Annotated in this window: 99 protein-coding genes, 1 tRNA gene and 1 pseudogene; 58 read left to right on the top strand and 43 right to left on the bottom strand. The window is 62.4% G+C overall.

Annotation, left to right across the window (positions count from 1 at the left end):
• Positions 1 to 89 precede the first annotated feature (89 nt).
• Positions 90 to 166: transfer RNA gene (locus PVW48_RS18285), tRNA-Met, on the top strand.
• Here PVW48_RS18285 and PVW48_RS18280 read toward each other — a convergent pair.
• Positions 123 to 1,772: a recombinase family protein gene (locus tag PVW48_RS18280; protein ID WP_274582387.1), complete on the bottom strand. Its 1,650-nt coding sequence runs from the start codon at positions 1,770 to 1,772 to the stop codon at positions 123 to 125. The two genes, PVW48_RS18285 and PVW48_RS18280, sit on opposite strands and share 44 nt — an antisense overlap.
• Positions 1,773 to 2,392: 620 nt before the next feature.
• On the opposite strand from PVW48_RS18280, the gene PVW48_RS18275 reads away from it, so the two are divergent.
• The 13 genes from PVW48_RS18275 to PVW48_RS18220 all read left to right on the top strand — a co-directional run bounded on the left by PVW48_RS18275 (position 2,393) and on the right by PVW48_RS18220 (position 15,464).
• Entirely contained in the window at positions 2,393 to 3,586 is a 1,194-nt protein-coding gene (locus PVW48_RS18275) for a DUF932 domain-containing protein (RefSeq protein WP_274582385.1), read from the top strand.
• 218 nt (positions 3,587 to 3,804) lie between these two features.
• Positions 3,805 to 5,433, top strand: coding sequence for a hypothetical protein (locus tag PVW48_RS18270; RefSeq protein ID WP_274582384.1), 1,629 nt, complete (start codon positions 3,805 to 3,807; stop codon positions 5,431 to 5,433).
• A 104-nt stretch (positions 5,434 to 5,537) separates the two neighbouring features.
• Entirely contained in the window at positions 5,538 to 7,667 is a 2,130-nt protein-coding gene (locus tag PVW48_RS18265) for a ParB/RepB/Spo0J family partition protein (RefSeq protein WP_274582383.1), read from the top strand.
• 97 nt (positions 7,668 to 7,764) lie between these two features.
• Positions 7,765 to 8,802, top strand: coding sequence for a DUF7146 domain-containing protein (locus PVW48_RS18260; RefSeq protein ID WP_274582382.1), 1,038 nt, complete (start codon positions 7,765 to 7,767; stop codon positions 8,800 to 8,802).
• A 331-nt stretch (positions 8,803 to 9,133) separates the two neighbouring features.
• The gene (locus PVW48_RS18255; protein ID WP_274582381.1) at positions 9,134 to 10,069 is read left to right on the top strand and encodes a DUF2493 domain-containing protein; all 936 of its coding nucleotides are present in this window, start codon (positions 9,134 to 9,136) and stop codon (positions 10,067 to 10,069) included.
• A 258-nt stretch (positions 10,070 to 10,327) separates the two neighbouring features.
• On the top strand, positions 10,328 to 11,566 hold the full coding sequence (locus tag PVW48_RS18250) for a D-Ala-D-Ala carboxypeptidase family metallohydrolase (RefSeq protein WP_274582380.1): 1,239 nt from the start codon (positions 10,328 to 10,330) through the stop codon (positions 11,564 to 11,566).
• A gap of 307 nt (positions 11,567 to 11,873) precedes the next feature.
• On the top strand, positions 11,874 to 12,290 hold the full coding sequence (locus PVW48_RS18245) for a hypothetical protein (RefSeq protein WP_274582379.1): 417 nt from the start codon (positions 11,874 to 11,876) through the stop codon (positions 12,288 to 12,290).
• Positions 12,291 to 12,844: 554 nt separating this feature from the next.
• The gene (locus tag PVW48_RS18240) at positions 12,845 to 13,246 is read left to right on the top strand and encodes a single-stranded DNA-binding protein (RefSeq protein ID WP_274582378.1); all 402 of its coding nucleotides are present in this window, start codon (positions 12,845 to 12,847) and stop codon (positions 13,244 to 13,246) included.
• Between the two features lie 237 nt (positions 13,247 to 13,483).
• Positions 13,484 to 13,756 carry a helix-turn-helix domain-containing protein gene (locus PVW48_RS18235; RefSeq protein ID WP_443112688.1) on the top strand — a complete coding sequence of 91 codons (273 nt, stop codon included), beginning with the start codon at positions 13,484 to 13,486 and terminating at the stop codon, positions 13,754 to 13,756.
• A gap of 88 nt (positions 13,757 to 13,844) precedes the next feature.
• Positions 13,845 to 14,126 carry a DNA -binding domain-containing protein gene (locus PVW48_RS18230; RefSeq protein WP_071675746.1) on the top strand — a complete coding sequence of 94 codons (282 nt, stop codon included), beginning with the start codon at positions 13,845 to 13,847 and terminating at the stop codon, positions 14,124 to 14,126.
• 103 nt (positions 14,127 to 14,229) lie between these two features.
• Positions 14,230 to 14,556 carry a transcriptional regulator domain-containing protein gene (locus tag PVW48_RS20150; protein ID WP_443112687.1) on the top strand — a complete coding sequence of 109 codons (327 nt, stop codon included), beginning with the start codon at positions 14,230 to 14,232 and terminating at the stop codon, positions 14,554 to 14,556.
• Entirely contained in the window at positions 14,498 to 14,998 is a 501-nt protein-coding gene (locus PVW48_RS18225) for a DUF2285 domain-containing protein (RefSeq protein ID WP_274582377.1), read from the top strand. The genes PVW48_RS20150 and PVW48_RS18225 overlap by 59 nt, the downstream gene beginning before the upstream one ends.
• A gap of 199 nt (positions 14,999 to 15,197) precedes the next feature.
• A complete protein-coding gene (locus PVW48_RS18220) occupies positions 15,198 to 15,464 on the top strand; it encodes a hypothetical protein (protein WP_107893600.1) in 267 nt (88 codons plus the stop codon).
• Between the two features lie 172 nt (positions 15,465 to 15,636).
• Here PVW48_RS18220 and PVW48_RS18215 read toward each other — a convergent pair whose 3' ends face one another.
• The gene (locus PVW48_RS18215) at positions 15,637 to 18,270 is read right to left on the bottom strand and encodes an AAA family ATPase (RefSeq protein WP_274582376.1); all 2,634 of its coding nucleotides are present in this window, start codon (positions 18,268 to 18,270) and stop codon (positions 15,637 to 15,639) included.
• Between the two features lie 460 nt (positions 18,271 to 18,730).
• Between PVW48_RS18215 and PVW48_RS18210 the strand changes: the two genes are divergently transcribed.
• The 11 genes from PVW48_RS18210 to PVW48_RS18160 all read left to right on the top strand — a co-directional run bounded on the left by PVW48_RS18210 (position 18,731) and on the right by PVW48_RS18160 (position 28,941).
• The gene (locus PVW48_RS18210) at positions 18,731 to 19,015 is read left to right on the top strand and encodes a helix-turn-helix transcriptional regulator (protein WP_274582375.1); all 285 of its coding nucleotides are present in this window, start codon (positions 18,731 to 18,733) and stop codon (positions 19,013 to 19,015) included.
• A gap of 19 nt (positions 19,016 to 19,034) precedes the next feature.
• On the top strand, positions 19,035 to 20,123 hold the full coding sequence (locus PVW48_RS18205; protein WP_274582374.1) for a replication initiator protein A: 1,089 nt from the start codon (positions 19,035 to 19,037) through the stop codon (positions 20,121 to 20,123).
• Positions 20,120 to 20,638 (top strand): DUF2840 domain-containing protein, encoded by a 519-nt coding sequence (locus tag PVW48_RS18200; protein ID WP_274582373.1) that lies wholly within the window; start codon positions 20,120 to 20,122, stop codon positions 20,636 to 20,638. Before PVW48_RS18205 ends, PVW48_RS18200 begins: the two co-directional genes overlap by 4 nt.
• Positions 20,635 to 21,225 (top strand): S26 family signal peptidase, encoded by a 591-nt coding sequence (locus PVW48_RS18195; protein ID WP_274582372.1) that lies wholly within the window; start codon positions 20,635 to 20,637, stop codon positions 21,223 to 21,225. The genes PVW48_RS18200 and PVW48_RS18195 overlap by 4 nt, the downstream gene beginning before the upstream one ends.
• Positions 21,209 to 21,544, top strand: a complete 336-nt coding sequence (locus tag PVW48_RS18190; RefSeq protein ID WP_274582371.1) for a DUF736 domain-containing protein — start codon at positions 21,209 to 21,211, stop codon at positions 21,542 to 21,544. Before PVW48_RS18195 ends, PVW48_RS18190 begins: the two co-directional genes overlap by 17 nt.
• Before the next feature lie 99 nt (positions 21,545 to 21,643).
• Positions 21,644 to 22,291, top strand: coding sequence for a lytic transglycosylase domain-containing protein (locus PVW48_RS18185; RefSeq protein WP_443112686.1), 648 nt, complete (start codon positions 21,644 to 21,646; stop codon positions 22,289 to 22,291).
• Positions 22,292 to 22,538: 247 nt separating this feature from the next.
• The gene (locus PVW48_RS18180) at positions 22,539 to 24,305 is read left to right on the top strand and encodes a relaxase/mobilization nuclease domain-containing protein (protein WP_274582369.1); all 1,767 of its coding nucleotides are present in this window, start codon (positions 22,539 to 22,541) and stop codon (positions 24,303 to 24,305) included.
• 16 nt (positions 24,306 to 24,321) lie between these two features.
• Complete coding sequence (locus PVW48_RS18175; RefSeq protein ID WP_274582368.1) at positions 24,322 to 26,310, top strand: conjugal transfer protein TraG; 1,989 nt, start codon at positions 24,322 to 24,324, stop codon at positions 26,308 to 26,310.
• Positions 26,311 to 26,320: 10 nt separating this feature from the next.
• Complete coding sequence (locus tag PVW48_RS18170) at positions 26,321 to 26,728, top strand: ribbon-helix-helix protein, CopG family (protein WP_274582367.1); 408 nt, start codon at positions 26,321 to 26,323, stop codon at positions 26,726 to 26,728.
• Between the two features lie 209 nt (positions 26,729 to 26,937).
• Positions 26,938 to 28,065, top strand: coding sequence for a DNA-methyltransferase (locus PVW48_RS18165; protein WP_274582366.1), 1,128 nt, complete (start codon positions 26,938 to 26,940; stop codon positions 28,063 to 28,065).
• Between the two features lie 106 nt (positions 28,066 to 28,171).
• Positions 28,172 to 28,941 (top strand): IS5 family transposase gene (locus PVW48_RS18160; protein ID WP_274582365.1). Its coding sequence is split into 2 segments (ribosomal slippage): positions 28,172 to 28,508 and positions 28,508 to 28,941, totalling 771 coding nucleotides; the frame shifts between segments, so codons are not numbered across the junction.
• Positions 28,942 to 29,001: 60 nt separating this feature from the next.
• Here the strand turns inward: PVW48_RS18160 and PVW48_RS18155 are convergent.
• From PVW48_RS18155 to PVW48_RS18125, 7 genes are all read right to left on the bottom strand, one after another.
• A complete protein-coding gene (locus tag PVW48_RS18155) occupies positions 29,002 to 31,539 on the bottom strand; it encodes a sigma factor-like helix-turn-helix DNA-binding protein (protein WP_274582364.1) in 2,538 nt (845 codons plus the stop codon).
• Positions 31,540 to 31,562: 23 nt separating this feature from the next.
• The gene (locus PVW48_RS18150) at positions 31,563 to 31,943 is read right to left on the bottom strand and encodes a hypothetical protein (protein WP_274582363.1); all 381 of its coding nucleotides are present in this window, start codon (positions 31,941 to 31,943) and stop codon (positions 31,563 to 31,565) included.
• Positions 31,940 to 33,925 carry an AAA family ATPase gene (locus tag PVW48_RS18145; RefSeq protein ID WP_274582362.1) on the bottom strand — a complete coding sequence of 662 codons (1,986 nt, stop codon included), beginning with the start codon at positions 33,923 to 33,925 and terminating at the stop codon, positions 31,940 to 31,942. The genes PVW48_RS18150 and PVW48_RS18145 overlap by 4 nt, the downstream gene beginning before the upstream one ends.
• The gene (locus PVW48_RS18140; RefSeq protein WP_274582361.1) at positions 33,922 to 34,140 is read right to left on the bottom strand and encodes a DNA modification system-associated small protein; all 219 of its coding nucleotides are present in this window, start codon (positions 34,138 to 34,140) and stop codon (positions 33,922 to 33,924) included. Before PVW48_RS18140 ends, PVW48_RS18145 begins: the two co-directional genes overlap by 4 nt.
• Complete coding sequence (locus tag PVW48_RS18135) at positions 34,133 to 36,226, bottom strand: DEAD/DEAH box helicase family protein (protein ID WP_274582360.1); 2,094 nt, start codon at positions 36,224 to 36,226, stop codon at positions 34,133 to 34,135. Before PVW48_RS18135 ends, PVW48_RS18140 begins: the two co-directional genes overlap by 8 nt.
• A gap of 380 nt (positions 36,227 to 36,606) precedes the next feature.
• Positions 36,607 to 37,296 (bottom strand): RES family NAD+ phosphorylase, encoded by a 690-nt coding sequence (locus PVW48_RS18130; RefSeq protein ID WP_443112685.1) that lies wholly within the window; start codon positions 37,294 to 37,296, stop codon positions 36,607 to 36,609.
• Positions 37,293 to 37,706, bottom strand: coding sequence for an MbcA/ParS/Xre antitoxin family protein (locus tag PVW48_RS18125; protein WP_274582359.1), 414 nt, complete (start codon positions 37,704 to 37,706; stop codon positions 37,293 to 37,295). Before PVW48_RS18125 ends, PVW48_RS18130 begins: the two co-directional genes overlap by 4 nt.
• A gap of 262 nt (positions 37,707 to 37,968) precedes the next feature.
• On the opposite strand from PVW48_RS18125, the gene trbB reads away from it, so the two are divergent.
• Genes trbB through PVW48_RS18070 form a run of 11 tightly spaced genes read left to right on the top strand, consistent with a single transcriptional unit; the run spans position 37,969 to position 47,469 of the window.
• Positions 37,969 to 38,919: a P-type conjugative transfer ATPase TrbB gene (gene trbB, locus PVW48_RS18120; protein ID WP_443112689.1), complete on the top strand. Its 951-nt coding sequence runs from the start codon at positions 37,969 to 37,971 to the stop codon at positions 38,917 to 38,919.
• Positions 38,916 to 39,248, top strand: coding sequence for a TrbC/VirB2 family protein (locus PVW48_RS18115; RefSeq protein ID WP_274582357.1), 333 nt, complete (start codon positions 38,916 to 38,918; stop codon positions 39,246 to 39,248). The genes trbB and PVW48_RS18115 overlap by 4 nt, the downstream gene beginning before the upstream one ends.
• Positions 39,248 to 39,529 (top strand): VirB3 family type IV secretion system protein, encoded by a 282-nt coding sequence (locus tag PVW48_RS18110; protein WP_274582356.1) that lies wholly within the window; start codon positions 39,248 to 39,250, stop codon positions 39,527 to 39,529. Before PVW48_RS18115 ends, PVW48_RS18110 begins: the two co-directional genes overlap by 1 nt.
• Positions 39,530 to 39,539: 10 nt before the next feature.
• Positions 39,540 to 42,035, top strand: coding sequence for a conjugal transfer protein TrbE (trbE, locus tag PVW48_RS18105; RefSeq protein ID WP_274582355.1), 2,496 nt, complete (start codon positions 39,540 to 39,542; stop codon positions 42,033 to 42,035).
• Positions 42,032 to 42,820 (top strand): P-type conjugative transfer protein TrbJ, encoded by a 789-nt coding sequence (gene trbJ, locus PVW48_RS18100; RefSeq protein ID WP_274582354.1) that lies wholly within the window; start codon positions 42,032 to 42,034, stop codon positions 42,818 to 42,820. Before trbE ends, trbJ begins: the two co-directional genes overlap by 4 nt.
• A gap of 13 nt (positions 42,821 to 42,833) precedes the next feature.
• Complete coding sequence (gene trbK-alt, locus PVW48_RS18095) at positions 42,834 to 43,106, top strand: putative entry exclusion protein TrbK-alt (RefSeq protein ID WP_274582353.1); 273 nt, start codon at positions 42,834 to 42,836, stop codon at positions 43,104 to 43,106.
• Between the two features lie 3 nt (positions 43,107 to 43,109).
• Entirely contained in the window at positions 43,110 to 44,459 is a 1,350-nt protein-coding gene (gene trbL, locus PVW48_RS18090; protein ID WP_274582352.1) for a P-type conjugative transfer protein TrbL, read from the top strand.
• Positions 44,456 to 45,145 carry a conjugal transfer protein TrbF gene (gene trbF / locus PVW48_RS18085; protein ID WP_274582351.1) on the top strand — a complete coding sequence of 230 codons (690 nt, stop codon included), beginning with the start codon at positions 44,456 to 44,458 and terminating at the stop codon, positions 45,143 to 45,145. Before trbL ends, trbF begins: the two co-directional genes overlap by 4 nt.
• On the top strand, positions 45,142 to 46,116 hold the full coding sequence (gene trbG, locus PVW48_RS18080) for a P-type conjugative transfer protein TrbG (RefSeq protein ID WP_274582350.1): 975 nt from the start codon (positions 45,142 to 45,144) through the stop codon (positions 46,114 to 46,116). Before trbF ends, trbG begins: the two co-directional genes overlap by 4 nt.
• On the top strand, positions 46,113 to 47,249 hold the full coding sequence (locus PVW48_RS18075) for a TrbI/VirB10 family protein (protein ID WP_274582349.1): 1,137 nt from the start codon (positions 46,113 to 46,115) through the stop codon (positions 47,247 to 47,249). Before trbG ends, PVW48_RS18075 begins: the two co-directional genes overlap by 4 nt.
• A 1-nt stretch (position 47,250) precedes the next feature.
• Positions 47,251 to 47,469: a DUF2274 domain-containing protein gene (locus PVW48_RS18070; protein ID WP_274582348.1), complete on the top strand. Its 219-nt coding sequence runs from the start codon at positions 47,251 to 47,253 to the stop codon at positions 47,467 to 47,469.
• Here the strand turns inward: PVW48_RS18070 and PVW48_RS18065 are convergent.
• Together PVW48_RS18065 and PVW48_RS18060 are read right to left on the bottom strand one after the other, a co-directional pair.
• Positions 47,466 to 48,131: a HEPN domain-containing protein gene (locus PVW48_RS18065; RefSeq protein ID WP_274582347.1), complete on the bottom strand. Its 666-nt coding sequence runs from the start codon at positions 48,129 to 48,131 to the stop codon at positions 47,466 to 47,468. The genes PVW48_RS18070 and PVW48_RS18065 overlap by 4 nt on opposite strands.
• 26 nt (positions 48,132 to 48,157) lie before the next feature.
• Entirely contained in the window at positions 48,158 to 49,132 is a 975-nt protein-coding gene (locus PVW48_RS18060) for a helix-turn-helix transcriptional regulator (RefSeq protein ID WP_274582346.1), read from the bottom strand.
• A 137-nt stretch (positions 49,133 to 49,269) separates the two neighbouring features.
• On the opposite strand from PVW48_RS18060, the gene PVW48_RS18055 reads away from it, so the two are divergent.
• The 4 genes from PVW48_RS18055 to PVW48_RS18040 all read left to right on the top strand — a co-directional run bounded on the left by PVW48_RS18055 (position 49,270) and on the right by PVW48_RS18040 (position 58,705).
• Positions 49,270 to 49,548: a hypothetical protein gene (locus tag PVW48_RS18055; protein ID WP_274582345.1), complete on the top strand. Its 279-nt coding sequence runs from the start codon at positions 49,270 to 49,272 to the stop codon at positions 49,546 to 49,548.
• A 144-nt stretch (positions 49,549 to 49,692) separates the two neighbouring features.
• The gene (locus PVW48_RS18050; protein ID WP_274582344.1) at positions 49,693 to 53,004 is read left to right on the top strand and encodes a TM0106 family RecB-like putative nuclease; all 3,312 of its coding nucleotides are present in this window, start codon (positions 49,693 to 49,695) and stop codon (positions 53,002 to 53,004) included.
• Entirely contained in the window at positions 53,001 to 53,285 is a 285-nt protein-coding gene (locus tag PVW48_RS18045; protein WP_274582343.1) for a DUF4357 domain-containing protein, read from the top strand. The genes PVW48_RS18050 and PVW48_RS18045 overlap by 4 nt, the downstream gene beginning before the upstream one ends.
• Before the next feature lie 89 nt (positions 53,286 to 53,374).
• Positions 53,375 to 58,705, top strand: coding sequence for a sacsin N-terminal ATP-binding-like domain-containing protein (locus tag PVW48_RS18040; protein ID WP_274582342.1), 5,331 nt, complete (start codon positions 53,375 to 53,377; stop codon positions 58,703 to 58,705).
• A 195-nt stretch (positions 58,706 to 58,900) separates the two neighbouring features.
• Here PVW48_RS18040 and PVW48_RS18035 read toward each other — a convergent pair whose 3' ends face one another.
• From PVW48_RS18035 to PVW48_RS18025, 3 genes are read right to left on the bottom strand one after another with little or no spacing between them, the layout of a single operon-like run.
• Positions 58,901 to 59,551: a transmembrane anchor protein gene (locus tag PVW48_RS18035; protein ID WP_274582341.1), complete on the bottom strand. Its 651-nt coding sequence runs from the start codon at positions 59,549 to 59,551 to the stop codon at positions 58,901 to 58,903.
• 12 nt (positions 59,552 to 59,563) lie between these two features.
• Positions 59,564 to 60,292: a HupE/UreJ family protein gene (locus PVW48_RS18030; protein WP_274582340.1), complete on the bottom strand. Its 729-nt coding sequence runs from the start codon at positions 60,290 to 60,292 to the stop codon at positions 59,564 to 59,566.
• A 60-nt stretch (positions 60,293 to 60,352) separates the two neighbouring features.
• On the bottom strand, positions 60,353 to 60,706 hold the full coding sequence (locus PVW48_RS18025) for a hypothetical protein (RefSeq protein WP_274582339.1): 354 nt from the start codon (positions 60,704 to 60,706) through the stop codon (positions 60,353 to 60,355).
• Between the two features lie 86 nt (positions 60,707 to 60,792).
• Here PVW48_RS18025 and PVW48_RS18020 point away from each other — a divergent pair, with 86 nt between their 5' ends.
• Both PVW48_RS18020 and PVW48_RS18015 read left to right on the top strand, forming a co-directional pair.
• Positions 60,793 to 61,053 carry a metal-sensing transcriptional repressor gene (locus PVW48_RS18020; RefSeq protein ID WP_274582338.1) on the top strand — a complete coding sequence of 87 codons (261 nt, stop codon included), beginning with the start codon at positions 60,793 to 60,795 and terminating at the stop codon, positions 61,051 to 61,053.
• Between the two features lie 7 nt (positions 61,054 to 61,060).
• Positions 61,061 to 62,380, top strand: coding sequence for an MFS transporter (locus tag PVW48_RS18015; protein WP_274582337.1), 1,320 nt, complete (start codon positions 61,061 to 61,063; stop codon positions 62,378 to 62,380).
• Between the two features lie 817 nt (positions 62,381 to 63,197).
• Here the strand turns inward: PVW48_RS18015 and PVW48_RS18010 are convergent.
• From PVW48_RS18010 to PVW48_RS17980, 7 genes are all read right to left on the bottom strand, one after another.
• The gene (locus PVW48_RS18010; protein ID WP_274582336.1) at positions 63,198 to 64,223 is read right to left on the bottom strand and encodes a serine hydrolase domain-containing protein; all 1,026 of its coding nucleotides are present in this window, start codon (positions 64,221 to 64,223) and stop codon (positions 63,198 to 63,200) included.
• 25 nt (positions 64,224 to 64,248) lie between these two features.
• Positions 64,249 to 65,259 (bottom strand): alpha/beta fold hydrolase, encoded by a 1,011-nt coding sequence (locus PVW48_RS18005; RefSeq protein WP_274582335.1) that lies wholly within the window; start codon positions 65,257 to 65,259, stop codon positions 64,249 to 64,251.
• A complete protein-coding gene (locus PVW48_RS18000; RefSeq protein ID WP_274582334.1) occupies positions 65,256 to 66,305 on the bottom strand; it encodes a serine hydrolase domain-containing protein in 1,050 nt (349 codons plus the stop codon). The genes PVW48_RS18005 and PVW48_RS18000 overlap by 4 nt, the downstream gene beginning before the upstream one ends.
• 1 nt (position 66,306) lies before the next feature.
• Entirely contained in the window at positions 66,307 to 66,975 is a 669-nt protein-coding gene (locus PVW48_RS17995) for a hypothetical protein (protein ID WP_274582333.1), read from the bottom strand.
• Positions 66,972 to 67,850, bottom strand: a complete 879-nt coding sequence (locus PVW48_RS17990) for an SDR family oxidoreductase (protein ID WP_274582332.1) — start codon at positions 67,848 to 67,850, stop codon at positions 66,972 to 66,974. The genes PVW48_RS17995 and PVW48_RS17990 overlap by 4 nt, the downstream gene beginning before the upstream one ends.
• A 257-nt stretch (positions 67,851 to 68,107) precedes the next feature.
• The gene (locus PVW48_RS17985) at positions 68,108 to 68,473 is read right to left on the bottom strand and encodes a glycine zipper family protein (RefSeq protein ID WP_274582331.1); all 366 of its coding nucleotides are present in this window, start codon (positions 68,471 to 68,473) and stop codon (positions 68,108 to 68,110) included.
• 87 nt (positions 68,474 to 68,560) lie between these two features.
• Complete coding sequence (locus PVW48_RS17980) at positions 68,561 to 69,583, bottom strand: GlxA family transcriptional regulator (RefSeq protein ID WP_274582330.1); 1,023 nt, start codon at positions 69,581 to 69,583, stop codon at positions 68,561 to 68,563.
• 130 nt (positions 69,584 to 69,713) lie between these two features.
• On the opposite strand from PVW48_RS17980, the gene PVW48_RS17975 reads away from it, so the two are divergent.
• The 5 genes from PVW48_RS17975 (at position 69,714) to PVW48_RS17955 (ending at position 73,694) form a co-directional block, all read left to right on the top strand.
• The gene (locus PVW48_RS17975) at positions 69,714 to 70,718 is read left to right on the top strand and encodes an AraC family transcriptional regulator (RefSeq protein ID WP_274582329.1); all 1,005 of its coding nucleotides are present in this window, start codon (positions 69,714 to 69,716) and stop codon (positions 70,716 to 70,718) included.
• A 107-nt stretch (positions 70,719 to 70,825) separates the two neighbouring features.
• Complete coding sequence (locus PVW48_RS17970; protein ID WP_274582328.1) at positions 70,826 to 71,113, top strand: DUF1330 domain-containing protein; 288 nt, start codon at positions 70,826 to 70,828, stop codon at positions 71,111 to 71,113.
• A gap of 180 nt (positions 71,114 to 71,293) precedes the next feature.
• On the top strand, positions 71,294 to 72,349 hold the full coding sequence (locus PVW48_RS17965; protein ID WP_274582327.1) for an MBL fold metallo-hydrolase: 1,056 nt from the start codon (positions 71,294 to 71,296) through the stop codon (positions 72,347 to 72,349).
• Positions 72,350 to 72,426: 77 nt separating this feature from the next.
• Complete coding sequence (locus tag PVW48_RS17960) at positions 72,427 to 72,936, top strand: anthrone oxygenase family protein (protein WP_274582326.1); 510 nt, start codon at positions 72,427 to 72,429, stop codon at positions 72,934 to 72,936.
• Positions 72,937 to 72,989: 53 nt separating this feature from the next.
• Entirely contained in the window at positions 72,990 to 73,694 is a 705-nt protein-coding gene (locus PVW48_RS17955; RefSeq protein ID WP_274582325.1) for a hypothetical protein, read from the top strand.
• Between the two features lie 104 nt (positions 73,695 to 73,798).
• Here the strand turns inward: PVW48_RS17955 and PVW48_RS17950 are convergent, their stop codons facing one another.
• Entirely contained in the window at positions 73,799 to 74,695 is an 897-nt protein-coding gene (locus tag PVW48_RS17950; protein ID WP_274582324.1) for a LysR family transcriptional regulator, read from the bottom strand.
• A gap of 100 nt (positions 74,696 to 74,795) precedes the next feature.
• Between PVW48_RS17950 and PVW48_RS17945 the strand changes: the two genes are divergently transcribed.
• A complete protein-coding gene (locus PVW48_RS17945; protein ID WP_274582323.1) occupies positions 74,796 to 75,839 on the top strand; it encodes an NAD(P)-dependent alcohol dehydrogenase in 1,044 nt (347 codons plus the stop codon).
• A gap of 141 nt (positions 75,840 to 75,980) precedes the next feature.
• Here the strand turns inward: PVW48_RS17945 and PVW48_RS17940 are convergent, their stop codons facing one another.
• Entirely contained in the window at positions 75,981 to 76,511 is a 531-nt protein-coding gene (locus PVW48_RS17940; protein ID WP_274582322.1) for a hypothetical protein, read from the bottom strand.
• 90 nt (positions 76,512 to 76,601) lie between these two features.
• On the opposite strand from PVW48_RS17940, the gene PVW48_RS17935 reads away from it, so the two are divergent.
• Entirely contained in the window at positions 76,602 to 77,183 is a 582-nt protein-coding gene (locus PVW48_RS17935) for a Crp/Fnr family transcriptional regulator (protein WP_274582321.1), read from the top strand.
• 167 nt (positions 77,184 to 77,350) lie between these two features.
• On the opposite strand, the gene PVW48_RS17930 is transcribed toward PVW48_RS17935, so the two are convergent.
• Positions 77,351 to 78,232: a nuclear transport factor 2 family protein gene (locus PVW48_RS17930; protein ID WP_274582320.1), complete on the bottom strand. Its 882-nt coding sequence runs from the start codon at positions 78,230 to 78,232 to the stop codon at positions 77,351 to 77,353.
• Positions 78,233 to 78,286: 54 nt separating this feature from the next.
• Positions 78,287 to 79,165 carry an SDR family oxidoreductase gene (locus PVW48_RS17925; protein WP_274582319.1) on the bottom strand — a complete coding sequence of 293 codons (879 nt, stop codon included), beginning with the start codon at positions 79,163 to 79,165 and terminating at the stop codon, positions 78,287 to 78,289.
• 135 nt (positions 79,166 to 79,300) lie between these two features.
• Between PVW48_RS17925 and PVW48_RS17920 the strand changes: the two genes are divergently transcribed.
• The gene (locus PVW48_RS17920) at positions 79,301 to 79,861 is read left to right on the top strand and encodes a TetR/AcrR family transcriptional regulator (RefSeq protein ID WP_274582318.1); all 561 of its coding nucleotides are present in this window, start codon (positions 79,301 to 79,303) and stop codon (positions 79,859 to 79,861) included.
• Positions 79,858 to 80,985, top strand: a complete 1,128-nt coding sequence (locus PVW48_RS17915; protein ID WP_274582317.1) for a DUF418 domain-containing protein — start codon at positions 79,858 to 79,860, stop codon at positions 80,983 to 80,985. The genes PVW48_RS17920 and PVW48_RS17915 overlap by 4 nt, the downstream gene beginning before the upstream one ends.
• A gap of 39 nt (positions 80,986 to 81,024) precedes the next feature.
• Here PVW48_RS17915 and PVW48_RS17910 read toward each other — a convergent pair whose 3' ends face one another.
• The 7 genes from PVW48_RS17910 to PVW48_RS17880 all read right to left on the bottom strand — a co-directional run bounded on the left by PVW48_RS17910 (position 81,025) and on the right by PVW48_RS17880 (position 86,243).
• On the bottom strand, positions 81,025 to 82,182 hold the full coding sequence (locus PVW48_RS17910) for an aminomethyltransferase family protein (protein WP_274582316.1): 1,158 nt from the start codon (positions 82,180 to 82,182) through the stop codon (positions 81,025 to 81,027).
• Between the two features lie 420 nt (positions 82,183 to 82,602).
• Positions 82,603 to 83,076, bottom strand: coding sequence for a GNAT family N-acetyltransferase (locus PVW48_RS17905; RefSeq protein ID WP_274582315.1), 474 nt, complete (start codon positions 83,074 to 83,076; stop codon positions 82,603 to 82,605).
• A 105-nt stretch (positions 83,077 to 83,181) separates the two neighbouring features.
• Positions 83,182 to 83,703 (bottom strand): AAA family ATPase, encoded by a 522-nt coding sequence (locus PVW48_RS17900; RefSeq protein ID WP_274582314.1) that lies wholly within the window; start codon positions 83,701 to 83,703, stop codon positions 83,182 to 83,184.
• Between the two features lie 83 nt (positions 83,704 to 83,786).
• Positions 83,787 to 84,362: a hypothetical protein gene (locus PVW48_RS17895; RefSeq protein WP_274582313.1), complete on the bottom strand. Its 576-nt coding sequence runs from the start codon at positions 84,360 to 84,362 to the stop codon at positions 83,787 to 83,789.
• A 107-nt stretch (positions 84,363 to 84,469) separates the two neighbouring features.
• Positions 84,470 to 84,874 carry a DUF6326 family protein gene (locus tag PVW48_RS17890; RefSeq protein WP_274582312.1) on the bottom strand — a complete coding sequence of 135 codons (405 nt, stop codon included), beginning with the start codon at positions 84,872 to 84,874 and terminating at the stop codon, positions 84,470 to 84,472.
• Positions 84,875 to 84,919: 45 nt separating this feature from the next.
• The gene (locus tag PVW48_RS17885; protein ID WP_274582311.1) at positions 84,920 to 85,588 is read right to left on the bottom strand and encodes a DUF2306 domain-containing protein; all 669 of its coding nucleotides are present in this window, start codon (positions 85,586 to 85,588) and stop codon (positions 84,920 to 84,922) included.
• Between the two features lie 34 nt (positions 85,589 to 85,622).
• Positions 85,623 to 86,243, bottom strand: a complete 621-nt coding sequence (locus PVW48_RS17880; RefSeq protein ID WP_274582310.1) for a class I SAM-dependent methyltransferase — start codon at positions 86,241 to 86,243, stop codon at positions 85,623 to 85,625.
• 149 nt (positions 86,244 to 86,392) lie between these two features.
• On the opposite strand from PVW48_RS17880, the gene PVW48_RS17875 reads away from it, so the two are divergent.
• The 4 genes from PVW48_RS17875 (at position 86,393) to PVW48_RS17860 (ending at position 89,753) form a co-directional block, all read left to right on the top strand.
• A complete protein-coding gene (locus PVW48_RS17875) occupies positions 86,393 to 87,307 on the top strand; it encodes a LysR family transcriptional regulator (protein ID WP_274582309.1) in 915 nt (304 codons plus the stop codon).
• A 183-nt stretch (positions 87,308 to 87,490) separates the two neighbouring features.
• Complete coding sequence (locus tag PVW48_RS17870; protein ID WP_274582308.1) at positions 87,491 to 88,879, top strand: MATE family efflux transporter; 1,389 nt, start codon at positions 87,491 to 87,493, stop codon at positions 88,877 to 88,879.
• The gene (locus PVW48_RS17865) at positions 88,876 to 89,328 is read left to right on the top strand and encodes a glyoxalase superfamily protein (protein WP_274582307.1); all 453 of its coding nucleotides are present in this window, start codon (positions 88,876 to 88,878) and stop codon (positions 89,326 to 89,328) included. Before PVW48_RS17870 ends, PVW48_RS17865 begins: the two co-directional genes overlap by 4 nt.
• Positions 89,325 to 89,753 (top strand): ABA4-like family protein, encoded by a 429-nt coding sequence (locus PVW48_RS17860; protein ID WP_274582306.1) that lies wholly within the window; start codon positions 89,325 to 89,327, stop codon positions 89,751 to 89,753. Before PVW48_RS17865 ends, PVW48_RS17860 begins: the two co-directional genes overlap by 4 nt.
• 70 nt (positions 89,754 to 89,823) lie before the next feature.
• Here PVW48_RS17860 and PVW48_RS17855 read toward each other — a convergent pair whose 3' ends face one another.
• A complete protein-coding gene (locus PVW48_RS17855) occupies positions 89,824 to 90,264 on the bottom strand; it encodes a hypothetical protein (protein ID WP_274582305.1) in 441 nt (146 codons plus the stop codon).
• Positions 90,265 to 90,391: 127 nt separating this feature from the next.
• On the opposite strand from PVW48_RS17855, the gene PVW48_RS17850 reads away from it, so the two are divergent.
• Complete coding sequence (locus PVW48_RS17850) at positions 90,392 to 91,171, top strand: helix-turn-helix domain-containing protein (protein ID WP_274582304.1); 780 nt, start codon at positions 90,392 to 90,394, stop codon at positions 91,169 to 91,171.
• Positions 91,172 to 91,217: 46 nt separating this feature from the next.
• On the top strand, positions 91,218 to 91,700 hold the full coding sequence (locus PVW48_RS17845; protein WP_274582303.1) for a GNAT family N-acetyltransferase: 483 nt from the start codon (positions 91,218 to 91,220) through the stop codon (positions 91,698 to 91,700).
• 249 nt (positions 91,701 to 91,949) lie between these two features.
• Here PVW48_RS17845 and PVW48_RS17840 read toward each other — a convergent pair whose 3' ends face one another.
• From PVW48_RS17840 to PVW48_RS17825, 4 genes are all read right to left on the bottom strand, one after another.
• Positions 91,950 to 93,710, bottom strand: coding sequence for a recombinase family protein (locus PVW48_RS17840; protein WP_274582302.1), 1,761 nt, complete (start codon positions 93,708 to 93,710; stop codon positions 91,950 to 91,952).
• A 137-nt stretch (positions 93,711 to 93,847) separates the two neighbouring features.
• On the bottom strand, positions 93,848 to 94,924 hold the full coding sequence (locus tag PVW48_RS17835) for a tyrosine-type recombinase/integrase (RefSeq protein ID WP_274582301.1): 1,077 nt from the start codon (positions 94,922 to 94,924) through the stop codon (positions 93,848 to 93,850).
• Positions 94,917 to 96,584, bottom strand: a complete 1,668-nt coding sequence (locus tag PVW48_RS17830; protein WP_274582300.1) for a site-specific integrase — start codon at positions 96,582 to 96,584, stop codon at positions 94,917 to 94,919. The genes PVW48_RS17835 and PVW48_RS17830 overlap by 8 nt, the downstream gene beginning before the upstream one ends.
• Positions 96,585 to 96,754: 170 nt before the next feature.
• Entirely contained in the window at positions 96,755 to 96,967 is a 213-nt protein-coding gene (locus PVW48_RS17825) for a helix-turn-helix domain-containing protein (protein ID WP_274582299.1), read from the bottom strand.
• Between the two features lie 488 nt (positions 96,968 to 97,455).
• Between PVW48_RS17825 and PVW48_RS17820 the strand changes: the two are divergent.
• Positions 97,456 to 97,908: pseudogene (locus PVW48_RS17820) on the top strand (DDE-type integrase/transposase/recombinase); the annotation flags it as partial.
• A 64-nt stretch (positions 97,909 to 97,972) separates the two neighbouring features.
• On the opposite strand, the gene PVW48_RS17815 reads toward PVW48_RS17820, so the two are convergent.
• From PVW48_RS17815 to PVW48_RS17790, 6 genes are all read right to left on the bottom strand, one after another.
• A complete protein-coding gene (locus tag PVW48_RS17815; protein WP_274582298.1) occupies positions 97,973 to 98,581 on the bottom strand; it encodes a MarC family protein in 609 nt (202 codons plus the stop codon).
• The gene (locus PVW48_RS17810) at positions 98,578 to 99,060 is read right to left on the bottom strand and encodes a hypothetical protein (RefSeq protein ID WP_274582297.1); all 483 of its coding nucleotides are present in this window, start codon (positions 99,058 to 99,060) and stop codon (positions 98,578 to 98,580) included. Before PVW48_RS17810 ends, PVW48_RS17815 begins: the two co-directional genes overlap by 4 nt.
• 12 nt (positions 99,061 to 99,072) lie before the next feature.
• Positions 99,073 to 99,780 carry a hypothetical protein gene (locus tag PVW48_RS17805; protein ID WP_274582296.1) on the bottom strand — a complete coding sequence of 236 codons (708 nt, stop codon included), beginning with the start codon at positions 99,778 to 99,780 and terminating at the stop codon, positions 99,073 to 99,075.
• Positions 99,781 to 99,794: 14 nt separating this feature from the next.
• Positions 99,795 to 100,589, bottom strand: coding sequence for an SDR family oxidoreductase (locus PVW48_RS17800; RefSeq protein ID WP_274582295.1), 795 nt, complete (start codon positions 100,587 to 100,589; stop codon positions 99,795 to 99,797).
• 74 nt (positions 100,590 to 100,663) lie between these two features.
• Positions 100,664 to 101,431 (bottom strand): 7-alpha-hydroxysteroid dehydrogenase, encoded by a 768-nt coding sequence (gene hdhA, locus PVW48_RS17795; RefSeq protein WP_274582294.1) that lies wholly within the window; start codon positions 101,429 to 101,431, stop codon positions 100,664 to 100,666.
• A gap of 98 nt (positions 101,432 to 101,529) precedes the next feature.
• The gene (locus PVW48_RS17790) at positions 101,530 to 102,099 is read right to left on the bottom strand and encodes a helix-turn-helix domain-containing protein (RefSeq protein WP_274582293.1); all 570 of its coding nucleotides are present in this window, start codon (positions 102,097 to 102,099) and stop codon (positions 101,530 to 101,532) included.
• Between the last annotated feature and the right edge of the window lie 809 nt (positions 102,100 to 102,908).

Raw genomic sequence — 102,908 nt, 5'->3', positions numbered from 1 at the left:
AGAGTAGGTCACCGCCAAACCTAGAAAAAAACCAATAACTCTCATGCGATAAGAACACCCACGAGTTGGCACTGGCCTTCTCGTTTTGGCGCGGGATGGAGCAGCCCGGTAGCTCGTCAGGCTCATAACCTGAAGGTCGTAGGTTCAAATCCTACTCCCGCAACCAACGATTTCTGCGAAAGCAGGTTGTCCAAAGCCTCGGCCTCCGAAAGGAAGTCGGGGTTTTGCTTTCCGGCTGCAAAGCGCAGGATCGCCCCCAGGTCGCCGCGAAGGACGATGGAGAGTTCGCCGTTCTCGGGCACGAGGGTGATTTCATCGACCAGTGACCGAAGCACGTCGACGGCGGCGCCTCGATCTTCCTCGGATTGCAGGTTCTCGCAGAGCTTCGCGATCCGATCCTGATACATTCGTGCCATGTTCGGGTGCAGCAATGGCGGCGGCTCGTCGGCATTGTCCAGAAGCTCGGTCAACTCCGCCTTCCTCGCCTCCAGTTTCTCGGCCTTGTCTTTGAGTTTCGCCGGCGGGAAGCCCTGAAGAATGGCGTCGACCATCTTGTCGAGCTCTCGGTCAACCCTCTCGAGTTCGCTCCTCCAGCCGGCCAGGTCGGCTCCGCGCTCGATCCGGAGCCGATTAACCTCGCGCGTGAACTCGGCACAGAACTCATTGAAGAGTTCCGGCGACATGAGATGCTTCCGAAGACCATTCAAGATCGACGCCTCCAAGGCATCCCGACGGATGTTCAGACGGTTATCGCATGTGCCCTTGTTCCGTGACGCTGCGCAGCCGAGAAGGTCTTTCGAGATCAGGGAGTAGCCACCACCACAGCACCCGCACTTGATGAAACCGGCGAAGAGATGCTTCGGCCGGCGTCTATCGTTCATCGGATTGCTGCCTGTCGCCGTCGTATCAAACGAAAGGCTCTTTTGCCTTTTCTTCACCGCGTCCCAGAGATCTTGGTCCACAATCCGAAGGTCTGGGACCTCCTGGACAACCCATTCACTTTCCGGGTTCGGGCGGGAGACGCGCTTGCCGGTGTCAGGATCCTTCATGTATCGCAGTCGGTTCCAGACGAGCCTACCGATGTAGAGTTCGTTGTTGAGAATGCCCGTCCCTCGTTTCGGGTTGCCGTGGATCGTCGAAGGCCCCCATTCCTTGCCCTGCGGTCCTGAAATGCCCTCCCGGTTCAAGGTCATTGCAATCGTCCGCGAGGATTGTCCGGACAAGTAATCCCTGAAGATGCGCCGAACGACGTTTGCTTCGGCTGGATTGATGTCCCGCTCGCCCCGATCGTCCGGATCGGCCGTGCGAATGACGTCATACCCATAACAAAGTCCACCACCGGAGCGACCCTTCTCGACGCGCCCGCGGAGACCGCGCCGGGTTTTGTCGGCTAGATCCTTGAGGAAGAGTGCACCCATCGTTCCCTTGAGACCGATGTGCAATTCGCTGACCTCGCCTTCGGACAGTGTCACGATACTCACCCCTGCAAAGCGCATCCGCTTGTAGAGCCCGGCGATGTCCTCCTGGTCCCGAGAGAGACGATCCAGCGACTCCGCGAGGATCACTTCGAAACGGCCCTTCAGCGCATCCGAGATCAGTTCCTGAACGCCGGGCCGAAGCAAGGACGCCCCGGAAATCGCGCGATCCGTGTAGCTGTCGATGATCGTCCAGCCTTCCCGCTCCGCGCGTGCACGGCAGATGCGAAGCTGGTCCTCGATCGACGCATCACGTTGGTTGTCAGATGAATACCGAGCGTAAAGCGCTGCCTTCATGCGATAGCCCCCCTAATCGCGGAGGCGAGCCCGTGCATGCCGCCTGTTCTCTGTCTCAATGAACTCTCTCGCCGCCTGCCGCGCCAACAAGCGAACAAGGTTGACCAGTCGCGGATCATCGCCAGAAGACGTGAGGCGCGCGATTTTGTTCTCAGATGCTCCGCTTTCCTGAGATGAGTCCTGGGCGTCCATTGAGGCGTCAGCCCCCGGCCTGCTTTTCTGGTCCCTTTCCATAAGCGCCAGCCTGCCAGAGGCTGGCACACGTACGAAGGAAAAAGCCTATGCATCATAGCGGGTTGGAGGTGGGGCGCGCGCATACTCGCGTAGTCTGGCGTATTGATGGCTGCTACAGCGTCGCGCAAATCGGCGGCCCGGAATCCGGAGATACTGCGCTGTTCTATGCGAATTTTCACCATTTAGGGGCCCTAAGCTGTGGCAGGGCCCGAAGACCGTTGCCTGAACGAAGTCTGCCATAGGCCGCCCGAATCGCGCAACGCAGGTGTCACTAAGGCGCGGGAAGCCGCCACTGGCCAAGCGAGAGAGCAAGAGACTGGGAGGGGTGCCGTGACGGGTTGAGGGCTGGAGGAGAGGCCTCCGGCGCCCGTCGCGGAGGTTTTCAAATGAACACCGAAATTATCGATGCCGGGGATGATATCAGCGGCGGCTACAAGGTGGATGTGTCGCGCGGCGAGAACGTGGACCGCGTGTCGTCCGAGTGGTTCGCGCGGCCGGATGACGAGCGGTATCTGTCGCTCGACGACCTTTTCGCCTCAGTCAAGGGCCGGGCGGAGCGGAGCCGGACGCGCACGGTGGAGAGTGCGGCGATCCGGGTCGAGGCGCATCGCGACAACCCGGAGAAGCTGGGCCTTGTCCTGCCTGGCGCGGATGAACCCATCGCGCCGACGCATTGGTCCTTCGGCCAGCTGTCGAGCCTTGTCGGTGCACCAGCGGCCTATCTGCGCCAACTGCCCGCGCCGCTGGCGGGGATCAACCTGCAGTACGGCCTGACCAACCACCGGGCGGAGCAGATCAAGACGATGGAGGTCGTGGATGGCCGCACGGAACTGCGCGCCGTGACCGGACCGGACTATGGCCGCATCTACGACCATGAACTGGTCTCCGCCGTTCAGCGCATCGCGGGCAACGGCACGGGTGACACGCGCTGGAAGGTGCCGGGCGTGCTCGACTGGTCGACGGGCATCTACAACCCGCGCGTGGACGTGACGAAGGAGACGACGACGCTCTACGCCTCCGACCGCGACGTGTTCCTGTTCCTCGTCGATGACCTCAACCCCATCGAGGTGGGGCTGCTGCCCGATGGCTCGCCCGACCTTTATTTCCGGGGATTCTATTGCTGGAATTCCGAGGTGGGCGCCAAGACCCTCGGCATCGCGAGCTTTTACCTGCGCGCGGTTTGCCAGAACCGCAACCTCTGGGGCGTCGAGGATTTCCAGGAAATCAAGATCCGGCACTCGAAATACGCCGCCTCCCGCTTCGCGCACGAGGCCGCGCCGGCGCTCAGCCGCTTCGCCGAGTCCTCGCCCGCACCCTTCATCGACGGCATCCGCGCGGCGCGAGCGAAGATCGTCGCGCGGTCGGACGAGGACCGTCAAGACTTCCTGCGCAAGCGCGGGTTCTCGAAGGCGGAGACGGGGCGGATCGTCGAGACGGTTCTGGCCGAGGAAGGCCGCCCGCCCGAGAGCGTGTTCGACTTCGTACAGGGCATCACGGCGGTGGCCCGGTCGAAGCCGCAGCAGGATGCGCGGCTGATGATGGAGGGGAAGGCGAAGGTGTTGTTGGAGAAGGCAATCTAGCCCTAGGCGGGGCAAGCGGTACGATACTGTGCCGCATGCCCTGATCTTTCGAAACGAAGACGCGAGGTGTAGCCCCGCTAAAGTTGCATGTTGGCGAAAATCTTCAGATAGTCCAGATTGATGCGATCGCCTTGGGTGCCGAGCCCAAGAGCTACCGAGCGTGAAGTCTCTGACGGTGTCACAAAATAGGAATTTGAGTTTTGAATAATGATCAGCGGATGGCATTTGCCAATAAAATCAGGCTTTACTCAAGCATTATCACGATAATCGCGCTCGCAATCGTTCTGTTGCTATCACTGCGAATTCTTGCGAATGCAGTTGGCTACGCCTTCACTACGATGACAAGTATGAACGGCGTTGACTTGACTGATTTCGCTAGTTTGCTGGGTGCTAGGATTTCCGCCCTTGCCGACGGCGATCAAGCTCAATTATCAGCATTTGCGGTCGGTCTGATATCGATATTTTCCCACCTCATGCTCGTTTACTGCCTTGTGAAGTATTGGCTCAAACAGTTTGGCTTCGCAGTATCTGCTTTCTACGAGAGCGCCAAACTCGCGATGATCCCGGACGAGCGAGAAGAAATCCGGTTCAGTCCTGAGCCAGCTGTGATCTCTGTTGGCCGTCAGTTGAATAGTAGAGATCCCTATGATTACTCCTTTGACCTTCCTCGAACCACGAGAATTTTGATTGGAAGCAAGTCTCCGCAAGTGCTCCCAATTTTTAGGCACTTCTTCGAGCAGAGGCAGGGCCGCGTGATCGCACCATTGCGAGCGCTAAGGCATCTTCTGGTCGCGCTGTTCGCTTTCGGCGTTGTTTCGTTGCTGCTTTATTGGGCGGATGGAACTCCGCAAGTTGTTTCAAGTTACTGGAGCAGTGCGGCAGTCATCGCTCTGGCCTCACTGACCGGCATGGCCATTGTTAGTGCTCTGAGTAGCTTCTTTGACAACACATTGCTCCGAGGTCTCTTGGCGAACAAGCTGCTTGGTGCCTCCGTCGTTGCGGAAAAATCCGCAGAACCTATTCCGCTGCGTGTTTCATCGCTTAGCCTTTCCAAGCACTTGGTCGACAAGTTGGACGATGAGCCAGGTTTCGGGAAAGCTCGAATTTTGGTCGACAATGATGAGGGTCGCTCGAAGTCCGTGCAGGATACGGGCGATTTTTCTGTAAATATCATTGCCGAAGGGGAATACACGGAGCAGTCCAATCCGATCGAAGGATTGGGAAAGAACCGCCTCTTGGTTGGTTCCGCCCTTAGTGTTTTAGCGTCAATTCTACTCGCTCTGTTTTCGGTACCTCAGGCTTTGTCAGGGCTTTGGAATGGTGAAGAGGTCTCAATCGGTCGCGTTATCGTTGCACCTGTCGTGATTGCAGCCGCCTATGCTGTTGCAGCAGCTTTCGCAAGAACGGGAGAAAACTTGCAAGTTGATGGCTTGAGGATTTTAGCAACAGACTGGATCTCTTCAGAAATCACCTTCACTGAGTTTTATGGACAGGTCGCGGCAAGTACTGGGCGCAGACTTGACCAAGCAGGAATGATTGCGGAGGAAGAAAAAGGACAGGTTTGCCAAACGAACTATAGGGCAGTTAGCGCAACGGTCTCGTTCGTTTCGGATGCGCCCGGCGGTCAACGTGTCGCCTATTCGTTTGAAGCGGGAGATCACAGCCAATTCCGTTTGCAAGCAATTTCTTCCGCGATCAAAAAGATTGCAAGCTATGGCCAACCATCCGTGGCCAAGATCGAAAAACCAAACGGTAATCCCGAGCTATTGCTTGAGGTGGACAATGACTCCCCCGATGACGACGACCTGGACCCGCTAGACGAAGAAGACAAGCGCGATTTGAACTGACCTTCGTCGCTGTCTCTTGAGAGTGAGAGGGGTGCCGGGTTTTCCGTGACGGGTTTGGAGGTCGGGAGAGAGGCTCCCGGCTGGCCCGTCGCGGAGATATCCCGATGACCAAGCAACAGAAGATCACCCTCAGCGCCTCGCGCGACATCCCCTTCAACAAGCTGATGCTCAGCCAGTCGAACGTGCGCCACGTCAAGGCGGGCGTGTCGATCGAGGAACTGGCCGAGGACATCGCGCGGCGGACGCTGCTCAGCTCCATCACCGTGCGGCCCGTGCTGGACGAGAGCGGTGCTGAGACCGGCATGTACACGATCCCCGCCGGTGGGCGGCGGTTCCGGGCACTCGAGCTGCTCGTCAAGCAGAAGCGCATGAACAAGACCGCGCTGGTGCCCTGCATCGTGCGCACCGATGGGCTGGCCGAAGAGGACAGTCTCGCCGAAAACGTCCAGCGCGCGCCGCTACACCCGCTCGACCAGTTCCGGGCCTTCCAGGCGATGCGCGAGAAGGGCCGCACCGAGGAGGAGATCGCCGCAGCTTTCTTCGTCTCGGCCAGCGTGGTCAAACAGCGGCTGAAGCTCGCTGCGGTCGCGCCGTCGCTGCTCGACGCCTATGCCGAGGAGGAGATGACGCTCGACCAGCTCATGGCCTTCACGGTCAATCCCGATCACGCGCGGCAAAGCCAAGTCTGGGAGGCTCTGCAGCGGCATTATTCGCGCCAGCCCTACGAAATCCGCCGCATGCTGACCGAAGGCGCGGTGCGCGCCTCGGACAAGCGGGCGCAGTTCGTCGGGCTCGACGATTACGTCGAGGCCGGGGGAGAGATCCTGCGCGACCTGTTCCAGCAGGACGACGGCGGCTGGCTGCAGGATACCGCCCTGCTCGACGTCATGGTGCGCGAGAAACTGGCCGAAGAGGCCGAAGCGATCCGCGCCGAGGGCTGGAAATGGGTCGAGGTCGATACCGAGTTCCCCTATGGCCACACCTTCGGGATGCGCCGGGTCCATGGCGAGGCGGTGCCGATGAGCGACGAGGAAGCCGCCAGCTACCAGGCGCTGAAGGCCGAATACGACGCGCTTGAGGCCGAGCATGCGGAAGCCGACGAGTTGCCCGACGACGTCGATGCCCGGCTGGGCGAGATCGAGGAGGCTATGGAGGCATTCGAGGCGCGCCCGATCCGGTACGAGGTCGACGACCTCGCACTGGCAGGGGCCTTCGTGAGCATCGACAGCTCCGGGCGGCTGCGGGTCGAGCGCGGCTACGTGCGGCCTGAGGATGAGCCGATCGAGGAGACGGAGGACACCAACGAGGTCGCACCGGACGCGGCGCCAGTCGAGGACTCCGACAACACCGTTGCGTCGGCCTCGGACGAGGAGGAAGAGGATGACGGCCTGAAACCGCTTTCCGACCGCCTCGTCATGGAACTGACGGCCCATCGGACCCTGGCGCTGCGCAATGCGCTGGCCCAGGATCCGCAGGTCGCCTTCCTCGCGGCCCTGCACGCGATGGTCCTGCGGCTCTTCTATCGCTACGCGGTCGACAGCTGTGTCGAGATCGAACCGCGCAATGCCGCCTTCGGATCGCAGGTGCCGGGCCTCGGCGACACGGCCTATGCGCAAGCCATCGACCAGCGCCACGAGACCTGGGCACGGAACCTGCCGAAGGCATCCGAGGACCTCTGGGAGGCGCTGACCGAGTTCGACAGCTGCAGCCGCGAGGCGCTCTTCGCCCATTGTGTGGCGATGAGCGTCAATGCCGTCCACGACCCCTACCAACGCCGGCCGCGCGCCATCGCGCATGCGGATGTGCTGGCCGGGACCGTCGGGCTCGACATGGCCAAGGCGGGCTGGACGGCCACGGGTGACAGCTACCTCGGCCGCGTGACCAAGGCGCGCATCCTGGAAGCCGTGCGCGAGGCGAAAGGCGAAGACGCCGCTGACCGGATCGCCGGGCTGAAGAAGTCGGAGATGGTGACGGCTGCCGAGGACCTGCTCTTGGGCACCGGCTGGCTGCCCGAACCTCTGCGCACGCCGCCGCTGCCGGAAGAGGATGCCCCGGAGATCGAGCTGATCGACGAGACGGACCGCTCAGACGATGACCCTTCGGAAGACGATCCCGACAGGAGCGAAGCGCAATCGGCGGAAGACGGCGGCGAACCGGCTATCGGAGACTCCGACCCCTCGGGGGAAGATGATCCCGTCGCCGGTGACGCCTTCGACAAGACAGCCGCCGAGTGACCTACGAGCAGCACGGGACCTTCCCCCAAGGTCCAAAGTCAGGGGCCCGTCAGTCATGGCGGGCCCCTGATTGCGTCCAACCCTGATGGAGATCGCCATGACGAGCCTCGCCACCGAGCTTTCGCGCCAGCTTTCCCAGAACGCCGAAACGGTGTGCCGGCACTATCTGTCGAACGGCCGGAAACAGGGTCATTACTGGCTGGTGGGAGACGTTCACAACACACCGGGCCGATCCATGTTCGTTCGGCTGTCCGGGCCACTGTCCGGCAACCGTGCCGCTGGAAAATGGACCGACGCAGCCACGGGACAGCATGGCGACCTGCTCGATGTCATCCGCGAAAGCTGCGGCTTGGTCGACTTCAAGGACGTTGCCGATGAGGCCCGACGCTTCTTGAGCCTGCCCTTACCTGATCCAACCCGACAGCATTCTCCACATTCACAGCCACCAGCTGCCACCGGATCCCAGGAAGCAGCCCGACGCCTGTTTGCAATGGGCGTACCGATCCGCGGCACTCCGGTAGAAACCTATCTGCGCAGGCGCGGCATCGGAGCGTTTGACCAAATGCCAAGCCTGCGGTTCCATCCCGCCTGCTACTATCGGCCCGAAGGCAGCGGGCCGATCGCGCGGCTTCCGGCCATGCTCGCCGCCATCACCGATCTCGAGGGCCGTCATACCGGCACCCATCGCACCTGGCTGCGGCCGGACGGGAGCGCCAAGGCCGATGTCGACACACCGCGGCGCGCGATGGGCGCTTTGCTCGGGAACGGGGTGCGGTTCGGCACGCCCGCAGATGTGCTCATCGCGGGCGAGGGGATCGAGACGGTTCTTTCCGTGCGCTCGGCCCTGCCTGAGTTGCCCGCCGTCGCGGCGCTGTCATCGGGACACCTTGCCGCCATCCGGTTTCCCGCTGGTCTGCGGCGGCTCTACGTATTGCGCGACCGTGATCCGGCGGGCGCGGCGGCAAGGAATCGGCTGGAGGCGCGCGCAGCCGAGGCCGGGATCGAGGCGCAGACCCTCACGCCGCGACTGGGCGACTTCAACGACGATCTCCGGCGCTATGGGCTGGCGGCCTTGCAAGCGCGGTTTCGGCTTCATCTCCACGTCGAGGATGCCGCTCGTTCCGTGCCGGTGTGACAGGGCGGCAATCGGGCTGGCGCTGTACGGCTCACAGCATCGTTTTCGCAGGGGCATCCCGCGCGCGGTTCCCATCCACGGGAAAGGCCGGCGCGCACGGCCTTCTCAGAGGGCAGGAGGCCCACAATCGGGACGGCCCGGCAATGGCCGCGCTCCGGCTATTTTCCGCCGCGCCCCGTTGGGGCGCTTTGCATCGCGAGGCAAAATAGCCGGGCTTGGCCATCAAGGCCCTCGCGAAAGGCTCGGGCTGCCCTGCCGTCCCGCCCGTGGGCGCGTTCCTGCCACGAAGGCCGCGTGTGGCGCGCGGCTCCCCCGAGGAAGGAACCCGCAGATGACCCTCGATCCCGAAACCGATGCCCACGAGCCGCATCACAGCACGTCCTCGACCGCCCATGTCCTGACCGAACTCCAGCTCTACGGCTGGCGCCCCTACGAGGATGAACCCGATCCGCGCCCCTTGCCCGAGGGTGACCAGATCGCCGGTGCCGTCGCCGATATCCTCGACGCCCTCGTCGCGACGCTGGGTGAAACGCGCCTAGAGCCCGATCTCGACGAACTGCTCTGGGGCGCGGTCAACCTCTTCCATCGCGCGCTGGCGCGGGCAGAACGTGAACTCGACGACAACGAACAGGCGCAGCGCCGCCTGCAGCGGGAACAGGATGGCTCCGAGGTAAAATCCCTCGAACTCGAACGCCTCGTGGCCGAGGGGCAGAGCATGGTCGAGCGGCGGACCGCGCTCGAGCTCTTCCGCGACCTCGCCGCCGAGGGCTTCGAGCATCACCGCGGCAAGCCCTGGCATCCCCGGACAGGCTCGCGCGTCAGCCATCGCAACCTGACCGCCGCGATGATCGACAGCCGGGATTTCCTCGCAGCCCGCCGCCGGGCCGAGGCGCATCTGCTTCTACCCGAGGGCCCAAAGGTGGCCGTGACCGGCGGGGCGGATTTCAACGATCACCGCCTGATCTGGGCGCGGCTCGACCGGGTCCATGCAAAGCACCCGGACATGGTGCTGCTGCATGGCGGCTCACCCAAGGGCGCGGAACTCATCGCCTCCCGATGGGCCGATCACCGCAAAGTGCCCCAGGTCGCCTTCCGGCCCGACTGGACCAAGCACGGTCGCTCGGCCCCGTTCAAACGCAACGATGCGATGCTGGACGTTCTGCCGATCGGGGTGTTGGTCTTCCCCGGCACCGGGATCCAGGAGAACCTTTCTGACAAGGCGCGGAAACTGGGCATCCCGATCCTGAAGCATGAGGGCGGCGCGTGAGCGTCGCTTTCAAGAAAACTTACACTCCGAGCGGTGACCGCAGCAGAAAGGAACCCGGGTTCGCCTCAGTCACCACCTTTGGGAACTCGCTTTGCCGAATGCTGCGGCATCCAAGAGTACACGACTGGCGAAAGCCGGATGAAGCGAATTGGTTGATCATATCCCAGTGCTTCCCTCGTCCCATGCAAATCGGTTAGGGTGCATAGGGGGGCTCCGCCGCAGCACCCATGACATTTGCGCTGCCATCAAGGGATTTGAATGATGATTGACGAGCTTGATGCGAAGATTGATCGATACCTTCCCGACGCTGGATTTCTAGAAATTTCAGCTCGACTTTCAGCGACGGCGCCAGACCCAAAATTCAGCGACGAAAAGTATGCGGAAAGCGCTGAGTTTCGAAATCGAAGCACACCCGAACTACACAGCCAGTTTTCTATGGCAAAAGGTGGAACGATAACCGTAACGATCGATGTGCCAAGCCGGGTGTGCAATACAGGTCAAACCGCCGAGAATCAAAGTGTAATTGACTATATTCGTGATAGAATTTCACGCCTCCAGCAGATCCGAGCGGCGGCTCTTGGCGTTAACGGCAATAGCAAAAGCGCACCAGCCTTGGAGGCAGCAATTGTTAGCTACAATTCTTCCCTCCCGGGGCATCAAATCGAGTATTGGCTTTGCCGCCCGAGCGGAGTGACAATTCAAGAAGGAGAGGTGGCGTTTTTTACTGCGTATCGAAATTCAGTAGACGCGGCGCGCGCGGCTCACGCTACCCTCTTTGACAGTGCCGAAAATCAGTTGGGAAAACTGAAATCCGCAATTGAGAAAATCGACGCTGCAAGGCGGGAGTTCGAAACCCAAACAAGGCCAAACCCAGGCATTCGACCAATTGAGAATGCGATCCAAGAAGCCAATGACGAACTAAATACCCTTTTGACATTTGATTTTGGGGTTTGGCGCATCCCTCAGCATGACCTTCGCGCTCAGGCGTTCTGGGCGAAAGCAAAAGCTGTACGCGACTCGCTTACGGCGAAATCGCAGATCTCAGAACTTGACCGCCTTAGAAATGAATATGCCGAGAATTCTCTCTATACTCCGGTACCCGGCGCTTTTGTGCAGACTGTGCCTGGAATGAATTTGTTTGACGCTGCTTCAATGAACACGGGGGATTATTCTTGGTTTATTGTAAGCAGCAGAATGCTGTCAGCCTTAAATTCGATATTCAGCGCCTTTATTCAAGAAAATGAGCCTTGGGGTTTCAGTATCGAGAGCGGATATCGCAACCCTGCCCGAAATATTCTTGTTGGCGGTGTGGCAAATAGTAGGCACGTATTCGGTGATGCCGCAGATCTAAACGCAATGGACTACAACAAGAATGGTCAGGTGGATTCACAGGATCTAGCGAGGCTCAAAGGGCATGTCGACGCACAGGGCTTCGATTTCATTCAGCCAAAGACCTACACTATTCATGTGCAGTTCAATGGCGGGCTTGGTTCTTAAGTTCGAAGGCCGCAGTACTGTCCATTGACAGTGGCTGGTTGGGCGATGATGTCCGGACCTGCCAAATGTGGAACCAAGAAAGGAAGTCGTCAAAGGACCGCAAGTGAGGCGCTTGCATTGTCGCCTCTGCGGAATATCGCTGACTAATGCGCAGAGGTCCGCCGCCTAGCACTGCCCGGCTTGGGAAACCCATGATCTTGAGGCATAGTCCAGCCAGCAGAACCGGCGAAACAGCATAGTCGCAGGCGGTGCGCACATTCGGGCAGCCTGTCGTGATCTCCCCAGTCACCGACCCATGGAGGCGTCCATGTCGCTTGTTCTTCTTGCCATCTCTCTGTCCATCGCCCTCGGCGTACTGGCCTTTCGCTTTGCAGTCTTCGCACTGCCGGTCATGGCCGGGATCGCCGCGTTCCTGCAGGTTCATGGTGGCGGTGCCGGTTTTGGCCTGTCCTTCCTTGCCGGCTTGGCGGGGGCGGCGCTCTCCGTCGCGTTCGTCATTGCCATTCTCGGCTTTGCTAGGAACCCGTTCCTCCGCCTTTTGGCGCTCGGCCTCTTTGCGGTGCCCGCCGCCCTGGCGGGTTACGCGTTGGCCCATGGCCTCGCGAAACATGCGCTCGACCCGGGTATCCTGCTGACGCTTCTCAGCGGCGGCTGCGGCACGGTTGTTGCCGTTGCGGCGATGATCAACCTCAATGCCTTGGGCGAGGGGTTTCTCTACCGGTAGCCCTCGGTTGCGGACGTCCCCAGCCGATTTATCGCAGGCGGGGTGGAAATCTGCGCAGCGACGATCTTTGGCTGATCGCAGGCCAAGACCCCCAATCACCCCTCTCTCGCCCTATGACCATGGACCAACCGGGCCTATGCATGTGAGTGCGGTGAACGATGCCTGACGTGCTCGGTTATGCCTGCGGTTTCTGGCCATCGGACACGGCGCAGCTGTGACACGCGGCGGAGGGTGCGTGAGGCCGACTGTCATTGGCGCGTGATCTGGGAGCCCAAGTTGCCCTTCGCGAGAGAGACTGTTCGGCACTGCGTCCCCGTTGGCGCTCCCCCGAGAAGACCTGTCCCTCCTCCTGATTGATCCCCTAAGCCCGTCCGTCCGAGGCCAGCAACCCCGCGCGGCGGGACCCGTGTTGGCGTGTGCCACGCCTGCCCGCGCCACGTCCCGCCTTGGGGGTCGAGCGGACACCGGGGGCGTCCGTGCAGGCCACGTCCAGCGGTCTTTGACGGGCCTCATCGGAGGGACGGTCCCTCCGCATGAAGCAACGGAGACATACCATGCAGAACATCGTCATCCTCGCCGGCAACATCGGCCAGACCCCCGAGACCCGCACCACCCAGGGCGGCACCTCGATCACCACCTTCACCCTTGCCACCTCCCGCCCGCGCTATTCCGAAGGCCGGGTCGTCCGCGACGAGAACGGCTACCGCGTCCAGGACACCGAATGGCACCGCATCACCTGCTTCAACGGCCTCGGCAAGACGGTCCAGCAGTATTGCGAGAAGGGGATGAAGCTCCTGGTCCGCGGCCGCATCCACTACACCAAGTGGACTGACGCCGCGGGCGTCGATCGCTACGGCTGCGAGATCATCGCCGAGACGGTCGACTTCCTGACCAAGGCCAAGCAGGCCGAGGACGAGGAGCCCTCCTTCATCGACGATGAGGATGACCAGTCCTGACACGACAACGAAGCCCGGCGGCGCAAGCCGCCGGGCTTTTCTGTTGGCACTGCCGGACGCCGATCACAATTCGTATCATTCGGCGATATCCCGCCGCGCGCAGCGGCCGAACTAGCGGTGAGTCGCGCCTTGGTCGGCTCCTGTGCGATCGAAGGCCCGAAACGGCCACTGACAACGATGATCACTGGCAAGCCCCCGGAAATGCGACTAAAATAGTCGTAGTTCTGGCATGTGTGAATGGCCGGGTGGGAGGTGATCATCATGATCACCGCCCGACAATCACGGGCCGCGCGCGCATTGCTGGGATGGACGCAGCAGGAGCTAGCCGATAAGGCCCTGGTATCACTGACCGCACTGAAAAGGCTCGAATCCGAGAAGGATCTTCGTGTCTACGAGTCGACCGAAGATCAGGTGCGCCGGGTGTTCGAGGATGCAGGGATCACCTTTCTGCGTTTGGACAAGGGTGAAGGCGTCTTGATCGATGTGACCAAGGCGAAAAAGGCCAAGTGATCGTAACCGGTTGATGCGGGTTTCGGTGGCGCGCCTGTACGAAAGGGCAACTTCGGGAGGGGGGTCGTTTCTGCGATCCTGTAGGCAAATGGCACAGGGCGAGACGACATTTCTGGATGCTCCGCCGGACAGCGAAACGCTGACCGACTATGACCATGCTCACATGGTTCTCTACCTCCGCATTTTCGACGCTGCCGAGGAAGGAGCCGATTGGCAGGAAGTGGTCGAAGTCCTGTTTGGACTCGATCCGAAGCATGATCCCGATCGCTGCAGGAACGTCTATGATAGTCACCTCGCGCGAGCTCGCTGGATGACCGAGCACGGCTATCGCGACCTGCTTCGGCAGGGGGGCGACGGCCCGAATGGCTGAGTCACGCCGAAACCCGCCCATGCAGGGTGGGCCGGACTCCCGAAGATCAATCAAAACGTGTAAAATCAGGTCGTTTCAGAGAAGTTGACGAACGGGATTTTTCATGCCGTCGGAACGCTCCGGCTGGCGTTCCTCGGCAGAGTACGACTACGTCGAAGACCTGAGCGCGTCCGATCTTGCCTGGGAATGGCTGCGCCGCAACAAGCGCTACGCACAGGACTACGCGACCCTCACCAAGGCCGCACCGGACGACGCGTCTCTGAAAGCAGCGCTCCTCGACAAATGGGGGTTGCGATTTCGCGGCAGATCCCAACCTCCCGGCTCCAAAGGCCCACGCACTCTGGGACCCCCGGATCGATCCCTCGGTGGTCGTGCTGCAGAAGGTTCCGGAGGTCCTGAGCGGCGCGGAGGAACCGACGATCCTGCCTGAAGGAACCATCCGTTACGCCCACGACGGCCTCCACCATCTTCTTGGCGTTGGCGGGCAACTTCGCCTGCAGGTTCTGCAATCGGATCCCGACGATGATGCGCTTGTGGCGATCATCCCTCTCGATCAGGAAGGCTTTACGCGTCTCGACGCTGTCTTTCGCTTGCTTGCGCAACTTCACGGCAGAGTGGTTCCTGACGACAAACGTCTCACCCGCCAGAAGCGACTACGTGCCAAACGCATGTTGCAGGCGTATGATGGGCACATGGCCAGAGCGTCGCAGCGCGAGATAGCCGAAGTGGTCTTTCGTCTGTCTCGGGTCAGCCGGGACGAGTGGCAAAGCGCATCGGAGCGCTTCGCGGTCATGGCCTTGCTGCGCGACGCGAGAAAGATGGTTGACGGTGGGTATCGTATGTTGCTGCGTACGAGGAGCGTGCGTCGATAGTATCCCGACCAGGACTCTTTGGTTCGGTGGTCTCTCTCAGCGCCAAGCCGAAACATCATGCAGCCGCTCTTCTGAAACCAGCGCTGATGCCACTTTACTGTTTTACGCTAGCAGGCAACGGGGCGCTAGGCGCATCGGCGGCGTTGGCAACGATCCCCCAGGCGTCTAGGATGCAACAAAAACAAGGCGAGGTCTGCCAATGGAACCCGAACCCAATCTGGTCATCTCGAGTGCTTCACAACGGGTCGTTGTCGACAACGTTCCGTTCAAGGTGGACATCTACAAGCTGGAAGGTGGCGAAGGCTGGTCGCTAGAAGTGGTAACCGAGGACGGCACGTCCATTGTTTGGGACGATCTGTTCGACGACGACAGGGCTGCATTCGAGGAAGCACTGGCGACCATCCAGAAGGAGGGCCCGGTTGCCTTTGTCAGGGGTGACGAAAACGTCATTCCATTCCGCCGGTAGGTTTAGCGTGAGTGGCCGAGAGCTGACCTTGGCTACTTGTCGTCACGCCCCATCGAGGCTTCACTCCACCAGCAATTCGTCGATCCCGCAGCATTCTTTCTGTATCATTTCCGGCTATGAGGCACCCATACCCAGTGGTCTCCTTCCCGACGCTTCTTGCAGTGGTTTGGTTTCAAGACACCCCGTTCATCTTGCTCCGTAATTTTTCAGACCAATCCTTCAACGACTTAATGTCGGCCATGACTTCGGATGGCTCCGGTGGCTCGGGATCATGGCCACGGGAAGGATCATGCGCGTCGACGAAGTCACAGCACTTTTTGAACCCGTTTTGGAAAATCTGCACATCGGCCTCTTCTAGAGCTGTGACACGTTTCAGATTTTTGGTGTCAATGTAATCGCGGTGGCGCATTACAACATTGGCAAATACGATGTCCTCTAGCGCCCGTTCCCAAGTAGCCCGCAATCGGCTGTAGAGCGAAGATACTGCCGTTTTGTAGGCCTCGTCGTCATTCTTCTCGAACAGGCGCTCTGCCGCGCGAGCTTCTTTTTCAAGTTTGTCAATCCGGTCTCGAATACTAGAGGCCGTCCAAGGCAAGTCCTTGTTTACGATGCCGACGACATCCTGTCCGCGCGTAAGATGCGCCAGCATAGTCGGCGTATTTCGCTGCGAGGCCAACTGTGCCAGATCGTTGACGAAGATCATGTCATGCGTGAACACGATAACTTGCCGCACGCCGGCTTCCTTTGCCAGGCGCTTGGCGACTTTCGAACGCCAGCGATGATCGAGCGAGGAAACCGGATCATCGAACACAAGCGCCGATGTGTGCGATGCGTTGGCTAGTTCGGTAAGGTATGAAGCTAACGCAACGCACGTCTGCTCACCCTCGCTGAGCACATCATGAACCTTGGCCTTGGGGTTGGCATAGAGCTTCACCTCGTATTGCGGTGAACCGAATTTGCCCCCCGAGCGCACGACCTCGACCCGTACCCGATTACCAGCCAGCGCAACGATCTCTTGTTGAAACCGGTCGCGCATACGCGGCGTGATAAGATTGTCGGCGATTTCGTTCCCGAGCCGCGTGATCGCAGTGGTGGCAGTGTCGCGCAAGCAGTCTTCAATGCGCTTTAGCTCTGCGAGCCTCGCGATCTCTGTTCTCGCAATATCCAGCAGCTCGTGACTTTGTTTCCGATCCTGCAAATCGGCCTGCTCATCGAGCAAGGCTTCCCGTGCTTCGCAGCCGGATGCATCATCGAGAGAAGCCGCATAGGCGCGTGTCTGCGCAGCTTCGGTGATTACCGCCTCCGCGACGGATTCAGGTAAAGCCAACGGATTCGGAACATCTTGGCCGGAGAGCTGTGCAAGAGTCTGCCCCTGTACACGCCGCGCAAGCGCGATGAATCTCAGCACTTGCCTTGCGAGCGCGAAGTTGCCGACCTTCAAACTCCGATAGGCCGCGGAGACCTTATTTACGTGAACGACCAACGCCCGGAATTTTTGCTTTGCTTCCATGAAGACATGCTCGGCCTCAGCCGCTTTGGTTTCGGTGTCCTTCTTGATGAAGTCCTCGAAGCCAAGCATCCGCGCGGCGGTGAGCTCGTCGATCTCCTGATGGCACAGAACGCAGATATCTCCAGCCGATGGTGGAAACGCCGTACCAGCTTCCTTCGCCACTTGCGAATATGATCTGGCGGATTCCCAGAGAGTCCGCCAGACGGTTTCACCAACGCCCTCAAGCGCCAATCCGGAAAATGCATCATGCGCTGCCGTGTTGGCGGCCATGCGCATGTCGTCAGCACTCTTTTTCGTCGCATGTAGCGCCTGAAGGGCCTCGTCATTCAGCGTCTGCTCGATCCGCTTCAAATAGGTTTCCAATTGATCGAGCTGGGCCGCGTAGTCGCGTTGGGCTTGTGCCGCCACGGCGGGGTCTTGAGCGAGATCGGATTGAAGCTTGATCAGGCGCGCTTCGTCCGCATTCGAAAAGGCTGTCTTGGGCGTTAAGGCGGCGACATCGGTATCATGACGAAGCGAAGACAGGGCTTTGCCGAGCGCAGAGCGGCTTGACCAGATCGGATTGTCGAAAACAGAGTTACGCTTTTGCTCCAGTGTTTCTTTCTCGGCTGTCAGGCGCGCCTTAATTTCCTGACAGACACCGGCGAGGTCATCCGGAATGTCAAGGCCGAAGGGGCGAAACCAAACCTCGTTCTTCTTCTGAACATGTACCGAAGCCGCATCACGGTCGAAGACCGTGATGGCTGAAAGCATCTCTGCGGGCTCGCCATCATCTTCCCATGCGACCGTTTCCGCTGCGCCGCTGGTACGGGTAATTTTCAGATCGGCCTTTGCCGTGCGCGTCGGTGAAGCGCTGTAGACATCAGGCATGATCTCGCCGGCATGTCGTGAGCGACAAGCCTTCTTAAGAATCCGCGTATAGCCAGATTTTCCGGTGCCGTTCTGCCCGTATACTATTGTCAGGCCCGACTCCTCGAAGTTCAGGGTCTGGCCGGTTGCGAGCTGGTTGACACCAGCAACATTTGCGATGCTGGACAGGGAAATTGACTCGCCAGCACCAGGATCAACCGGCAGATGGTCCTTCGAGAGTGGCTTGGCTGCCAGCGTCACCGTCTGATCGCCATGCTCTTTCTTGCAGAGCGCCAATAATTCCTCGAACGCCTCTTCGTCCGGATAGCCGCTCAAGACGATGCGGCGCAGCGCATCGCGCTGCCATAGCGGGCGGTTCCCTGACCAAGCCAAGATACGTTTAGGAACAGTATCGTTATTTTTGTCTATTTTTGCGCTGTCCGACATCACCGCATCTATCTTTCATGCAGAGCAAAGTTTTCAAAATCAGGAGGTTATATTTGCCTTATCGATAACGGAAGCAATTCCTCTGCTAAAGGTTGAAATTGCTTGACGCGCATAACGCCTTGTGTGTGGATGCATGCGCGACGCCAAATCCCACTTGCCCTAGTGGCTGATCTCCGGCTTGCGAGTTCGGCAAGAAGCACGACTCCGCCCGATTTGCAGAATTTGCTCGTAAGCGAAGCGGCACAATACGCATCGAAGTAAGACGGGACGTGGCCCGCCACCGTTCAAGTCTCATGTATCGTTGCCCTCCTGCAAATCGGCCATCGCGTCAAGCATAGCTCTTGGTGTGCGATTTCCGCACCCCCATCTTCGCACTCCATCCCACCTGCCGCACTTCGCCATCGTGGCCTCAATCAGCCGCCTTTGTCCGGCGGCCTCACGGACCCCACGGAGGCTTTCCATGCGACCCGATCACGCTCCCCTGCCGCCACGCTATCTACGGACCAAGGAAGCCGCCCAGTTCCTCAGCCTGTCCGCGCGGACCCTAGAAAAGCACCGCACCTACGGCACCGGCCCGGCCTATCACAAGTTGGGTGGGCGGGTCGTCTATTCGATCGAGGATCTCGAGGCCTGGGTCAAGCGCGGCGCCGTCACCTCGACGTCTGACCCGCGGGGTGGCCGCGTGCTGCCCGCCAAGCGACATGTTCTGACCGCGACCCCGCCCGCGGGTCGAGCCTTGCGCTGATCTGGTCGAGGCAGCTCCAATGTCCCGCAAAACATCAGAACGCGGCCAGCTCGATCTGTTCCACGCCCTCCCGGGCGAGTTCGCCGTGCGGGACGCGCAGGACCTCATGTCCTATCCCTTCTTTTCCCTGTCCAAGAGCCATCGCACGCGGCCCATCGAGTTTTCGGCCGGCAACATAGAAATCCGTGTCGAAGCCGTGGCCGACCATGGCATGGCCACGATCTGGGACGCCGATATCCTGATCTGGGCCGCAAGCCAGATCGTCGAGGCGCGCGACGCCGGGCTTCGCACATCGCGGCTCATGGCGGCGACGCCGTACCAGATCCTCACCTTCATCAGGCGGGGAACCTCGGCGCGAGATTATCATCGGTTGAAGGCCGCGCTGGACAGGTTGCAATCGACGACGGTCTGCACCTCGATCCGCCAGCCGGCCGAAGGACGTCGGCACCGGTTTTCCTGGATCAACGAGTGGACGGAGCGGACCGATAGCGGCGGCCGCCCGGACGGGATCGAGCTGATCGTGCCGGACTGGTTCTACCGGGCGGTCCTTGACGATGCGCTGATCCTGACCATCGACCGCGCGTATTTCGATCTGACGGGTGGCCTCGATCGCTGGCTCTATCGGCTGGTTCGCAAGCATGGTGGCCGACAAAAGGCTGGGTGGCGGTTCGAGTTTCAGCATCTCCACGTCAAATCCGGTAGTCTCTCGCCCTACAAGAGGTTTGCCTTCGAGCTGCGGGACATCATCCGCCGCCAGCCCCTGCCGGGTTATCGCCTGGCGCTCGAGATCGAGGCGCGGGGGCGACGACTGCTCGCCTTCGAGCCCTGTGGACAAGCTGTGGACGGGTTCGTGCCATCAGGAACCCCGATTGTCGTGCCATCGGGAACCGGTCCCTCGTGCTATCGGGAACCCGTTTCGGGTTCATCCATTTCAAAAGACAACAGAATTCGAGGCCGTAACTTAGACTCTAACAAGGAATCTAACTCTTGTTGTGCCGCCCCCGCTGGGGACAAGCCCGCACGCGGACGCTCTATATCCCTCGAAACAGACCCTCGGATTGACAGGCCCGAGCGACCTCTCGGCACGTCGAGGAGGGCGACGACATGAGTCCGATCCGCTCCGAACCGCACGCGGTTGATACACAGACCATTGGCAGAGAAGGCGACCTAACCTTCGTCGAACTGACCTGGAAAGAGGGGCACATCGAACAATGGGTCCGGTTCGGCCATTCGGTCTGCGAGCAGCGCATTGATCATCACCGGCGCCGCTTCGGCTTCGCGCCAGGCGCCGTCTTCGGGGTCAATCGCTGGGCTGCCAACGCCTATGGCACGGTCCTCTCGCGCTTCGACATCCTGCAGGTTGCGAAGCCCGGAACTCCCCTTCAAACGCTGCCCTATCTGCTGCCCGGAGGGACTTTGCTGCTCTCTACCCACGGCTGGCCCAAGGTCGAACGCGTGTTGCAGGCGATCGACGCGATCGAGGCGCTCGGGATCGACCCGGCGGATGCCTCGCCGGACTACTGGCGACACCTGCACAATCGCCTGACCACCGCACAACCGGCCCACACCTATACCCCTCTCCAGCACCGGGCTTGGCTCAAGCGGCGGAGCCTCGGGCAGTGACCGCGCGGAGCTCCATCGCCTGGACCACGGTCCTGTCGGTCACCCTGATCGCGCTACCTGCAGTTGCCACATGGTCGCCGCGCGTGCTGTGGAATGCCAGCGCGAGCGTTCCTGTCGGGCTCTATCGGTTGCACTCGGTTGGCCACCTGACCATCGGGGATCTGGTCGCCGTACAGTCACCACCGGCGCTTTCGGACTACCTCGATGCGCGCGGATACCTGCCGAGCGGCGTGCCGCTGCTCAAGCATGTCGTCGCGCTCGAAGGAGCATTGGTCTGCCGCTCGAGCGACAGGATCACCGTCGATCATCGCCGTCTTGGCCAAGCCCATGCGCAGGACCGCTACGGCCGCGATCTGCCCGTATGGCAGGGCTGTCATCGACTCGGCGCTGGTGAAGTCTTCCTCATGAACCCGGAAGCGCCCGACAGCCTGGATGGCCGGTATTTCGGGCCGTTGCCACGCAGCGCGATCACCGCCCGGCTGACGCCGCTTTGGACGGTTTCCGACGGGCGCACCGCAGAGGCGGCGCATCCGGAGTCCACACCGCACCGCAACAGAAAGGAGGCACGCCATGCCCCAGATCGGTGAATTCACTCGCACGAAATCCGGCTTTGCCGGATATGTTCGAACGCTGACACTCGACCTTGAGGTTTCCCTCGACAAGGCCGAGGCGACCGAGGCCGAGAACGCACCCGACTACCGTCTATTCCACGGGGATGGCGACCTCGCCCGTGAGATCGGGGCGGCCTGGGCGCGCACCGGGGAGAAGGCCGGTGAGTATTTCTCGGTGCTCATCGATGACCCGATGCTGGCGCGGCCCATCCGCGCCAACCTCTTCCGCAACGGTGAAAGTTCGGTCTGGTCGCTGCAATGGAACCGTCCGCCCAAGCGCAACGGGGCGGCGTGAGCGATGGCGCTGATTAGATCGAAACGCAGCAACCGGATCACAGTCGAGCGACCTTGCATCGCGCAAATATTGGCTGCCTTCCTTCTTTCCGGCCTTGCCGTGACAACACCGACCAGTGGTCCGGCTCTCGCTGAAACTCCGGTCGTCATCCGCGATCCAGCCCGCGATCCCCATGCAACCGCAATTGCCGAAGCCTCTGCGCGCTTCGTGATCCCGGAACACTGGATCCGTGCCGTGATGCAGGCCGAAAGCGCGGGCGATCCCCGTGCAGTCAGCCATGCCGGGGCCATGGGACTGATGCAGGTCATGCCCGGAACATGGACCGTCTTGCGGCAGGACCATGGACTCGGCGCTGATCCTTTCGATCCGCGCGATAACATCATCGCGGGCACGGCCTATCTGCGCGCCATGCTCGATCGCTATGGCACCGTCGGTGGCATGCTCGCAGCTTACAACGCGGGGCCGGGCCGGTATGACGCGTTCCTCTCGGAGGGCCGTCCGTTACCCGCCGAAACCCGCGCCTATGTCGCGATGCTGGCTCCGCGCTTGGATGGCACGGCACCGCTCCCGAGCCGCGCAACCGTCGCCGATTGGCGCGAGGCGGCCCTCTTCACCGACAGATCGGCGGCGCATCCGCTGCAAAATAGCGGCAGCCCGGATGCAGGTCGACCGGCCCGAGAAACGGGTCCAGCCGCCCCCAATCCAAGCATTTTCGTTGCTCGGTCCGGCGCGGAGACACGGCCATGAACTCGATCGTAGCTTTGCGTGCGTGGGCGAGCCGTTTCGAATGGGCGGCGGAAGGGCGCGCTCGGACAACGGGCGGGAAGAGAAAAGGGCGAGATAAAAGCGCCTGCCACGAATGCCGCAAGTCCCTGACGGGACTGGCGTTTTCGCGTGCATGGCGGTCGGTCGTGTGCAGGTTCCCGGAATTTGCCCTGCGATTTCAAGGCTCCGACATGCACAGGGGCGTTCCGTGCAACCGGAGGGTCTTCGCATGAACGAACCCGAGCACGACTTCCGGATCAAGCCGGGCAAGCCCCGGAGCACCCGAACGCCGCGTTCCAAAGGCTTCGTGGACCAGGTGCTGCGTGCGGCACAGAAAGCCGGGCATACCGGGCCGTCGCACAGTCTAGGTCGGCCAGGGCACTCGACTTTCGGGCGCGGCCATGGCCGGTTCGGGCGTAGCCGACTGTTCTCGCCCGCGCGTCGCGTTGTCGTCAAAGCCCGCATCGCTCGCCACAAGGGCCGTGCCTATCGCGCGGCACCGCTGTCGACCCATCTGGCCTATCTGCGCCGTGACGGCGTCAGCCGAGACGGGGAGCGGGGGCTGCTCTTCGATGCCGAGACCGACGGTTTGGACGGTTCCGATTTCGTGGCACGATGCGAGGACGACCGGCACCATTTCCGCTTCATCATCTCGCCCGAGGATGCCGCAGAGATTGAGGACCTGCGGGGCTTCACCCGCGATCTCGTGCGCCGGATGGAGGCCGATCTCGGCACGCGGCTGGACTGGGTCGCCGTGGATCACTGGAACACCGACAATCCGCATGTGCATCTGATCGTCCGCGGCGTGGATGATCGTGGCGGCGATCTCGTGATCGCACGCGACTACATCAGCAGCGGGCTGCGATCGCGCGCCGAGGATCTGGTCGTGCTGGAGCTCGGTCCGAAACTGGAGCACGAAATCCGGCATGCGCTCGAACGGGAGGTCACGGCGGAACGCTGGACGCGCCTCGATCGGGAGCTGCGCTATCAGGCCGACGAACTCGGTCTCATCGATCTGCGGCCGTCCGCGCCCGGACCCGAGGATCCGCAAATCCGCCGGTTGATGATCGGCCGCTTGCAGCACCTTCGGAAACTCGGCCTGGCCTCGGAAGGCCGCTCCGGCGAATGGATGCTCGGGCTCGAGGCGGAACGCACGCTCCGCGATCTGGGCGAGCGCGGCGACATCATCAAGACGATGCACCGCGCCTTCGCCGAGCGGGGGCAAGACCGCGGCTTCTCCGACTTCGCCATCGACGCGAGCAGGCCAGGGGACCCGATCATCGGGAGGCTCGTCGAGACCGGCCTGCATGACGAACAGACCGGCACCGCCTATGCCGTGATCGATGGGACGGATGGGCGCGCGCATCATGTCCGCTTCCGCGGCCTGGAGGCCTTCGACCAGGCCCCCGGGCCCGGTGGCATCGTCGAGGTGCGCCGCTTCGGCGGTCCGGACGATCCGCGTCCGACGCTTGTCCTGGCCAACCGGTCCGATCTCGACCTGCAAGGCCAGATCACTGCGCCCGGCGCGACCTGGCTCGATCACCGTCTGGTCGAAAGTTCCCGCATGCCGCTTGCGATGGGCGGGTTCGGGGCGGAGGTCCGGGACGCGCTCGATGCCCGCGCCGAACATCTCGCGGACGAGGGGCTGGCCCAAAGGCAGGGACAGCGGATCATCTTCCAGCGCAACCTCCTCGCGACCCTGCGGCAGCGCGAGCTCGACGCCATTGGCCAGACCCTCGAGACCGAGACAGGCTTGCCACATCGTCCGGCAAAGTCCGGCGAGCATGTGTCCGGCACCTACACCCGGCAGCTCCGTCTATCCTCCGGCCGCTATGCGATGATCGAGGGTATCGGCCCGGACGGCGGTCGCAGTTTCCAGCTCGTCCCCTGGTCCCGCGAAATCGAGCCCCGCCTTGGCCAGCACATCACCGGCATGGCGCGCAGCGGCGGCGGGATCGACTGGAGCCTCGGCCGCAAGCGCGGGCTCGGCATCTGACGAAAGGACCCTGACCATGACCGCCACGAAAATCCTCTGGGGCCAGATCCTCGCCGTCTTCCTGATCGTGCTCACGACGACCTGGGGCGCAACGCAATGGGTGGCCTGGCGGCTGGGGTTCCAGGCGCAGCTGGGCAGCCCTTGGTTCGAGGCCTTCGGCATGCCGATCTACCCGCCGCCCGCCTTCTTCTGGTGGTGGTACTTCTACGACGCCTATGCGCGCACGGTGTTCTGGGAGGGCGGCGCAATCGCTGCCTCGGGCGGCTTCATCTCCATCGCCGTGGCCATCACCATGTCCGTGATCCGAGCGCGCGAGGCCGCCGACGTCGATACCTATGGCTCAGCCCGCTGGGCGAACCGGTCCGAGGTCGAGGCCGCCGGGCTGCTGGGTTCCGATGGTGTCGTGCTCGGCAAGCTGGATCAGGACTACCTGCGCCATGACGGGCCAGAGCATGTCCTCTGCTTTGCACCCACCCGGTCGGGCAAGGGTGTGGGCCTCGTGGTCCCGTCGCTTCTGACCTGGCCGGGCTCCGCCATCGTCCACGACATCAAGGGCGAGAACTGGGACCTGACGGCCGGGTTCCGCGCGCGCCATGGCCGGGTGCTGCGTTTCGATCCGACCAGCATGACCTCGGCCGCCTACAACCCGTTGCTCGAGGTCCGCCGCGGTGAGTGGGAGGTGCGTGACGTCCAGAACGTTGCCGACGTCCTTGTCGATCCCGAAGGCTCGCTGGAAAAACGCAACCATTGGGAAAAGACCTCGCACTCGCTTCTGGTCGGTGCGATCCTGCATGTGCTCTATTCCGAACGCGACAAGACCCTCGCGGGCGTCGCGGCCTTCCTGTCCGACCCGCGCCGTCCGATCGAGCAGAGCCTTGAAGCGATGATGGCGGCGCGTCATCTGGGAGAGGCCGGACCGCATCCGGTCATTGCCTCGACCGCGCGCGAGCTACTGAACAAGTCCGACAACGAACGCTCGGGCGTTCTGTCGACGGCGATGTCCTTCCTTGGGCTTTACCGCGACCCGGTCGTCGCCCATGTCACCCGGTGCTGCGACTGGCGGATCGACGATCTCATCGGCGCGGACCAGCCGACGACCCTCTATCTTGTCGTGCCGCCCTCGGACATCTCGCGAACCAAGCCGCTGATCCGGCTCGTGCTGAACCAGATCGGCCGCCGATTGACGGAGGACCTGAAGGACACGCGCCGCCGTCATCGCGTGCTCATGATGCTGGACGAATTCCCCGCACTCGGGCGGCTCGACTTTTTCGAAAGCGCGCTGGCCTTCATGGCGGGCTACGGGATCAAGAGCTTTCTGATCGCCCAGTCGCTCAACCAGATCGAGAAGGCCTATGGCCAGAACAACGCTATCCTCGACAACTGCCATGTCCGGGTGAGCTTCGCGACCAATGATGAACGGACTGCCAAGCGTGTCTCGGATGCCCTTGGAACCGCGACCGAAATGAAGGCGATGAGGAATTACGCCGGCCACCGGTTGGCGCCCTGGCTGGGTCACCTCATGGTCTCGCGCTCCGAGACGGCGCGCCAGCTGCTGACGCCGGGCGAGATCATGCAGCTTCCGCCCGACGATGAAATCGTCATGGTGGCAGGCTCCTCGCCGGTTCGGGCGAAGAAGGCGCGGTATTTTGAGGACAGGCGGTTCGTCGATCGCGTGGTGCCGCCGCCAGAACCGCAGCAAGACACGCCGATGATGCAGGATGATCCATGGTCATCACTTCCGATCATCGGAGCCGATACAACGACGGGCGCGTCGGCGCCGTCGGCCAATGCCGATGAGGTGAACGCAGGCCTGCGTCGGGAACCGGACTTGCCCGAGCATCAGGCTGCAGCCTCGGAAAAGACAGCAGAACCGGCGCGCGAATTCGAAATGATGCTCGATGATGAGCCGGAGGAGGCCGCGCAGCAACGGCAGGCCCTGCGCAAACAGATGGGGCAGGTGGCCCGACAGGCTTCGATGGACCGCAATGACGGTATCGATCTCTGAGGACTGACCCATGCGCGACCGTCTCAACCTGTCCCTACCAGCCGAACTCATCGGGCGGATCAACGATATCGCCGACCGGAAACGCGTGACTCGCTCCGCCATCGTGGAGGCCGCGGTCGAATCCTTCCTATCGCCAGATCATGCCGACATGCAGGAGGCCGCCCTGACGCGCCGCCTCGACCGCCTCTCGCGCCAGGTCGCCCGTCTCGAACGCGACCAACGGATCACGACCGAGACTCTGGCGCTCTTCGTCCGGTTCTGGCTCACCATCACCCCGCCGATCGCGCCGGAGCAGCAGGCGGCGGCGCAGGCCAAGGGACGTGAGCGGTTCGATGGGTTTGTCGAGACCTTGGGCAGACGGGTGCAGAAGGGGCGGTGGTTTGCGGATGAGGTTGTTGGTGACCCACCTAACGACTAGAGAGCGATAGTCTGGACTTGACAGAAACCCCTGATGCCGACTGCCACGACCAGAAGACCCGGCAACTACTTGTAGATCGAAATCGAGATCATAACAGTGAACATACAGGCCCCAGACAACTCGCACCGAAAAAGATGCCGCTATCTTTCTGGTGGTTCGTTGGGCCATTTCACAATATGATGGAATATCTAGACGAAAGGTCCCTAGGCATGTCGGATTGGTTTGAAACGCACCGAGCAAGCATTCAGACTGAGGCTCCATCAGACTATGATACATCCAATCCGGTGTACGAAACCAGTCACGGAGCGATGTATTTTGGTCAGTCTGAGGTTGTTCTTCAAGCCGACCCATTAAGCAATTACTCTGGCAAGTTTCAGCTTGTGATGACCTCGCCGCCATTCCCTCTAAATACAAAGAAAGCGTATGGGAACCATACTCAAGATGAGTATGTGGAATGGTTTTCAAATTTTGCACCAATTCTCCGAGAAATGGTCACCGAAGATGGATCTATCGTAATTGAGATCGGGAACGCTTGGATGCCAGGGCGACCCGTGATGTCAGTGCATGTTCTCAAGGCCTTTCTTGGATTTCTAGAGAAGGGCGGTTTACATCTTTGCCAAGAATTCATCTGGTACAATCCTGCGCGGCTTCCTTCACCGGTTGAGTGGGTCAATAAGGAGAGGTCCAGAGTAAAGGATGCGTTTACTCGCATATGGTGGATGTCCCCAAACGAGCGACCTAAGGCGGACAATAGAAAAGTATTGAGGGAATATAGCCCTAGTATGAAACGGCTGATCAAATCGGGGAAGTACAACGCAGGACCACGGCCATCGGCGCACAATATCGGAAAAGACAGTTTCAGGACCGACAATAGAGGCGCAATACCCCCAAATGTTGGTGACTCTGAGGGACTTCCTTCGGTAGACGGGACCATCTCTCAAGATCAATTCGAGGCCACCATGCGACTTGTCTCAGAGTTCGAGGGTGCAACGAATTTAATCAAGGCTGCCAACACTGTTTCAAGCGACGGGTATCGAAGATTTTGCCTCGAACACGGTGCTGATGTGCATCCTGCCAGAATGCCCAAGAGTTTGGTTGATTTCTTCGTTCGCTTTCTCACGGATGAGGGGGATCTAGTTCTTGACCCCTTTGGCGGTAGTAACACAACCGGAGCCGTTGCAGAAGAACTGGGGCGCCAGTGGTTGTCTATCGAGGCAAATTGGGCCTATGCGGCGCATTCCATTGGTCGATTCGACCCAGGCAAAGTTGTCAGTACCTGTGAAGGTATTTCAATCCAAGAAAGAAAAGTCGGAGACAAAGTGCTCTCCTCAGAATGAGGTCGGCCAAGCACAACTCGCTTCAGGTCATAGGGTCAGGACCCATTGATCTGCTTGAGGCCGTTCGGCCTGCGTGATTCAAGCTCCCGAACTGACGGGGGTGGGGATGAGCAACCTTTTCTGGCTGACGGACGCGCAGATGGAGCGGCTGAAGCCGTTCTTCCCCAAAAGCCACGGGAAGCCGAGGGTCGATGACCGGCGAGTGCTGAGCGGGATAATCTTCATCAACCGCAACGGGTTGCGATGGTGCGATGCGCCGCGGGAGTATGGCCCGCCCAAGACCCTCTACAACCGCTGGAAGCGGTGGGGCGACATGGGGGTCTTCGCCCGGATGATGGAGGGGCTGGCCTCCGAAGGCGGCCAGGAGAAGGTCGTCATGATCGACGCGACATACCTGAAGGCGCATCGCACGGCTTCGAGCCTGCGGGCAAAAAAGGGGGGCCTGAAGACAAGCGCGGCCGCCTCATCGGGCGAACGAAGGGCGGGCTGAACACCAAGCTGCATGCGGTGACGGATGCCGATGGCCGCCCGTTGCGGTTCTTCATGACGGCGGGCCAGGTCAGCGACTACACCGGCGCGGCTGCCCTGCTGGGCAGTCTGCCGGCTGCCGATTGGTTGATCGCGGACCGGGGTTATGATGCCGACTGGTTCAGGGAAGCTCTGAAAGACAGGGGGATACGCCCCTGCATCCCGGGCCGGAAATCGCGCGGCACGGTCGTCCGCTACGACAAGCGCCGATACAAGCGGCGAAACCGGATCGAGATCATGTTCGGCAGGCTGAAGGACTGGCGCCGCATCGCCACCCGCTACGACAGGTGCCCGAAGGTCTTCCTCTCCGCCGTGGCTCTCGCCGCAACCGTCATCTTCTGGCTTTGACGATCAATGAGTCTGGAGCCTAGGAATAGGCGAAGTCGTTGTGGAAGCGCCGTCTCTAGTTTAACCTTCGGCTTCGTTATCTCGCTCGCTGATCTCCCATATACCGTCTCCTAAGTAATTCATGCCGGCTGAAGAGAGGGCATGTGAAACAATATTCTTTTCAATCTTCCTCTCCGTGATGAATTCTAGCCAATCTTTAATGTCGGAGATATCCATCGGTCCTGGAACTTGATTTGCTAGGCGATCTAGCGCTGCTTTCAGCGTCACCCGTCTGCTGTCGCCCCACTCTTTCAAATAGGCAAAACGGCCGACGCCAATTGAAATGCGGTCGTCCAGAGAAGCTATACTAAAGATGGCCTCAGGCTCCAGGTCTGTTTCACTTCCAATAAAGTCCTTAATCTCATCGAGATGTATGCCCGTGCCTTTCCGCCGAATTGCGCTGACGACGTTCTCCATTAATTTCGGCTGTTGATCCCGTTTGACCGCCACATCACGGTCGTTGAGCCCCCAAAGACCGCGGCCTACTCTGATAACTGGGTCACGGTTCCATATTTGGAACGTGCTGTTTACGCCACGAAACTCAGTAAGTTTCTCGTTTATCTGGCTGGTCGTCAGTGGTCCACCTGCATTTTCAAGAATTCCAATAACAGCATCCCTTAAGTCAACACGCATTTCATGGTTGGCATCGGGGCATGCCCATACAAGTCGACCCAAGTACTTCAGACCCGATTTCATCTCCAATGCTACACTGAGGTTGTATTTATCGAGTCTATCACCGCAGATGTCGCCGTAGCGTTCACGCAGTTCAGCAACCAATTCCGATGTATGCCACTGGCGATCGTCTTCATGTTCGGAGATAACTTCCGTAGCGAGCTGAGCTATTTTCTCGATCTCGTCATCGCTTAGCGGGATGTGCTTTCGGAGGCCATAGGTTCCACGCCCAAGAAGGATTCCAACACTGGCAACGGCATTGCGAATTTGAGACTCGCCGATCTCTTTGCCAGCAACGTCGCTTACCATTTGCGCAACTTCGCTTGTGTGAAGCGCCAGCGGGCTGTCTTCCAAGACTACTTGTACCATCTGTTCGAGGCCGCGACCATAAGCAGTTAGGACGCGGTTGCCTGAGGGGCCTGAGAAGTGACAAAGGCGGGAAGCCTCCTCCCACAGTAGAGGTCTCAGTTCCGTTCCGCCGTCTTGTAGAAAAGTCGATACCGTATTTCGGCACTCATCTTCTGACCAGTTGAGGTCAGCCGCACTCTCTAAGAGGTACCGAGCCTCTCTGAGCTTTGTATTCCAAGATTCTTGGTCAATGCGCGAAACAAACCTTACAGCGCCAACTTTTAAGACATGGAAGCGCCCTTCGCAAAGGTTCTCGATCAGATATGAAAGGGTGTCTTGTTTGTCAGATGTCCCTTTGAACCAATCATCCACGACTTCAAGGCCAAAGAGAGGTAAAGGTACTTCTCGATTTTCGAGAAGTGCGCTTAGACGATGCCGCATTACATCATCCCAGAGTTCATTCGCGATAATACGTTCGAGAGACCGCTTTTCAACCTGCCTAATTCTTTCTCGGGTTACTCCATGTTCGCTTCCGATACTCTCGAGAGTTCTCGGCGGCTCGTTGAAACCCATTCTGCCCACCAGGATGTCGCGATCTCGTTCCTCCAACTCATTCAAAGTTTTGAGGAGGTTGGCGATCAGCCCAATAGAAAGAGCGATAGAAGACTGGCTAGAACCACCTTTCGGAGCTTCGCCAATCGGTGGGTGGGACTGGTCCAAAGACGGCGGTCCAGCCGAAAAGTCTATGTCAATTGCACCGCGCCGTAGCCCCTCTCGGAGGGCTTCTCCAAGGTCTGAATACGAACGCCTTCCAAAGTTCTTGGTTGCGAACAACTTCTCTCTATTGAAATTGTCGAGATCAGATACACGCTTTATCCCATACATGTTGAAGACGTTACGCAGTCTAACAGTGATGGGAAGTTTTTCGAGCTCCTGGGTGCGAAGCCATGGCGGCGAAAATCGCACAATATCCAAAGCATCAGACGAATCTTGCACGAGGTTATCGAAGCGAAACTGGCCAAGAGCCGTTCTGACTACTCCAGGCAATTCGTGCTCCTTATCCAAGTAGCTCGCCTCATCGTGGATGTAGACGTGTTCCAATGCGTCCTTAAACTCCGGGGCTACGTCTAGGAACTGTGCGACCCAACCGGTCGCAGTTGTGGGACTGCCGTTGTCGTGTTGAGAAGGACGACCTAGTGCATGCTCAGAGGGAAGTCCGGCGGTCCGTGTAGGATCGTCGATCATGTAGCCCCAGCCGTCCAGAACAACATAGATCGGTAGACCGTCTACCACTTCAATTGCAGTTTCTGAGAACTTGGAAGGGGATGGCACTACGAACCTTGCACCTGCAGTGGCAAGAAGGGTTCCGTCTTTGCCTTCAGTAACCTCGTTGAAGAGACGCGCAGCTGGTCGACCAAACCCAACGTGCAAAACACCAGAAACGCCGCCGAGTACGGATTGCTTCGACCATTCCGTATGAACCTCTTCAAGGGATTGTGAAACGAATATCTTCCAGTCGTACCCACGTTTGCGGGTCATCAAAAACAGTCTTAGCGGCGCGCTCATTGTGACGATGCGTCTTCTACACTTTCTAGGATTTTTACGAAGTCTAGTTGTCCGTTGGATGCCAGTGCATGTAGTTCGCGGACACCCCAATCGGCCAAACGCTCGGCGACACGATACACTGACGCTGAGGCGATTTCGTCGGGGTACACGGCTTCAATGGAGGTTCGGATCAACTGTCCAGGGTCAAGAGACCCTACATTGAAGAGCGTTTTCCTCTTTCCGATTTCCGATGGCAACACACCGGACGCGACTGCAAAGCTTATCGCAAACCGATACCCATCAAGCTTTTCGGCAAAAATTTCCAGTTCCTTCAACTGATCAAGGAGATCGTCTGCCTCTTCAGAAAGGCCGACGGTTGTGACTTCTGAGTCCATCATAGCTTGGACCTTTCGATCTTGGTCTGAGTCTCGGAAATCTCGACAAGGTCATAGACGGCTCCCACTCGTTCTTTGATCGCGTCGAGATCCGTCTCACGTCGAATTTCACCACCGTGAACAAATAAGACAAACTGCGTAGTCACTGTCGGCAAATAGTCCAGAATATTGGCCCGGTGCTTCGGGTCGAGTCGGCCGAAAGGAGTGTCCATCACTACCGGGCCAGCTGATCTTCCGGTCCGGTTCAGGCCGTCGATTAAGGATAGCGCTACTATTTGCTCAGCACCAGCGCTTCGCATCGAAACACTCCTCCCATGACTGTCGAGTATGCTCAAGCCATAGTTCTCGTTGATCGTCAGGCCTTGGTAGGCGTGTTGCGTCGTCATCTTACGAAATGCTTCACTAGCCAGCTGCTCAACTCGTCCACGCAACTTGTCCCGAAGAGTTTCAATGCTCGCGGCGAAGGTCTTCTCCAAAGAAGCAGTCAGCGTGACTTTCTGAGTCGATTTCTCGGCTCGGGCCGATGCAACGCCTTCAATAGCCTTTCTTGCGATCGCAAGCTCTTCTTTCACCTTCTTGAGATTGTTCCGAACTCCATCTAGGTCGTTATCAAGTTTGCCCTCTTCCTTGAGAAGGTCTGCTCTGCGGGACCTTTTTCTTGCTAATTCGGTGGCATCTTGCTCGTTGACCTTCTCCTCTATCTCTTCGATTTCGTTCTCCGCGCGCTGAAGTTTGATCTGTGCATGCTGAATATCCTTCTCAATCTGGGCAAGTCGCTGGCGCGCTCCACTGCCCCGAACCTTTTCAAGAATGCCAAGTTGCGCCGAAATCTCATTCAGCCTAACGCTGACATCTTTGTGCGCCATGACACTGGCCTGCATCTTGCCAAGCTCTTCTTTCAGTCTGCTCCGTATGGGACCATCCACAGGCTGATCGCACGTTGGGCAAGAGTCGGTCTCAATCAGCTGCTTCAGACGATCAATGTCCGACTCTACCCGAGACGTGGTCTTCATCGCCCTCGTGATTTGAAGTTGCTCTTCTCTCAATCCAGCTTTCTTTTGGCTCAGCCGGGCATCAAGCATGTCCTTCCACGCCACGGCCAATACCTCATGACGCTCGTTGAATTTCCGATCGATAGTTGATTGGCTTTCGTCGCGCTCTGCCCGAGCACCATCAAGCCTGGCCTTAAGTGCGAGAACTGTTGCCGCGGCTTCGAGCTCATCTTCGAGGTTCTCTCGTTCTTCCCGAACGCTGGAGATTTGAGCCTCCAAGTATTTCTCATCGGCTTCGAATGCTTCTAGTTTCTCGTTTAGGGCATCTGTTCGAAGAGCCTGGGCCTTTAAGCCTTGTATGTGTGCCAACGCCTTTGTTTGAGCCCGCGATGCGTTCTTTAGGATTGTACCCAGTTCATCGCGGCCTCTCACCAGCGTTGGCACACCAAGTACTTGTTCAATTGCTTCTTTGATCTGCCGCCCCTGTTCGCTGCCTTCAAACAAGAGCTCCTCGTACTCCTGAAGTAATTCGCCGTCGAAGAGAAAGAAGCGAGATGTTTGCTCTGGGGCTACTTGATCAAGCTCGTAGGAGACTTGATCACCAGAGACGACCACGCCGTTCTTCTTCAAAAGAACAGAGGTTTGGAGATCGTCCGATCGTGATGGTCGGACCACAGTAGAACGACGATCCGCCGTACGGCGAAGTTCAAAGTGATCGCCGTTCGACTCGAACTCAATATAAACATCTATCCGCCAATTATCTTCCAGAACGGCGTCTTTGTTCACTATGTCGATCAACCCAATCTCGCGAGAGTGCCGTCCTAGGGCGCGTTCATAAAACCCCCAACGAATTGCGTTTAGTAGAGAGGTCTTTCCTCGCATGTTGTCGCCAAAAACCAGCATGACGTTACGTGAGTCGTCTATCGGAAACTCCAACACGGTTTGATCTTTGTATGGCATGAAGTTTTTCATCGTCAGCCGGATCAGTTTCATCGCCGACCCTCCACACCCGCAGCCATTTTTTCTACTTCGGCGTCGATGAGTTTCTCCATCTCGGCCATTGCAATTGATCGATCATTATTGAATTGATTGTTCTTTTGAACGAAGTAACATGCCCTAACGAGGTCCAGTGATAATTCCGGCGCGATCTCCGAGCGCAGTTCGGTAAGAATATCAAGGGCAATGTCAGCTTCAGGGTTATCAACCATCTTCTTCTACTCCGTCTCTCGCCTCAAGATCATCAAGGTCGATGCCCATCTCCATTGCAATACTTCGTAGTTCCGCGCCCGCTGATTTGTTCATGGCGCCGCCGGCAAACTCAATTGCTCGTATCAGTTCTCCTCGAAGTAAACCCAATTGCTCTGGTTCTTCATCAGAGTTGATAGGCGTGACTACTGCGTCGTGTATCTCTGCCATATTTTTCCCAGGGTAGGTCCGCAGTACCCGTCCGCGCCTCTGAATGAATTGCCGGGGGTTCTGTGATGACGCCAGAATGAGCGCGTGTGAGACTTTTGGAATATCCACACCCTCATCAAGACACTTTATCGAAACGAGTATTCCACCAAATCTATGAAACCACTCCATTGTGCTGTCACGATCGCCCAGCATATTGGAATGATACTCGATGCTTTCCATCCCGTGCATCCGAAGGCCGGATACAACATCTGCCAACTGTTCGCTATCTTCGCAGTAGACCAACCAACTTTGGCCTTCGTGGAACTCGTCGTTTAGAATTCTTACCGCTAGGTCTACTTTTGCTCTTGCCTTTTTTGCGATCCGGGAGCGTTGGATAAGGAGCATTCTTGCTCGCTCACTAAGTTGCTTCTTTCCCTCTGCATCTGCCTTGCTTCGTGCTACTTCTTTCCTAATCCTATTGCTGAAGTCTAGCCATTGGTCGGCCTCATCAGCGGTCAAGCTGATTGCATGGGGGAAATACCGGTACGGAACGAGGCGACCAGCGCGCATCGCGTCTTCGAGGGTGATGGGGGGCGGCACGACGCCAGAGAAATAGTCCATGAGCTTCTTCGTACCTTCGGGATCGCCGTAACGGCGCGGCGTGGCACTCAAACCCAGCCTTGATCCCGCTTGGATCTGCAACGCTCGTGAGTTCACTGGGCTGCCTAGTTGATGGACTTCATCAGCAACCAGTAATAGGTCGTCGCCACCCCCGAGTTCTGATAGAAAAAGGTTCGTCGCAGCTGTGGGCATCATTGCAAGTGTGATCCGCGGCCCAAGCTCTAGGTTGCCCACCGTCATACTCTTCAGCCGCCCATTTACTTTCCAGCGGTTGTGACCATCACCGGCTAGCATCACGGCTGCTTCCGGGATCTCTTCACTGATTTCGTCAGCCCATTGGCCCAGAAGCAGCCTGCTTGGGACAAGGATAAGTGCGGGTCTACCTTCGCGCACATGATCACGAATCGCAACAATAGCAGTGAATGTCTTGCCTGTACCTGTAGCATGCTCAAAAATTCCGCGAGAGCCATTGCTTCGCCAAGCTTCGATCGCTTGTATCTGGTGTGGTAAAGGCTTTCTGCGCGAAGTAGCGGTGACAGGGGGGCTTTCCATTATGTCCTCAATGCTTTGCGCTGCAAATTTCTCGAGGTGCTTTGCCGTCATCTCAGGGAACGGTGTGACCTTTATTCCTGGGTCTTCGCCTGACCAAAGAGTTTCGAAGTGCTGTCTGTGTTTTTCAACGCGATTTTCTTCTGATGCTCCAGTCCAGCTACAAAAAACTTCAATTGCCTCAAAGTTGCCTTCGGTGTGCCAGCCGCTCCACGTTTCGTTTGTGGAGCCTCGAAAGCTTACGTGATTGCCTAGTCCATCTGAAAAGATGCCTAACTTTTCATGATAAATACCTTTGCCATTCTTTAGTTCAGCGATCTTAATTTCAAGCGCGCCAAGAGCCACGAGTGTTGCCAATGCTCTAGCAGCAAATTCCGTTTCAGGCTCGGCCAGCAGTTTGTCAAATTCGTCTACTAGTGAGGCCGCAATAACTTCTTCTCTTCGAGCGTATCCCGCAGAGATGCTGCGTATATCGTCACTGCTTAGGCTTGGAGAGCAAATGAGTTGGATCCGACCTCCCTTGCGAACAAAATCGACAAGCGCCTTACCAATGATGATCAGGACGGACGATCGAAAGTAGCCAACTGCTCGTTGATATGAAGCAGAGTCTCGGAGGCATTTCTTATAGAAGTTTTTTACGGGATCGTTCTTGGTTGAACGATACTCAGTTTCCAGATGGAGCCTTGAGAGGTTGCCCATAAAGATAGATTCCGCAACCTTTTCATTCATCTCATCAGGGAACTCATGTTCTTTCTTTGAGTCACAGGCTGAGCCTAGGCTCACATACTACATCCTCCAATTGTTGCCTCTTGGCGTCAATCCCGCTTCGAACGATAGTGCCCACGTTGTGGTGTAGGAACGCCGTCCCTCGGAGAGGTCCCCGTTGATCAGGACGCCATGTCGGATCGTGGCTCTGTGCAAAGTGCTGAGCGCAGTTTCTTCATATCCTTTCGCTATCCCTTCGCGCCAGAGGCATACGGTCTTCACTGGCTGTTGATCGATAGGCGAGGCCACTGATTCTGCGCTCAGACCTTGGCCCCGGCGATCCAGGGCTTCCGGAGCGCTTGTCTTCTTCCGAACACCAGCCGACAGGAGTGCGGCTCACAGTTTCAAGATACCCGCCACACCTCCCCATCATCCAAACGCTTGACGTAGTCGACGCGCTCCCCATCCCAGTGATACGCGAAATGCGCCCCTTGGGTGGGGATCGGGATCACGTCGGGCCAGAAGACGGCGATGCATTGGCCCTCGGGAAAGCGCACGCTGGGCCAGGTGATGCCGTTCGAGCCGGCCGCACGGCGCTCGGCCCCGAAGACTTGCGAGGGACGGTAGTCGTCGGGATCCAGCAGGTCGGCGCGGCCCGTGGCGTCGTCGAGATCGGTGTCGATCGATCCGATCAGCTCGCGGAACTGCGAGGTCCAGCCCGGCGCTTCGTCCGTCGCGCGCATGAAGCGGGCGTGGTGATGGACGGTCTCGGCGATCGCCACCTCGGTGCGGTCGCCCGCATAGTAGAGGCCGAAGCTGCCATCCGAGAACCGTCCGGGCCTGAGCGGCGAGCAATGCACGAAAGGCGCCATGACCCAGCTCGCACCCGGGCCTGTCACGCGGCGGTCGACGGGCACCTTGGAGAGATCGCCGATGCTCTCGCGGATGCGCGGGTTGAACTTGGCCTCGGCCGAGGCAAGCGCCTCCCAATCAGCCGGATCGGCGATATCCTCGAAGAGGTCGATGGGCGGGTGGATCGAGCGGATGATGCGGACCGTGCGCGGCCATGTCACGCGGTGGACAGGCACATTCACCAGGCACCCCGTTCGGCATCGAGATAGGCGCGCAGGTCGATCAGGTCGGTGATCTCGCCCCGGAGCATGACGTCCAGCGCGCTCCGGCCCGCGAAGGCGGCGTTCGGCTTGCGGATCCAGGCATAGCCCCGGGCGGGGTCGGTGAAGAGAGTGCGCAGCGCTTTGTGTATCCCCATCAGGATCGCCATGCGCGCGCGCAGGTCGCGGTCGATCCGGCCGATATCGCCGGCCTTCCAGCGCGCCCAGGTGCGCTGCGCCATGTCGCCCAGCAACGTGCGGGCTTCCGCATCCGTCAGCTCCCAGGCCCGGAACAGGTTGACGGTGGTGCGCGCCAGCGCGGCGGCCTCCTCGTCGGTGATGACGGGAAGATCGGTGCGGGCGAGGATGGGCTGGACCGTGGCGAACTGCATGGTTTTCTCCTTTGGCATCAATATAGATAATATGTGCCAAAAGGCAAGATGGATCGTGCTGTGCCGCTTTGATCGTCTCTAACCCTATTACCTGTCTTTGCACGCTATGGCGCTACGCCCCTTGAAGACCTGTTGAGCGCATCCGGGTTCCGGTTTTCTTGATGGACCCGATCCAGGGCCGCCCGTCGGTGGCCACTCACGGAACAGGGACAGCATGGCAGAGGCAGCTCGGAAACCGGACGCGATGGCCCGTGGCGCGCGGATGCTGCGCACGGCGCTCGGGCCCGCCATCGCCGGGTTTCTGGAAGACCCGATGACCGTCGAGGTCATGCTCAATCCCGACGGGCGGCTCTGGATCGACCGGCTGTCCGAGGGGCTTTCCGATACCGGCGCCACGCTGTCGCCCGCCGACGGTGAGCGGATCGTGCGGCTTGTCGCCCATCACGTCGGGGCCGAGGTGCACGCCGCGCGGCCGCGCGTTGCGGCCGAACTGCCCGAGACCGGCGAACGCTTCGAGGGGCTCTTGCCCCCCGTGGTCACCGCGCCCTGTTTCGCGATCCGCAAGCCCGCCGTCGCGGTCTTCACCCTCACTGATTACGTCGCCTCCGGGATCATGACCGAGACCCACGCGGAACTCTTGCGCGACGGTGTCGCCGCGCGGGCCAATATCCTCGTGGCGGGAGGCACCTCGACCGGCAAGACGACGCTGACCAATGCGCTGCTGGCCGAGGTGGCCGGATCGTCCGACCGCGTCGTGATCATCGAGGACACGCGGGAGCTGCAATGCACAGCACCCAACCTCGTCGCGCTGCGCACCAAGGACGGCGTCGCCTCGCTCTCCGATCTCGTCCGCTCCGCGCTGCGCCTGCGCCCCGACCGCATTCCCATCGGCGAGGTGCGCGGGGCCGAGGCGCTGGACCTCCTGAAGGCCTGGGGCACCGGGCATCCCGGCGGGATCGGCACCATCCATGCGGGTTCGGCCCTCGGCGCCCTGCGCCGGATGGAGCAGCTTATCCAGGAGGCCGTGGTGACGGTGCCGCGCGCCCTCATCGCCGAAACCATCGATCTCATCGCCGTTCTCTCCGGGCGCGGGGCCAGCCGCCACCTCGCCGAACTCGCCCGCGTCGACGGGCTGGGACCGGACGGCGATTACCGCATCACCCCGGCGGCGCGGCCGACCGGGACCGAAACCACGACAGGAGACCCCTCATGACCCGACACCTTCACCTGCTGCGCGCGCAAGCTGCGCATGCAGTCACCTACGCCACCGTGACCCTGATGCTGGCCGGACCCGCCCGGGCGGCGGGGTCCTCCATGCCTTGGGAGGCGCCGCTGCAATCGATCCTCGAGTCGATCGAGGGGCCGGTCGCCAAGATCATCGCGGTGATCATCATCATCGTCACCGGCCTGACGCTGGCCTTTGGTGACACCTCCGGGGGGTTCCGCCGCCTGATCCAGATCGTCTTCGGCATCTCCATCGCCTTCGCGGCGAGTTCCTTCTTCCTGAGCTTCTTCAGCTTCGGCGGCGGGGCATTGATCTGATGGACAGCACATTCGAGCAGCTGGCCGACGTGCCGGGCTTCACCGTCCCGGTGCATCGCGCGTTGACCGAGCCGATCCTGCTGGCCGGTGCGCCGCGGTCCTTCGCGATCCTGAACGGCACGCTGGCCGGGGCCATCGGGCTCGGGCTGCAGCTCTGGGTCGCCGGGATCGTCATCGGCCTTCTGGGCCACGTGGTGGCGGTCTGGGCCGCCCGGCGCGATCCGCTCTTCGTCGAGGTCGGTCGCCGGCATCTGCGGCTTCCCGGTCATCTCGAGGTCTGAGGGCGCCCCCATGATGAACCTCGCGGAATATCGCCGGAAAGGGACGCGACTGGCGGATTACCTGCCCTGGGCGGCGCTGGTGGCCCCCGGCGTGGTGCTGAACAAGGATGGCAGCCTGCAGCGCTCGGCCCGCTTCCGCGGCCCCGATCTCGACAGCGCGGTCGCGGCGGAACTCGTGGCCGTGGCGGGCCGCATCAACAACGCCTTCCGTCGCCTCGGCTCGGGCTGGGCGATCTTCGTCGAGGCGCAGCGCGTGGCGGCGGCCGACTATCCTGACAGCCGCTTTCCCGATCCGGCCTCGGCGCTTGTCGATGCCGAGCGACGTGCGGGCTTCGCCGAGCAGGGGGCGCATTTCCAGTCCGAGTACTTTCTGACCTTCCTCTACCTGCCGCCCGCCGAGGAGGCTGCGCGGGCCGAGACCTGGCTCTACGAAGGCCGCGACAAGACCGGCATCGATGCAGGCGAGGTGCTCGGTGGCTTCATCGACCGCACCGACCGGGTGCTGGCGCTCTTCGACGGGATCATGCCCGAATGCCGCTGGATGGATGACAGCGAAACGCTGACCTACCTGCATTCCACCATCTCGACGCAGCCGCACCGTATCCGCGTGCCGGAAACCCCGGCCTATCTCGATGCGATCCTGGCCGACCAACCGCTGACGGGCGGACTCGAGCCGCGGCTCGGGAGCGCCCATCTTCGCGTTCTCACCCTCTCGGGCTTCCCGACCGCCACCACGCCCGGGATCCTCGACGATCTCAACCGGCTGGCCTTTCCCTATCGCTGGGCGACCCGCGCGATCCTGATGGACAAGATGGAGGCCGCGCGGATGGTCGCCCGCATCCGCCGCCAATGGTTCGCCAAGCGCAAATCCATTGCCGCGATCCTGAAGGAGGTGATGACCAACGAGCCATCGGCGCTGGTCGATACCGATGCCGCCAACAAGGCCGCCGATGCCGACATGGCCCTGCAGGAACTCGGTGCCGATATCGCGGGAGAGGCCTATGTGACGGCAACCCTCATCGTCTGGGACGAGGACGCGCGCCGCGCCGACGAGAAACTGCGCCTGGTCGAGAAGGTCGTGCAGGGCAGGGACTTCACCGCCATGGTCGAGACGGTCAATGCCGTCGACGCCTGGCTCGGCTCACTGCCCGGGCAGGCCTACGCCAATGTCCGCCAGCCGCCGCTCTCCACCCTCAACCTCGCCCATATGATCCCGCTCTCCGCCATCTGGGCCGGGGAGGAGCGGGATGCGCATTTCGACGGCCCGCCGCTGCTCTACGGCAAGACCGAGGGCGCGACGCCCTTCCGCCTCTCGCTCCACGTGGGCGATGTGGGCCATACGCTGGTCGTTGGTCCCACCGGGGCGGGCAAATCGGTGCTCCTCGCGCTCATGGCGCTGCAGTTCCGCCGCTACCCGGGCGCACAGGTCTTCGCCTTCGATTTCGGGGGCTCGATCCGGGCCGCGACCCTCGCCATGGGCGGCGACTGGCATGATCTGGGAGGCGAACTGACCGAGAATGCGGAAGCGACGGTCTCCCTCCAACCGCTCGCCCGGATCGACGATCCCGCCGAACGCAGCTGGGCCGCGGGCTGGATCGGTGCCATCCTCGCCCGCGAAGGCATCGCGATAACGCCGGAGGTGAAGGAGCATCTCTGGTCCGCGCTGACCTCGCTGGCCTCGGCCCCGGTCGGCGAACGCACCATCACCGGTCTCGCGGTCCTGCTGCAATCCTCCGACCTGAAACAGGCCTTGCGCCCCTATTGCCTGGGCGGCGCCCATGGGCGGCTCCTCGATGCCGAGACGGAAGAGCTCGGCGCGGCCTCGGTCCAGGCCGTCGAGATCGAGGGGCTGGTCGGCACCGCCGCGGCGCCCGCCGTCCTCTCCTATCTCTTCCACCGCATCGGCGACCGGCTCGACGGCCGGCCGACGCTCCTGATCATCGACGAGGGCTGGCTGGCACTGGACGACGAGGGCTTCGCAGGACAGCTCCGCGAATGGTTGAAGACGCTGCGCAAGAAGAACGCCTCGGTCATCTTCGCGACCCAGTCGCTCAGCGACATCGACGCCTCCGCCATCGCGCCCGCCATCATCGAAAGCTGTCCGACGCGGCTACTCCTGCCCAACGAACGGGCCATCGAGCCCCAGATCACCGCGATCTACCGGCGCTTCGGCCTCAATGACCGGCAGATCGAGATTCTCGCCCGCGCCACGCCCAAGCGCGACTACTACTGCCAGTCGCGGCGTGGCAACCGGCTCTTCGAGTTAGGCCTCTCCGAGGTGGGCCTCGCCCTCTGCGCCGCCTCCGCCAAGTCCGACCATGCGCTGATCTCGAAGATCCTCGCCGAGCACGGTCGCGACGGCTTTCTCGCGGCCTGGCTCGACGCCCGCGGTGTCGGCTGGGCCGCCGAGCTGATCCCGGACCTCACCAATCTCGCGCCGGAGCCTGAAGTTCCGGATGCACCGATCCCCCAAGCCCCCGAACCCGCAAAGGAGACCACCCCATGACCCACACCGCCGATTGTCTGTCCCGTCTCGCCAGCGCCTCCGCCTTGGCCTTGGCGCTCGCAGCCCCCATCGGCCTGTCGCCGATCTTCGCGACGTCCGCCCAGGCCTTCCTCTTCGGCGGGGGCGGGCGCATCGTCTACGACCCGCGCAATCATGCCGAGAACATCCTCTCCGCCGCACGGGCGCTCGAGCAGATCAACAACCAGATCACCCAGCTGCAGAACGAGGCGCAGATTCTGATGAACCAGGCGCGCAACCTCGCGAGCCTGCCCTATTCCTCGCTGCAGGCGCTGCAGCAGAATGTCGACCGCACCCGGCAGCTCCTGTCCCAGGCGCAGAACATCGCCTTCGATGTCGCCCAGATCGACCAGGTCTTCCAGCAGGACTACGCCAATATCCCCATGGCCGCGCCCGAGGCGCAGCTTCTGGCCGATGCACGGTCCCGCTGGGAAAACACCGTCGACGGGCTGCAGGACGCGCTGCGCGTCCAAGCCGGCGTCGTCGGCAATCTCGACGGCCAGCGCGCCGAGCTCTCCGCCCTGGTCGGCGAAAGCCAGTCCGCCGTCGGTGCCCTGCAGGCGACCCAGGCCGGCAACCAGCTCCTGGCGCTGCAATCCCAGCAGATCGCCGACCTGATCGCGGTCGTGGCCGCCAACGGCCGCGCGAACGCGCTGGTCGAGGCTGAGCGGTCTGCGGCCGCCGAACAGGGCCGGGTCCAGCGCGAGCGCTTCCTCACCCCGGGCACGGGCTACCAGCCCGGCAATGCCCGGATGTTCAACAACTGAAGGGGGCAGGCCCATGGAGGGATCGGTCCTCGCGCGCATCGCCGCCATCGTCTTCGTCGCCATCGCGATCACCGCGGCGGTGGTGGAGATGGGCCGGGACGAGGAAAGGCAGGCGGCGCGTCCGGCAGCTCTGCCTCTTCCGGAGGCCGATCCCTTGCGCGCCGAACAGCGGCGCTGCCAGGAACTGGGCGAAGCCGCGGCCTCCGATCCCGACTGCCTCGCCGTCTGGGCCGAAACCCGCGACCGCTTTCTCGGGCGGGAACGCGACCAGACCGGAAGCGAGTGAGCCATGGGCGGCACCGGCGTCATCGACACCTTCCTCGGGGTTTTTACCTCCTACATCGACAGCGGTTTCGGGTTGCTCGGTGGCGAGGTCGCCTTCATCGCCAGCACGCTCATCGTGATCGACGTGACGCTGGCGGCACTCTTCTGGGCCTGGGGCGCCGATGACGACATCATCGCCCGCCTCGTGAAAAAGACCCTCTTCGTCGGCGTCTTCGCCTGGCTCATCTCCAACTGGAACAGCCTCGCCGCCATCGTCTTCGACAGTTTCGCGGGGCTGGGGCTCTTGGCCTCCGGGACCGGCTTCTCGCCTGCCGATCTCCTGCGTCCCGGTCGGGTGGCGCAGACCGGGCTCGATGCCGGGCGGCCGCTTCTGGAATCGACCGCCGATCTCATGGGCTTCGTCGCCTTCTTCGAGAACTTCATCCAGATCGCCTGCCTGCTCTTCGCATGGGCGTTGGTGCTCCTGGCCTTCTTCCTGCTCGCGGTGCAGCTCTTCGTGACGCTGATCGAGTTCAAGCTGACGACGCTCGCGGGCTTCGTCCTGATCCCCTTCGGCCTCTTCGGCAAGACCGCCTTCATGGCCGAACGGGTGCTGGGCAATGTCGTCTCCTCCGGCATCAAGGTGCTGGTGCTGGCGGTGATCATCGGCATCGGCTCGACGCTCTTCGGCCAGTTCACCGCCGGGTTCGGCGGCGTGACGCCCACCATCGACGAGGCCATGGCGATCGTGCTGGCCGCCCTCTCGCTCCTCGGTCTCGGCATCTTCGGCCCCGGCATCGCCACCGGCCTCGTCTCCGGCGGGCCGCAACTGGGCGCGGGGGCCGCCGTCGGCACCGGGCTCGCCGTAGGCGGGGCGGCGGTCGCGGCCGGTGGCGGGGCCCTGCTCGGCGCCCGCGGTGCCGGGGCGCTCGCCTCGGGCGGGGCCGCCGCGACGCGCGGAGCCGCTGCCGCCACCGGGGCCGCGTCCACAGCCTACAGACTCGGATCGATGGGCCAGATCGGGGCCGCCGGTGTGGCCTCTGGTCTCGGCGGCGTAGCAAAAGCCGCGGGATCCGCGGCAGCATCACCTCTTCGCCGCGCCGCCGCCTCGGCCTCCGACACCGTCGAGGCAAGTCATGCCGCAGGTTCCCGCGCGGGCTTCGCCGCCACCGGCGGCACCTCATCCATGGGCAGCGTGGCAGGTGGATCGCCCGCCATGTCCGCCCCCGCAGGCAGTCCACCGGCCTGGGCGCGGTCCATGCGTCGCAGCCAGACCATGAGTCATGGCGTTTCCGCCGCCACGCACGCGCTGCGCGCCGGGGACAGTCCCGGCTCCGGCACCTCCGTTTCCCTTTCCGAAAGTGACCGCCCATGAGCCTCTTCAAACGCGCCGCCGCGCATTACGGCAAGACCCCGGAACCCGAGACCCCCTATCAGAAGGCCGCCCAGGTCTGGGACGAGCGCATCGGCTCCGCCCGGGTGCAAGCGAAGAACTGGCGCCTCATGGCCTTCGGTTGCCTGATCCTCGCGGGCGGCTTCGCGACGGCGCTGGTCTGGCAATCGGCGCGCGGCACCGTCGTGCCTTACGTCGTCGAGATCGACCGGCATGGCGAGGCGCGCGCCGTGGAGGCGGCAAGTGCCGGGTATCGCCCGAGCGATCCACAGATCGCCTGGCATCTCGCCCGCTTCATCGAGGAGGTCCGGGGCCTGCCCGCCGATCCCATCGTCGTCCGCCAGAACTGGCTCCGCGCCTATGAGTTCACCACGGATCGCGGTGCATTGGCGCTGAACGACCATGCCCGGGCCAACGATCCCTTCACGCGGGTCGGCGAGGACCAGGTATCGGTCGACGTCTCCAGCGTGATCCGCGCCTCGCCCGACAGTTTCCGGGTGGCCTGGTCCGAGCGGCATTACGAGAATGGCCAGTTGGCCCGCACCGAACGCTGGACCGCGATCCTGACCATCGTGATCGACCCGCCGCGCACGGCGGACCGCCTGCGCGCCAACCCCCTCGGAATCTACGTAAACGCGATCAACTGGTCGCGGGAGATGAGCCAATGACCCGACCGATCCTGCCCACCATTCTCCTCGCCACCACGCTTCTGGCCGGTTGCGCCAGCGACCGCCCGCCCGCATTCGCCTATGTCGACGCGGTCCCGCCCTTGCCGACACCGCCAGCCACGGCACCCGATGACCGGCCGCGCCCGCTCCATGTCCCGCCCGCCTGGACCCCGAGCCGGGGCGGCGAGGCGGCCGCGACACCCGTTGCCCAGGTCGGCAATGCCAATGCCGCCGCCCGCGTCGAACCGCGGCAGGCTGGGTATTTCAACGCGATCCAGATCTATCCCTGGTCCGAGGGCGCACTCTATCAGGTCTACGCCGCCCCGGGCCAGATCACGACCATCGCGCTCGAACCCGGCGAACGCCTGGCCGGCACCGGCCCGATCGCGGCGGGCGACACTGCACGCTGGATCATCGGCGACACCGAAAGCGGCGCGGGGCGCGACACCCGCGTCCTTGTTCTCGTCAAACCCACACGGCCCGATATCAGCACGAACCTCGTGATCTCGACCGACCGGCGCACCTACCTGATCGAACTCAACGCCAGCGAAGAGACCTGGATGCCCGCCATCTCCTGGGCCTATCCGCGTGCGCCCGACGCCCCACGCGTCGTGCCGGCCATGCCGCGCATCCCGCCCGCGCATGCCCGCAATCACCGGTATGGGCTGCAGGGCGACAGCCCGCCCTGGCGGCCGGTTTCTGTCTTCGATGACGGGCGCCGTACTTACGTCGTCTTCCCGCGCGGCATCGCCCAGGGCGACATGCCGCCGCTTTTCGTCCTCGGCACCGATGGCGAGCTGGAAATTGTGAACTCCCGGATCCACGGTAATGTGCTGATCGTCGATAGGCTTTTCGGTGCGGCCGAGCTGCGCCTTGGCCGCGGTCCCCGGCAGGAGGTGGTCCGCATCCTGCGGATCGAACCCCGGACCGAGGCGACGGTGGTGCGGCACGATGCGGAGCAGGGGACATGACCGAGACATCGACCGACACCGCTGCCGCCATGCGCCTGCGCGCCGATCCGCCGCGCGTCACGCGGATTTCCCGCAAGGTGATCATCGGGCTCGGCGTTGTCGCGGGCCTCGGGATCGGTGCGGCACTGATCTACGGCCTGCAACGTCCGGACAGGACGGCCGCCCCGGAGGAGTTGATCACGACGGACCGTCGCCAGCCCGCCGATGGTCTCCGCGATCTGCCCGGCAGCTATGACGCGATCCCGCGGCTCGGACCGCCCCTGCCGGGCGACCTCGGTGGTGGCATCCTTGACGCGCAGCAACGGGGCCAGCCCATCGCGGCTCCAAGTCTCGCGCCCCCGACAATGGACCCGGCGGAGCAGCAACGCCTCGCGGAACTGGAAGCGGCGCGCGTGAGTGACCTCTTCTTCCAGACGCGGCCCGGAGCGCCCGTATCCACCGGGTTCCAGATGCCCGCAGCGGCTCCGGGGAGCGGTTTGGCCGCCACTCCGGAGACCGATCCACGCCAAGCCTTCCTGACCGCTCCGACCGACCGCCGAACGGTCGCCCCCGACCGCGTGCAACCACCGGTCTCGCCCTGGCTTCTGCAGGCCGGCTCCGTCATCCCGGCCGCGCTGATCACCGGCATTCGCTCCGACCTTCCCGGTCAGATCACCGCGCAGGTCACCCAGAACGTCTATGACAGCCCCACGGGAAGCCTGCTTCTTATCCCGCAGGGCACCCGGTTGATCGGCGCCTATGACGACAGCGTCACCGTCGGCCAGCGCCGCGTGCTCTTGGTCTGGACCCGGCTGATTTTCCCAGATGGACGATCCCTCGTCCTCGAACGCCAGCCCGGCGCGGATGCCGCGGGGTATGCCGGTCTCGAGGACCGCGTCGACAATCACTGGGCCAGCATCTTGCGCGCGGCGGGGCTTTCGACCCTGCTCGCGGTCGGCGCGGAGCTTTCCCTCGATGAGGACGACCGCCTCGCCCGCGCGCTCCGCGACGGGGCCCTGGACACGATCAACGAGGCCGGACAACGGATCGTTCAACGCCAGCTGGAGATCCCGCCGACCCTCACCATCCGCCCGGGTTTCCCGGTCCGCGTGATCGTCACGCGCGACCTCATTGTCGCGCCGTCCAGAGGCTGACATGACCAAGCTGAAACTCGGACCGATCCCGGACGACAAGCCGGTGAAGCTGACTGTTGAGCTGCCTGCGCAATTGCACCGTGATTTGATCGCCTATGGTGAAGTCCTCGGCCGGGAGGCGGGTCAGGGACCAATCGAACCGAAGAAGCTGGTGGTACCCATGCTGGAGCGGTTCATCGCGACGGATCGCGGCTTTGCGAAGGCGCGTCGAAACCCCTAGTCGACCACTGGGTAGAACGGCCGTCCCCAGTCTTCTTGTGAATTGTCCATCATCAGGTCCACGAAAACCGGGACCAAAAAGGCGAGTATCTCTGCGCCATCGCGGACTTGTGCACGGTTCACTCCGCTGTTCCAGGTCGATCCGCCGTGCACCAACTGATTCCGCAGAACGTAGAGCCGATCGAAGACAAAGCTCAGAACACGCGCGCTGTCGCCGGCTTGAAACGACTGTGCGAAGCTGCGAGAGGATGATCGGAACCTCTCCTCCCAATCCTCGAACCCGTCGATGCCGTTCTGATGCTGCCAGAACGGGTTGAAGACGAAACGGTTCTCCATGAGGGTCCGAACAGGACCGGAGAACCGCTGCCATAGCGCCTTGTAGATGCGCCGCTTTTCGTCCCGCGCCACCAGCTTGCCGAAGTAATCGACGAATGCAGCTCTCTCTCCGGTTACCACCGACTGGAATTCGCGTTCGTCCGCGTAAGCTGCGTTGAAGGCGATCCAAAGGAAGATGAAGCGTGCATCGTGATCATCACCGCACGCCTCGGCTCGTCCGATCCAGCTGATGGAGCGGTGCACGCGCAAGCCCATCGTCTCGGGAAAGCCTTCACGGATCGCGCGTTGCTTCTCTTTCAAGGCGCTGAACGACAGGCTGTCTTGCATCGAATTCCTCCGTCTCAAATTCTCGTTCACGGCATCGCGCCGAAATCGGATCGACGGTATCCGTCGACCATCGCCCGGAGCGCCTTCGGGGCAATCACCTCGACCTTGTCCCCCCACTGGTAGAGGTGCCACGTCATCTCCACCCAGCCTGCCGCCTCGAAACGCACGACAAGGCTGCCGTCGTCTTGCGCCTCGAGCACTTGGCGGGGATGAAAGCGGAAGCCCGCAGCGCGTTCGGCCGCCTCTGGCGCGAAACGCCAGATCACCTCCCCATACTGATCGGGATCCTGCCAGACGCCGAAGGACCGCGCGGCGTAATCCGTGATGTTGAAACCGTCCTGCAGCGCAAAGCTCTCGTCCAGGACTTCCGCATCGCGGATCAGATCGATGCGGAAATTGCGTACCTCTTCTGCCTTTGCAGGGTCGCGGGCCGCCAGATAAGTCCGGTGGCCCAGCAAGACCCCGTGCGGTTCGAGGATTCGGCTTGCGTCGTCCCGGTTGTACCGCACGCGGAGCCGAAACGGGCCGCGCAGTGCCTCGATGATGGCGTCCAGTACGTCCGTCTTGACGCTGACCCTCGGGCCGGGGCGCGTGACCTGTCCCATGGCCGCGAGGACCGCCTCGGCATCGGTCTCGATGCGGGACCGGGAAGGTGCCTGCGCAAGCAGCCTCTCGCGCAACTCGACCAGAACCCGGGCATGACGCAGACGACCCTCGGCCTCTGCCCCGCGAGCGGCGATCTCCAAGGCTTCCACACCTGTTTCGTGGCGAAGTTGCAGGCGGTCGAGGCCGGGATCGAGTAGGCGCCAACGTCGTTTGCGGTCCTCGCCATCCTCTACCAGGACGTTTCCGAAGGTCTCCTCCAGCGCGTCGGTCATCCGCTGCGCGGTCCGGTGGGACACTCCGAACTCCAGCGCGATCTCCTCGAGGCTGATCCCACTGCGTCTTGCCGCAGCCAACTGCGCAAGCCGGATCAGGTCCTGAGCCTTGGAAAAGGACATGCGCGCCTCGCAGCCTGCCAATTTTTGACACCCTTGGAAGCTAAGAAGGTATCGGTTGCCTGTCGACCTGATTCTCTCACCGCTGCCGAGGAACGGGCGAAAGGCAGACAGAAGCTTCGGAAGGGAGATTGATGGCCATGAGTGGGCATGTGATCAGGATCGAACGAGTTTCTCCACGTGAAGGCGTTGTGGAAGAACCAGACTTCACGTCGAAAGGTTACCGACTTGGCGACCCTGCACATGGCAATGCCAAGCATCACGCCGAACACACCGTCTATGTGAAGACCCTCGATGAAGCTGCAGAGCTGATCGAGAAAGGCTTCTCTCTGTGGATGACGGCGAAGGGGAAGCGAGCTTCGCTGATTTCACCGCAGAGCCTGCGAATCGTCCGTGGCGGAAATACCAAGAAGGCTTGAAGCGTGGCTGTTCGTACCCCTTCCAAGCACCGGACCTTCGCAAGGGCCGACAGTTATTGACACCCACAGGGGTGATTTATGAAGCTGCAATCAGGAGACGTTTTCCGCGGTTCGGGTTGCGCTCATTGACGATTGAAGGAGCCCATGCGGGAAATCGGCGGCAACATCCTCTTCTCGGCGAGCGACCTGATGCGGTTCATGGGCTGCGCCCATGCCACGACGCTCGATCTAATGCGCCTGCGCGGCGAAGGGCCGGAGCCGGGCGCGGACAGCGAGGATGCTGCGCTTCTGCAGAAGCAGGGCGACGCGCATGAGGCCGCGCATCTGGAGCGTTTGAAGGTTTCCGGCAGGTCCGTGGTCGAGATCCCGCGTGGCGATCTGGCGCGCGATGCGGAGGCCACGCGCGTGGCGCTGACCGAAGGTTCGGAAGTGGTCTTTCAAGGGGCGTTCCTGTCGGGCAACTGGGGCGGCTGGTCTGACTTTCTGGAGCGCGTGGAGCGCCCCTCTGCGCTCGGGTCCTTCAGTTACGAGGTCGCCGACACAAAGCTGAAGCGCCGGCCTCATCCGAAACACGTCCTTCAGCTCGTGCTCTATTCCGACCTTCTCGCCGAGGTTCAGGGCGCGGCGCCCGAGCTCGCTCATGTCGAACTAGGCTCCGGCGAACGTGCGACGCTGCGGCTCGCCGACTATGCCCATTATGCACGCGGCGCGCGGGCGCGGTTCGAGGCCTTCGTGGCTGACCCTTCGCCCACGCGCCCCGTCCCCTGCGCTGACTGCGCGCTGTGCCGCTGGGCCGACCACTGCGCCAGCGTCTGGGTTGCCGAGGACAGCCTCTTCAACGTGGCGGGCATCAGCCGCGGACAGGTGAAGAAGCTCGAGGCCGCGGGAATCACGACGATGGAGGCGCTGGCCCGCCTCGATCATCCGATCCGCGGCATGGCGGAGACCACGCGCGCGAAGCTCGTCGCCCAAGCCCGGCTTCAGCATGCCCGCAAGACGGGAGAGCCGGCTTACGAACTGCGCGCACCCGAGCCGGGCAAGGGTTTCGACCTGCTGCCCGAGCCGACGCCTGGCGACATCTTCTACGACATCGAGGGCGATCCGCATTACGAGGGCGGCCTCGAATACCTGCACGGCGTGTGGTGCGACGGAGACTTCCACGCGTTCTGGGCACATGATCACGAGGCCGAGGCGCAGGCCCTGTCGGAGCTACTTGCGTTCTTTCGAGCGCGGCTCGATGCGCATCCGGGTGCGCGGATCTACCATTACGCACCCTACGAGATCACCGCGCTGCGTCGGCTGACCACGAAATACGGGATCGGCGAGGCGTTTCTTGACCGCCTCCTGCGCGAGCGTCGCTTCGTCGATCTCTACGCCGTCGTGCGCGGCGGACTGATCTGCTCGGAGGCGAACTATTCCATCAAGTCGATGGAAGCCTTCTATGATCGAAAGCGCGAAGGCGAGGTGACGACGGCGGGCGGCTCGGTTGTCGCCTACGAACGCTGGCGCGAGAAGGGCGAACAGCAGATTCTTGACGAGATCGAGGACTACAACCGCATCGACTGCATCTCCACCGAGGAACTTCGAGATTGGCTGGTCCAGGTCCGGCCCGAATGCCCCTGGCCGCGTCTAGGCGAGGACGCGGGCGACAAGGAAGAGGCGGAAGAGGCCGACGCCGAACAGCTGCATGCGATTCTCGCCGAATCCGGTCTGCCCGAGGAACGACAGCAGATGCTCTTCAATCTCGGCCTCTTTCACAAGCGCGAGGCGAAACCGGCGCAATGGGCCGTCTTCGACAGCGCCGGGAAGGACGAGGACGAGTTGATCGACGACCTCGACGCGCTCGCCGGGCTCGAGGCCGTTGGCCCGGCGGAACCGGTGAAGCGATCCATGGCGCGCACGTATCGTTTCCCGCCCCAGGAAACGAAGCTGAGGGGCGGCAAGAAGGCGACCGTTCCAGTCGCTGACGGACCGCCAACCACCATGGAGATCACCGCGCTCGACCGGAGCGCTCGGGAAATCACCCTCAAGGCGGGGCCGAAGAAAGCCGATCTGCTGACCGATCGGCTGACGCTCCACCCGGATTGGCCGATTAACACCGGCGTCATCGCCGCGGCTCTGCGCGATGTCATCACGGATCAATGTGGACTGCGTCGGTTTACCGCCATCGACGACCTGCTGTCCCGCTCAACTCCGCGCCTCACGACCGGCCGGAAGCCCGACCTGCTGGATGGCGCCGATCCGGTCGCCGGGACGATTGCGGCCGTTGGCGCGATGGACGGCACCGTGCTGCCGATCCAGGGGCCGCCGGGTACGGGCAAGACCTACGTCACAGCGCGGGCGATCCTGTCGCTGGTTCGGGAAGGGCACCGCGTCGGCGTGGCCTCGAACAGCCACGAGGCCATTCGCAACGTGCTGATGGGCTGTCTTCTTGCGCTGGAGGACGACGATCCGGGCATCACGCTGGAGAACGCCGAGCTCGCTCACAAGGTGAGCGGTGAAGACGACGGCTATCCCGAGGGATTCACCGGCATCACCCGTGCCACGTCTAACGACGATCCCGCGCTGACAGGGGCCCATGTCGTCGGCGGCACAGCCTTCTTCTTCTCGCGTCCGGAGTTCGAGCAGTCGCTGGACTGGCTGTTTATCGACGAGGCGGGACAGGTCGGTCTCGCCAACATGGTCGCCATGGGGCGTGCCGCGCGCAACATCGTGCTCGTCGGCGACCCGCGTCAGCTACTGCAGGTGATCCAGGGCGCGCATCCCGAGCCTGCCAACCTTTCCTGCCTCGACTGGATGTTGGGCGATCACGCGACGATCCCACCGGATCGGGGCATCTTCCTTCCCATCTCTCGGCGCATGCACCCCGAGGTCTGCCGCTTCATTTCGGAACAGGTCTACGAGGGGCGGCTGACCAGCCACGCGGACACCGCGCGACAGGGGGTTAGTGGCACTCGGTTTCCCGAGGCGGGGGCTTTCTGGGTCCCGGTCGCGCATGAGGGCAATGCTCAGATCTCGACCGAGGAGGTCTCCGCGATCCAAGCCGCGGCGGCCGATCTCCTGCAAGGCGAGTGGACGGAGAAGGACGGAACGCGCCGCCCGATGCGCGAGACCGACATCATCGTTGTCGCGCCGTACAACGCGCAGGTGAATGCACTTCGCGACGCGCTGCCGCTCGGCATCCGCGTGGGCACGGTCGACAAGTTCCAGGGACAGGAGGCGCCGGTCTGCCTGGTCTCGATGACTGCCTCATCGGCCGAGGAAACGCCGCGTGGTATGGACTTCCTGTTCTCCCTCAACCGGATCAACGTGGCTGTATCGCGCGCCAAGGGGCTGGCGCTGGTCTTCGGCGCGCCGCGCCTGCGCGAGGCCAAATGCGAGACGGTCGAGCAGATGCGGCTGGTGAACACGCTCTGTGCTCTGCCTGTATTCCAGAACGAAAGAGGAAATGCATGAGTGAGAACGATTGGTTTGAAATGCGTCCGCAGAAGGCTCAAGCCTATGGCTGCCCCGAAACCGGTGGCCTCCTTGTCCGCAAGGGCTCGACGGCGATGCGGGAGGGGTCTCCTCGTGTGAAACGGGATCGTGAGGAGCGGGACCGTCTGGTTCGGCAGGGTGTCCTAGTCCCGCACACCGACCCGGACCTGTATCGTTTCTCGCGCGATCATCTCTTCGGCAGCTCCAGTGTGGCCGGGCGCATCGCCAAGGATGGAAATTCCAGCGGCCCACAAAGCTAGCGCAAGCCCAGTGACGTAAAGACCATCAAGCAGGTATCCTGATAGTCTCCATTCAAATCGTTCGCCGTGAGAAAAAGGAGGTCAAATAATTGAACTTTGCTTCCGAGTTGGCTTCTCTTACCCCCGCCGAGGCACTACGAACGCAGGCGCGAAATGCTCTTTCGAACGCCCTCGATGCGCATCGAAAGGGCCAGCAGGTTTATGAAAGCCTCAAGAATCTCGGAGAAGTCATCGGAACCGAATACGGCGATCGGGTCCTGTTCGAACTCATACAGAATGCACACGATGCTCACTCGGCCGGTGAAGATGGTGGAATTGCGATCAAGCTCGCTGTGACCTCCGAGACCGAGGGTCGCCTTTATGTGGCTAACCGCGGGCATGGTTTCCGTGATCGCGATGTAAGTGCGATCATCAACCTTGCGACCAGCGGAAAGGAGATCGGTGAGGGGATCGGAAACAAGGGGCTTGGGTTTCGAAGCATCGAGGCGATCACCGAAGATGTGCAAATCTACTCCAGATCACCGAACCAGTCCTCCAAATCATTCGACGGGTTTTGCTTCCGCTTCGCGAGGCGGAATGAGATCCGAGACATCATTCTCTCGGAGTTGCGCGATGAAGCGGTCAGAGAGGATGAAGCGGACCGGATATCCAATGCAATTCCGAGATATCTGGTTCCTCGGCCGCTCGATGATATCCCGTCAGAGATCGCGCGCTATGCCAATTTGGGCTACGCAACCGTAATCGTCGCGCCTCTCCGGTCCTCTTCAGCGGTCAACCTTGTGCGCAAACAAGTCGAAGAGATTGCAAATCTGGAGCATCCGCTTCTCCTTTTCCTTGATCGCATCGCGGAGGTCCGGATCGATGTCGAAATTGAAGGAAAGAGAACTGGTGGCCGGCGCCTGACCAGACGCCAGAAAGTCCTGCGAGAGAGTGGTGGACCGGACAGTCCGGAAATTTCAGAGGTCGAAGTTGGAGAGCACCGCCGGTTCCTCTTGGTGCGACAGGAAGTGGAAAAGGAACGTGTCATTGCAGCCGTAAGGGACAGCATCGATCGTGCCCCCGCTCTGAAGCGGTGGATAGAGTGGAGAGGCCAGCCCTGCGTCTCCGTCGCGGTTGGGCTGTCGACGGCGGCAGTGCTGGATGGGCAGCTTTACAACTTTCTGCCGATGGGGAGCGAAGCCGGCTCGCCACTCCTTGGGCACATCGACGCGCCGTTTTTTGCGGACATCGACCGCCGAAATACCGATTTAGAACTGCCGCTGAACAGCCACTTGATGGACGCCGTCGCTGAGGCATGCGTATCCGGAGCTCTGGCCGTCGTGCGAGAGCAACTGGATATCCCCGGGCGCAGCGTATTCGACTTGATTGCCTGGACCGGAGGCGATGCGCGAAAGCTCGATGCTGCGGTGAAGGCCGCGGGTTTGAAATTGAGCGAGCTTAATGTGATTCCGATCATTCCCACCGAGAGTGGTGAGAAATGGTCGAACCTCGAAAACATTTCGATCTGGCCTGATGCCAAGTTTGCACTGCTGAAACCGCGCGAGATCGTGAAGCACGTCGGCGTACATCTGGCGTCCGGCGATCTGAACAATTCGCGTCTCGAGCGGCTTCGCGAGATGGCCGGACGCTGCTTTGGTCGGTATGGCTGGCGGTATTCCCGTCTCCCTTCGCCCGACGAGATCCCCGAGTGGTCGGCGATCTATGCGAGGACGCTCGTCGACCGGGACGCAAAGCCAGCAACATGGTCGAAGTTCTATAATGATCTGGCCACCCTCTGCGAGGCTTCGGAGGTTGACTTGGACTGTCTGGACGGCGTCGAAGTCCTGATCGACCGGTCAGGGAAGCTGCGCTCGGCGGGTGGACATGATGCGGACGGTCGCCACGGTCTCTACGTTCGCAGCGAAAGCGAGATCGGCAAGCGCAGGAAAGGTGGCATTCCATTGCCGCCGTCGTCCTTAACCAGAGGGTATCGCTTTTTCGATGAGAAGATCGGTCTGTCCGACGAAGTGCTGAAAGCGTTTGCCGACGCAGGGCTCATTCGGAAGTTTGATCCAATCGAAGCGCTGTCCGGTCTCGGCTCCGCGCTTGGTAAGGCACCTAGTGACAAGAGACGCGTGGAAGCGCTCGATTGGGCGTTTCGCGTCTGGGATGCGGCAGGAAAGAGCGCGGAAGCTGCGATAAAGAGTGCCGACCTACACGTGCCCACGCTGGGAGGCTGGATACGAGCCGACAACGCCGTGTTTTCCGGAACGTGGACCGAAGCCGGAAGACGTCTGGAAGCCTATCTCAGCGACGCCTCCGCATATTCGGAGGACTGCGAGCGGGCGAGGAAACATCTTCTAAAGCCGTTGGACGAATGGGAGACGCGGATCGACGCCGGCGCTCGAAAATGGGTGACGTTTCTGGAGGTGATTGAGGTAGCCGATGGCCTGAAACCCATTGCGGCTAAAGTTCGACGGAGAGGGTCGCCTTCGGGATACTGGGACAACCTGCTGCGTCGCGGAGACCTCAAGAACGGCCTAGGCGAGCCTTGGACAAGACACGCGGGTACGACCACCTTTCGTCATCCTAATACGGACGATTATGCGCTGAAGGGCGAGTTCTGGCGGATGCCGGGGCAGAACGAATATGACGAGTTGCCTGAGCATTTGCGCGAAGCGTTCTATGAATTGCTTGTCCAACACCTCTCGTTTTATGGCCGAAAGTTCCTTTCGGCGCGAATTGGACGTTACGATCGTGCACAGCGTGAGTGGGACGAACGTCGCGTTGTCACACCGTTGGGCGCGTTCCTGCGATCCGAGGCGTGGCTGCAGGGCGACCTGCGCGGTGAACGCATATTCCTTTCACCAAACCAGTGCTGGGCATCAAGGACCAAAAGACCAGGAGTTCCGGCATTTATTCCACGTCTTTCCGACGACGCTAGAGTGCTTGTCGAGAGAGAGGAGATCGCCAAGATCTCATTTGGCGATGCGCTTGGACTTCTGGATTGGGCCAAACCTGAGACGGCACCGCTGCGCCTCGCTGCTCTAGCGAACTCTGCCAGAAACCTTCAGTCGGGTGATGTGGCGACCTTTCGACGCCAATACGGCCGGGCTTGGGGGGAACTGGCCGAGAGCGGTGCAACGTTGCCATCTGACCTTCCGCTGGCGGTTTATCGTTCCGGAAACCTAGCGTCCATCGAGGGCGACAAGGCTGAGCCGATCGAGGTGATCCTTGTCGACAACGCACAAAGCTTTGAGGCGCGGGCGCTTTCCGCTGCCGGCATTGCCATACTGGAAGTGGGGGACGCCGACCTCGATATCATCGTTGAGAGCCTCAAACACATCAACGGCTATTCGCCCAGCAAGCTGGACCGAGCCTCCGTCCGGTTGCTTGTGGATGGTTCGGTGTTTGTTCCCAGGAACAATGACGACCATCTGGTATCACAGGGCCTAGACTGGCTTCCAGAACTCGCGGTGATCGCCAACGAGGTTGCGGGCGAGAACCTTGAGCGAGGGATTCAGCATGCCACTCTCGACAAGGGGATCCGAGCGATAAGGCTTCGGAGGTGCAGTTCAATTTCACTGCAGGTGGCTGACCAGGAGGTGACCGGCGGAGGCCGCATGGACTGGTACGCCTTCCGAGACGATGCCAGTCCGACGCTTATCCTGACGCACGGCGTACCTCTCGATTGGCCACGCTTGGCGATGGGTCTTGCTTCCGAGATATCCAAGCTTACCGACACGCGACTTCGCTCCCTAGAGTTGGTGCTTCTCCGCTTGGCGATCGGACGCCCCGAAGGCACTCTCGAACGCCCCTCGGATGCCGAACTCGCCACTGCACTTGGCTGTGATATCGGAATTGTCGAAGATATGCGCGCGGGAATGCGGACCGATCTGGCGCACATCCTTTATCTTATGGTCCCGGTTGTCGCATACTTCGAAGGTGCCGAACTGGCGCGGGCCCTTGGCGCAGCCGCGGAGGACATGGGGGCGGAATTCAGCCTGCGGGGTTGGCTAGAGACGCATCTTTCGGAAAACTCCCCGCCCGCCGGCGACCTGCTCGCCGCCTGTGAGGAAAGCCCCGACCGTCGTTCGGTTTTGACGACGCTGGGGCTTGACTACGGAAAGTTCAACCGGGTTCTTCAGTCTCTCGGTGAAGAAGCTCTATCTAGCGAAGCAGAATTGCGGGCCACCTTCGAAGCGTACCTGCGCGAATTGGTGCCAGGGCTCCGAGACCGGCTGAGATGCCTGCATCTTGAGGATTACCGGCAAGGACGCGATCTTTCCACCTACCTTTCAAGGCGCGAGCTTCAATTCATCCAGTTCGATCCGAGTTGGGTCCTAGATTGCGAAACGCTAGACCGTCAGACGGTTGTTACGCATGTGGAGCGGTCCTTCGCTGATGCGCTGGGAGAAATCCCGGAAGCGGATCTTCCGGCCTTCGAGAAGATGATTAGCGAGAACCGAAAAGTGGTCCACGCCTTTGCGAGCGAGGCCAAGCCCATATTAGGGGCGTGGACCCGAAAGAACCATCTCGATCTACCAGAGATCTGGGAACAAGGTGAGGCACAAGAGGTCGTGCGCCTGGTGGAGAATGCAGGCTTCCTTGACTTCGAGGTGATCAAACAGGACCAAGTGGCGAGTCTCTGCGAGCGGGCGGGCATATGGCCCGCGGAAATGCCTGCACGGATTGACCCGGAAGGTCTCGGGCTTGACGAAGGCGCTGTGCGCGAAGAGCAGGAGCGGAAGGCCAGAGAGCAGCAAGAACGTGATCGTCGGAAGCGCATTATCCAATTCGCTGGACAGGATCTTGATCCAGGGGACCCGTCGTTCGCTGTAGCCATGCAAAACATTGCCGAGGCCGCAATCGAGTCTGACGATAGCTGGTTCGAAAGGAGTCGTCAGCGAACTAGGCTGGTGCCGTTCGATGAGACGTCGAGATCGGACCCCGGTGGTGGCAACGGCGGTGGAGGCAAGCGGGTGCAGCGGGCCGCACGCCTGACCGAAACGCAGAAGGTCGCAATGGGCGTCGCGAGTGAATGGTTGGCCTATCAGTACCTCAAGCGACGCTTTCCCGAAGCTGTCGGCGAGAGTTCGTGGATATCGGAGAATAGAACGAAGTTCTTTGGTGGTAGCGAAGGTGACGATTCAGCTGGCTACGACTTTCTTGTGCAGACACCAACGGTCGACTGGATGTTTGAAGTCAAGTCTACCCTTGAGGATGGATGCGAATTCGAACTGACCTCGAACGAACTTCGCGTCGCCAGCTCTGCCTCGCGCACCGGTCGCAGACGGTATCGCATTCTCTATGTTCCGCATGTCTTTTCGCCTGAGAAGTGGTGTGTTTTTGAACTTCCCAACCCAATGGACAAAGAAACACAGGCGCAGTTTTCCGTCGTTGGACGCGGCTCGCTCAGGCTGCGCTTTGAGCGCCGGTAGACCCGATAGACCTGGAGAACGTTCGACCTCAGTCCCGTCCCCTCAAGCAGTTGCCCGTCAGAAAATGAAAATGGAGGGATGTCGGCTTGCTCTGGAGGAACACGCCCTGTCAGGCGTATGCACTTCACGAGCGTCTCTATACTGTGACAAAGATCGGTATTGGATGCGCCTGCGGTCTCCCGCAGGCGCCATTGCTCACTCACTGCGAACGATCTCGCTGTAGGCGCCGCGCAGCTGCAGCGTGACGGTCACGTGGGAATCGTCGCGGTTGCGCCAGAACCAGCCGTGTTCGCCGGGGAACGGCGCCTCGATGCTGCCCTGGCCCTCGGTCGCGCCGCGGCCGCGGTCGTAGTCCACCGACTGGCCGTCGCCGTGGGCGTGCAGGTCGAAGTTGATCCGGCCGCCTTCCGCAACCCACGCGTACTCCGCGACATCGCCCGCTTCCATGACGAGTTTGATCTCGGTTGCCGCGTCCGGCGCCAGCGTGAAGGTCTCCGTGTCGGTCCAGGCTTCCTGCGCGTGTGCCGCGCCGACGAAGAGGCCGAAGATGTCGTCCACGAGGCGCGAGGACTGCTCGCCGCCGCCGTGGATCAGTTCGTCCTCGGCGGCCTCGCGGGCGAGCTGCTGCTTGATCTCGCCCATTTCCGTGAGGCCGAGGACATTGCCCGCCCCGGTCGGGTCGATCCCGTATTCGGCCGGCAGGTAGACGCCGACCCCGATGAAGGCCGCGCCGATCACGGCGGCGATGGTCGAGCGCCGCAGTTGCCTCGGTGTCGGCAGGATCGCCGGATCGGGCTTCTCCGCGGTCAATTGCATCGTGTCACGCATTCTATCGATGAGTTGCATATCCGTTTCTCCTTATGCGGCCGTGAGGAAGCCGTTGATCTGGTAGACGGTGAGCCAGATGCCGAGGCCCACCATGATGACGTTGGCGACGACGGCCTGGCTCATGAACCGCTCGGACCGGCGCCAGTAGCCCATCACGACGAGGATCGCGAAGAGCGCGAGGATCTGGCCGACCTCGACCCCGACGTTGAAGGCCAGCAGGTTCCACAAGAGGCCGTCCTCGGAGATGTCGTATTCGATGATCTTCGAGGCGAGGCCGGTGCCGTGGAAGAGGCCGAAGATCAGCGTCGCGGCCTTGGTGTTGGGCTGGAACCCGAACCATTTCTGGTAGGCGCCGAGGTTGTCGAGCGCCTTGTAGACGACCGAAAGGCCGATGATGGCGTCGATGATGTAGGAATTGATGCCCCATCCCCACCAGACGCCGGCCAGCATCGTCACCGAGTGGCCCACGGCGAAGATGCTGACATAGATGGCGACATCCTTCATCCGGTAGAGGAAGAAGACGACGCCCAGAAGGAACAGGATGTGGTCGTACCCCGTCACCATGTGCTTGGCGCCGAGATAGATGAAGGAGATGATGTGCACCCCCCAGATTTCCTGAATGTAGCCCGCATCACCGGGGGTGACGTCATGGGCGAGCACCTGCGCCACGCTGGAGGCGTAGAGCGCAAGGGCTGTCAGAAGGATGGCCGTGACGCGTCGCGACGCGAGCGCGTGCAGGCCCGTTGAGTTGGAACTCATGAATAGGTCTCCGTACGTGCGATTGATGATCGGTGAAGCCGCGCGCGGGCGCGGCGCCGATCAGGCACGCGGAGGTCGTTCGATCCTGAATGTGTGGTGCCCGCCGCCGGGCGAGGCCTTCAGCCGCCACGCATCCCGGTAGGCGGAGGTCGGATGGCTTCGGTCCCCAAGGTCCAAGAACGCCTGGTTGTGGTCGTGGTCGGCCACGTCATGGCTGTGACCGTGCATCGCCCAGTAGAGGTCTTCCTCGAACCCGTGGGAATGCCCATGATCCGCGATCATCTCCAGATGATCCTGGATCGTCTCGAACACGGCCGGGGCATGGGTCGCTGCGGGCATGACGGACCAGACGATCAGCGACAGGCAGAGAAGCGCTGCAAACGCCTGTCTTCCGAATGTCGCCAAAGGTCTCATCGGTTTTGCCTGTCTGCCCGCTCGTTTGCGTGACCCCTTTAAGAGGCCATCTTGTTCTATCCCCCCAGGGGGGATAGCGTCTTTCTATGACAAAGCCCCATGTCCACGCAACCCATCCCGCCCTGATCGCCCGGCTGAAACGTGCCGACGGTCATCTGCGGGCCGTGATCGGCATGATCGAGGACGGCAAGCCCTGCCTCGATGTCGCCCAGCAGCTGCAGGCGGTCGAGAAGGCCGTCGCAAACGCCAAGCGGGCCCTGATCCACGATCACATGGACCATTGCCTGGACGAAGACCATTCCCCCGCGGACCGCGATGAGCTGAAGGCCATCGCCCGCTACCTCTGAACGCCTAATGCTGGAAATCCTCGCCGACCGCACATACCGCCACCTGTTCCTCGCGCAGGTTGTGGCCCTGCTGGGCACCGGGCTCGCGACGGTCGCGCTCGGGCTGCTGGCCTACGATCTCGCGGGCGACGGGGCGGCGATGGTGCTAGGCACGGTCTTCACGATCAAGATGGTGGCCTATGTCGGCATCGCTCCCATCGCGGGGGCCTTCGCGGACCGAGTGAACCGCCGCGCGCTCCTGGTCGGGCTCGATTTGGTGCGGGCGGGCGCCGCGCTCTGCCTGCCGTTCGTCACCGAGGTCTGGCAGGTCTATGTCCTGATCTTCCTGCTGCAATCGGCCTCGGCGGCCTTCACGCCGACCTTCCAGGCGACGATACCGGACGTGCTGCCGGAGGAGGCGCGCTACACCCGTGCGCTGTCTCTCTCGCGGCTGGCCTATGACCTCGAGAACATCGTCAGCCCGACGCTGGCCGCGTTGCTGCTGGCGGTGATGAGCTACAACTCCCTCTTCCTCGGCACGGTGGCGGGGTTCGCGGCCTCGGCGCTTTTGATCATCTCGGTCCTGCTGCCGAGCCCGAAGCCATCCGAACCGCGCGGCATCTACGACCGCTCGACCCGGGGTGTCCGCATCTACCTCGCGACGCCGCGCTTGCGGGGGCTGCTGGCGCTGAACCTCGCCGCGGCGGCCGCGGGCGCCATGGTGCTGGTCAACTCGGTGGTGCTGGTGCGCGGCACCCTCGGCCTGTCGGAAAGCGCACTGGCCTGGACGATGTTCGCCTTCGGCGCCGGCTCGATGCTGGCAGCGCTTGTCTTGCCGCGCCTGCTCGACCGCGTGCCCGACAGGCCGGTGATGGTCGCGGGGGCCGCGCTGATGGTCCTGTCCCTGTTGGTCTTGGCGGCAGAAGTCGCCGCGCTCGGTCTCGACTGGCCCTTCCTGCTCGGCGCCTGGCTGCTGGTCGGACTTGGCTACTCGGCTGTCCTCACCCCCTCCGGCCGTCTCCTGCGTCGCTCATCCCATTCGGAAGACCGCCCCGCACTCTTCGCCGCCCAGTTCGCACTGAGCCACGCCTGCTGGCTCGTGACCTATCCGCTGTCGGGTTGGCTGATGACGCAGTTCGGGCCGGTCGCTGCACTCGGGTGCCTCGCCGCGCTTGCGGGTGCCGGTGTGCTCTCCGCGCTGCGCCTCTGGCCGAAAGAGGATCCCGAGATCGTCGAGCACACCCACGACAACCTGCCGCTCGACCATCCCCACCTCAAGGGCGAGCGCCGCCACGCGCATCCATTCGTCGTGGACGATCAGCACCCCCGCTGGGCGTCGCAGCTCTGATTTCGGTGTCTTCGACCGGTAGCGTTGTTGGCTCGTGTCATGCCCTCAAAAAACTCTGGAGCATTGCCTGGGTTCAGCTTTCCCGTTCTAGCCTAAAGCTCTTTTGCTCTTACCGTATGGAGAAACCGGTTCAGTTCCATTGCGCCTAGAACCTCTAAGGCGTCTCTTGCACCGGGACTTCACCAGTTGCGCTGTTTTCCGACGCTATTCCCGAAGCTACGCCACAAGCCGCGGCACCACGCCCTCCACCAATCGCAGGAATCGTGAGTTGCGAGCCCCCGCAACCAAACCCTTCGAAAAACCAAAAGAACTTCAGAGGCTTAGCGAGTGACGGGAATATTCCCGTCAATCGGTTCAAGCAATATCAATGGCTTAGCCCCGTAGGTGCAAATCACCCCGCAACCAACTGTGTCGGCGTATAGTAGCGTCCGATCGGCGTCGTTGTCGTGATGGATGGAGGCGATGCAGTCCCAGTTTCAGTGTCTTGCGGTGCGTCGTGTACAGCACATGTTCATGGTTCGATCACGTGCTTTCGTGTCCCGCCGCGGTTCTTCGCAAGCCTCCATCGTGACCTATTGCCGACACGTTCATTGTCCTGCGCACGAACAAATCGGCGCTCCTTGGCGCTGACATGTCGCTTATCGGGGCAGTCGGTGGTTTCCGACAAGCCGAGGTAGTTCAGGATTGCAGCTAATACAATAAAGGTCGACGTGGGAAAAAAACCGAAAAGCAGGGAGGAGAGAACCGGACCCCAGGGTCAGCTGATCGAAAGGGCTTTTCCGGCACACCGGCCGTTTCCGCGCGGGCGATAATTGTTTCAGCCCGTTCCGAAATACGCGTGGGCCTGCCTGACTTGACCTGACCAACTCAACCTGATGCTTCCCCAAAGGCTGGCGGCAATCCCGTTGTTCGAGAGGATCGCGCAGGCTTCATGCCGCTCCGGACAGATGTAGAGCGCACAGGTCGAGCCCGCTGTTCCGCCGCTCGCGTGGAGAATACCGGGCGATGTCGGGCTCGGTCTCGACGACATCCAGCCAGAGCATTGCGCCGCCGGCACCATCGCGCCTCGCTTACCAAGACCAAAAATGGGAACGGTTGATCGGCCAACGGCTCGGTCCAGTGCGGTCTCGGGTGCGGCTAGCGCTTGCATCACGCGGTCAGAAAATCGCGCGAGATCGCGCCCAGAAGAGCGAAGGCATCCGGCGGCTGCCAGGGCGTCGAAGGTCCAGGGCGAAACAAGCCGACCGCTTGTGTCCTTTGGCCGTGCGAAGCGGCGCTGCTGGTCTTCGTCTAGGCGATCCGTGGTATCGGCCAGTCCGAGCGGGGCGATGACCTTTTCAGTGAGAAGGGCTATGAACGGCCTCCCAGCTTGCATGGCCATGGCCTCGCCAAGAAGCCCGACACCGAGGTTGGAGTAGGCGTGGCGCGGCGCAGGGTCCGGCTTGGCCTTCCAGGTCCGAAGCCACCGCAACAGGTCGGCGCGTGCGAAACCGGCATAAGGCCCTTGAGGCATCGGCGTGATTGCCGCCCGCCAGATGGGCATGTGAATGTTCGGCAACCCGCTCGTGTGCGAGATCAGGCCCTCGGGCGTCAGCTCTGTCGGCACATCCGCCAGGTCTTCGGACATCTCGGCCAGTGGCGCGCATGGATCGACCGTGCCCTCTTCGATCAAGAGACACAGCAGGACCCCGGTAAAGACCTTGGTGATCGAGCCGATTTCGAAGATCACATCTTCGGGCGGGGCGTCTTCGAAATGAATGCCAGAGTGAAGAAACCCTGCGGCTCCACCGCGCAGATCAAAGGCCACGACGCTGTGGAAGGCGCCCTCATAGGTTCGCATCATCGAACGGAGGCGGCCCGGCTTCTTGTCAGGGTCGGTTTGCAAGCGTCGCACCGTTATCGAGAAAGGCGCGGATCACCGGAAGGGCTGCGCCGGGATTGTCCCAGATCACGTCGTGGCCGGCCTCGGGGACGATCTCGAGCCTCGCATTCGCGAAGAGCGCCGCGTGACGCGATTGGAGCGGCGCGCCTGTCCAGTCGTTGCAGCCACCGGCCAGGAACAGGACAGGGCCCTCGTACCCGGTTCCGCGCGCGATGCGATCGAGGTCGCTGTGCGAGGCGTGACGCCATTCCGCGCTTGCAATGGCCCCGAACCGCCAGCTCGGCGCAGTGTAGCCCTCGCCACAGTGATACGGGTTGTCGGGATGGTTCGCGAAGACCCCGACCATCTGCCCGATCATGAAGTCGTCGTTGGCCTGGGCGTCCGTCCCGGTGACATGGGCGGCGCGAAAACCGTTCAGGATCGCCTGCCAAAGATACCGCGCACCCGACATATACGCCGCCGCGCGGGTCTCCCATCCCGCTTTGCCCTCCGCATCCAGATAACCCGGTTCGATCAGGACTGCGCTTTCAACCCGGTTCGGATGTTCCCCGAGATAGGCCACCGCCAGCATCGCGCCCCAGGAATGGCCGATCAGCACAACAGGCCTGTCTGGGGACGTCAGGGCGATGACCTGGTCCAGTTCCGCCAGATACCAGTACAGCGTAAGCTGTTCCGCCGGCACACGCTCGGACAGACCCGCTCCGCGTTGGTCGTAGAAGACAACGCGGTGGGTGTCGGACAGGTCCGAGAGACCCTGGAGCGAGCGGAAGTCGCCGCCCGCGCCGCCGTGCAGGACCACGATGGTCTGCGCATCGGGCGGGCCGTCCTGGATGCGCAGGTGCAGCCTGACCCCGCCGATCTCCCGTGATGGCAGGGTGCCGTCCCCGGTCACCAGGGCGGCCACGGGATAGTCGCTGCGCGCCGCGACGTAGAGGGTGACGACGAGGGCAACCGCAACGGCGATCCCGCCCAGAAGCCATTTCAGAACCGACATCATGCGCGGCCTCCATGTGCTTCGATGGCTTTCAGAACCTCCAGCATGAAACCGAAGGGGCGTTTCGGCGCATCGGTCTGGTTGAAGGTGCCGACGAGGAAGATGTCCGGCCCCGGCGCGTGATAGGCAAAGGATCCGCTGGCCCCGGAATGGCCGATCAATTCCGGCGAGGGCCGCCAGAGCGTCATCCAGCCGGGCAGCTTGAACCGCATCAATCCGCCGCCGTACTGCAACGGGAAATAGAGACGCCGCCAGTCGCACAGGGCAGGCAGGTTCTCGCGACGGAATAGCTGCCCAGCCATTAAGGCGCGCAGAAAGGTCATCAGATCGTCCGTATCCGCGACGATGCCGCCGTCCGGCCCCATGCTGGACAGGATCAGCGGGACATCGAGCCTCAGCGCCTTGTGATAGACCGGCAACGTCCGGCCGTTGTCGTCACGGGTGGGATCGAAGAGAGCGGTTCGGCTAAGGCCGAGGGGTCCGCAGATCCGTTCTTGCAAGGCGTCGCCAAAGGACAGGCCGGTCGCGGCCTCGATGACCGCGCCGAGCAGCTGGAAATTGGTATCGGAATAATGCGCCTTGCCGATGTCCGGGGCAGCCTGAGGTTTCCCGGACCGCGCCCAGTCGAGAACCTGCGCAAGGCCGTAGGCGTAATCCTTGCTGCGGATCAGGTCGTCCGCCACGCCGCCCTCGTAGTAATCGGCCAGCCCGGAGGTCTGGAACAGGAGCTGGCGGATCGTCAGGTCGGCGCGATGATCGACACCCTTCACGACATGGACGCTTGACAGGTCGACCTCTGGCAGCGCGCCTTGTACCTTTTGGTCGAGGGTCAGACGGCCCTCGTCGACCAGCTGGAGGATCATCGCGGCGGTATAAGTCTTGGAGATGCTGGCGATGGGAAACCGGATGTCCGGGGTCGCGCTCCCGGCGCTGCCGCGGAAGTCGATCCTGCCATCGCTCGACTGGACGCGGAGGAGGGCGCCACGGGCCTGACTCTTTACTAATGTCTTGACGAGAAGGTTTTGCAAGGCCGTGTCGACCGTCGTCATATCATCCCCCTTTCTTCTGCGGCGCCGCCATAAGTGTAGTGCCGATTGCAAGGAACCAGGCGATGGCCCCGAGGCCGAAGATTGCTCCGGCGGCGTCCCCGAGCGAAGGGATGACAGTCGTAAGTCCGCCCAGACCTGTCAAAAGCCCCAGGTACACGGCGGGCCGCGCCAGGCTTTTCCCGATCAATCCGGCGAGGCTGACGCAGCCGATCCAGACACCGCCCGCGATCTCGTTGCCACCGCCCAGACCAAGCTCGACCGCATGGAGAGTGGTCCAGAGTTCCACCGCAGCCGCGGGGTCCGAAGCGGAGAGATGCGCGGCCCGTTCCAGCGCGACATTCGCGATCATGCCGGCGCCCAGGACCAGAGTGGCCCAGACAAGACCGAGCCCTCTCGTGACGGCGGCCCAGCCGGGCGTCGTGAAGGTTTGTAGCTCGGACAGGGCAACAACAAGCACGACGAGCGCGAGGGCATTCACGACGTAGATGACCGTGTTCCACGCGGTCAGGATGCCGGGGCGTGCCGCATCGAAGGCCAGCACGGCAGCGGGGTCGATGTCGTTCGAGCCGTAGCCCAGCGGCGCGAGCAGCGTCACCAGAAGCGCAAACCCGATCAGGTAGGTGGCGGCGCAGATCAGCGCGGCAATACCGCCGGTTCGCGTAAGGGTCATGGTGTGACCTCCTTGGAAAGGGTGGCGTTCGTGCTACCGGCAAGGTGCCGGAAATGGTCGGACAAGCGGCGCGTTCCTTGCGCCTTTCCCACCATGTCTCGGGAAAGGGCGGTCAGGAAGAACTGAGCAGGGCCGTGGATGCGGCGCGGAGCCACCCTAGGCAACACGGCCAGCGCGGCCTTGCGCAGGACGTCCGGCAGCCGTGTGATCCGCACGGGACTGTCCAGCGCGGCGAATGCCAGCCTGGCGATCTCGGCCTGGGTGAAGGTATCCGGCCCGCCCACGTCGAGCCAGCCAAGCCCGGCCTCGGTCGCATCAGCGATCGCCGCCGCGAGATCGGCGCCGTGGATCGGATTGATGCGCTTGGCCCCGGAGCCGAACAGCCAGGCACGCCCCGCCCGCGCCATGGAGAGAAACTCTTCCATGTCCGAGAAATACCCGGAGGGCGCGACGACGGTCGATGCGATCCTGGACGTCCGCAATTGATCGACGAAGTCTGCCTTTGCCGAGACAAGCGGCACGTGGCGCATCGCGTCGGAATTCAGGACGTGGACATAGCCAAAGCGCTTGACACCGGCCCGTTCCGCCTCACGCAGGAGGTTCAGGTTGGCCCCGAAATCCACCTCCTTGTAGCTCAGCCCATCGGCCTGCCGCGTGATCCCGAGCGCCGAGACGACCAAGTCGATGCCGTCCATGACGCCGGACAGAGTTTCGGGACGTGTCGCTTCCGCCTCGATCAACACGTCGGCGTCGAGGTCTTCCGCACGCTCCCGATCCCGCACCAATGCAGTGACGAGATAGCCGCGCGACCGATACGCGGCACAGAGAAAGCGGCCAAGGTAGCCGGTCGCACCGGCGATGAAAACGGACTGCATGAGTGTGCTTCTCGTGTTGTGGAGGGTCAGAGGGAGCGATGCAGACTTGCGGGAGTGGCGGGCCCGTCTTCGATCTCGGGCAGGCCGATGTCGCGCCTGAGACGCGCCGACGTCGGCAGCCGTGGCCTTGCAGAATCCGGCGACCAAGCCCGAAGGGCGAGGTCGAAGAGGGATGCAACGCCCGTCAGGCGACGATGGCGGCGATAGGGGTGCGTAGGCATTCTGGTCTCCAGTTCATTCGAAGGTGGGAGGGCAGGTCATCCGACCACTCTGTGCCCGCGCCCGCGCAGGCATTCCACGACGATGGCTTCCCGCCGTTCGCTTGCATTGACGGCGCTGGCGACACCGCCCACGAGCGCGCCGGCGATGGCGCCGCCCGCCGCGTCCGCATCGTCATCGGCGGCGCCCAGCAGCGCACCGGCACCGGCACCGAGGACAGCCGCTCCGGCGGTTTCCTGATCGAACTGGCGCTGATCGCGGGCTAGAGCCTGGCAGGCGGACAGATCGGATTGGAACGCGGCCGTGCGCGGACCGTCGAGGATCGGCGTGTAGTCTGCGCCGCTCCCGGCGCAGGCACTGACAAGGACAGGTAGAAGGCAAAGCGAAAGAGTTACGTGTTTCATTGGGTTTTCACTGAGACAATAGGTAAGGGGCGTGCAGACTACGTCTGCACGGTGGTGGTGTTCGGTGATCTCGTTTGGTGCGTTGGCCTAGTTGGGGCCGTCTCGGATCAGGGCTTGCGCCTCATGCGATCCGCGAAACCGCTCCCGGTATTCCGTGGCAGAGACGCCGAGATGCCGCTGGAAGGCCCGGCGCATCCGTTCGGCGTTCTGGAACCCTGAGCCCACCGCGACCTGTTCGATACCTTTCGCGGTAGTCTCCAGCGCGACCCGCGCGGCCTGCACCCGTGCTGTCTCGACATAGGCCGCCGGCGTCATGCCGGTCTCGTCCTTGAAGCGGCGTGCGAAGGTTCGCTCGGACAGCCCTGCGCGGGCAGCCAGCGCCGTCACGGTCAGAGGATCGCCCGGGTTGGAGAGGATGAAGTCGAGCGTGGCGTTGATCGCCGGGTCCTCGGCGCGCTGCGCCACGAGGTGCGCGCTGAACTGCGACTGCCCGCCCGGCCGCATCATGTACATGACGCTGAAGCGCGCGACCTGCAGGGCGGTCTCGTGGCCGAGGTCGTCCTCGACGAGCGCGAGCGCAAGGTCCATGCCCGAGGTCACACCGGCCGAGGTCCAGACATTGCCGTCGCGCACATAGATCGCGTCCCGGTCCACCTCGACCGCCGGGTAATCGTTTTCCATCTTCGGGCACCAGAACCAGTGCGTGCTGGCGCGTCTTCCGTCGAGTAGGCCCGCCTCTGCGAGAACGAGCGCCCCGGTGCAGATCGAAGCGATCCGGCGGGCGCGTGGCGCGGCGGCGCGGAGGAAATCCACGAGGGCGGGGTCCTTCATGGCCGCGGAACTGCCGTGCCCGCCCGCGATCATCAGCGTGTCGATGTCACGATCGTCGGTCAGAACATCCTCGAAGGACAGTGCGGCGGTGATCGTAAGGCCTGAGCTTGCCACGATGGGGCCCGCGTTTTCGGCAATGATGGCGATGTCGTAGGGACGTCCGCCATCTCCCGCGAAATAGGCCGTCGTCGCCAGGATCTCGAGCGGGCCGACCACGTCGAGGTTGTGTGCGCTGGGATAGGCGATCATCAGAATGCGCCGCGGCTCTGAGGGTGACATAGGGGATTCAATTCGTGCCATGGTCCGACACTAGCCCGAATGGCGCGTTGTCCGTTAGGACAAAGACCCCACGCTTTCTGCCAAACCAAGTTGTTTTGCCTCTCCGCCCATCCGCCGTAGGATAGTCGCCATGGGCTATGTCACTTCTCTGTTCGCGCGAAAGATGGTCGCCGCGGCCGGCGAAGCCATCGATGGCGCGGCGCTCCTGAGTGGCGCGGGTATCGACCCTGACGGCCCATGGGACCCCAAGGCGATGATCCCGGCTGCCGCCTACTACGACATGCTCGAACAGATCGCGACCGAGGTGGATGTCACCGAACTGCCCCTGCGGACCGGGGCCTCGATGCGGCTGGATGAGTACGGCGCCCTCGGGCTCGCGTTCAAGGCGGCAACGACGCTCGGCGGGTCCTATGTGCGCGTGGAACGCTATGCCCGGCTCTGGACCAGTGTCGTCGAGTACGAACTTCGCCCGGATCCGCGTGGCACGCTCTTCATCCTGCACCGGGCTGGCGAACGAAGGCTGGGCCTGCGGTTGTCGAACGAAGCGACGCTGGCAAGCTCCATATCCCTCGCCCGTCAGGTCAGCCCGGTTCCGGTGACGCCGCAAGAGGTCTTCGTGCGCCACGGCGCGCCGGGATCGGTCGCGGCCCACGAGGACTGGTTTGGCTGCCCGGTCCATTTCGATGCCGGGATCGACGCGATCCTGTTTTCGCCAGAGACACTGGCACAACCGAACATCCTCGGCGACGAGGGGATTTCCCGGTATCTCGTATCTCATCTCGATGCGGAACTTGCCGAGATCGCCCCAGCGGTCACGCTCGTCGCCCGCGCGAAGGACGTCATTGCGCAGGCTCTGAACGAGGGGTCGCCGCGCATGGTGGATATCGCGCGCGCCCTCGGCCTGAGCGCGCGCTCCTTTCATCGCCGCCTTTCGGAGCATGGGGTGAGTTTCCAGACCCTGACCGAGGACACCCGCCGCGACCTCGCGATCGGGCTTCTGCGCGACGACCGCCACTCCGTGGCCGAGATCGCCTTCCTGACCGGCTTCGCCGAACAGAGCTCGTTCACCCGGGCGTTCAAGCGGTGGGTCGGCCAGACGCCCGCGAGTTACCGGAAAGGAAGGGCCGGGCTGTGAGTTCCGCTTTGGCGGCGGGGAGCAAAAGCATGGCAGATGCGGTCAAGCGCGGACCCCGCGGGACGTGCGAGACCTGAGGACGTAACACGTCACTCATGGAGGCCTCAATGACCGCATATCTCGTCGCAAACGTCACCGTTCGGAATGCCGAAAAGATGGAAGCCTATGCCGCCGCGGCCGGCCCCACGCTCGAAGCGCATGGCGGAGAGCTGATCCTCGACGGCCAGCTGTCCGAAACGCTTTCGGGCGCCTGGCACGCGCCGGGCGTGGCGCTTGTCCGTTTTCCCAGCGTGGAGGCCGCGCAGACCTGGTACAACTCGCCGGAGTACCAGGCGCTGGCCCCGCTCAGGGCTTCGGCAGCCGAAATGGACATCGCGCTTTTCGCGCCCGCCTGAGCCAATTCCATCGATCCGATAGAGAGGCGGCGCCGGGATTCTCCGGCGCCGCTTTGGTTCGCGCCGCCCGCATGTTTTGAGCAATGGCAATGTCGGTCAAAACGCTGGCCGCTTCGGTCAATATCGTGCGCCGGGCGTCGTCTATTGCTTCCCCATCGTTACAAACAAGGGAAGTCGACAATGAAACTCAGCACCGCCGTATCCACCATCGCCTGCCTCGCGGTCATCGGCACCGTTACCACCGTCTCCGCAGGACCTGGCCACGAACACAATCCTGCCAACACGATCTCGACCGAGATCGACCACCCGGACAGCTTCCGCCACTTCGCCTCGGAACTGCCCGCCATGCGGGCGCGTGCGGCAGAGATCAACACGGAGTTCGGCCTTCACGTGAGCGAGATTGAGCCGGGCCTGTTCTTCGTCACCGACCTCATCTACCAGTCCGCCTTTCTCGTCACCGAGGACGGCGTCGTGGTCTTCGACGCGCCGCCCAGCTTCGGAGAGCGGCTCCGCATGGCCATCGAGATGTCCGCGCCGGGCGTGCCGATCACCCATTTCATCCTGAGCCACAAGCATGCCGATCACAACGGCGGCGGGGCGTTCTTCTCGGACGTCGAGGGGCTGACCGTGATCGGTGCGCAGGCCAATGCCGAGAGCCTTGAAGCGAACCCGCTGCGGGGCGTGCCGCGGCCCACCGAGACCTTCGAGGAGCAGCTATCGCTGACCATCGGAGGCGTACCGATCGAGCTTGCCACGGCCAACTTCCACTCCCCCGATACCGACGTGATGATCTACCTGCCGGAACAGAGGTTCCTCATGGCGGTCGACACCATCACGCCCGGCGAGGCGCCCTTCATGAATTTCGGCGCCACCAGCAACCTGCAAGGCTACTTGGATAGCTTCGAAATCTTCCTGTCATATGATTTCGAGCATTTCCTCTCCGGGCATGTCTCCGTCCTGGGCACCCGGCAGGACGTGGAAACCGCGCGCGACTATGCCTTCGACGTGCGCGACACGGTCGGGGATCTCTGGCCCGGTTTCATGGACCGCTTCATGGCGAACATGGAGCTGACCGAGTTCCAGCACGGCAATCTCGCCTATCGCATGACCATGGAACAGATCCGCGACGATTGCGCAGGCCAGATCGTCGACCGCTGGGAGGGCACGCTGTCCGTGGTCGATCTCTGGGCCGAAAGCCACTGCGAGACCGTCGTTCTGCACTCGATCATGCACTGAACGACACCGTCATCAAGGCGGGTCGGATTGGCGGCCCGCCATTCCCAGCAATACGCCAGTTTCGGAAAGGACGCGCGATGTCCACCATCTTCTTTGTCCTCCTGCAGCTCTCGATCCTCGCCTACGCGCTGGTCGCGGGCGTGTTCCTCGCCTTCTCGGACTTCATAATGCGCTCGCTCGCGCTCACCGGCGGCGTGGGCGGCGTCGAGGCCATGCAGGCCATCAACCGCGAGGTCTTTCGCTGGGTCTTCATGGCCCTGTTCCTCGGCATGGCCGCGGTGTCGGTCCTGATCGCAGGCTATGCCTGGGTCGCGCTATCCGGCCCGGCGGGAACGCTGATCGGCCTTGCGGCGCTGGTTTATCTCGTCGGCTGCTTTGGCGTCACGGTCGCCTTCAACGTGCCGATGAACGAGGCGCTGGCCGGGATGGACCTGTCGCAGGGCGCGACGCGGGACTACTGGCTTCAGACTTACGTGCCACGCTGGACCTTCTGGAACTCGGTCCGCACGGGCGCAGCGGCACTTTCGGCCGCGCTCCTGCTGTTCGGGCTGCTGTGGATGACCCAAAGCCAGCTGCAGCCCGCCTGACCGCCGCCACCGATCCCCTTGTTCCCGACACGTCCGCCGCAGGAGGCCACCCGATGAACACGCTCGAAAAGGTCAATATCGCCATCCTGCTGATGACGATCACCTACATCATTGCCATCAACAGCCTCCTGAGCGGGACGGACCAGATCGGCCCCGGACTGCGCTGGTTCATCACGTTTCTGACGAGCGTCGGCCTCTTTCGATTGCTCATCATCCTGGTCTACTGGCTCATCCGTGCCTCGGACACGCTGCTGGCCGTCTACCACCAGGGGCGCTTCCTCAAGGGGCTCTGGACCTACCGCTACGAGGTCGAAGGGATCCCGCACATGGGGATCTGGCGCATCTCGCAAGACCTCGCGTCGATCTCGATCACCGGCTACGGCATCGACGCGAAGGGCCGGATCGACAGCCATTTCCGCAGCGTCAGTCCGCTGTTCGAGCATCAGGGCGTCGACGAGATCATGTTCGCCCGCACCGACACGACGACCGGCGACGAGCATTTCGCCAAGACGACGCTCTACGTCGATCGCCTCGGCCGCCCGAACTGGCGCTCCGGCCCGACGTTCATGCGGGCCCAATCGGTGCTCTACGGCCACGACGAGGATGGCGTCCGTCACGCAGACATCATCCTGCGGCGGGCGAACCGAGGCCAGAGCGAAGCCCTGATCGTCGAGGAGATGTGCGGCGCGGCGCGGGCCGGGCTTCCCGCACCCGACGCGAGCCGCCCGCCCGCAGGCCGACCGGCGCTTGTGTCCTGAACCGAACGGCAGGCCGCGACCGCCGCCTCTCGCTTGTTTGCGGCTATGTCGACTCAGACCCAGCCACACGTCCCCGCACCGCTCGGTCCGGTTCGGCTTCTGCCTTAAGACAGTGGTGCGGCAGACCTTGGCGGACGGCTGAGCGCCTCGGCCAGCATGTCGAACACCACCCGCACGCGGCGGGAGGTGCGCACCTCGCGGTGGGCGACCAGCCACATCGGCACCGGCACGCTGAAGCCGGGCACCGCACGCGTAATGTCCGGATCGGCCAGCGCGATCTCGTCCATCATCAGCCCCACGCCCATGCCGCGCCGGATATAGGCCCATTGCACCAGATGGGCTTCGCACAGGATGCGAAACTGGCGTGCCTCGACCGGGTAGCCCCGCTCGGTCAGGGCGCGGGCCATGTTGGCGCTGCCCTCGAAGCCGATGAAATCGGCGCGCGAGAGGTCACCGCCGAGCCGCTCGAGATAGTCGCGCCGCGCGAACAAACCGGCCGGGCGGTCGGGCGTGCGGCGCGCGATCAGGTCATCCTGGGTGGGCTGGGCGTTGCGAATGGCGATATCGGCCTCGCGCAATTGCAGATCGCTCTGCTGGCCGGTGGCGACGATGGTGATCTCGATCTCCGGATGGGCGGCGCGCAGGCTCTCCAGCACGGGGGGCAGGATGTAGGCGCTGACCGCCTCTCCGGCGGTGATGCGGATCGGGCCATCGAGGCTCTGGCTCTGCCCCGAGGCCGTCAGCGCCATCCGCTGTGCCGCCTCGCCCATGGCGCGCACATGTTCCAGCAGGTCCAGCCCGGCGGGGGTCACGACAAGGCGCTTGCCGATCCGCTCGAAGAGCGTCACGTCCAGTTCGCGCTCCAGCGCTTCGACCTGCCGGCCCACCGTCGGCTGCGCCAGTTTCAGCACGCGCGCCGCAGCCGACAGACTGCCGGTCTCGGCGGTGGCGAGAAACGCCCGCGCACGGGCCCAGTCGAAACGAAGCATGTCCCAGTTCATGCATTAATGCATAAACGAAATGCCCTTTCGGTCAATTCGTCATGCGCATGTGAAGGTGTATCCCGACTTCAGTCACAACATCATCCCCATGGAGGTCGCCATGCCCGTCCAGTCCCAGTTCCAGTCCCGTCCCGCCACCATGACCGTCGCCACCGCCCGCCGCTACGGCGGGCCGGAGGTGCTCGCGCTGGAAACCATGCCGGTCCCAAGCCCTGCGCCGGGCGAGGTGTTGGTGCGCATCCACGCCTCCACCGTCACCACGGGCGACTGGCGCCTGCGCGGAGCGGCCTATCCGAAGGGGCTGCGTCTTGTCGGGCGGCTCGTATCGGGCCTCTTCCGCCCCCGCCATGTCGTGCCGGGCGTGACCTTCTCGGGCACCGTCGTCGCCACCGGCGAGGGCGCGGCGCGGTTCGCGGTCGGCGAGCCGGTCTTCGGCGGGGCAAACAGCGGCGGGCACGCGGAATACATCGTCGTGCCCGAGACCGGCGCCATCGCCGCCAAGCCCATGAGCCTGACCCATGCGCAGGCCGCCGCGCTCCCCTTCGGTGCCGCCACCGCCGATCACTTCCTTCGCCATCTGGGCCAGGTTCGTGGCGGCGAGCGGGTGCTGATCACCGGCGCCTCGGGAGCGGTCGGTCATGCCGGCATCCAGATCGCGAAGGCGCTGGGCGCACATGTCACCGCGCTGACCTCGCCGGGCAACATCGATTTCGTAGGCGGTCTCGGCGCGGAGGAGGTGATCGACTACACCCGTCAGGACGTCGCCGAGGCAGGTGCCAGGTTCGACGTCGTGTTCGACACGATCGGCCACCTGGATTTCGGTCGGGCGCGCGGGCTCCTGCGGCGCGGCGGGCGCTATCTCACGACCGAGGGCGGCTGGCGCGAGGGGCGGCAGATGCTGGTCCCGTGGCGGCGCCACGGCCATGTATTGCGCTTCGGTATCTCCGAGCCGGATGCCACGCAGCTGTTGCGCCTCGCAGAGATGGCCGAGGCGGGCAAACTGGCCCCGGCGATCGAACGGAGCTTTCCACTGGCCGAGATCGCGCGCGCCCATGAAGCAGTGGAAACGCGCCGACGCCGGGGCGTTATCGCGCTGGACATGCGCCCGTCCTCCGGGGATCAGCCGAACCTCGCGGCTGCTTGACCTGGTCGGGCGTTTTGAGGAGATTCTTCGCACCCGTCACAACCTCGAGCGAGCCAACGGCGTCCAGAACGTGGGCCTGAAGGTCGGATCGCACCGGGCGAAACCGGAGCGCACCGGATCCCTGGTTCTGCACGGCACTGGTCAAGCGCGCTGCCTCGACATGCGCCTGAGCAGGACCGATGCCACCGCGGCAACGACGACAAGGATGGCAGCCGTCGTCAGGGCGGATTTCACAATCGTCGCCGTGCTTGTGGCTTGTACCAGCGTAGGGTCTGCCCCTCCGTGCAGCATCAGGCCTATCCCGATGTTTTCCAGATAGTCGAAGGTCGCGGTCAGGATAGCCAATGGTACGCCTATCCGTGTCATCAACGTCGGCCCGAACCTGGAGGCACGCCATCGCAGCGTTGATATCAGGGTCAGCGCCAGCAATGCCGGGTAAAGTGTATCCAGGGGGATTTGGCGTGTGAGATAGTATTGGCGCCCGGCCACACCGAGCGCCTCCAGCAGCACCGCGGCATCGACCTGTGAATATCCTGTGGGTCGCAGATCGAACGGCAGCAACACTGCGAGATCGGTCAGGTATCTGAGCGTTCCGAGGACCATGACGAGGTAGAACATCATGGCACCCAGCCCGAATAGGATTGCCGCCTTGCCGCTGTGCCCGATTTTCATGTGAAGAACTCCTGTCGCGTTTGGGATATGAGTGTTTGGTAGGGGCACCTTGCTTGCGAGGCATTGTCTTTTGTTAACGGAGAGTCAGACATGCAGGTCGCAAGCAGCTTTGAATTGGACCCACGGGTTTTCGGCGGCCTGGCCGCTGCCGATGCGCACGCCTTGGCCGGAGCGTTTGAGGCCAAAGCCGTTGCGAAGGTTCAGCACCTCGCGCGACAGGGTTATCCGGATGACAAGGAATACATCCTGTTGTCCGGGAGGATGGTCAGTCTGATCGGTGACGCCGAAGGACGCGAAGTGTGTGTTGGCTTTTTCGTGGGTCCGTGTGTGATCACGCCCAATCTGGCGCGAACCGCCCAAGGCAAGTCCCTTGTCAGCCTGAGAGCAGAGACGGACGGACAAGCCGCATCAGTGGAAGCCGCGGTCCTGCTGGACATGATGCGTCGGTCGCCTGCGATCGAGGATTGGGCCAATGCCGTCCTGCGTGCCGAACTGGAGCACAAGACAAGCCGGGAATGGAGCCTCGCCGCACTCAAGGCCAAGGAGAGGCTTGAGTGGTTTCGCAGCAGCTATCCTGATCACGAAACACTGTTCACTCACAGTCAGATCGCGTCGTTCCTCGGAATGACGCCCGTGACGTTGAGCCGACTACGAAATCCAAGCGGATTATAGAAATCTAATTATATTTCAATAAATTAAGGAAATTTAAGGTCGGACGTCGGGCCCATCCCTTCCGCCAACACGACCGGCATCGAAAGACTTGTGCGGAGCGTGTTGGCGGAATTGCGGCTTCGGTAGACCCGGCCCGTTGGGGCCGGGGGGCTTTGTGGCTGTCGGGATTAGTCCCGGATCGAGTCCGGCCCGACGTCGTCAAACCCGGTGAACATGCCGTTGTCGTTGGCAAGTCCCTCGGTCGGCACGGGCTGGATCACGTCCCAATGCTCGACGATCATGCCGTCTTCCATCCGGAACAGGTCATAGAAGGCATTGGTCGTGCCGTTCCATTGGCCTTCGCTGACGGTCAGCACGAAGTTGCCCTCGCCCAGAACCGCGTGGATCTCGGTGTATTGGAACATGTTGCCTTGCGCTGTCAGCGCCTCGACCGCCGCAACGATCCCCTCGAGCCCATCGCCGATCATCGGATTGTGCTGGGCGTAGCTCTCGGCGCTGATGTAGTCGGTGATCCGTGCGGGGTCCTCGCCCATCAGCACATCGCGGACCAACGCGACGGCCAGCGCCTTGTTCGCCTCGGTCTGGTCCAGATCGGTGGCCTCGGTGGGGCCGTCGGTCTGGGTGCGGCCGCTGACAGTTTCCGAGACGAGGGGCTGCAGCGCATCCCAGTGCTCGGCGACGCGGCCGTTCTCATCCACGCGGATGATGTCGAAGGCCACCATCTCGGGGGCGCCGAACGGCTCGGCATTGCGCCAGATGTTGTGCATGAAGACGTAGTCGCCGTCCTGGAACATGCGGACGTTCTCGGCCGTCGTTCCGGCCTCTGCCAGCACCGGCAGAAGCTCGATGAAGGGCTCCAGCCCGGTCGGGATGAAGGGGTTGTGCTGGATGTAGTCGGGGTTCGCCAATTCGCGGATCGTGTCGACGTCCCCTTGCGAGACGGCGCCCAGGAAGGTTCCGACGATTTCCTTGTTCGACATGGTGTCCTCGGCAATTGCGCCGGTCGCGAGGGCGACGGCGGCGGTGGCGAAAAGAAGGGTCTTGGTCATGTTGAGGTTCCTTGGGTCAAGGGCTTGAAGTGTGGTATGCGGTCCGCGCAGCCCTCAGGCGTCGGCACCGCCGAGCACGCCGTCGAGCTGCATTTCCTTCAGGAGTGCGTCCTGGCGGGGCTGCGTGAAGGCGTTCACCTCGTCGACGCCCCAGGTTATGCCGACGACTGTGCGCGTTTTACGCTTGCCCGGGGCGGCATCGGCCAGCGCGAGATAGGTGTCCACGACCATCTGCGGGTCGGGGGCCTGATCGCTGGCGAGCATGTCTGCGAAGCCCGAGACCATCGTCGTTGGGACGTCGCGCAGATCGCCGTAGGACGCGAGGACGTCCTCAAGCGCAGGCGGCTTGCCGGCGGCCAACAGGTTCGAAGGGAAGGGGCCGGGCTCGACCAGCGCCACATCGACACCGAAGGGGGCCACCTCGTAGCGCAAGCTTTGGCTGTAGGCCTCCAGCGCGTGTTTCGTGGCGCAATAGGTGCCGAAGAAGGGCACCGAGACCCGCCCGGCGATCGAACTGGTGTTGATGATCAGACCCGACCCGGCCGCACGCATGGACGGCAGCACCGCCTGCATCGCGCGGATCGCGCCGAAATAGTTGGTGTCCATCTGTTCCGCGGCCTGCGCGAGGGAATAGGCCTCGGTCATGCCGATATACATGATGCCCGCGTTGTTGATCAGGATATCCACAGGACCGTCGTCAAGGATATGGGCGAAGCCTTCGGCAACCGAGTTGTCGCTGGTGACGTCCATCTCGGCGATGGTGATGCGCGGGGAATAGCCCTCGAGTTCGGCCTTCTTGGCGGCGTTGCGGCCCGCGGTGTCCCGCATCGTGCCCCAGACGCGGTCGCCCCGGTCTGCAAAGGCCCGTACGGCCGCCGCGCCGAAGCCGCTGCTGGCACCTGTGATGACGATGGTTCTTTCGGGTGTGGGCATGGGTCGTTCTCCTGCTTGCGCGCTTCGTTACCGACTGGTACGAATATCTCCGATGCCCAGTCAAGGCATAAAATACCGGATAGTATAAAAATGAACGAAACCGACCCGAAACCCGCGCGCGGACGACCGCGAACGATGAACGCCGAAAAGGTACTCGACGTCGCGATGACCGCCTACTGGCACAGCGATCCGGCCGATGTGTCGGTGAACGCGATCTGCCATATGGCGGGCATCTCCAAGCCCTCGCTCTACCGCGAGTTCGGAAGCGAGGACGGGCTGTCGCGCGCGGTGCTCGACCGCTATGCCGACCAGGTGCTGTCGGAGATGTTCGTGATCCTGCACGGCGGGACGGGGTTGCGCCAGACGCTTGACGCGCTCGTCGACTTCGCCAGCGACGATCCCCGGATGGAAACCGGCTGTCTGTTTTACAAGATGCGCGCGGGCAAGCATCGGCTGGGGCCGGAGACGCGGGCGCGGGTGGAGGAGATCGACGCGGCCGGGCAGGCTGCCTATGCCGCATTCCTGCAATCGGCCCGCGATACCGGTGACTGGCAAGGCGGGCTGCCGGTCGAGGCCGGGGCGAAGTACCTGGGCGAGCAGATCGCGCTGGCCATTACCCAGCGTGCGTCGGGCGAGGACAAGGCCCGCATCCGCGAAATGCTGACCCTCGCGCTGTCGGTGTTCACCCACCCATGACGGGATCGCCCCGCGCCCTGATGCCCGATTACCTGCGCCTCGTTGCGCTGTTCGGCATCGTCGTGGTCAACGTCCAGTTCATCGCGTTCTCGGCGCTCGGCAGCTTCGCGGACACGGGCGCCGAAACGGCGCTGGACGCCGTCACCCAGTGGCTGGTCAACGGGCTGGCGCTCCTGAAGACCTACGGGCTCTTCTCCTTCATGTTCGGCGTCGGGCTGGGGTTCCTGATGCGCTCGACGGCGTGGCGCGGGCTGCCCTTCGGGCGCCTCTACCGCAACCGCATGATCGGCCTTGCGATCCTCGGGATCGCGCATGGCTGCCTGTTCTTCCCGGGCGACATCCTGACGATCTATGCGGTCACCGGATCCATCCTCTATTTGTTCCGCGACTGGGCGGTGCGGAGCCTGGTGTGGGCCGGCGTCGCGCTACTCGTCCTTCAGGCCCTTATCGCCCCTCCGCTGCTGCTCGCCCTCCCTGAGACACCGCCGGACATCGTCGCGATGGAGCGCGCCATTCTGACCGAGGGCGGGTTCCTCGACGCTGTCCTTTTCCGCAGCATCGGATTCGCCTTCGTCATGCCGTCCTTTCTCGTTATCCAGGGCATCGCGGCGCTCGGCTGGTTCTGCCTCGGGCTGGCGGCGGTGAAATCCGGCATGATTGACGACGCGCGAGCCCCGCTCTGGCGGCGCGCGCGGCGCTGGTGCCTTGTGCCGGGCGTGGCGCTGGGGTTTGCCGGGGCGGCGCTCCTGCAATGGGGACCAGCGGCGGCGGGCGTCGTCCTGACGGTGGCCGCCGCCCCGGTCGCAACGCTCGGCTATCTTGGCGTGATAGCCGCACTCTCACGCCTGCCGGGGCCGGTCATGGCGAGGACGCTGGCCGCGGGCGGCTCGAGCCTGAGCATCTACCTTGGCCAGTCGATCATCCTGTCGACCATCTTTGCGGGCTACGGGCTTGGCCTGTGGGGCGCGGTGGATCGGTTGTCCGCCGTGTCCATCGCCCTCGTCGTTACGGTCTTCCTGATTGGAGCGCTGCTGATCTGGCGGGCCCGTTTCGCGCTCGGACCGTTCGAGTGGCTCCTGCGACGGATCACCTATGCCCGGCTCGGGACCGCGCCATCCGCGTGAAGCCCGGGGGTCTCGCCTATCGTGCAGTGTTTCAGCAGATCACGGGATCGCCCGGTCGAGCCCACGGGGAATGCGTTTCTCGGGGTCGTAGAAGGGAAGATCGGTGATCGTGCACGGCATGAGCGTGCCCTCGGCATCGTAAACGGTCAGCGTGCGACCGACCCAGTCGCCTGCGTCCTGCATGCGCGCATACCCGATCCAAGAGCCGAGGAAGGGCGAGCTGGCGCCGGCGGTGACGTTCCCCACGGCCTTGTCATTGTCCAGGATCGGCTGTCGGTAGCCGGGCACACGTTCGCAAGTCAGGCCAAAGAGCCGTCGGCCGCGCGGTGTCGTCATCAGGGCCTTGCGGCCGATGAAGTCGTTGGCGTCCAGATCGACGAAGTCCCCGAGGCCCGCTTCCCAGGGGGTCATGGAAAGGTCGAAATCCGTGCCATTGTCGAGAATGCCCGCCTCGATCCGCCGGATATTCATGGACGCGATCGACCCGAACTGCATGCCCTGAGGCGTGCCGACGGCTATGAGCCTGTCCCACAGTTTCGGGCAGTCCGTGTCGGCCTGGGTGTAGATCTCGTAGCCCCGTTCCCCGGTCCAACCGGTGTGCGAGACGTAGACTTCCTGACCCGCGATGGTGAAGAAACCTGCGTGGAAATACCCCATTTTCTCGGTGATCGCCCCATCGGTCAGCGCCCGCAGAATGTCGAAGGACGCCGGCCCCTGCAGCTGCAGAACCCACGACCTAGGGTCGGAGACGGTGACGTCGAAGCCCTCGGAATGGGCCAGAACCCAGGTCTCGAGCGCGCCGTCGGGCTGGACATACCAGAAGCGGGTGTCGTCCAGCCGGAACAACACACCGTCCATGAAAAGGCCCCCGTGATGGGCGCAGGCGATCGCATAACGCCCGCGTCCCGGTTTCAGGTTACCGATGGGCCGGGTGAAGATGCGCTCGAGGAACGCGACCGCGTCGGGGCCGGAAATCTCGACCGGCCGTTCGGGCACATCGTAGAGCATCGCCTTGCGGCGCAGCGTCCAGTAGCAGGCCTCGATGTCTTCGCCGTTCAGTGTGGGATAGAAGCGCCCTGCACAGACGCCCATGACCGTCTCGGGTGTCTCCCACAGGTGGCGGAACGGCGATTGCTCGAACCTGCGGGCGCTGCCCCGGACGGTGTTCCGGGCGTCTGAATGGATGGACTCGCTCACGGTTCGCCTCGCTGAAATGCCAGATTTTCTTCAGTCTTGGCGAGCGGCGAGATATCGCCGTTGATGCGACCCAAGCAATATCAATGACTTAGCCCCATGGGTGCAAATCACCCCGCAACCAGCTGCGACGGCGTAGAGTTGCGTCCGATCGGCGTCGTTCTCGTGATCGATGGAGGTGATTTCCACAAGATTTCAATTGGTTGGTAGGTTTCGTGTGCGGCACTGTCTATGTTTCGATCGCGTGATTTCTTGCCGCGTCGTGGGCATGTCGGTCTGTGCGCGTAGGTCATCTGTTCGGCGCCAACGAACGCTCTGCTGGGTCGCAGAATTTCCGCCGGCAAGTTCGCTGGGCTAGGACTTCGTAACGTAAGCCGTCTTCATTGAACGCGTGATGAACTCTGGCCAAGCGAGAAGAAGCGGTCATTCAGTTTCGAGGCGATACTTCAGAAACGTCGCCCCGTCGTACTCGATCTCGCCCACCTGGTACGCACCAAGCTTGTTGAGCGCGCCAAGGTTCTTTCGGGACGGTGGCAGAAGAAATGTCACGAAAGGGATGCGCGCGTCCGCAACTGCAAAGTCGATAGCTTTCCTCGCGATCAGCCTCCCGAGCCCGAAAGCGTCTGGCCGCAGCACCAGTCCGAAATCCCACTCGTCTCCTTCCCTCTGGAAACCGCCCCAGCCGACATATCGACCATCTGCCAGGAAGGCCCAATGCCCGAGCCCGTCTCGGGCCCAGCAGGCTTCCTTCATGGCGACGAACCTGGCTGCCGCGGCTTCGTCCCAGCCCAAGGTCAGCAGCGGCATGTGCTCTGCCACGCGCAGATCGGACATGTGGTCGGCGATTTCCGCCGGCGCGATCTCCGACAGCCGAACGAATGCGATTTCACGTCTCAAGATGACGTCCTCTGGTATCGACGCCTAGAGTCGCGTGTGCTGTAAGGCAAACCTTCGCGCATGTGCAGGTCACGGGTTCCAGGAAAGGGGTGAGCGTTCGGTCTGTCATGGTGCTGGCGCCTCAGGTATTTCTACTTCCTTGCCGTGGCGAAAGATCGCGAACCCTTCATCCGCCCCGGGTTCCGTGAAGTAGCCGGTCATTTCGTGGAACAGGGCGTCTGTCACGACGAACGGGTGATCGCCCGAGGTATTGCGCGCGCGCAGCCGTGCCAGGCAGACCTCGTCCGAGACGTCGAGGATGTGCAGCACATGCGCAACGCCGGTGGCCTCGATGATCTCCCTGAACCAGCGACGCTGGCCGCGCGTGTTCGCCGGGAAATCGAGGACGACCGACACGCCTGCCTGGAGGAGTGCCATGACGTGCGGTTTCATGGCGGCCTTGATCCTGCGCGAGCATGAGACGTAGTCCTCACGGGTCTGCAACTCTTCTCCGAACAGGGCGTCGAGCCATGCGTCCTCGGTGATGAGGACCGTGTCTGGCTTCGCGCTCAACCGGGCTGCCAGCGTCGACTTTCCCGAAGCTGTCTTGCCGCAAAGGATGTGCAGTTCAGGGCTTTCGATGGACATCTATGTCGTCTCCATTTTTCTAGTGCCGCTTGAGCGCCAAGGGCCTCCGCAGTCGCGAGGCGCGCTCCGGATCGCGGTGGCGCTCAGACGAAGTGCCCCAACCATCGGCCCAGTCGCTCCCCGAACCCCGTGACTTCGGCCAGCAGGACGAGAGCCGGCACCGGCGCCACGGCGACAGCCGCGCAGGCGAGAAACGCCGGGTAGGTGAAAGTCCGACTGTACCCCACCGCCATCGCGATGCCGCCCCCGCCGCCGATCACGGTATTGCCCGGCATGTTGATCAATAGAGCGAGGGCAAGCCACCGAAAACGCATCAATCCGTGGATCCACGGGCGATTCCGCAGTCCTTCCAGGAGCGAAGTGGCCGCATCCGAGGCCAGTGGTATGTTCCGGAAGGACGCAGGGCTTCGAGATCGGGATGCAAGGCGCCCGACCGCGAAGGCGATCGACAGCGCCAGAACCGTTGCGGCATAGACTGACCATGCCATGGCAGCGCCGAACACGAGCAGGAGCGCAAGGCCGATCTCCGCACCCGGCACGAAGGGCATGACGAGCAGAACGGTGTAGAGCAACAGGAGCGCCCAGCCCGTGATCTGCGATGCCGATGCCTCGTCCCGCAGTGCCGAGAGCATCGGCGAGATGTCCAGCTGGATCGCCACGCTCGCGGCTGCGGCAAGCGTGAGGACGATGAGAACCGTGCGCCCGCATCTGCGAAGGCGGAGGCCGGCCGGTGCCGCGCAAACATCGTTCGTGGGGGCGTTGTGGTTCATGGGTGTGCCGGTTCTGACTGGTCTTCCCGCCAGCGCCACGTGATCCAGGATATGGCAGCGAGGGCGCAGAACGCGACGCCAAAATGGAGCACATCGTCCATGTCGGTGGGCGGCGCCATCAGGGCCGGGCCTGCGGTGAAGATCACCCCGAACGCGCTCACCGGCCGCAGCCAGCGCCGCTCGAGCACCAGCGAGAACAGGACCATCGAGATGGGCACGAGCGCGAAGAAGCCGCCCATCAGCATCAGTTCGTCCGTGATCAGAATCCCGTTGTAGTAGCCCGTCAGCAGCATTTCGAGGTGAGACTTCAGCACGAACTGGTGGATGTCGCGGAAGATGATGTTCAGCAGGATGAACAGCCAAAGCGCGGACAGGAGCGTGTGTGGATCGAGCTTTCGCATTTTGGGTTCTTCCTTGTTCGGAGGTTTCTGGCATTTGGCTTGGGGTCACGGCCCGCTGGAGATTGCCGCGGGCTGCCTACGCGTTGCGAAGACGCGCCGGATGAAGAGTTCTGCGACCGCGAGGTTGATGGCCCACGCGCCGACCATCAGGAGGTCGCGATTGAGGCCGAGCGGCTCGGTCTTCATGAAGATCATGCCAATCAGGAGAAGAGCCGTCTGTGTCGAGGCTCCTTGGCCGATCGCATAGGCGCGCAGCATCGCGGCACGATGAGCAGCGGTCTCTCGTGCTCGGATCGCGACGACGGCCCACACGATGAAAGCGACCATCGCGAGACTGAGCGTGACCCGGGCCCAATAAAGCAGCGGTCCCTGCAAGGCATCGGGAAAGGCGTAGGACACCGTCATCCAGAGCCCGGTGAGCGCGCTGACGCATCCCGCCGCCGCCACGATCCGCCCGAGGGTCCGATGCAGAGCCGGGCGGTGGCGCCGCAGGCTCGGCAGGAACTGTAGCGCACCTACGAGGCAGAAGATCGAACTGCCGAGGATGTGCAGAGCAATCGGCAAGGGATCGATCACCGCGCGCGGGTTCGGCGGGATGATCATGGGACCGCCGAGAAGCTCGGGAATCCGGAGCAGGCCGAACACCGACGGAATGAAGGAATAAAGGACGATCAGGGCGAGGAAGGCCCATTCGCGACGTCTGATGTGATGCATGCTTGGGTCTTTCAGAAGAGCGGCTTGGACGGCGTCAGGCGGGTGCGCGCGCGACGATGATCGGGCTCATGCGCCTCGAGCCGAGGTGCAATGCGCGCTCGATCGTAAGGCCTGCGTCCTCGAGATATCGGACGAGGTCCGACTCGCTCAGGGGCGTTACGCGCGGTGCGATACGGAGCAGGGTCAGCGCGGGGATCATCGCGCGTATCGGCCAAGCGGCGGCCTTCGTGCACACCGTCTTGGACAGGAACAGACCGCCCGGCTTCGATTGCGCACGGACGGTTGCCAGAACTGCGGGGATGTCCTCGACAAGGTGCAGCAGGCTGAACGCGAAGATCGCGTCGAACGGCGCTCCGTCGATCAGCTCGCCGGCGTCGGCGTGGTGGAACGAGACGTTCGGGGGAGCGTCGCCGCCTAGCTTCGCATCGGCGATGCCGATCATGGCGCGCGAGCCGTCGGTGGCGGTGTAATGTGCGACGTTGGGCGCGAGGCGCAGGGCGGTGGTCCCCGTTCCGCAGCCGATCTCGAGCACACGGTCACCGGGCTTCAGCAGCGACGCGGCGAGCGCGAGCTTTTCCTCATAGGCGCCGGGATCGTCCACGGGCTTGCGGGCGTACTTGGGCGCGATGCGGTCCCAGAAGAGTTGAGTGGCCATAGGTCGTTCCGTCGAAGAGCTTGCTTTCAGATAGACAGGGCGGCGCGCAGAAGCTGTCGGCGGTTCGCGTCCCGGTATCGAGAGCGGTATCGCCATACGCCTGCGATTGGTCGATTGTCGAAATTCGTCCATCTGCTATACGCCGGTATATGAACTGGCAGGCCATCTCCTTCGACTGGAACCAGGTGCGCGCCTTTCTCGCGACGGCGGAGGAAGGCTCCTTCAGCGGCGCGGCGCGCGTGCTGAAGACGACCCAGCCCACCGTCGGGCGTCAGATCGGCGGTCTTGAGGAGGCGCTTGGTGTGACCCTTGTGGAACGCAGCGTCCGGGGGCTCACGCTGACCGAAGCGGGTCGCGACCTGCTCGACCACGTCCGCGCGATGGGCGAGGCGGCGACACTGATCTCGATGGTCGCCGACGGCGTGTCCCAGGACGTCTCCGGCGAGGTCACGGTCACGGGCACCGACCTCTTGTCCGCCGTGATCCTTCCCGGTGTCCTGAAACCGTTGCGGGAGGCTGCGCCCGGAATCCGCGTCCGCATCCTCGCCTCGAGCGAGATGGAGAACCTGATGCAGCGCGACGCCGACATCGCGATCCGCCATGTCCGGCCGGCGCAGCCCGACCTGATCGCGCGGCATCTCGGGGACTTCCGCGCCAACCTCTATGCCGCGTCGGACTATCTCGACCGGGCGGGCCGCCCGCGAACGGCGCGCGACATTGCCGACCATGATTTCGTCGGCAATGCCGATCCGGATCGCCTGATGGCCCCGTTGCACAACATGGGCGTGCCGGTCCGCCCCGAGAGCTTCGTCATGTCGAGTGCGAACGGCATCGTCGCGTGGGAACTGCTGAAGGCGGGCTTCGGCGTCTCCATGCTTCCCGAAGCGCTCGCTGACGCCGAGCCCGGGCTGGAGCAGGTCCTGCCCGGCTTTCCGTCCCTCGAGTTCCCGATCTGGCTCGTCACGCACCGGGAATTGCAGACCAGCCGCCGCATCAGGGTGGTCTTCGACCTGCTGGCGCGTGGGCTTGCTGAGCGCGTGGGGCGAAAAAGCCGTTCCGCTTGACAAGAGTGCGTCGGCCCCTCTAGACGGCGCCAAGGCATCAGACGCCTGCCGCCCGCCGACATTCGTCACGGTGAAGTTCTGTAACAGACACGATCTTCGTCATCCTCGGCACCTGTCGCGCGGATGGTAATGCGGGCCCCGTCCAGTCCTTGCGCGACCTCACGCCAGAAGGAAAACGGGGTCATGTCGTCCCAGACCAATTCATTTCTCGAGGGGCCGCTTGGCCCGATCTACGCGCGCACCGCGCTTCCCATCATCTTCGTCATGGCGATGAACGGCGCGCTCGCCGTGGTCGATGCCCTGTTCCTCGGGCATTTCGCGGGACCGCAGGCGCTGGCCGCCGTCACCTTGATGTTTCCGCTCTACATGCTGATCGTCGCGCTGGCGACACTGGTGTCCTCGGGCATGTCGAGCATCCTCGCCCGCCAGCTTGGAGCCTGGCGCGTGCAGGAGGCGCGCGCCACGTTTTCCGCGGCGCATGGTCTTGCAGCCTGCATGGGGTTGGTGCTTATCGCGCTCTTCCTTGCCTTCGGACGGCCTGTCGCCCTCTTGGCAGCAGGCGGGTCGGAGGATCTTGCCGCGATGGGGCTGATCTACCTGCGCATCACGGTCTTCGCCGCACCCCTGATCTTCATTCTTTCGGTCAATTCCGACGCGCTCCGGAATGAGGGGTTTGTGATGTTCATGGCAGCAATGAGCTTGCTCGTCTCACTCAGCAACATGGGGTTCAACTACGTCCTGATCGGCCTTTTCGACTTGGGCGTGGCGGGCTCTGCCTATGGCACGGCGCTGGCACAGGCCCTGGCGCTCGTCATCATCCTGAGCTTCCGCCTCTTCGGCGAGACGGGGTTGCGCCCGTCCGCGCTCTGGCACCATTCGCCGTTGTCGGGATGGCGGGGCATCCTCGCCCTCGGCGCGCCGCAGAGCTTCAACTTCCTCGGACTTGCGCTCGGGTCGGGGGCGATCATCGCGGCCCTCCAATGGGTCGAGGCGCCGAACTACGACGCGACTGTCTCTGCCTACGGCATCGTCACCCGCCTGATCACCTTCGCCTTCCTGCCGCTTCTGGGTCTGGCGCACGCGATGCAGACGATCACGGGCAACAATTTCGGTGCAGGCGCTTTCCGCCGCAGCGACGCGAGCCTTCTGACAGCGGTCATCGCGGCCTTCGGCTATTGCCTGGCGCTGCAGATCGGCATGACGGTCTTCGCGGAACCGATCGGTGCGGCCTTCGTCTCGGACACAGTCGTCATCGGCGAGGTCGCGCGCATCCTGCCGGTGATCTCGGCGGGATTCTTCGCCGCCGGGCCGCTGATGATGATCGCCATGCATTTCCAGGCCATCGGCGATGCGGGCCGCGCGGCGATCCTGGGCCTGTCCAAGCCCTATCTCTTCGCGATCCCGTTGACCTTCGCGCTCGGGGGCTCGGTTGGAGAGCCCGGAATCTGGCTTGCGGCGCCGATGGCAGAGGTCCTGCTGGTCGGACTGACCGGCCTCGTCCTGGCACAGGTCGCACGGGCGCAGTCCCTGCGCTGGGGTCTCTTCACCACGACTGAAGAGGTGCGGGCATGATACACGACTTGCCAACGATCCCGGAAGCGAAGCAGGAAGCAAGACACCTGCGCGCCACCCTTGCCGAACAGGGCGAGGCGATCAGCCACGCGCAGGCGCTGGAGCGGGTCGCGCAAGCCCACGGCTACCGCGACTGGAACGCGTTTCACGCCGCGCTGCGCGACCGGCCGCCGCGAGGCTGGGAGGCCGGCGGCCGGGTGACCGGGCGCTACCTGTCGCAGCCCTTCGCCGCGACGGTGCTGTCGACGGAGCAGCTGCGACCCGGCTGGGTCCGGCTGGTGCTCGACCTCGACGTGGCGGTGGACGTGGTGCGCTTCGACACCTTCTCGAACCTCCGCAAGCGGATCCGGGTCGAGGTCGGCCCGGAAGGCCACTCGAAGGAGCGGACATCGGACGGCACGCCGCATGTCCTGCTGGATCTCGACCAGCCCGGAAAGGACATCCCATGAACCATGAGTTGATCTTCGCGCTCGCCGGGCTGGTGGCGATGGCCGGCTGGGCCGCGCTCCTGCTGTCGCCGCTCATTCCGATCTGGTCGGACCGGATCGCGAGCCTGGTTCTTCCCGGCATCCTTTCGGCAGGCTACGTCGTGATCCTGTTCGCCTTTCCCGCGCCGGGCGGCGGCTTTGGCAGCTTTGCGGAGGTGCGCGCGCTCTTCTCGCACGTCGATGCCCTCATGGCGGGTTGGGTCCATTTCCTCGCCTTCGACCTTCTGATCGGGGCGTGGATCTGCCGACGCGGGCGGCGCGATGGTTTGCCCTTCTGGTCGGTCGCGCCGTGCCTACCGGTGACCTTCCTGTTCGGGCCGGCCGGGTTTCTCCTGTTCCAGCTCGTCCGGGCCGGTCACGGCTTGGCGGCCGCCCGTCATCCATGACACCCAACGTGGCCTCTGGACCGTCACCCCGGTTGTGGGTGACGGTCCGTTCGGTCGTCTGCACGGCGCGCTAGCCAGGCTCCGAGGTCGCTGCGCGCGGTGTCTCAAAGAACCGGGTGAAAGGCATCGTCAGCAGGCCAAGGAACACGAGGTTGCCGATGAGGTTCAGGGGCGCCCCGGCCAGAACCGACCCAAGGCTGTCCACGAGGAACCAGGCCCAGACCGAGGTCAGGATCGCCCGCTTCGCGAAGGCGGGCGCGATGCGCAGACCCTCCCCGGCGAGAGCCCACAGCATCAATCCCCAGCCCACCATGATGCCGCCGCCGATGGCGCTGAGCAGGTGGGCCTCCTGGGTGGTGGAGGTCTGAAGACCGTCGAGCGGCCAGAAGATGAGATCGCCGAAGAAGGCGGGGAGGCCGACCGTCGCCGGGTTGGATCCGAGCCAGACGACGACGCCGAAGACGACGACCAGTGCGGCCCCGAGTCTCAGAACGAATTCCTGCGGGTTCATTGCATATCCTTTCCGTGAACCGTTGGCAGGGTCTGTCTGACAAGGCGAGGGTAATCCGCACAATTACCTTGCAGGTAAGTGCGGCCGGCATCCGGAAATGCTAGCCGTCCAAGAAGGAGGCGCAGAGATGGCCAGGTTCGGAGAAATGCTGAAGTCCTGGCGCGAGACGCGGCGTCTCAGCCAGCTCGACCTCGCCTGTGAGGCATCGGTTTCTGCCCGGCACATCTCGTTTCTGGAAACGGGACGGTCGCGGCCCAGCCGCGATATGGTTCTCCATCTCTCCGAGGTCCTCGCCGTGCCGCGGCCGGCGCGCAACGGGCTTCTGGCCGCCGCGGGCTTTGCGCCGGTCTACGCGGCCGAGCCGCCGGACAGCGATGTCCTGCAGCCGGTGCTGGCGGCCATGTCGCGCCTTCTGGACCGGCATGAGCCGTATCCGGGCGTGATCCTCGACGGGCTCTGGTGCCTGCGCGACCTGAACCGGTCGGCGCGCCACCTGTTCGGGCTGGCGGGACTCGGGCCGGGCGACAGTCTGCTCGACGCGATGGCCGAGCCGGGCTGGGGCCCCGGCGTCGTGGAGAACTGGGGCGAGGTCGGACATCACGCGATGGTGCGGTTGCGGGCAGAAAGCCTGCAGGCCGGCGGCATCGCCGCACTGGACGAGGCCGCTGCGCGCCTTGCCGCCGACCCGGTCGTGGCGGCGTGGAAGCCCGACGAGCCGCTTCCGCCGGTTGTGCCCACGATCTATCGCGCGGGCGATCTGCGGCTCAGCCTGTTCTCGACCATCGCGCAGTTTCGCGGCGCCGAGGACATCGCGGTCGCGGACCTGCATATCGAGTTGATGTTTCCAGCCGACAAAGCCGCGCGGCAGGCGCTGAAGGCGCTTGATCGGAGCGGCGGCTTCGCCTGATCCGATGCACCCGCCAGAGCCCCCCGCCATCAAAGAGAAGGGAAGGATGATCATCAGACCATATAGGCCGACCGATGCGCGGCATCTGGCGGCGATACTGCACAAGGCTGTCCATGCCATCGGCGCGCGCGACTACAGCGCTGCACAGCTCGATGCGTGGAGCCCGGCACCGATTGCAGCAGAGCGTTTCCACGCGAGGGTCTCGGATGGAAGGGCGGTCACGGTCGCCGTATCGAACGAGGATGTGCCCGTGGCGTTTATCGAGCTCGAAGCGGATGGTCACATCGATTGCTTCTATTGTCACCCCGACGTCGCGGGATCGGGCGTCGGCAGGGCCCTGTTCGGACATGCTCAGTCACAGGCCCTGACAGCCGGTGTCAAACGGCTCACCGTCGAGGCGAGCGAGGCCGCTCGCCGCTTTTTTCTGCGCGAAGGCTTTCACGTGATGGCGCGTAGGGAGTTCCAGCTACTCGGCGTGTCGATCCACAACTATGCGATGGAGAAACGGCTGGATTTGATACACGCATGAAAGTCCCCCTGAAATCATCGACAAGGGATGGTTCAGCGCGGTCGGGTAGTTGCGATTGTCCATTTCGCGAGGGGCACGATGGCAATCGGCTGCCGTTTCTGGAGGATCGGGACGAACCCGCAGCCAGTTAACGCGGTTGGGCAGGTTGCATGTGCGGATCATGTGCACAGGATGTCTCGGCTTTCCCTTTTGTCGTCGCCAGAGTTGAAACTGCATGTTTGGCCCAATTGCACGACACGGTGTCCCCTTCTACGCCACAAGCCGCGGGACCACGCTTTCCACCAATCGCAGAAATCGTGAGTTGCGAGCCCCCGCAACCAACGATACTTGCGATGCCTCCGCCGGTCCTGCCGCGGAGGTTTTTGCTTTTGTCGGTCCCGCCCGCCGGGATCGTCTGCTGCGCCCTCCCGCAACCACTGTTGTCGAACCGACCGCCCAAGGGCGGTCGTTCGCATTCTGACCCTCCCCAAGACCCAAAAGCCCAGCCAACTCGCCAACGAGTTCAATGGCTAACGCATCCGCAGCCGGAACCAGACGGATCTCGGACAAAAGGCTGCGGATCGCCTCCGCCGCGTCCGCCGAACGCTCCGGATCAGCCAACGCCTCTTCCAGACCCGCGACCTGCGCACGGTACCGATCCGCAAGACCGGGATGAATAAGGACAGGTGACTCTTCTTCGGTCTCTCGCAGCACATGCTCAAGACGCGCCTTCTCCGCCTCCAGCGCCGTCATCTTGTCCTTCATGCTGATGTGGAACATCCCCTCGGCAATCGCATCGACAATCTGGGCTATCTGGCGATTGACCTTCGCCAAGTTGCGTTCGCTTTGTGCGCGCTCCTTGCGCACCGTGCCCGCAAGACGATTGAACTCTTCCTGGTAGGCCCGGACATATTCGGCGATCAACTCGGGCCGCAAAAGCTGTTCTTTCAGGCCGCTGAGAATGCGGGCCTCCAAATCCTCTCGCTTGATGGTGAGCCGGTTGTCGCATGTCCCTTTGTTCCGCGCACTGGCGCAGCCATAGAATTGGCTGCCAACCTGAACAAAGCCACCACCGCAGCTGCCGCACTTGAGCATGCCTGAAAACAGATGCCGGGCGCGCCTTGCCCGACCCAGCTTCTTGATTCCATCACTTATGGCCAGGTTCCGGGTTTGAAGTTGGCGTGCCTTCACGGCGTCCCAAAGGTCCGTGTCCACGATCTGCAAGTGTGGCACGTCTTCGATGATCCATGCCTCTGGCGGGTTCGGGCGGGCCTGGCGCTTGCCGGTCGCCGGATCCTTGATGAAGCGTTGGCGGTTCCAGACGAGGCGCCCGATATAGAGCTCGTTGTTCAGAATGCCCGTGCCGCGCTGGTGGTTGCCGTAGATCGTCGAGGCCCCCCATGTTCCGCGCGGACCGGCGACACCTTCCTTGTTCAAGCTGCTCGCGATCGCTCTCGGGCTAAGCCCGTTCTTGTAGTCTGCGAATATCCTGCGCACGATCTCCGCCTGCTCCGGGTTGATGGCCCGCTCGCCCGTGGCAAGGGTCCCGTCCGCTTGCATCTGGCGCAGGACGTCATAGCCATAGGTCACGCCCCCGGCCGACTTGCCCTTGCGCACCCTGCCTTCCAGTCCCCGGTGCGTCTTCTGGGCGAGGTCCTTGAGGAACAGGCTGCTCATGGTGCCCTTGAGGCCGATATGAAGCTCGGAGATCTCCCCCTCTGCCACCGTGAACACGGGAATGCCTTGGAATCGCATCTGCTTGAAGAAGGCCGCGATATGCTCCTGATCCCGGCTGATCCGGTCGAGCCCTTCCGCGACCACGATATCGAACGCGTTGCCACGCGCATCCTCCAGCAGACGCTGGTAGGCGGGGCGCAAGTGTGACGCACCGCTGAGACCCCGGTCCGAATAGGTCTCGGCCTCCCTCCAGCCGTTGCTGGTGATCAAACGGGCACAGAGGCGATGTTGATCCTCTATGGAGCTGTCGCTTTGGAGATCCGTGGAATAGCGGGCGTAAATGGCGGCGCGCATGGGTCGGGCCTTTCGGTTTGGTACACGAGACGAGCCCATCCAAGTATAGGTATGGGATGGGCCCTGTCTTCCACTTTCGATTGCAACCCGTTGCAACGGAAAAGCGTGCAAAATGAGACACCTGGCGGGTGCCTCGGTCACGTCTGGCGGCCTTTGGGTCGCTTCTCCGAGCGGCGCTTCAATATCGCTTGAACCAGGTCCTGGTACTCGGAGCAGGCTGACAGGCCAGTGGCGCGGTTATAGTGCTTCTCGGCCATATCGAGGGTCGCGTGCCCGAGGATGTCGCGGATGATGTTGACATGCTCGGGGTCCTGCTCGGCGATGCTGGTCGCGGCGATGGTGCGAAACGCATGGGGTCGCACCGCGTGGCCCAGAAGGCGCTCGGTGACCTTGGGAAACTGGCGTGACAAACCGTCGGGCGTGATGGCGTCCCCGTATTGGTTGATCCAAAGCGCCTTGGTGTCTGCGCCGCCCAAGAGCTTGACCCGATAGGTGGTCAGATAGACCTTCATGGGACCAGCGAGGACCTCTGGCAGCGGAAACCAACGGTCTTTCTTGTCCTTCATGTCCTCGGCGGAAAAGTGGATCTCATAGCCGGTCCCAACCCGTCGGACGTGCCGGTCCGTGGTCATGGACAACAGCGAGCGGCGGCGCACGGGCCGGGAAATCAGAAAGCCGACCATGAGCGCCTCGCGGAACCGGATCGCCTGCTTCATCTCGCTCGTATGCCGGGAGGTCTCGGCCTCCTCCAGAGCCGCGAGGCACTTGGCCAGGATCTCGCCGGCCGACAGGGGCGGGGCAGCTGGCAGGCTTTCGCGATCTGCCCGATGTATCAGGCGCTTGGACACGGTGTTTAGCCAGCCCCAATCGGTCGATGGCTGAAGCGCCCGTGTAACGACATAGAGGTCACTGATCAGGTTCTTGGTCGTTCCGATCTGAACCCGCGCCTCAAGTTCGTCCATGAACCCGCGCACCGCATCTCGCGTGACGCGATCTGCGGGCGGCTGTTCGAGCAGGGCAGGGCGGTGCCGTGTGAGCCAGGAAAGCCACTGTCCATAACTCTGGCGCCGCTTGATGCGACTGCCCTCCGACCAGCTGGCGCAAGGCCCCGTGCCGTCGAATATATCCCCTTCTGCGAAGAGCTCCCCCCAGGCGGATTGATCCGCCTTGGGCCAGTCAGAGAAACGGAGAACGAGCGGGATCGGGTCAGACATCGGTCTTGCCCTTCCATTTGGAGAGCACGACCTTGTCGTAATGGTCATGGGCCCACTGGTTGCTGAGTTCCGCGTAGAAATCCATCGTGGTCTGGAGGCGCTTGTGCTTGAGCAACCGGCGCACAACTTCGAAATTGCCCGGGCACTTATCCAGATACATCTTGGCCGCGATGTGGCGGAACAGGTGGGGATTGACCGAAAGGCCCGTCTCGCGGCGAACGCGTTGCGTGAGTGCGCCACCAAAATTGCTGGGGCAGCGGGGCTCCCCATCGCTCATGCGGGGAAAGAGGGCACGGCCATCAGCCTGAGAAACCTGCGAGCGGAACTGCATGATGTAGCGATGCAGGAGTTTTGAACTGTCTGCGTTCAGAAAGACGTCGATGGGCTCCCCGTTCTTGACCTCTACCCCCTCGATACGGATCGTGTAGAGCGTGTGGGTCCCGGAGCGCTGCGGGAGCACGTGCCGGTCCAGGTCAAGTCCGGCCAGGTTTTTGATCCGCATCGGGCAACTCAGCAAGATGACGAACGCCGCAGCGTGCATTGCAGCCAGCGCGCTGTCGCGGGAGAGAGGCCGCTCTTGCGCCCGAGACATCAATATACTCGGCAGTCTCATCAACTGTTCGAGGTTGTCCCAGCTGTTGAACTGAGAAAGGCGCTCCCTGTTTTTGCGGCTCATGCCAGCCGGTGGTCCTGCGACCCGTTTGTGGATCGCCTTCAGTGCCGTGATCTCTTGCTCAGGCGCGTTCAGATGGTGCCGCGCGATGGCGATGGCGGTTCCTGCGATATTGCCCAGCCCCGAAGGGATATCGTCGCCGCCACGCCTCGCCTTCATCTTGCGAAAGGCAGTTTTGAGATTGTCCGCCGTGATCACTTTGGTGAGCTGGGTGAACTCCGACGGCTCATGGCCCACAGAGACGAGTTCATCCAGAAGCTGCCTGAGATGCGCTTTGATATTGCGCAGGCTTGTCTCGCGCAGGGGTTTGTCGGGGCCGTCTTCACAAAAGAGATCCCGATGGGAGACGCGGTCGAGATAGTCCTGGATCTCCTGCTGGAGGCTCACCGGGTAGTCCGACAGGGGGCGCGCCAAGTAGCGTGTGGACGGGGCGCGCTTCAACACCGGCAGATCAAGGCCGGACTTCCGGATCACATGGTTCCACGTGTCGATCATCGACTTGACGTGCTTGTCCGGATCCCCGGTCAGCAGGGTGGCGTCAAGCTCCGCGTGAAACGCCTCGACGGCTTCCGTGCTCACGTCCGCTGGCTGAATGGACCGGGCGCTGCAATACCGCGCGAACCGGTGCAGCCCCCAAACTTGATGGGAGGAGTGCGCGCTTCCCAGAAATCGATCCCAGGGCGGGGTCAGAGGCTGGGCGGTCTCACGATCCTGCAACACGCCGGTGGCCCGCAACGCCGCGGCCAGATCGCTCTTCAACGTGCTGAGCGATTTGGGTTTGATCCCACAGGGGACGGGATGCAACGTCTCGAGCAGGCGGCGGAGATGCGGAATATCCGTCGGGATCTCCGATGGGGGACGATAGAGAAATTTGGAGACGCGCGATATCGCTGAGCGCTTTGCGCTCTGGCGCTTCATGTCAGGATCGGGATGGGCCTCCAGGGCCTCGAGAACGTCTGCCAGAGATATAGGCAGTTTGATGTTCATATGCTTAGTCATGGTTTACTTCTTTCATTGCTGTAGAGGGGACATTGGGGGACGTGCGGGGTCATGGCGGCCCTCTTGAGGACATTCGGGAAATCAAGGGCGTGGTTTTGTATCCGAAGTTGTCGGACCCGTTCTCCCGACCGCCTGAAAAACCACGCCAGAAGAGGACGTTAGAGGACATCGGCCAGGCCCGTCTTTCCGCGGGCCGCGGCAAGCGCCCTCAGGTCCGATCTGGCAATGCGCCAGTCGCGTCCCAGCCGCGTGGCCGGGAGCTGACCGGACGCGATCCAGCGCCGCACGGTCTTCGGGCAGACCCGGAAAACCTGCGCGACTTCCTTGACGCTCAGGTACGAGGCGTTGGGCGGAAACGGCCAATCAGTCATGGTCCGCCTCCCCCGTGCAACGGGTTGCAAAGTCATTGCGCGCCGCCTCTCGCGCCAGAAGGCGCACAAGAGAAAACAGCACAGAGGGATCAGGGGAGGACAGACGGTCCTCGGGAGCGACAGTGCTTGTCGTCATCGTTTGGCTCTCCAGTGGGAACCGCTCGTGACAATGTCCGGTGGTGCAGGCGCACGCCTTCACTCAATGCACATGTGCACCGATCTCTTCCGAGATCCGGACCATCGTCATCGAGTGCTCCCTCGGGCGTGCAATCGCCCAGAGTGCTCCCTGCGGCCCAGCCTCGCGGGCTGGTGTCAGGTCAAAGTCTTCCGCATGCCAGCAAACGCACGCCAACATGCGCCCATAGCATCGGTCGAAATAATTGGAACTTCGTTTACCTTCCGTACGGAAAACGAGGATCCGTGTGCTCACGCGAGACCGACCCAATGCGAAGCGTGCTGAGCGTTGTGCCCAATGGCAGGTCGCGAGGCTCCACACGTGTCTTGAAAGACATGGAATCTCTCGTTTTCCAGATGTCGATGGCGACAAACCGAAGCGCCAGAAGTTCAAGCGCTACCCAATCGGCTACGTTCACATCGATATCGCCGAGGTTCAAACCGTGGAGGGCAAGCTCTATCTCTTCGTCGGCAATGATCGGACGAGCAAGTTTGCGGCCACGCAGTTGGTCGCCAAAGCACATCGCAAGACAGCGTCGTAATTTCTCGAGCTTCTGCTCAAGGCGGTCCCCTATCGCATCCACACCATACTCACGGATAACGGCATCCAGTTCGCGGAGCAGCCACGCAACCGGAACACAATATCTTCCGGGCAGATGCGGTTCTACATGATTTGTGAGAAGCATGGGATTGAGCACCGGCTGAGTAAGGCGAACCACCCCTGGACCAACAGCCGGGTCGAGCGGGTGAACCGCACGATCAAAAACACTATCAGAGGCGTCGGCTTGCCACCGAGCGCACCGGGCCGCGCGCCATGCAAACGTCGCGACTTCACGACAACATTAATGCCGCATCGTACATGAATTGCAGTGACAATGCGAGTTGCAGGACGCCAAACACCGCTCCAAAAAGTTGGAGAGGTACTGGGCCTACGGCACGCAGGATCGCTTTTGACCGCAACATGAGCAGCCAATTCAGCGTAACCAAACCCAGACCCATGGCGAGGATGCCGAGCTTGTTTTCAATTCCCGGAAAAGCTGTCGCAAAGATGAGCGGCACGACGACAGCAATGGGCGGAAAGAGCCCGGGGAAAGCGATGGCCGATGCGTCGACCTGGGACGGATCGATTTGACGCGCCGGGGCGGGCTGGCTCAAAAGGTCCCGCAGCGACAGGGCAAACAACGCCACCCCGCCCGCTCCAATCAAGATCGGGAAGCTGACGCCCCACGCTCCTAGCGCCCCGAGACCAACTACAACCGCGACGACAAATGCACCCGCAACCAATGCGCTGGCGCGCCGGGCGATTGCCTTGACCGTTGGATCTGCATCATCCGAGCCGACGCGCGAGAACACGGCGATGGCACGAATTGGTCCCATCGTCATGAACAGCAGCCCAAACAGCTGACCCCAAGGGATCTGCGCGAGTGTGTCGGAGGTCATGCCTGTTCCTCGACAACAGCGGTGATCGTCATGTAATTCACTATGGCAGCGGCCAGACCTGCGACGAGAGCAAGAAGCACAACTGCGCTGCCGAGACCAACCTCTACCGTGCCCATGGCGCGCTGCCAGACAACAGCCAGCGCAACCACGGCACCAAATGCGAACAGACCGTGCTTGATGACGAGCCACAGGGTCGTGGGCACGAATGGCTTTTTTGCACCTTTGACTGTGAAATGCGCCACTGCCGTCAAAATCATCGCCAATGAAACAGCCAACGGCACAGATGACCCGAGGACCGTATGTGTCTCAGTTCCGATCGAATCGACGGTGAGGGGCATCGGCATGGACTTTCGTAGCAGGAAGTACTGGATTGCCCCGTTGATCACGGCATTGATCACGCCGGAGATCACCGCACCCTGGAGGATTTGGTGCTTCGTCAAGGTTAGGCCCGTAGCCGGCAATGAATTTGTGGTTGTCATGGTTTGCCCCTGTCACCGGCCTGCCTTAGCGACGTCGTCAAAACTGGGAAAGAACACCTCGCGACACCGATCAAGCCGTTCGAACCGGCGTTCGAAATTCACGGTGGCGATGCGGAGGTCGGCTTCGCGGGCAAGCACGATTTCCTCGGACAGGCTGCCACGTGCCTGCAACTGCCGGGCGCGTTCCAGCGACTTTTCGGCATAGGCCATCCACGCTTCATTTGCGCGCGCCTCAATCGGGCCCTTGTCGCAGCCTGCATCCCAACCGCGCAGGTAGACGGCGTAAAGATCACCCAAATCGACGGGAGTCCCCGCGAAATGCTCGTTCAGCATGCTGATCGCCGTCACCTGCGCCGCAACGGCAGTCAGGTTCCTTTCCGCGACTTGCAGTTGCAGCTTGTTCCACGCGTCCTTGAGTTGCGAAACCTCCAGCTCCAAAAGGGAAACGGCGTTGCGCTCATAAAGGGCGCGGTTGCGTTCCAGGATGGCAGCGTCTCGGTCAAGCTGCGCCTTGATGGTCTCCAGATGAATGCCGGACAACATGCTTTGATAGCCAACGCTCCGTCCCTGGTCGGCAAACACCAGCAGCATGACCTGATCCATGGTGGCGGGGCCTGTTGTCGGTACAACGCCGGAGTCTTCTGCGCTGGCTCCCGCACCGCCAAGAGCGACGAGGGCCAGCGAAAGCACAATACCGTGCAGGCGGGCAGATATGCGCATCGCCGGCCCCTCCATCAGCTGCCAAAGAGGCGCACAACAGCGCCGCCGCCGTGCACGTTGATCGTCTGACCGCTGACCCAGCCCGCGGCAGGCGAGCAAAGAAACAGCATCGCATTGGCAATGTCCTGGGGCCGGCCCGGGCGGCCGGTCAGGTTATCGGGATGTGCCAGTTTCTCCTGCATCTCGGGCGAAATGCCGGCATCGCCGTACCCCGCCGTCATCACGGTGCCGATCAGGATGGAGTTCACGCGCACCCGTTTGTTCAGCATGTGTGCCATGGACACCATCATCTGGTTCAGCGCGGCTTTCGCCGTGCCGTAGGGCAGAATGTCATAGGCTGGCACCGCTGAAGAGAACGAACCCGAGTTGGTAATCGAAGCGTTCTCGGCCTTCTCAAGATAGGGAAGACAAGCCATGCTCATCCGATAGGCGCTGATTGTGTTCAGCTTGTAGGAAGTGATGAATTCCTCGTCCGCAATTGCGGTCGGGTCTGGCTGGCGCCCGCCCCAGCCAACATTGTTGACGAGTGTGGAGATGCCGCCAAAGGTATCGACCGTGGCCTGCACCAACCCGTTTATGTCATCCTGCGAGGTGACGTTGCACGCCATGCCACGGCAATCATTGCCGGTCTCCCTGGCGATCTCGGCGGCTGTCTCGGCAGCCATTTCACCGTTCAGATCGCCGATCATCACCTTCGCGCCGGCACCCGACAGCGTCTTTGCGATACCGGCACCAATGTTTTGTGCACCGCCCGTGATGATTACACTGTGGCCGTCCAGCCGAAACTCTGCAAAAGCATCGAAGCTCATGGTTTTCTCCATCATTTGTCTGAAGTGGGCCGCACGCCGCGCGCGGCGCGGGCGGCCTGAATGCGCTTCAGGTGTCAGTCCAGTTCTTGCACACCGCCGCCTGACACTGTCAGGATCTGACCGCTGACCCATGCTGCCGCAGGCGAGCAGAGGTAAAGCGCAGCCCCCGCGATATCTGATGGCTCACCGAGGCGCTTGATCGGCGTGTGCTTGAGCATCGCCTGCTCGACCTCTGGCGTGAGAACTGTGGCCAGCGCTGCCGTCCGGATCGCGCCGGGCGCGATCCCGTTCACCCGGATATTCCGGGATCCAAGGTCGTGGGCGATGTTGCGGGTCAAATGGCTGATCGCGGCCTTGGAAGAGCCGTAAGACGCCATGCGCACGTTCTTGTTCTCGGCTGACATGGATGAAATGTTGAGCACTGATCCCCCGCCGGCAGCCTCGATGTGCGGTGCTGCAAGTTGCGTCAGGCGGAAGGCAGAAAAGACGTTGATTTCATACGCCCAGCGGAAGTCATCCATCGGCATGTCAAAGGGTTTTGGCCCACCGCCACCCGCGTTGTTCACCAGGATGGTCAGCTTGCCGAAATTATCGATTGCCGTCTGAACGGCGGCCTCAAGGTCGCTTTCCTTGGTCACGTTGCAGGCAATGCCCACGGCTTTGCCACCGGTGTCTAAGATGCCTTTGGCAACCTCATCGGCAGTCTCCTGTTTCAGGTCACTGACAACAACAGCGGCACCCGCGCCGGCGAACATCTCTGCAATGCCTCTGCCGATACCAGCGCCCGCGCCGGTGACGAGGGCCACCTGATTCTCCAATTGAAATGCCTTTGGGTCGAACATGCATGTCTCCGTTTCACCTTTGGAGTGCGAACTAGCAGTGCGGAAATGGTTGACCATGAAAGGGATGCTCATTTTGAGCACCATGGCGCGACCTACCGCTATCTGCTCTTGGCGATCAGGTGCTCATGCTTTTCGACGATGGTCGCGAGATCAGCGACCAGCCGTGCAACGCGATCGATTGCCCGGCGATCCGTCTCTGCAAGATCTCGGCGGGCAGTGGACTGGTCCCCATTGGACACCAGCCGATACGCCCCGGCGTCATCCCGCTCGATCCAGCCGCGCGTCTCGAGTGACGCCAGCTTGCGTCGGACTGTCTGACGCGGGATATTGGTGATGTCTGCGATCCTGGACGCGTTGGTGCTTTCTTTGGCAGCCTCGATGTCCGGCAGAGTTGAGCCCGGGCTGGACGCAGTACGCACGGCGCCCAGCCGGGCTTGCCCAATAACCGCCAACACCAGCATCTCCTGATAATCCCCGTCGAAAGCGCCCACCGCGTCGATCATATGACCGATCAAGAACTCGACGAAGATGTACTGGTAATCGAAATAATGGCTCTCGAACGCCGCAGCGTTCCGGTCGGCCCGGAAAGAGTGCTGAGGCGAGCCGCCGTGGCTTGTGATCATTTTTGCCAAACTGACATCCTCTTTCGATTTGACCGACTGGCCCAAGTGTACCTATCCGTCTAACTCGCTTCAGCTAGCAATTCACCTGATCTCTTTACCCTAAGCGCAGTCCGTGGGTGTTAACAGAAGACATATCCGCAATCGTCCGCCCTTGCGGTAGCAAGACAATCGCGATCGGAAAGACTGAGAAGGCGGTGCGCCGCGTGCGTCAAGGAGGTGGCAACGCTCAACTATGTTCGCGCGTCAGTCTTCAGGGCGGGCCTAGATCGTGACTGCGATCCTGCACAGAGCGGCCGCGATCAACGCACAGCGCAGCGTGTCGGAATGCGGCACCGGGGTAAAAATGGCAGACTATGCTTCGGAGATGGCCCTCTGTGCGAAACCTTAACGCCCCTAGCACCCAGCGTAGCCACACCGGCCGCGCCACGGCCCTTCATAATGCAGCAGTACGGCACGCAGGCGCAGCGAAAGTCGGCTTCCCGCCCACCTTGTTGCCAAGCTCTGCGCTCGAAGCGCGAGTTCAGTGATAGCTCGGATTGGCTTTGTGCACGGGGTTGCCCGATCCGTTACAAGGCGCAAAACTAACGGTGCAAGGTGCATCTCAGCTTCGTTCGGCAACGGCGGTTGCGCCCTCCCGCAACCAAATTTTTACTCGTTTCCAAACGCTTATGCGCCGCCCTCCGGGCCGGCGTTTGCGTTTCCAGCCGCCGTGGAAGCACTGTGGAAGCAAGAGGGGCCGAAGTCCTTCGTGCTTCCACATGAGCAGTTGGGCTCAGCGCTCCTCGATGAAGACACTGCATTCCTTCGAGTGAGTGATCTGAGAGCCGCTTCTTCCTCCAGTTTGAGGTAGAGTC

The organism is Dinoroseobacter sp. PD6, from assembly GCF_028807315.1.
GTDB classification, from domain to species: domain Bacteria; phylum Pseudomonadota; class Alphaproteobacteria; order Rhodobacterales; family Rhodobacteraceae; genus Dinoroseobacter; species Dinoroseobacter shibae.
The sequence above is the reverse complement of the archived record's forward strand: the minus strand, read 5'-3'. Positions and strand labels throughout refer to the sequence as shown.

Bases quoted from the DNA above. Each gene is read 5' to 3' on its own strand.
- PVW48_RS18280 (WP_274582387.1), bottom strand. From the start codon at position 1,772: ATGAAGGCAGCGCTTTACGCTCGGTATTCATCTGACAACCAACGTGAT.
- PVW48_RS18275 (WP_274582385.1), top strand. From the start codon at position 2,393: ATGAACACCGAAATTATCGATGCCGGGGATGATATCAGCGGCGGCTAC.
- PVW48_RS18270 (WP_274582384.1), top strand. From the start codon at position 3,805: ATGGCATTTGCCAATAAAATCAGGCTTTACTCAAGCATTATCACGATA.
- PVW48_RS18265 (WP_274582383.1), top strand. From the start codon at position 5,538: ATGACCAAGCAACAGAAGATCACCCTCAGCGCCTCGCGCGACATCCCC.
- PVW48_RS18260 (WP_274582382.1), top strand. From the start codon at position 7,765: ATGACGAGCCTCGCCACCGAGCTTTCGCGCCAGCTTTCCCAGAACGCC.
- PVW48_RS18255 (WP_274582381.1), top strand. From the start codon at position 9,134: ATGACCCTCGATCCCGAAACCGATGCCCACGAGCCGCATCACAGCACG.
- PVW48_RS18250 (WP_274582380.1), top strand. From the start codon at position 10,328: ATGATGATTGACGAGCTTGATGCGAAGATTGATCGATACCTTCCCGAC.
- PVW48_RS18245 (WP_274582379.1), top strand. From the start codon at position 11,874: ATGTCGCTTGTTCTTCTTGCCATCTCTCTGTCCATCGCCCTCGGCGTA.
- PVW48_RS18240 (WP_274582378.1), top strand. From the start codon at position 12,845: ATGCAGAACATCGTCATCCTCGCCGGCAACATCGGCCAGACCCCCGAG.
- PVW48_RS18235 (WP_443112688.1), top strand. From the start codon at position 13,484: ATGGCCGGGTGGGAGGTGATCATCATGATCACCGCCCGACAATCACGG.
- PVW48_RS18230 (WP_071675746.1), top strand. From the start codon at position 13,845: ATGGCACAGGGCGAGACGACATTTCTGGATGCTCCGCCGGACAGCGAA.
- PVW48_RS20150 (WP_443112687.1), top strand. From the start codon at position 14,230: ATGCCGTCGGAACGCTCCGGCTGGCGTTCCTCGGCAGAGTACGACTAC.
- PVW48_RS18220 (WP_107893600.1), top strand. From the start codon at position 15,198: ATGGAACCCGAACCCAATCTGGTCATCTCGAGTGCTTCACAACGGGTC.
- PVW48_RS18215 (WP_274582376.1), bottom strand. From the start codon at position 18,270: ATGTCGGACAGCGCAAAAATAGACAAAAATAACGATACTGTTCCTAAA.
- PVW48_RS18210 (WP_274582375.1), top strand. From the start codon at position 18,731: ATGCGACCCGATCACGCTCCCCTGCCGCCACGCTATCTACGGACCAAG.
- PVW48_RS18205 (WP_274582374.1), top strand. From the start codon at position 19,035: ATGTCCCGCAAAACATCAGAACGCGGCCAGCTCGATCTGTTCCACGCC.
- PVW48_RS18200 (WP_274582373.1), top strand. From the start codon at position 20,120: ATGAGTCCGATCCGCTCCGAACCGCACGCGGTTGATACACAGACCATT.
- PVW48_RS18190 (WP_274582371.1), top strand. From the start codon at position 21,209: ATGCCCCAGATCGGTGAATTCACTCGCACGAAATCCGGCTTTGCCGGA.
- PVW48_RS18180 (WP_274582369.1), top strand. From the start codon at position 22,539: ATGAACGAACCCGAGCACGACTTCCGGATCAAGCCGGGCAAGCCCCGG.
- PVW48_RS18175 (WP_274582368.1), top strand. From the start codon at position 24,322: ATGACCGCCACGAAAATCCTCTGGGGCCAGATCCTCGCCGTCTTCCTG.
- PVW48_RS18170 (WP_274582367.1), top strand. From the start codon at position 26,321: ATGCGCGACCGTCTCAACCTGTCCCTACCAGCCGAACTCATCGGGCGG.
- PVW48_RS18165 (WP_274582366.1), top strand. From the start codon at position 26,938: ATGTCGGATTGGTTTGAAACGCACCGAGCAAGCATTCAGACTGAGGCT.
- PVW48_RS18155 (WP_274582364.1), bottom strand. From the start codon at position 31,539: ATGACCCGCAAACGTGGGTACGACTGGAAGATATTCGTTTCACAATCC.
- PVW48_RS18150 (WP_274582363.1), bottom strand. From the start codon at position 31,943: ATGATGGACTCAGAAGTCACAACCGTCGGCCTTTCTGAAGAGGCAGAC.
- PVW48_RS18145 (WP_274582362.1), bottom strand. From the start codon at position 33,925: ATGAAACTGATCCGGCTGACGATGAAAAACTTCATGCCATACAAAGAT.
- PVW48_RS18140 (WP_274582361.1), bottom strand. From the start codon at position 34,140: ATGGTTGATAACCCTGAAGCTGACATTGCCCTTGATATTCTTACCGAA.
- PVW48_RS18135 (WP_274582360.1), bottom strand. From the start codon at position 36,226: ATGAATGAAAAGGTTGCGGAATCTATCTTTATGGGCAACCTCTCAAGG.
- PVW48_RS18125 (WP_274582359.1), bottom strand. From the start codon at position 37,706: ATGCAGTTCGCCACGGTCCAGCCCATCCTCGCCCGCACCGATCTTCCC.
- trbB (WP_443112689.1), top strand. From the start codon at position 37,969: ATGCTGCGCACGGCGCTCGGGCCCGCCATCGCCGGGTTTCTGGAAGAC.
- PVW48_RS18115 (WP_274582357.1), top strand. From the start codon at position 38,916: ATGACCCGACACCTTCACCTGCTGCGCGCGCAAGCTGCGCATGCAGTC.
- PVW48_RS18110 (WP_274582356.1), top strand. From the start codon at position 39,248: ATGGACAGCACATTCGAGCAGCTGGCCGACGTGCCGGGCTTCACCGTC.
- trbE (WP_274582355.1), top strand. From the start codon at position 39,540: ATGATGAACCTCGCGGAATATCGCCGGAAAGGGACGCGACTGGCGGAT.
- trbJ (WP_274582354.1), top strand. From the start codon at position 42,032: ATGACCCACACCGCCGATTGTCTGTCCCGTCTCGCCAGCGCCTCCGCC.
- trbK-alt (WP_274582353.1), top strand. From the start codon at position 42,834: ATGGAGGGATCGGTCCTCGCGCGCATCGCCGCCATCGTCTTCGTCGCC.
- trbL (WP_274582352.1), top strand. From the start codon at position 43,110: ATGGGCGGCACCGGCGTCATCGACACCTTCCTCGGGGTTTTTACCTCC.
- trbF (WP_274582351.1), top strand. From the start codon at position 44,456: ATGAGCCTCTTCAAACGCGCCGCCGCGCATTACGGCAAGACCCCGGAA.
- trbG (WP_274582350.1), top strand. From the start codon at position 45,142: ATGACCCGACCGATCCTGCCCACCATTCTCCTCGCCACCACGCTTCTG.
- PVW48_RS18075 (WP_274582349.1), top strand. From the start codon at position 46,113: ATGACCGAGACATCGACCGACACCGCTGCCGCCATGCGCCTGCGCGCC.
- PVW48_RS18070 (WP_274582348.1), top strand. From the start codon at position 47,251: ATGACCAAGCTGAAACTCGGACCGATCCCGGACGACAAGCCGGTGAAG.
- PVW48_RS18065 (WP_274582347.1), bottom strand. From the start codon at position 48,131: ATGCAAGACAGCCTGTCGTTCAGCGCCTTGAAAGAGAAGCAACGCGCG.
- PVW48_RS18060 (WP_274582346.1), bottom strand. From the start codon at position 49,132: ATGTCCTTTTCCAAGGCTCAGGACCTGATCCGGCTTGCGCAGTTGGCT.
- PVW48_RS18055 (WP_274582345.1), top strand. From the start codon at position 49,270: ATGAGTGGGCATGTGATCAGGATCGAACGAGTTTCTCCACGTGAAGGC.
- PVW48_RS18050 (WP_274582344.1), top strand. From the start codon at position 49,693: ATGCGGGAAATCGGCGGCAACATCCTCTTCTCGGCGAGCGACCTGATG.
- PVW48_RS18045 (WP_274582343.1), top strand. From the start codon at position 53,001: ATGAGTGAGAACGATTGGTTTGAAATGCGTCCGCAGAAGGCTCAAGCC.
- PVW48_RS18035 (WP_274582341.1), bottom strand. From the start codon at position 59,551: ATGCAACTCATCGATAGAATGCGTGACACGATGCAATTGACCGCGGAG.
- PVW48_RS18030 (WP_274582340.1), bottom strand. From the start codon at position 60,292: ATGAGTTCCAACTCAACGGGCCTGCACGCGCTCGCGTCGCGACGCGTC.
- PVW48_RS18025 (WP_274582339.1), bottom strand. From the start codon at position 60,706: ATGAGACCTTTGGCGACATTCGGAAGACAGGCGTTTGCAGCGCTTCTC.
- PVW48_RS18020 (WP_274582338.1), top strand. From the start codon at position 60,793: ATGACAAAGCCCCATGTCCACGCAACCCATCCCGCCCTGATCGCCCGG.
- PVW48_RS18015 (WP_274582337.1), top strand. From the start codon at position 61,061: ATGCTGGAAATCCTCGCCGACCGCACATACCGCCACCTGTTCCTCGCG.
- PVW48_RS18010 (WP_274582336.1), bottom strand. From the start codon at position 64,223: ATGATGCGAACCTATGAGGGCGCCTTCCACAGCGTCGTGGCCTTTGAT.
- PVW48_RS18005 (WP_274582335.1), bottom strand. From the start codon at position 65,259: ATGATGTCGGTTCTGAAATGGCTTCTGGGCGGGATCGCCGTTGCGGTT.
- PVW48_RS18000 (WP_274582334.1), bottom strand. From the start codon at position 66,305: ATGACGACGGTCGACACGGCCTTGCAAAACCTTCTCGTCAAGACATTA.
- PVW48_RS17995 (WP_274582333.1), bottom strand. From the start codon at position 66,975: ATGACCCTTACGCGAACCGGCGGTATTGCCGCGCTGATCTGCGCCGCC.
- PVW48_RS17990 (WP_274582332.1), bottom strand. From the start codon at position 67,850: ATGCAGTCCGTTTTCATCGCCGGTGCGACCGGCTACCTTGGCCGCTTT.
- PVW48_RS17985 (WP_274582331.1), bottom strand. From the start codon at position 68,473: ATGAAACACGTAACTCTTTCGCTTTGCCTTCTACCTGTCCTTGTCAGT.
- PVW48_RS17980 (WP_274582330.1), bottom strand. From the start codon at position 69,583: ATGTCACCCTCAGAGCCGCGGCGCATTCTGATGATCGCCTATCCCAGC.
- PVW48_RS17975 (WP_274582329.1), top strand. From the start codon at position 69,714: ATGGGCTATGTCACTTCTCTGTTCGCGCGAAAGATGGTCGCCGCGGCC.
- PVW48_RS17970 (WP_274582328.1), top strand. From the start codon at position 70,826: ATGACCGCATATCTCGTCGCAAACGTCACCGTTCGGAATGCCGAAAAG.
- PVW48_RS17965 (WP_274582327.1), top strand. From the start codon at position 71,294: ATGAAACTCAGCACCGCCGTATCCACCATCGCCTGCCTCGCGGTCATC.
- PVW48_RS17960 (WP_274582326.1), top strand. From the start codon at position 72,427: ATGTCCACCATCTTCTTTGTCCTCCTGCAGCTCTCGATCCTCGCCTAC.
- PVW48_RS17955 (WP_274582325.1), top strand. From the start codon at position 72,990: ATGAACACGCTCGAAAAGGTCAATATCGCCATCCTGCTGATGACGATC.
- PVW48_RS17950 (WP_274582324.1), bottom strand. From the start codon at position 74,695: ATGAACTGGGACATGCTTCGTTTCGACTGGGCCCGTGCGCGGGCGTTT.
- PVW48_RS17945 (WP_274582323.1), top strand. From the start codon at position 74,796: ATGCCCGTCCAGTCCCAGTTCCAGTCCCGTCCCGCCACCATGACCGTC.
- PVW48_RS17940 (WP_274582322.1), bottom strand. From the start codon at position 76,511: ATGAAAATCGGGCACAGCGGCAAGGCGGCAATCCTATTCGGGCTGGGT.
- PVW48_RS17935 (WP_274582321.1), top strand. From the start codon at position 76,602: ATGCAGGTCGCAAGCAGCTTTGAATTGGACCCACGGGTTTTCGGCGGC.
- PVW48_RS17930 (WP_274582320.1), bottom strand. From the start codon at position 78,232: ATGACCAAGACCCTTCTTTTCGCCACCGCCGCCGTCGCCCTCGCGACC.
- PVW48_RS17925 (WP_274582319.1), bottom strand. From the start codon at position 79,165: ATGCCCACACCCGAAAGAACCATCGTCATCACAGGTGCCAGCAGCGGC.
- PVW48_RS17920 (WP_274582318.1), top strand. From the start codon at position 79,301: ATGAACGCCGAAAAGGTACTCGACGTCGCGATGACCGCCTACTGGCAC.
- PVW48_RS17915 (WP_274582317.1), top strand. From the start codon at position 79,858: ATGACGGGATCGCCCCGCGCCCTGATGCCCGATTACCTGCGCCTCGTT.
- PVW48_RS17900 (WP_274582314.1), bottom strand. From the start codon at position 83,703: ATGTCCATCGAAAGCCCTGAACTGCACATCCTTTGCGGCAAGACAGCT.
- PVW48_RS17890 (WP_274582312.1), bottom strand. From the start codon at position 84,874: ATGCGAAAGCTCGATCCACACACGCTCCTGTCCGCGCTTTGGCTGTTC.
- PVW48_RS17885 (WP_274582311.1), bottom strand. From the start codon at position 85,588: ATGCATCACATCAGACGTCGCGAATGGGCCTTCCTCGCCCTGATCGTC.
- PVW48_RS17880 (WP_274582310.1), bottom strand. From the start codon at position 86,243: ATGGCCACTCAACTCTTCTGGGACCGCATCGCGCCCAAGTACGCCCGC.
- PVW48_RS17875 (WP_274582309.1), top strand. From the start codon at position 86,393: ATGAACTGGCAGGCCATCTCCTTCGACTGGAACCAGGTGCGCGCCTTT.
- PVW48_RS17870 (WP_274582308.1), top strand. From the start codon at position 87,491: ATGTCGTCCCAGACCAATTCATTTCTCGAGGGGCCGCTTGGCCCGATC.
- PVW48_RS17865 (WP_274582307.1), top strand. From the start codon at position 88,876: ATGATACACGACTTGCCAACGATCCCGGAAGCGAAGCAGGAAGCAAGA.
- PVW48_RS17860 (WP_274582306.1), top strand. From the start codon at position 89,325: ATGAACCATGAGTTGATCTTCGCGCTCGCCGGGCTGGTGGCGATGGCC.
- PVW48_RS17855 (WP_274582305.1), bottom strand. From the start codon at position 90,264: ATGAACCCGCAGGAATTCGTTCTGAGACTCGGGGCCGCACTGGTCGTC.
- PVW48_RS17850 (WP_274582304.1), top strand. From the start codon at position 90,392: ATGGCCAGGTTCGGAGAAATGCTGAAGTCCTGGCGCGAGACGCGGCGT.
- PVW48_RS17845 (WP_274582303.1), top strand. From the start codon at position 91,218: ATGATCATCAGACCATATAGGCCGACCGATGCGCGGCATCTGGCGGCG.
- PVW48_RS17840 (WP_274582302.1), bottom strand. From the start codon at position 93,710: ATGCGCGCCGCCATTTACGCCCGCTATTCCACGGATCTCCAAAGCGAC.
- PVW48_RS17835 (WP_274582301.1), bottom strand. From the start codon at position 94,924: ATGTCTGACCCGATCCCGCTCGTTCTCCGTTTCTCTGACTGGCCCAAG.
- PVW48_RS17830 (WP_274582300.1), bottom strand. From the start codon at position 96,584: ATGAACATCAAACTGCCTATATCTCTGGCAGACGTTCTCGAGGCCCTG.
- PVW48_RS17825 (WP_274582299.1), bottom strand. From the start codon at position 96,967: ATGACTGATTGGCCGTTTCCGCCCAACGCCTCGTACCTGAGCGTCAAG.
- PVW48_RS17815 (WP_274582298.1), bottom strand. From the start codon at position 98,581: ATGACCTCCGACACACTCGCGCAGATCCCTTGGGGTCAGCTGTTTGGG.
- PVW48_RS17810 (WP_274582297.1), bottom strand. From the start codon at position 99,060: ATGACAACCACAAATTCATTGCCGGCTACGGGCCTAACCTTGACGAAG.
- PVW48_RS17805 (WP_274582296.1), bottom strand. From the start codon at position 99,780: ATGCGCATATCTGCCCGCCTGCACGGTATTGTGCTTTCGCTGGCCCTC.
- PVW48_RS17800 (WP_274582295.1), bottom strand. From the start codon at position 100,589: ATGAGCTTCGATGCTTTTGCAGAGTTTCGGCTGGACGGCCACAGTGTA.
- hdhA (WP_274582294.1), bottom strand. From the start codon at position 101,431: ATGTTCGACCCAAAGGCATTTCAATTGGAGAATCAGGTGGCCCTCGTC.